The organism is Methylocella sp. CPCC 101449, from assembly GCF_031921685.1.
Lineage (GTDB): Bacteria > Pseudomonadota > Alphaproteobacteria > Rhizobiales > Beijerinckiaceae > Terripilifer.
In genome coordinates, this window is record NZ_JAPDHU010000002.1 from 229,934 (window position 1) to 342,899 (window position 112,966).

Here is a 112,966-nt window from a genome sequence, read left to right on the forward strand (position 1 = left end):
CCTTGCGCGACGGCAGATCAGCCGCCTGCGCCCCAGCCATGGCGAGCAAAGCCGCCGAAGAACCAAGCAGAAGACTCTTGGTGAACCTCATTATTATGCTCCGTCAGAAAAACTCTGAACTCTTATCGACGTGGGAAAAGCCTGGATCTCGCCAATGGGCGGGCATAATTCCCACGAACTTGCCGTAAATATGTCCTTGCGATCCAGCTCGACCGGAAAATACCGCAATCTAGCCTGACCAGTGTTCACGAACACTTGAGCTTGCCTGTTTGCTGAGCGGGTGTGGCACCGCAGCAACGAATAGATCGGCATACGCTCATTTGTTGGGCAATAAGCTGCCTTAAAATATTGATTCACTAGGAATAAATGCCCTCGCGACCCAATCGTACATATGGTTTGTACGATGGCGGAAAGAGGCGGCCGAAGGATGGCGAAAACGCGGCTAGGACCGCGTGGAATGGCCAGGAAAAATGCTCAAGAAAAAAGCCCCGACGCTGCTCGACGTCGGGGCGAAAGGTCCGCCCAAAATCCCCGTTATCCCGGATCTGTTGCTCAGAGGGAGCGGATTGAAACGGAGGCCGATTTCAATCTCACCGGATGCCCGGGTGCCACGAGGTGCGGCTGGTCCGGTCGGGGGATTGCGAACCCCGGCCGGAAGGCTTGCCGGATCAGAAGGTGCGCTCGACGCGCACGCGGCCGGTCCAGTTGCTCGGATTGACATTGGCGAGAACGCCCAGGCCCGCCGGAACCGAGAGCGGCAGGCTCTGGTTCAGTTTGGCGTAGGAGAGTTCGACACCGATGTCGAAGTTGCGCACCGGCGACCAGATCAAGTCACCCGCGACGTTCCACAGATGGGCTTTCGACAGACCGCCCTGCGCCCAAGCCGTGTTCTGGCTGACGCTGCCCGGCGTGATCTGCACATAAGTGCCGATCAGGTTCGAACGCAGCGTCGGCGTCCAGTAGTGGGTGAAGATCGCGGTGGCGCTGAAGGCCTTGGTCTGCTCCGCGCCGCCGGCCGTGCAGGCCGCGTTCAGGCAGTACAGGGTCAGGTTGCGATCGACGCGCAGGAAGCCGCCGAGGAAGTTGGTCTGCACAGCGAAGTTGCCGTTCAGGCCCAGGCCATAGAGATAGTCGAGCGCGCCGACACCATAGTTGGCCCAGAACTGGAAGTGGTCGCCCGGCGCGATCATCGGCAGGTTGATGCGGCCGCCGCCACCGACAGCCCAACCAGTGCGATTGATCTGCGGACCAGCATTGCCAACCACGGCAAGCGCCGGATTGGCGAAGGTGCCGGTGTTTTGCATCACCATCCCGGACACCATCAACGAACCCCACGCCTGGTCGACGCGCAGGTTGCCGACGAGCGACGGCAGACGCTGCGCGACCGGTCCAGCCGTTGCCGCCGTGGCGGTGAACGGATTGGCGCCGAGCGTGTTGACGGCCGAGGCCACGATCAGGTCGCCCTTGTTTTCGAGGGCCAGGGTGGCGGAGAAACCGCTGCCGAAGGTCGCCGTGTAAGCCAACTGGCGGACGCCGTTCGGGAAGCCCGCATTATACAGCGACTGATATTGATAGGGCGGCAAGAACGTGAAGTTCGACGCGGCCTGACCGACCGTGAAGCCGGCGAAACGGATATAGGCCGCTTCGATCGTCGCGGTATTGGCATTGCCCGCCGCGAAGACGCCGGCCGAATATCCCGGCGGGGTATTGGCGAGACCCGATGCCGCCATCAGACGCAGCGAGAAGACGGTCTGCACGGTGCCCCAGGCGGATTGGGTGCGGGCATCCATATTGACGACGCCGCGCGCCAGCCAGCCGTTCTGATCGACACCGTTGGAGCTGATGAACGTGCCGGTGCCGCCACCGGTCGAACGACCGGAAACCGCGTTCTTGGCCGGCGTGTACCACATGTCGACGCGGATACGGCCGCCGACCTTCAAGCAGGTGTCGGTGCCGGGAATCCAGTAAAAGCCCGCGCCATAGGCGTCGCAGACCCGTACATATTCAACAGGGGCGGACTTGCGCGACGGCAGATCCGCGGCCTGCGCGCTGGCCGCTGCGAGCACAGTCGCCGCGGAGCCGAGCAGGATATTCTTGCTAAACTTCATTCGTTCACCCTCCGAAAACTACCGGAACCGCGTGAAGCGCCAGACCTGTCCAAGTCTGCCTCCAGCTTGCGCCGGCGCCCGCTTCCTCGAATTGCGAGTATTTTCACACCCGTGATTCTACGGATATGGCGAACGTATCGGAATCGTGACAGGCCGCCACAGCCGAATGGTTTTCCGCCGGCTGGCGACCGCCTTTTCTCCGCAGATGTGGCGGAATTGTTACAAAAATGTCGCCTATGATGCTGTTTCTGATAGGTTTTTGATCGGCTTTCGATCTATTCGTAAGGAGGTATTTCGAAGCCGCTCATCCGCGCCGACCGGGACCCGGAGCAGTTCTCGAACCGCTGAATATCAGTCCCCCAGTCATTGCGGCTCGATCTTGGCGAGGCGCGCATAATCACGCCAGTCGTCCACTTCCTTGCGCCAGTATTGCTGGGCATCGTCCGGGCCGATGGTCCATGGATCGCTCGCGATCGAGGCCAGAAAGGCTTTGCCTTCCTCGCTGGCAATCACCTGTCCAAACGCCTCGCGCAGCTTTTCCACGATCGGCCGGGGCGTTCCCATCGGCACCATGGCGCCCCACCAGCTGACGAGGTTCATCTTGTAGCCAAGTTCGGTCATGGTCGGATATTCGGGCGCGGACTTCAGGCGCTCGCCCGTCGCCACGGCGAGAATGCGGATTTTGCCTTGCCTGGCCTGAATGGTCGCGAACACCGGATCGTAGATCGCATAGTCGACGACGCCACTGGCCACATCGTTGATGGTGTCGGCAGTGGTCTTGTACTGAACCTCGAGGGTGGAGAGGCCGGCAGCTTCCTTATACATGGCGCCGACGACGCGAGCCGGCGGATTGGTGGTGGAATAGCTGCCCCTGTCGCCTTTCTCCTTCATAGCTTTGGTCAGCTCGTCGATGGTTTTGTGCGGCGAGGACGCGCTGACGGCGATCATCATCGGCATGCGGTTGATGGTGGTGACCATTTGCAACTGCTTGATCACATCGACCGACGGTTTCTTGAAGATATGCATGTTGGTCGCAAGGGCGTCGCCGCTGGTGACATAGATCGTGTAACCGTCCGGCTTGGCGCGCGCGACATATTCGGTCGCGATATTGCCGATGGCGCCGGGCTTGTTTTCGACGATCACGGTCTTGCCGAGGATCGGCTGCATCTTATTGGCGAAGAAGCGGACGATGATGTCGGCACCGCTGCCGGCCGCGAAACCGCAGATGAAATGAATATTTTCCGCCGGGTAGGTCATGCCCTGCGCTTTTGCGCCGTGAGGTAAAATGAACGGCAATGCCATGAGAATGGCGGCGCTCAGACGGCGCAGATGCTTCTTGAGTACGGTCATGTCTCCCTCCAGACAGGCATACTGTCTGGCAAGCGTCACCCGGATCGTCTCGACGGCGTAGCGGCGATCTGGAATAGTCTTCATTCCTGATCGGAACCGGGGAGGGGCGGATCATGGATGAAAGCAATATCAGCTTGCGGCATCTGCGCGTTCTTGCTCTGTTGCTTGAAGTGCGCAGCCTGACGCGCGCCGCGCAAATTCTGGATACGACGCAGCCGACGATCAGCAAGGCGCTGACGAAGCTGCGCGCGCATTTTGGCGACCCCCTGTTCGTGCGCGTTGGCTTGGCGATGCATCCGACGCCGCGTGCGCTCGACCTCGCGCAGCCGTTGAAGGATCTGCTGACCACTTCGGATGTCATGCGATCGTCCAGCGTGGCCTTCGATCCCAGATCGTCGGCGCGCGAGTTTGCGATGATCGTCACCGAAGTCGGCCTGGCGCAATTGGTGCCGCCGATCATTGCCCATCTGGAAAAGCAGGGGCCAGGCCTGCGGCTCAAGGCTATGCCGCTTGACTCGCGGCCGATCGAAGCGCGCCTGCAAGCGGGAGAAGCGGATGTGGTGTTGGGCGTATTTCCCAGCGTCTCTGCCAATATGCGCCGTCAAAGACTTTACACCGACAGCTATATGAGCGTGGTGCGCAAAGCTCATCCGCGCGCGGGAAAATTGACGAAGTCCGAGGCTTTCCTGCGCGAGCGACATGTGGTCGTCACTTCATCTCCGACGGGGCACGGCGTGCATCAAGCGCTGGAGCGCATCTTCGCCACCAAGCTCGATCCGGATCGCGTGCATGTGCGTGTTCCCAGTTTCGTGACGAGCGCCATGGTGGCGAGCAAGACCGACGCGGTCGGCACACTGCCGGCGCGCTTGGCCCAATATTTGGCTGACGATCTCAAGCTCATGCCGTTTGCAACGCCGCTGCCGTTGCCGCGTATCGAAATTTGCCAGTTCTGGCACGAGCGCGTGCAGCAGGACGCCGGGCATCGCTGGTTTCGCGCGACGCTGCGCAGCTTGTTCGGCTCAAAAGACTAATGACCATGCATTCCAACATGGAATTCTTTCCATTCCTATTTAGGACTGGCTTGTGCGCTACGACTTGGCGGAGACTTGCGACAGCGCGGAGCGGACAGGGGAGGTCGCCGTGGCGGAAGCGAAAGCGGCGGGCAGCGCCGAAGATAACGTTCAAGACAACGTTGTCGGTGCGCTGCTGGTTGGCAGCATGCCGCTGGCCGATGCCGAAGCGGTGTTTCGATTTGTCAGCGAACATCTCGGTCGCCACCTCAAGCGCATGCCTGACGGCGAAACCGGCGCGCGGATCAATTGGACGCAATGGCAACAGAGCGTGTTCAGCGCCGTTCCGGCCCTGGCCTCGGAAATCTTCGATGCGGGATATATCAAGCGGCCAAAGTTTCGGCTGAAAACCGGTGCGACGGTCGGCGACGTGAAATTTCCGCCGCTCGGCTATGCCGCTGCGGCCGAGGCCTCCTATGGCGCGTTCAAGGCGCTCAAGAAAGCCGGCGAGATCCCGCCCGGCATGAAATTCCAAGTCTGTTTGCCGACGCCGATTGCGCCGACGACCATTTTCGTTTTTCCGGAAGATCAGCTCAAACTGGAGCCGCTGTATGAGGCGGCGATGCTGGCCGAGCTCGACGCGATCGTCGCCGCCATTCCTGCTGCCGATCTGGCGATCCAATGGGATACGGCGATCGAATTCGCCATTCTCGAAGGTGTGCTGCCCCATGCCTTCGAGAAGCCGGAGGCGGATATGGTGTCGCGGCTGGTGCGCCTCGGCAATCATGTGCCCAGCGGCGTCGAACTCGGTTTTCATCTCTGCTACGGCGACAGTGGCGGCCGCCATTTCAAGGAACCGGAAGACACATCGAAACTGGTGTCTGTCGCCAATGGCATCGTGCGCGGACTGACGCGTCCACTTGACTGGCTGCATCTGCCTGTGCCGAAGGAGCGGGCCGACGAAAAATATTACGAGGCGCTGGCCGGCCTGAAGCTGCAGCCAGGCACGGAACTCTATCTGGGTCTCGTACACACGACCGACGGCGTGGAAGGAACGCAGAAGCGCATCGCGGCCGCCCGGAAATATGCCGTGTCCTTCGGTGTGGCGACGGAATGCGGATGCGGACGGCGGAAACCGGAAACGTTGGCGGAGCTGATGCGGGTCCACCGGATGGTGAGCGAGCCCCAAAAAAGAGGATAGTCCGGCACTTTGTTGCCCCTCTCTAGAGTATTTTTAGAAAAAACAGACACTTAATTGCATTTTCGCCGCCACTTGGTGGGTGGCGCGCTTGCCACACCTCGTGAGCCCATATCGACGTTATCGGCACGCGTTCCTATCTTACGGACGGTGCAGGACAATCGCGGCTGCGGGCGTTCGTCGAGAGGAGGCTCCCATGTCGATATTTCGCGTGATTGCAATCGCTTCGGCTATGGCCGCGGTGGTGGCGCTGGCTCTGCCGGCCGAGGCCAAAACGAAGCGCAAGAGCCACCGGCATCAGGCCTATCACAGCCAGATCTACCGGCCGTCTGTGCCCCATTCAGTGCGGGTCGGGGGCGGTTATGGCCCCAATACCTACGCCCGGGCGCCGCGCAGCTATGGCGGCGACCCCGGCAATTATCGCAATGTGCCGAATGGCCGGCCGGATGCTTTTCAGGCGGTAAATGGCTGTTATGGCGGCCGGGAACAGGTGTTGCGGGGCGGCCGGCTGGTCTGGGTCCCGAACGTGACCTGTCCCTACGCCCCGGACTGGTTCTGATCGCCGGCAGCAAGACGTCAGGGCGCCTGTCGTCAGGCGCCTTGGCGTTTGATCCGACGCGCTTTACATTGGTTTGAATCGCTCCGCTTCCTAGGAAGCGTGTTGGAGCAAGGTTTTGACGAACGAAGGCCACCCGCTGCCGCGGCCCGATGATGCCGGGCGCGACACTGTTTATGCCGGACCCGCCGGGCTCACGCCCGCGGGGCGTCCGCAGGCCCCCGTTTACGCGGCGCTCGACCTCGGCACCAACAATTGCCGTCTGCTGATCGCCCGGCCGTCGCCCGACGGTTTCAAGATTCTCGATGCCTTCTCGCGCATCGTCCGTCTGGGCGAAGGGCTGAGCCATACCGGCCGCCTCGGCGAGCCGGCGATCGCCCGCACCTTGGCGGCGCTGGCCGTGTGCCGCGAGAAGATGGAGGCGCGCGGCGTTGCGCGTACGCGGCTCATCGCCACCGAAGCCTGCCGCGCGGCCGAGAACGGCCCGGCCTTTCTGTCGCAGGTGCATGAGCGCCTTGGCTTGCAGCTCGAAGTGGTCGATCGCGAGACGGAAGCTTTTCTTGCCGCCGCTGGCTGCGCTTCGCTGGCGGATCCCAGAGCCCGCGCCATCCTGCTCTTCGACATTGGTGGCGGCTCGACGGAAATCGTCTGGCTCGCCGACTGCTGCCCCGAGACAGGCCGCAAGAAACTGCATGATCGCGTGCGCTTGTGGACGTCGCTGCCGTTGGGCGTCGTCTCCCTGGCCGAGCAATTTGGCGGCCATGAAGTGACGCCGCAAACCTATCAGGCCATGGTCGATCATGTCGCCGCCGAACTGGCCGATTTCGCCGAGGAGGCGCGCTCGGAACTGTGCTGCGAACATTTTCATCTGCTCGGCACATCCGGCACGGTGACAACCGTGGCTGGCGTGCATCTTGGTCTTCAGCGCTATGACCGGCGTCGTGTCGATGGCTTGTGGATGCGCAATGCGGAAGTGAACGACGCCATCACTCATTTGCGCGACATGACCTATGACGAGCGGGCCGCCAATGGCTGCATTGGCGCCGAGCGCGCCGATCTGGTATTGGCCGGCTGCGCTATTTTTGATGCCATTCGGCAGGCCTTCCCGAGCTGCGGCGTTCGTATCGCCGATCGCGGCCTGCGCGAGGGCCTGTTGATGCAGATGATGAGTTTCGACGGCGTGTGGCGCGGCGGTCAGAACGGCAGCCAGAACGGAAAGAGTGAATGACCACGCCGAAAAAGGGATCGGGCGGCCCGAAAGTGCCTGGCCGCTCAGGCGGCAAGAGCGCCGGCCGCGACAGCTCACTGAAAGTGCATGTGAAGACGGCGCATAAGCGCTCGCACTCGTCGACGCTCTGGCTCGAGCGCCAGCTCAACGATCCCTATGTCGCGCGCGCCCGTGCCGAGGGCTGGCGCACCCGCGCTGCCTACAAGCTCATCGAGATCGACGAACGCTACAAGCTGCTGAAGCCGGGTCAGAAGATCGTCGATCTTGGCGCCGCGCCCGGCGGCTGGGCGCAATATGCGGCCAAGCAGGTCGGCGTGCTGGAAGGCAAGGGCGCGGCGCGCGGCCAAGTCATCGGCATCGATCTGTTGGAAATCGAGCCGCTGGCCGGCGTCGAATTCGCGGTCATGGATTTTCTCGAAGAAGAAGCGCCCGAGCGCCTGCGCGCCATGATGTCGGCCGATGGCAGCGATGGTCGTGTCGATGGCGTGTTGTCGGACATGGCGGCCAATGCCACGGGCCATCGCCAGACCGATCACTTGCGCATCGTTCACTTGGCAGAACTTGCCGTTGAGTTCGCGCGCGAAGTGTTGAAGCCCGGTGGCTTCTTTGTGGCGAAAGTGTTGCAGGGCGGCACGGAAGGCAGTTTGCTTTCCATCCTCAAGCGCGATTTCACCACCGTGCGCCACGTCAAGCCGAAAGCAAGCCGTGCTGATTCCGCTGAGCTTTATGTTCTGGCGACGGGCTTTCGCGGCGACAACTGATCCTTCAACAACAGCTCTTCTCGAAGATCGCATCGCGCACGCGACGATTCAGGGTTGCCTTTTCAACGTTGCTCTTTTATTTTGCATCGCATCGGCAACCGCGCACATGCGCCTAGAGGAGAGATTGAATGACAAATTTTCTGAATCTCCTCGCTGGGATGCAGTCGACCATGGTCGTCTCGACCAACTAGGTCCCGCTTCTCGCCGTAGGGCCTTCGGGCCTCTCTCTTAAATTCCCAATTTTACGCCGCGCATATTTGCGTTGGCATTGCCATGGAGACGGCGCTTTGCGCGCCGCGTTGCCGTCATGACTCGTCAAGCCCGTCAAGCGGGTCGGAACCCTATTGCTGCGGTTCTTGCCTTCACATTTCGCCATTGGGCGAACCATCGTTTGCTGGTCGCCGCGATCGCTTTCGGCGTCGGCGTTGCGACACTGGCTGAAATCGCCATTCCGATTTTCGCCGGTCAGATGATCGACGCCATCACGGCTGGGCCGGAACAAGCCAATCTGGCTTGGCGGGCGCTGGCGGTGATGCTCGTCCTCGCCGCCTTCGGCGTCGTCTGCCGCCAGTTGTTCTTCACCGGCATCACCTATCTCACGACCGCGATCATGAGCCGGGTGGCGCAGGATGCTTTTGCGCGGCTGCAGCGCTTCTCGACCGATTGGCACGCCAATAACTTCGCCGGTTCCACCGTGCGTAAGATCACGCGTGGCATGTGGGCGCTCGACCTGCTGTTCGACACGCTGCTGGTGGCGATCCTGCCGTCGATCTTCGTGTTGATCGGTACGACGATCATCCTGGCGCATCAATGGCCCGTGCTTGGCCTTGTCGTCTTGGTCGGCTCGATCGGCTTCGTGGCGATGACGGTGGTGCTGTCGGTCTATTACGCGGCGCCCGCCGCGCGCCTGGCCAATCGCTGGGATACGCGCATGGGCGGTGCATTGGCCGATGCCATTACCTGCAACGGTGTCGTCAAAGCCTTCGGTGCGGAAGCGCGCGAGGACAGAAGGCTTGGCGGCGTCTTGTGGAAATGGCGCAAGCGCACCACGCGTGCCTGGTTGCGTGGCACCTGGTCGGGCACGGCGCAGCAGATCTTTCTGCTGGGACTGCGCGCGGCCGTGCTGGGTGGTGTGTTGCTGCTGTGGCTGCGTGGCGAAGCCAGCGCCGGCGATGTCGCGTTGGTGCTGACGAGCTACACGATCGTGCATGGCTATCTGCGCGATATCGGCCAGCACATCCACAACCTGCAACGATCCGTCAACGACATGGAGGAACTCGTCGCCTTCTATGACGAAGCTCCCGGTGTCGAGGACAGGCCCGGCGCGCGCGACATCGTGATCTCAGACGGAGCCATCGCGTTCGATCACGTCACCTTCCACTACGGTGGTCATGTGACGCCGCTCTATCGCGATTTCTCCATGAAGATCAAAGCCGGTGAACGGGTTGGCCTCGTCGGCCATTCCGGCTCGGGCAAGACGACCTTCGTCAAGCTCATCCAACGGCTTTACGATCTCAATGGAGGACAGATCACGATCGACGGGCAGGATATCGCCGCGGTGACGCAGACGAGCCTGCGCGCCAACATCGCCATCGTGCAGCAGGAGCCGATCCTGTTTCACCGCTCGCTCGCCGAGAACATCGGCTATGGCAGCCCGCAGGCAAGCCAGGCCGAGATCGAACGCGCGGCGAAGCTCGCCAACGCTCACGACTTCATCATGGCCCTGCCGAAAGGCTATGCCACTTTGGTGGGTGAGCGCGGCATCAAGCTGTCGGGTGGTGAGCGTCAGCGTGTGGCGCTGGCACGTGCCTTCCTGGCCGATGCGCCGATCTTGATTCTGGACGAGGCAACGGCAAGCCTCGATTCCGAATCCGAGCATCTGATCCAGGAGGCGATGGAGCGGTTGATGGCCGGTCGCACGACCATCATCATCGCCCACCGTCTCTCCACCGTGAAGGCGATGGACCGCATCCTCGTCTTCGAGCGGGGACGGATCATCGAGGAGGGCGATCACGCCACCCTCCTGCGCCGGCCCGATGGCGTCTATCGCGGCCTGTTCGAACTCCAGGCCGCCGGCCTGGAGGAGGGTCGGGCGGCATAGGACCAAGATGGAAGCGGGTGGCAGGCTAAGCTTGTCACCCGCTTTCTTTTCGTCGGCTTGACGGAAGGCGAGGCCGGACGTCTGATGGCCGGGCGATCCCGTTCGCGACCAATTTATTAAACAGCCTGCCAGATACTCCGCATCCTGTTGGTGGAGGATTTCATGACCTGGTTCAGAGCGATCGGCTTGATGTCGGGCACATCGATGGATGGTGTCGACGTTGCCTTCATCGAAACCGACGGCAAGGGCGATGTGCGCCAAGGGCCGCGTGCGTCATTCTCTTATAGCGATGACGAACGACGCACCCTGCGTGCCGCGCTCGATGAAGCGGTGCGGCTCACCGATCGCACGGCGCGTCCCGGCGTGCTGGCGCAGGCCCATGCCATCGTCACCGATCGCCATCGTTCCGCCGTCGTCGATTTTCTCAAGGCCAATGGTCTCGACAAAGGCCATGTCGATGTCGTCGGCTTTCACGGCCAGACCGTGCTGCATCGCCCCGAGCGTCACCTCACCGTGCAGATCGGCGATGGTGCGGCGCTTGCCGCTTCGCTCGGCATTCCGGTGGTCTGGGACATGCGGGCGGCTGATGTGGCCGCCGGCGGCCAGGGGGCGCCTCTAGTGCCGGCCTATCACCGCGCGCTCGCCGGCGCGGCCCATCTCGAATTTCCCGTTGCCGTGTTGAATGTCGGCGGTGTCGCCAACATCACCTTCTTGCCTGGTGACGGCGATCCCATCGCCTTCGATACGGGGCCTGGCAATGCGCTCCTCGACGATCTGATGCTGGAACGCACGGGCCAAGCGATGGATCGCGATGGCAAGACGGCCAGCGCCGGCAAGATCAATACGCAAGCGCTGATGCAACTCCTCGACAATCCCTATTTCAAGGCGCCACCGCCGAAGTCGGTGGACCGCAATGATTTCTCGCGTGCCGCCGTTGCCGATCTATCGACGCCGGATGCGGCCGCGACACTGGTGGCTTTTACCGCGCAGACGGTGGCGGACTCTTTCGCCCTGCTGCCGCAGCGCCCGCGCCGTGTCATCGTCAGCGGAGGCGGCGCGCGCAATCCGGTGTTGCTCGACATGTTGCAGGAGCGTTGCGGCTGCGAAGTCGCGACGGCCGACGACATGGGCTGGAGCGCCGACGCGATGGAAGCGCAGGCCTTCGCTTATTTGGCGGTGCGTTCGCTCAACGGCCTTCCGCTGACCTTCCCCGGCACGACGGGGGTCGCTACGCCATTGACGGGCGGCGTGCTGTCGCGCCCAGCTTAAGAAAGCATCGCTGCATAAAAAGAAACCCGGTTCGATGCGAACCGGGTTTTATTTTTTAAGCGCTCGGGGCCGGGCCTTTCAGCGCCCGCGTCGGTGTCGGGCGCTTGGTCGGATTGTCGAGGCGCTTGTCGAGATAGGTGCCGACTTCGGCGATCAGCGGGTCGACGCAATTTTCGAAGAAGTGGTTGGCTCCCGGAATGACCGCATGCTCGATGAGAATGCCCTTTTGGGTCTTCAGCTTCTCGATCAGCGCCATCACCTCCTTCAGCGGCGCCACCCGGTCCTGATCGCCATGGACGAACAGGCCTGACGATGGGCAGGGCGCGAGGAAGGAATAGTCGAAACGATTAGCCGGCGGCGCGATCGAAATGAAGCCTTCGATCTCCGGACGGCGCATCAGGAGCTGCATGCCGATCCATGAGCCGAAGGAGACGCCGGCGATCCAGCAGGCGCGGGCTTCCGGATTGATCGACTGCGCCCAGTCGAGGGCGGCCGCCGCATCCGACAGCTCACCCTGGCCATGGTCGAAATTGCCCTGGCTACGACCGACACCGCGGAAGTTGAACCGCAGCACCGAGAAGCCGCGCTCGGCGAACGTATAATAGAGGTTGTAGACGATCTGATTGTTCATCGTCCCGCCGAACTGCGGGTGCGGATGCAGAATCACCGCGATAGGGGCGCCGCGTTGCTTGGACGGGTGGAACCGTCCCTCAAGCCGTCCAGCCGGACCGGTGAAAATGACTTCAGGCATCGTCGCTCCAACTCTGCGCCGGTCGCGGGGGCCGCTCCCGCCTGTCCGGCTGAAAATCCTGCGAAACCGGGCCGTTTCCTTGACTTGGACGCCGCAACGCATCAAAATAGTGTTAGAAAAGTTCTAAACTACAACCTGATCCGTGCGATACACGTATTAGGCGAGGCGTCGGTGGTGCAAGTCAGGTTGAACCTCCGGTTTAACCTGGGCGCTTCTAGCATGCCCGGTGGTTCGGAATGCAAGTATTAATACGAGATATAGGGTGGCTGACGGCGTAAAGAAGCCGACGACCGCCTATTTAGGGCCCGAACCGCATGTCCTTGTTGCGTAGCTATATGGACTACAACGCCACCGCGCCGCTGAGCGCGCCGGCGCGGCAGGCCATGCTCGCGGCGCTCGATCTGCCGGGCAATGCTTCCTCCGTGCACAGTGAGGGCCGGGCCGCCCGTGCGCTCATCGAAAGGGCGCGGGGTGAGGTCGCGGCTTTGGTCGGCGTTCCGTCGGCTCAGGTGACCTTCACCGCCGGCGGCACGGAAGCCGCCAATACGGTGCTGACGCCCCATGTGTCGCTGCGTGGCGATTCGCGCCCCTTCGACTGGCTGCTGGTTGCGGCCGGCGAACACCCCTGTGTCTTGCAGGGCCATCGTTTCCCGGCGGATCGCGTGCGCCTCGTGCCGCTGACCGCCGACGGCGTGCTTGATCTCACCGCTTTGGAGCGCGAGCTCGACAGTCTCGGTGAAGCCCGCGCCATGCTGGCGCTGCAAGCGGCCAATAATGAAACGGGCGTCCTGCAACCGGTGCGCGAAGCCACGCAACTGATGCAAGCCCATAACGGCATTTTGGTCTGCGATGCCGTCCAGGCGGCCGGTCGCATCGATATTTCGGCCGATGCCTTGGGTGCGGACATTATATTTGCCTCGGCACACAAGCTTGGCGGCCCAAAGGGCGTCGGAATGCTTGCCTTTGCCGCCGCTTCCACCCATATCAGCCCTGCAATGGTGCGAGGCGGCGGTCAGGAGCGCGGTCTTCGTGCCGGCACGGAAAATATCGCAGCGATTGCCGGCTTCGGTGCTGCTGTTGTATCAGCCCTGGCGGATCGCGATGCGCAGATGGCGAGCTTTCGCCAATGGCGCGATCGGCTCGAATCCGGGCTGACCGCGATGTTTCCGGACCTGGTGGTATTCGGCGCTGCCGCGCCGCGCCTTGGGAACACCAGCGCATTCGCTTTGGCGGATGCGCCGGCCGAAACTCTCCTGATCGCCTTGGATCTGGAAGGTTTCGCGGTGTCGTCGGGCTCGGCCTGTTCGTCGGGCAAGGTGCAGCCCTCGCACGTGCTTGCGGCGATGGGTGTCACGGGGGATCTGGCCAAGGGCGCGCTGCGCGTGAGCCTGGGGCCGGGCAATACGATCGACGATGTCGACCGCTTCGTTGCGGCGTTCGGCAAAGTCGCCAACGGAATACGCGCCCGCCGCAAGCGGGCGGCATAAGTGCACCGGGCGACCGGTGATGACGTGTCCTACCAGCGGTCCTTGAAACCGCCCACGGTGGAGAAGTGAAATGGCAGCCGTCCTCGAGACTCTCGAAACGGTGAAGTCTGTCGATGTTGATGCCTATAAGTATGGCTTCGTCACCGACATCGAATCCGACAAGGCCCCCAAAGGCCTGAACGAAGATATCGTCCGCTTCATTTCAGCGAAGAAGAACGAGCCCGCTTGGCTGACCGAGTGGCGGCTCGATGCCTATCGCCGTTGGCTCACCATGACCGAGCCGAAATGGGCGCGCGTCGATTATCCCAAGATCGACTATCAAGACCTCTATTATTATTCGGCGCCGAAGACCCATGCCGGCCCGAAGTCATTGGATGAGGTCGATCCCGAGCTGCTCAAGACTTATGAGAAGCTCGGCATCCCGCTGCGCGAGCGCGAAATTCTGGCGGGCGTGCAGGGCGCCAAGGTGGCCGTCGACGCGGTGTTCGACAGCGTTTCCGTCGCCACCACGTTCCGCGAGGAACTGTCCAAGGCCGGCGTCATCTTCTGCCCGATCTCGGAAGCGGTGCACAGCCATCCGGAACTGGTGCAGAAATATCTCGGCTCCGTCGTTCCGGTGACCGACAATTACTTCGCCACGCTCAACAGCGCCGTCTTCTCTGATGGCTCCTTCGTCTACATTCCGCCGGGCGTCCGCTGCCCGATGGAGCTGTCGACCTATTTCCGCATCAACGAACAGAACACCGGCCAGTTCGAACGCACCTTGATCATCGCCGACAAGGGCTCTTACGTCAGCTATCTGGAAGGCTGCACGGCGCCCAAGCGCGACGAGAACCAGCTCCATGCCGCCGTGGTCGAATTGATCGCGCTCGACGATGCCGAGATCAAATATTCGACGGTGCAGAACTGGTATCCGGGCGACAGCCAGGGCCGGGGTGGCATCTACAACTTCGTCACCAAGCGCGGCGACTGCCGGGGCGATCGCTCGAAGATTTCCTGGACGCAGGTTGAGACCGGTTCGGCGATCACCTGGAAATATCCGTCCTGCATCCTGCGCGGTGACCATTCGCGTGGCGAGTTCTATTCGATCGCCATTTCCAACGGTCGCCAGCAGGTCGATAGCGGTACCAAGATGCTGCATCTCGGCCGCAACACGACGAGCCGTATCATCTCCAAGGGCATTTCCGCCGGCCGTTCCAGCAACACCTATCGTGGCCAGGTCTTCGCTCATCGCAAGGCCGACGGCGCCCGCAACTTCACCAATTGCGACTCGCTTCTGATCGGCAATGCCTGCGGCGCCCACACCGTGCCTTATATCGAGTCGCGCAACTCCGGCGCCGTCTTCGAACATGAAGCCACCACCTCGAAGATTTCCGAGGATCAATTGTTCTACTGCATGCAGCGCGGGCTCAGCGCCGAAGAGGCGACGGCCCTGATCGTCAACGGTTTCGTCCGCGACGTGCTGCAGCAATTGCCGATGGAATTCGCCGTCGAAGCGCAAAAACTCATCGCCGTCAGTCTTGAAGGCAGCGTGGGCTGATCGCCCCGGCCTTTAACGGCACGATCGAATGGAATTGGATGATGCTTGAGATCAGAAACCTCCACGCCGAAATCGACGGCAAGAAGATATTGAACGGCCTGACGCTGACCGTAAAGGACGGCGAAGTGGCGGCGATCATGGGGCCGAACGGTTCCGGCAAATCGACCTTGTCTTACGTCGTTGCTGGCCGCAGCGACTATACGGTGACCGCTGGCGAAGTGTTCCTCAACGGCGAGAACATCCTCGAACTGCCGCCGCATGAGCGCGCGGCGCGCGGCCTGTTCTTGGCGTTCCAGTATCCGGTCGAAATTCCCGGAGTCACCACGCACGTGTTCCTGCGCACGGCTTTGAATGCGCAGCGCAAGGCACGCGGTGAAGCCGAGTTGAAGACGGCAGAATTCATGAAGCTGATGCGCGCCGCCGCCGACAAACTGTCGGTGACCCAGGAAATGCTGCGCCGTCCGCTCAACGTCGGCTTTTCGGGCGGCGAGAAGAAGCGCCTCGAAATCCTGCAGATGACTTTGCTCGCGCCGAAGTTCGGTATTCTCGACGAAACCGACTCCGGTCTCGACATCGATGCTCTGCGCGTCGTCTCTGACGGCGTCAACGATTTGCGCGCGCCCGATCGTGGCTTCCTCGTCATCACCCACTATCAGCGCCTGCTCGATCACATCAAGCCGGACACGGTGCATGTCATGGCGCAAGGTCGCATCATCAAGACGGGTGGGCCGGAACTGGCGCTCGAATTGGAGAAGAACGGCTACCGCGACTTCGTCGCCGACGCGGCGTGAGGTTGTCATGGCTGTGCAACTGCAGACAGTAAGGACGCCGGCCGAGGAAGCCATTCTCGCACGCCTCGCCGAAGGCGGCCGTCGCCATACGCAGACCCGTGAGAAAGCGGTCGCGCGGCTGCGTGCCAATGGTCTGCCGAACCGCCGGGTCGAAGCCTGGCACTATACCGATCTGCGCACCTTGATGCGTGACGCGCCGCCGCCGTTCGAAGCCTTCACCGACGATCTCGTCGCTCAGGCGATGGGCCAGTCCGCGGCTTTGTCGCTGAAGGATGCGGCGCATGTTCTGTTCGTCAATGGCCGCTTCGTGCGCCACGCCGGTGCATTGGAAGTGGTTGATGCCGACACGGGCGATCAGGCCGCCGCCGGCGATGCCTATGGCGACGACGGTGCGGTAGCTCTGCATCGCGCCTTTGCCGGCCGCACCACGACGCTGCGCGTGCCGCCGTCCCATCGCAGCATCGTTCATCTCGATTTCCGCGAGATCGGTACGGACGCTTTCTCGACCTTTCCGCATCTGGTGATCGAAGTGGTCGAGGGCGCCGATGTGCTGATCCTAGAAACCCATCGTGGTCCCAACGAGATCGGCTATCAGACCCATGCGTTGATCGAATTCCACGTCGCATCGTCGGCGAAGGTCGAGCACGTGCGCGTCAATGAAGCGGGCAACAAGGCGCTGAGCCTGTCGACGCTGGGTGTCGACCTCGCCGCCCGCGCGGCTTTCCAGTCGTTCTCGCTGTCGTTGGGCGCCAATGTAGCACGCCATCAGATTTTCCTGCGCAGTCTTGGCGAACATGCCAAGATCGGTCTTGCCGGCGCCAGCCTGTTGCGCGGACGCCAGCATGCCGACACGACGCTGGTGGTCGATCACACCGCGCCGCGCTGCCAGAGCCGCGAATTCTATCGCTACATCGTCGACGACATGGCGACCGGCGTCTTCCAGGGCAAGATCGTCGTTGCGCCCAATGCGCAGAAGACCGACGGCGGCATGAAATCGCAAACCATCCTGCTGTCCGATACGGCGGCGATGAACAACAAGCCGGAACTGGAAATCTTCGCCGACGACGTGATCTGCGGCCATGGCGCCACCTGCGGCTCCTTGAACGAGAACCAGCTCTTCTATGCCCACGCCCGCGGCATTCCGCCGGCCGAGGCCGAGGCGTTGCTGCTCGAAGCTTTCGCGGGCGAGGCCGTTGACCGCGTCGGCGACGAACAGATTCGTGAACAGCTCATGGATAAGGTGCGCGACTGGCTCGCGCAGCGCGTGAAATCATGAATACGCGGGTTCAGCCTTACGACGTCATGAAAGTGCGGCAGGATTTTCCCATCCTGAACGAAAAGCCCTATGGCAAGCCGCTTGTCTATCTCGACAATGGCGCCTCGGCCCAGAAGCCGCGTCAAGTGCTCGACCGTATGACGCATGCCTATGAGCATGAATATGCCAATGTGCATCGCGGCCTGCATTACCTCGCCAATGCGGCGACGGAGGCTTATGAGACGGCGCGCGAACGTGTTCGTGCCTTCCTCAATGCCGGCTCGACCGAGGAAATCATCTTCGCGCGCGGTGCTACGGAGGCGCTGAACCTCGTCGCCAGCTCTTTCGGCCAGGCCCATATCGGCCCGGGCGATGAGATCGTCCTGTCGATCATGGAGCACCACTCCAACATCGTGCCCTGGCATTTCCATCGCGAGCGCAATGGCGCCGTGCTGAAATGGGTAGGGATCGATGACGACGGCAATTTCCCGCTCGACGAATTCGAGAAGGCGCTGACGCCGCGCACCAAGATCGTGGCGCTCACCCATATGTCGAACGTGCTCGGCACCATCGTGCCGATCAAAAAGGTGGTCGAGATCGCCCATGCGCGCGGCATTCCCGTGCTCGTCGATGGTTCGCAGGGCGCCGTTCACCTGAATGTCGATGTGCGCGACCTCGATGTCGATTTCTACATCGTCACCGGCCACAAGCTGTATGGCCCGACCGGCATCGGCGCGCTCTATGGCAAGCGCAAATGGCTCGAAACCCTGCCGCCGTTCGAAGGCGGCGGCGAGATGATCGAGACGGTGACCATGGACACGGTCACCTATAACGAGCCGCCGCATCGCTTCGAGCCCGGCACGCCGCCGATTGTCCAGGCGATTGGGCTCGGCGCCGCGCTCGATTACATGGATACGCTCGGCCGCGATGCCATCCGCGCCCATGAGGATGCTTTGCGCGACTATGCGCTGGAGCGCCTGTCGCGCATCAATTCGCTGCGCATTTTCGGCAAGGCCCGGGACCGGGGCGCCATCATTTCCTTCGAGATGAAGGGCGCCCATGCCCATGACGTCGCCACGGTGATCGACCGGGCAGGGGTCGCGGTGCGCGCCGGCACCCATTGCGCCATGCCGCTTCTGAGCCGCTATGGCGTGACCTCCACTTGCCGTGCCTCATTTGGCCTGTACAACACCATGGACGAAGTCGACGCTTTGGCTGAAGCGCTGTTGAAGGCGCAGTCCCTGTTTTCGTAGCGGGGCTTGTTTTGTAACAAGTCTCGTTTTGTAGAAGGTAGTCCGATGACCAATACCTTGCCCGCCCAGAAGCAGGACGGCGAAGAGCAGCCGAACCGGCCGGATCTGACGCTCGATCCCGGCATTCCGCCCGAGGAGCTGGAACGGCTCACCGAGGATATCGTCGCGGCCCTGAAAACCGTGTTCGACCCGGAAATCCCAGTCGACATCTATGAACTCGGCCTCATCTACAAGGTCGCCGTCGGCGAGAACCGCGCGGTCGACATCGAAATGACCCTGACGGCCCCCGGCTGCCCGGTGGCGGGCGAGATGCCGAAATGGGTCGAGGACGCGGTTTCGGCGGTGAACGGCGTGTCTGGCGTCAACGTCAGCATGGTTTTCGAGCCGGCTTGGGACCAGAGCCGCATGTCGGACGAGGCGAAAGTCGCTCTCGATATGTGGTGATAGGGCAGTTTGGAACGATGAAAGGTCAAAATCATAGGCCCTGACATCGTCCCAATGGCTCCCTATATTGTTGAGGGAGATTCTTTCCCCGGGCCTTGAACCCGGTCGGAGGATAAGATGGCGAATGTGACTGCGGCCGCCAGGCCGAGACCCAAGGTGATGACATTGACGGACGCCGCCGCCGAGCGCGTTCGCGAGATCATGACCCAGGCTGAAACGCCGGTGGCCGCTTTGCGCGTCGGCGTCAAGAACGGCGGCTGCGCCGGCATGTCCTACACGATGGACTGGACCAACGAGATCGGCCGCTTCGACGAAGTGGTCGAAGCCAAGGGCGTCAAGGTCATCGTCGATCCCAAGGCGGTGCTGTTCCTGCTCGGCACCGAAATGGATTTCAAGGTCGACAAGCTGTCGTCCGGCTTCGTCTTCAACAATCCCAACCAGACCTCCGCCTGCGGCTGCGGCGAGAGCGTCGCCTTGACCCCCGCCAAGCTCGAAGATTGAGGCAAATCACGTTTCGATAGAAACGTGATTTGTTGAGGCTCAGGCCCAACCGAGAAAACGCTGCAATGCCTGATCGGACGGAACTCGAAGACCTGTTCCGTCCCTTTGGCCCGGTCGCCATCAAGCGCATGTTCGGCGGCCACGGCATCTATGCGGATGGCCTGATGTTCGCGTTGGAAGCCGACGGCGAGGTCTATCTCAAGGTCGATGCCGAAAGCCTGCCGCGTTTCGAGGCGGAGAAGCTGCGGCCCTTTGCTTACGAAACCAAGCACGGCCAGAAGCACTCGATGTCCTATCATCTGTTGCCGGCGGCGGCTTATGACGATGATGACGTCTTGAAGCTTTGGGCCAGGCTCGCTCTCGATGCCGCCCATCGGGCCGCGAGCGCCAAGGCAGGCAAGAAGGCACCCACCAAAAAAGCCCCCGCCAAGAAGGCGGTTTCCAAGAAAGCACCCGCCAAGAAAGCCTCGCCGAAGAAGCGCTAGCGGCGCTTGCGCTTGAAAGCGGCGCACAGATCGTGCGCCAGCGGCGACAGCGCGACATTGCGGCGGGACAAGATGCCGATCGTCCGGGATATGCGTGGACGACTGAGCGGCAGGATGGCGACGGCAGGATCGTTGAGCGCATCGACGGCGCTGCGCGGCATGATCGTCAGACCGAGCCCTTCGCGCACCAGCCGGAAGGCGGTGAGGGTGTGTTGCACCTCATAGGCCCAGTTCGGCGTCTCGCTGCGGTTGCCGAGCGCCTGGTCGACGATGAAGCGATTGGCCGTCTGCGGATTGACGCGAATGAGCTTCTCCTTGACGAGATCGCCCCAGGTGATCTGCCGGCGCTTGGCGAAAGCATGATCGGCCGGACAGACCGCCACATAGTCCTCACTGAACAGGGTTTCGGTCACCAGATCGTGGTTGCCGGCGGCGACGATGGTCAGGCCGAATTCGACGCTGCCGCTGGCGACCAGAGCGCCGATCTCGCTGGCTGAGGTATCGACGACGCTGACGGTGACGTCGGTATGCTTGGCGTCAAAAATCCTCAGCGCCTGCGGCAGCAGATCCATGGCGATCGTCGGCAGGCAGGCCAGGGTCAGTTTCTGCCGCTTGGCGACGGCCTGCGTCCGGACGCGCTCGAGTTCGGCGTCCATGCCCGCGAGCATGCTCTTGATCTTGGGCAGAAGCGCCGTGCCGTCGTCCGTCAGCACGACATCGCGATGCGAGCGCCGGAACAACTGCACGCCCAGGCTGCCCTCAAGCTTCTTCACCCGGTGGCTGATCGCCGTCTGCGAGAGATTGAGATGTTCGGCCGCGCGCGTGAAGGAGGCGAGTTCCGCCACGCCGACAAAGGCTTCCAGGCCAAGAAGATCGATTTTCATGGGCGGTTCCAGGAGCATTCCTGGGATGCTCTCAAGCATGAAAATAATTCATTCACTGCTTAAAATAAACCATTTGATTCATGTTGTTGCGACACCGATTGTGCCTCCGATTTCAATCCAGCCAGACTATTGCGGGAGGCCTGATGCGCGGCATCACCATGGACCAGTCGCTGTCCATCATTTTGAACACCTTCAAGAAAGCCGAAGAGATGGAAGCCTATGCGCTGGCGGCCATCGTGCTCGACGCCGGCGGACGGGTGAAGGCTTTCCTGAAACAGGATGGTGCGTCGCTGATGCGTTTCGAGATCGCGCGCGGCAAGGCTTTCGGCGCTCTGGCACTCAATCGCTCGTCGCGCATGGTGTTGCAGAAGTCGCGCGAAAAGCCGCCCTTCATGGACACGTTGCGCGATCTCGCTGACGGGCCGATCTTTCTGGAAGCGGGCGGTCAGTTGATCCGCGACGAGTTCGGCGAAGTCATCGGCGCCATCGGTGTCACCGGCGATGTCAATGAAGTCGACGATATCTGCGCTATTGCCGGCATCCGCGCCGCAGGCCTGAAGTCGGACGAAGATTTCTCGGAAGCCGAGGCCAAGCGCCTCAACATCAAGTCTGGCCCAAAACTCGTCGATCCACGGCAGCGGTGAGGAGAATGGCCTTGGACCGTTTGGTCGTCAGCACGTTTCCGAATGCCAAGGCGCTCCCGCTCTGGGCTGGCGTGGAGCAGGGGATATTCGCGGCCAGAGGGCTCGATCTTATCGTACATGAAACCGGCAGCTCGCGCGAACAACGTGAGCTTCTGGCGAAGGGTGAGATCGACGTGGTGCAGGCGGCGATCGACAATGCGCTCGCGATGATCAGGGCTGGCCACGACGTCATCATTCTGATGGGTGGCGAAGGCGGCATGAACGATTTCATCGTCCGCAAGGACATTCGTTCCCCACGTGATCTGAAGGGACGCATCCTGGCCGTCGACTCGCCCGACACGGCTTATGCTCTATTGTTGCGCAAGGTGCTGACCGCCCATGGCCTGCAGAAGGACAAGGACTATCAGCTGCGCGCCGTTGGCAATGGCGCCAAACGCCTGCGTGCCCTGGCCGCCGATCCGCGGCTTGCCGGCGCTATCCTCAATCCACCGTTCTCGGCGGAAGCCATCCTGGCCGGCTTCCATAGTCTCGGCCGTCTGGATGAACTCGTCGGCCCTTATCAGGCGGGCGGTGCCTTTGCGCTGCGTTCTTTCGCGCAAAAGTCGGGGCCGCTCATCGAACGCTATATTCAGGGCTATGTCGCGGCACTCGATTGGTTGCGCGTGCCGGACCATGCACTGACGGCGCAGCGTTTGCTGCGCGAGCGGCTCGCCATCGCCGATGATGTCGCCGAAGCCACTTATCGGCAGGTGATCGATCCAATCTTCGGTTTCTCCCCGCAAGCACGGCTCAATTGGGCTGGCTTTCGCGCCATGCTGGATGTGCGGGCCGCGACGGAAGGGCGCGACACTCGGCTCGAAAAGACCGACGCCTATGTCGACGAAACTTACTACCAGCGCGCCTTGGCGCAGATGACCAACGAGACGAGCGTGCAATAGCGCGCCAGGGGAGAACGCATATGTTTGGGAACCGAAGATTATTCGGCGCTATTGCCATTCTGTTTGCGGCCATCGCCGTACAGCCGGCTTTCGCGCAATCGGCGGCGGAGAAATTCTTCACCGGCCGCCAGCTCGATTTCATCGTCGGCTCGCGCGCCGGCGGTGGCTATGCCATTTACGCCAGCCTGCTCAGCCGCTACTTCGGCAAATATCTGCCCGGCAAACCTAATGTGGTGGCGCGCAACATGGATGGCGCCGGCAGTTTGATTGCCGCCAATTATCTTTACACGAAGGCGCCGAAGGACGGCTCCACCTTCGGTGCCTTGTTCATGGGCGCGGTCATGGACCCGCTGATCGGCGAAGAAGCGCAGGCGCGTTTCGATCCACGCAAATTCAGCTTCATCGGCAGCGCCAATAAGGAGACGAGCATTTGCGTCGCCTGGCATACGGCCGACGTGAAGACGTTCGAGGATATGTTTAGCAAGGAACTGATCATCGGCACGTCAGGCATCACCTCGTCGATCCGCCAATATCCGACCGTGCTCAACAATGTGCTGGGCACCAAGTTTAAGCTCATCACCGGCTATCCTGGTTCGCAGGATGCGGCGCTGGCGATGGAGCGGGGCGAGACACAGGGGCTTTGCGGCATCCAGTGGTCGAGCTTCATCACCAACTATCCGAGTTGGTTGGAAAAGGATCAGGTTCGCATCCTGGCGCAATTGTCGTCGCCCGATGGCGATCCGGAGTTGAATCGTCGCGGCGTGCCTAACATGTGGACGTTCGTGAAGAACGATGCCGACCGGCGCGTGCTTTCGGTCATCTTCAGCCAGTTGGAATTCGGTCGCCCCTATGTGCTGCCGCCGGGCGTGCCGGCCGATCTCATCGCTGCTTACCGTGTGGCATTTGATGCAACCGTGCAGGACCAGGAGTTCCTGGCCGAGGCCAAGAAGCTTCAGCTCGATATTGATGCGGTCTCAGGCGAGCGCGTGCAGAAACTGGTCGAGGACATTTACGCGACGCCGAAGGCGGATATCGAGAAAGCAAAAGCGGCGCTGCGCTGAAAGGTGCTATCTCGGTTCAGTCGAAAAGGGGCCTGTCGGGCCCCTTTTTTGTGCCCCCCAAGCGTCCTGAACCATTGACTCCATAATAGTGTAAAAACTGTAATTTGATGCATTGACACTTAAATGTAGCTAAGGCTACAGATCGGAGGACGAGCAAAAGGAGAAATGTGTGAGGGGCGTGGCGCTGGATCGTGTTCGTGCGAAGGGTTTTTCGCGTTTTCATCGCAGTTTCAGGCCGCAGAAGGCCCTGCTGATTTCCACTTTGATGAGCCCGGTGATGGTGCCCGAGAGCGCGGCGCAGGAGATGCTGCTGCCCGAAATCGTCATCGAAGCCGGACGGCTTTCCTCTCGCGAAGCCTCGGAAGGCAACGGGCAGGGCCGGCAAACGGTCATCGATCGGGCCTTCGTGCCAGTGACCGTGGTCAGCCAGGATGAAGTCGAGCGCAGCGCCGGGCGCACCCTCGGCGATCAACTGCAATATCAACCGGGCATCACCACATCAGGCTTCGCGCCGGGCAGCGCGTCGCGGCCGATCATTCGCGGCTTGGACACCTATCGCGTTCGCATTCAGGAAAATGGCGTCGGTGTGCAGGATGCTTCCGACCTCGGCGAGGACCATGCGGTCCCCATCGACCCGATGGCGGCCCAGCAGATCGAGGTCATTCGCGGTCCAGCCTCATTGCGCTTTGGCTCCGGCGCGATCGGCGGTGTCGTCAGCGCCGTCAATAATCGCATTCCCTCGCCCTCGACGCCGGAAGGCGTTTCCGGCCAGACCCGTTTGGGCGTCACCTCGGTCGATCGCGGCATCGAGGCTGGTCAAAGCGTCACCATGCGGCAGGGGCAATATGCCGTCCATTACGACGGCTTCGCGCGCCGCACGCAGGACTACCAGACGCCCTTAGGCACGCAATACAACAGCTTCACCAACACCCACGGCTTCTCGCTTGGGGGCTCCTATTTCTTCGACAATGGCTTTGTCGGTGCCAATGTCAGCCGCACCAAAAGTCTCTATGGCATTCCGGGATTGTCATCCTTGGTCGATCGCTCGCGCATCGACATGGAACAGACGAAATTCTCGCTGCGTGGCGAAGTGCGGCCGCAAGACTCGATCGTCGAGGCCATCCGTTTCTGGGCTGGTGGCTCGCTCTACAGCCATGACGAAAATGGCCTGCGACCGTTCGGCGGCTTCGGCACCAATCTGACGTTCCGCAATCGCGAGATCGAGACACGGACTGAAGTGTTGTTCCAGCCCTTGCAGACGGCGCTTGGCGAACTGTCGATCGCCACCGGCGTGCAAGCCGGCATGCAGGAGGTCTCCGCCACCGGCGATGCGGCGCTGCTCGCGCCGTCGACGACGAAATCGCTCGCCGCCTATGCGTTTGGCACGTTGACGGTGACATCGTCGACGCGCCTGCAACTGGCCGGCCGCATGGAGCATGTCTCCATTCGCGGCACGGCCGCGACTTTCCCTGGTGATTATCTCGGCGCCTCTGGCGCCCCCAGCGAATATGGCATCGCCAAACAGTTCACGCCGATGAGTGTGAGCTTTGGCATTCTGCAGGATCTGCCCTGGGATTTCGTCGCCTCCGCCACCGCGACTTACGCGCAGCGCGCGCCGCGCATCAACGAGCTCGCCTCCAAGGGCGCGCATGATGCGCCCGGCACGTTCGACATCGGCAATCCGAATTTGACCAAGGAGATCGGGCAGACGATCGAGGTCGGGTTGCGCCGCGCGGTCGGTCCTCTTCGCTTCGACGCGTCGTTCTATCAGACCTCCTTCAAGGGCTTCATCTACAAGCGGCTCACCGGCAACAGCTGTGTCGATACATTCTCGACCTGCGTGCCGGGCATCATTCCAGGCGACCTGAAGCAGATCGCCTACGGCCAGCAGGATGCGACTTTCCGTGGCTTTGAAGTGAAGGCGCAATATGATGTCGGCGAACTTGGCTCGGGCCTGTGGGGCGTCGAAGGTCAGTATGATGTTTTACGCGCGCGTTTCGCCAACGGCGCCGCGGTGCCGCGCATTCCGCCGCAGCGCCTTGGCGGCGGCATCTTCTGGCGCTCGGAGACCTGGTTCGCGCGGACGAATTTCATTCGCGCTTTCGCGCAAAACGCCATCGCCGCCAATGAAACGCCGACGCCCGGCTACAATCTCCTCAATGCCGAATTGACCTATCGCTACAAGCCGCAATCGACATGGCTGCGCGAGATAACTTTGGGGTTGGTCGGCAGCAATCTTCTGAATGTGCAGATGCGCAATCACGTCTCGTTCCGCAAGGACGAAGTGTTGATGCCGGGACGCAGCGTCCGCGCGTTCCTGACCGCAAGCTTCTAGACCCTGGACAGGCGGCCGATGAATGCGGTCGCCTGATCAGTCGTTGGCGCCGACTTCCGTGAACAGGAAGCCTGTCGGTGTCTTCGTGAAGACGAAGATCTGCTCGCCGCAGAAGATGAAATAATTGTCGTTGTTGAGCTGGTCGCGATCGTAGACGGCTTTGCCGCGTTGCAGGCAGGCGCGGTTCTTGGATGTGAAGGTCGCCGGATAGGCCTTGGCACGGAAATGCGCCATATCCCGGCTATCCTCGAACGGCAGGCGGGTCATGCCGCCGACGGCGGCGGAGTCATTGGCTTTCAAGGCCGCGCGAAACTTCGCGATGAAGCCATTGAACTCCTGCTGCAAGGCAGGGGAGGCGACAGCTTTCTTGGGCGCCTGGGCGAAGGCCGGTGCAAGCTGTGTCAGAGCCGCCGCAAACACGATCGTCGATAAGAGTTTCATGGCTCAACCCCTTTCAGCCCAGCGCCAGTCGGAGGGCTTGGGCGCGTATCATTGATGGGAGCGGGGCAGGCGATCTGTGCGCGATGGCACATAATAAAAAGGGGCCCAGCGGGCCCCTTCGTTGACTGCGTATCTTGCTGCTTACTCTTCGGCGGTCGCCGGAGCCGCGGCCTGCGCTTGCGGCCGGGCCGGGCGCCGCACGGGGCGTAGCAGGAACGAGGGAACGTGATCGCCGAGGCCGACGAAGGACGGACCGAGATCATCGTCACGGCGCGGGCGCCGCTCGGAGCGTTCGTGGTTGCGCTTTTCAGCGTGCTGGGCCGAGCGTTCAACCGGACGTTCATCGCGACGCTCCTCGCGTGCTGGCTGTTCGCGACGCGGTCCGCGCTCGCCCCGGCCATTGCGGCGTCCGTCTTCGCGCTGCCGGCGCGGCGCTGCCTCGGCGGCAGCTTCGTTCGTCTGAACGGTCTCGACCTGTTCGCCGTTCTCAGTGCGGGCTTCGCGGCGCGGCCGCTCGCTGCGTTCGCCACGACGGCGGTCACGGCCTTCGCCGCGACCTTCGCCACGGCCACGGCCGCGTTCACGGCCGCGACGTGGACGTTCGTCATCGAGGGGGGCTTCGCCAAGCTCGTCGAGCTTCGGACCGATCCAGTTCAGGTCCATTTTGATGAGCTTGCGGATGTCGTCGATATATTTGTCGTCGGAATTGGTGACGATCGAGATCGCCGTGCCCGACTTGCCGGCGCGGCCGGTGCGGCCGATGCGGTGGACGTAATCGTCGGGATGCATCGGCACGTCGAAGTTGAACACATGGCTCACGTCGGGAATGTCGAGACCGCGCGCTGCCACGTCGGAGCAGACGAGCAGGCTGACGTCGCCGCGCTTGAAGGCATCGAGCGAGGCCATGCGTGCCGGCTGATCCATGTCGCCATGCAGGGCGCCGGCCGAGAAGCCGTGCTTGGTGAGGGATTTGTGCAGGATCGCCACGTCGCGCTTGCGGTTGGCGAAGATGATGGCGTTCTTGAAGTTCTCGGCGCCGCGCAGCAACTGCCGCAGCGTTTCGCGCTTGGCGCCGCCGCCATGAGAAGCGACCAGCCCTTGGGTGATCGTCGCGGCGGTGGTGCCGACCCGTGCCACTTCGATGCGCACGGGGTTTTGCAGGAATTGTTCGGTGAGCCGGGTGATTTCCGGCGGCATGGTGGCGGAGAAGAACAACGTCTGCCGCGTGAAGGGCACCAGCTTGCAGATCTTCTCGATGTCGGGAATGAAGCCCATGTCGAGCATGCGATCGGCTTCGTCGATGACGAGGATTTCGATGCCGGTCAGCAGCAGCTTGCCGCGTTCATGGAAATCGAGGAGCCGGCCTGGCGTAGCGATCAGCACGTCGGCGCCGCGCATGATTTTGGCTTCCTGATCGCCGAAGGAAACGCCGCCGATGAGCAGGGCGACGTTCAATTTGTGGTTGGCGCCGTATTTGACGAAGCTTTCCTCGACTTGAGCCGCCAATTCGCGGGTCGGTTCGAGGATGAGGGTGCGCGGCATGCGCGCCCGGGCGCGGCCCGATTCCAACCGGCTCAGCATCGGGAGCGTGAAGGCGGCGGTCTTGCCGGTGCCGGTCTGGGCGATACCCAGAATGTCACGGCCAGCGAGGGCTTGCGGGATGGCTTTGGCCTGGATCGGCGTGGGCTCTGTGTAACCGGCGGCTTCGACCGCCGCGAGGACCTTTTCGGTAAGTCCGGTATCTTTGAATGTCATTGGTAATAAGGGCCTATTGGTGCTTGTCGGCCGAAACTGTCAAGGTCACGTGCGATGTCCATCAGACGGGCTGTGTCCATATGAGGATCGGGCGCAGTATGGCGCGATTCGATCCCGGAGGCCGGCATAGAGCGCGTTCTGATAGGATTTATTTCGCCGCACTCGTTGCGGCGGAACCGGCGGAGGGCACGCGCGGGCTTCTCTACGCTCGCCCCTCACATAGGGAATTTTACTGGGATGTCAATGTGCAATTTAGGCAAGCGCTTGACTTGCCAGTTATTGCGGCATTCCCGCCGACGGATCGGTGACCACATTCTTGAAACGCGGCTGTTCTTCCGGCCGGGCGATCGATCCCGTAGGGGTCATGTCGATTCGCATCGCCCGTGGCGAGGCCCAAGGTCCTTCGCTCGCGCCGTCGCGCGTCGCGATCCGTGGTGAGGGCGTTGCGGGAACCGCGAGGGAGCCGCCGGAGCCGGCTTCAGCAAAATGCTGGGTCGCCTGATCCAGATAAAGGGTCATGCCCGTGGCAACGACGGCGACGGCGGCAGCCGAGGCCATCAGCGTGCGGCGGAACGATGTGAGACGCGCTTCCTCTGCCATGGCGAATCCGGGCTCATGAGAACAGAGCCTTTGTGGCCGGTTAAGGTAAACGTCGCGTTCACGCTGCCGATCGGCGCGCCCGTTCACACCTCAAGCCACATCCTCAAGCTATGTATGAAGTTACGGAGTTGACTTCATACGTGTCGCAAGTATGAACAATTCAACAATAGCGAATACCTGGAGGAATTTACGTGTCGGGGCTGCGTATTGTTTGTTTGGTGGCGGGGGCCACCGTTTCTACCGTTACCGCGCAGGCTCAACAGCCGGCCGAGATTCCTCTTCCCACCATCGAAGTCATTGCTGAGAACGCGGGCGGACGCGCCGGCGCAGGCGTCGCCGGCGGCGGCGCTTTCGAACAGCCGACGGCCTCGAGCGAGCGCACTTTCACCGCCGAAACCTTGCAGGCACGTCCCATTTCTCGGCCCGGCGAAATCCTCGAAGCCGCCCCTGGTCTGATCGTCACCCAGCATTCGGGCGAGGGTAAAGCCAACCAATATTTCCTGCGCGGCTTCAATCTCGACCATGGCACCGACGTCGCCATCACGGTCGACGGCATGCCCGCCAATATGCGCACCCATGGCCACGGCCAGGGTTATGCCGACACGAACTTCATCATTCCTGAACTGGTCGGGCTGATGCAGGTGCGCAAGGGGCCCTTCTTCGCCCAGGAGGGTGACTTCTCCTCCGCCGGCGCCGTGCATCTCACCTATATCGACAAGGTCGACAAAACGCTGATCCAGAAAACGATCGGCAGCTTTGGCTATTTCCGCGCCTTGGGCATCACTTCGACCAAGGTCGGGCAGGGCAATCTGCTCGTTGCCGCCGATGCCAATATCTACAACGGCCCCTGGGTGGTGCCCGACCGGCTCCGCAAGTTCAACGGCGTCATCCGCTACAGCCAGGGCGACGAGAGCAACGGCTTTTCCGTCACCGGCATGGCCTATTCCAACCGCTGGAACTCCACCGATCAGATCCCCGAGCGAGCGGTGGCGCAGGGCCTGATCGGCCGCTTTGGCACGCTTGATCCGACCGACGGCGGCAATGCCAGCCGGCTGTCGCTGTCGGGACGTTGGAGCCGTTCGGACGCTTATAGCGACACCCGCATCAACGCCTATGTCATTCGCTCAAATCTGAATCTCTACAATAACTTCACCTACTTTCTCGATGACCCTGTAAACGGGGATCAATTCCGTCAATTCGATCGCCGTACGGTGACCGGCTTCAATGCCAGCCACACGTTCAAATCGACCATCGCTGGCCTGCCGATGGAGAATGAACTCGGCATCCAGGGCCGGCTCGATCAGATCAACGTCGGGCTCGAAAACACCATCCAGCGCGTCACCACCAATGTGGTTCGGCATGACGCTGTGCGTGAAGGCAGCATCGCCTTCTACGGTGAGAACCGGGTTCGCTGGACCGATTGGCTGCGCACCTCCATCGGTCTGCGCGGCGATCTTTATGACGCCCGCGTCCGCTCCGACACGCTGGTCAATTCCGGCCATGTGCGTGACGGCATCGTCAGCCCGAAGTTCGGTCTCGTGCTGGGGCCTTGGGCGAAGACCGAGTTCTTCTTCAACGCCGGTCGCGGCTTCCACAGCAATGACGCGCGCGGGTCCACCATCACGGTCGATCCAGCCGACAAGGTGACGCCGGTGGCGCGCACGCCGCTTCTGGTGCGCGCCAATGGGGTGGAGATCGGCCTGCGCACCCGGCTGATCGAGGGGCTCGATTCTTCCGTCAGCCTGTTCGGTCTCGACTATGCCTCGGAAAACCTCTTCGTTGGCGATGCCGGCACCACGGAGGCGAGCCGGCCGAGCCGGCGCTACGGCGTCGAGTTCACCAACCGCTACAAGTACAGTTCCTGGCTGTCGTTCGACTTCGACTTCACCTGGTCCCATGCCCGGTTCCGCAACTACGATCCGGTCGGCCCCTATATCCCTGGCGCGCCGGGGATCATTGCTGCGGCGGGCGTCAACTTCGGTGAGGAGAAGGGCTGGTTCGGTGGTTTGCGTCTGCGCTATTTCGGCCCGCGTCCGCTGATCGAGGACAATTCCGTGGCGTCGCGTCCGACCACGCTGGTCAATGCCCGCGTCGGCTATCGCTTCGACAACGGTATTTCCGTGCAGCTCGACGCCTTCAATCTGTTCAACGCCAAGGCGAGTCAGATCGACTACTATTATACGTCGCGTCTGCCCGGCGAGCCTGCCGACGGCATCGGCGACCGGCATTTCCATCCGGTCGAACCGCTGGCGGTGCGCCTGACCATCGCGGGGCAGTTTTAGTTCGGGCTCCCTATCATTACGTCAGTTGAATTTGCCGCGGCCTTCGTGTCATCCCGGACACGCGCAGCGTGATCCGGGAACCAGGGGCGCGTGACGAAATTTGGTTGCGAACGCCGTTTCACCGCACCGGTTGCAGGTTCTTTACCGCTCGCCCCTGGTTCCCGGATCGCGCCGTTGGCGCGTCCGGGATGACACCTAGACTTTCTCCTGATTTCCAAAATTCGATTCCACGTCAGCCACTTCGACGGACAAGCGGAATCAAATTCTAAACCGCTTGAATCACTCTCTCAGCAAAATCGCGTTTCTCACGAAACGCGATTTGCTTTAAATGTCGAGCGCATCCGTCGAAGCGAACTCGGCCCGTTCCGTGATGAAGGTGAAGCGCGCTTCCGGCTTGTTGCCCATCAGGCGCTCGACCGACTGCGAAGTCTCGTCCTTTTCTTCCGGCTGCACCATCACCTTCAGCAGCATGCGCTTCTTCGGGTCCATGGTGGTTTCCTTGAGCTGCGCCGGCAGCATTTCGCCGAGACCTTTGAAGCGGCTGACCTCGATCTTGCCCTTGCCGGTGAAGAAGCTCTTGGTCAGCTCTTCGCGGTGCTTGTCGTTGCGGGCATAGGTGGTCTTGGCGCCTTGCGTCAGCTTGTAGAGCGGCGGCACCGCCAAGAAGAGGTGGCCGCTCTCGATCAGCTTCGGCATCTGCCGCCAGAAGAAAGTGATCAGCAGCGAGGCGATGTGGGCGCCGTCGACGTCGGCGTCGGTCATCACGATCACTTTGCCGTAGCGCAAATCGGTGTGCTTGTAGTGGGTACCGGTGCCGCAGCCCAGCGCCTGCACGAGATCGGCGAGCTGCTGGTTTTGCGACAGCTTGTCCTTCGTCGCCGAGGCGACGTTGAGGATCTTGCCGCGCAGGGGCAGGATTGCCTGGCTGGCGCGATCGCGCGCCTGTTTCGCCGAGCCACCGGCCGAGTCACCTTCGACGATGAACAGTTCGGTATTGTCGAGCGACGTGTTGGAACAATCGGCCAGTTTGCCCGGCAGGCGCAGTTTGCGCACGGCGGTTTTGCGGGCGACGTCCTTTTCGGCGCGTCGGCGCAAGCGATCCTCGGAACGCTCCACCGCCCAATCGAGCAGCTTGAGCGCTTGGGTCGGCGCGGCTGCCAGCCAATGGTCGAACGCATCGCGCACCACGCCTTCGACGAGGCGCGAAGCCTCGGTCGTCATCAGGCGGCTCTTGTTCTGGCCTTGGAATTCCGGTTCGCGGATGAAGACCGAGATCAAAGCGGCGGCCGTGTTCATCACGTCGTCGGCGGTGACGTTGGCAGCACGCTTAGACTGGCCGATACGCTCCGCATGGTCTTTCAATGCGCGCAGCAAAGCGGTGCGCAGGCCGGCTTCATGGGTGCCGCCGTCTGGTGTCGGGATGGTGTTACAATAGGAATGGACGAAGCCGTCTTCGGCCGCCATCCAGGCCACCGCCCATTCGACCGAACCGTGACCGCCGGGCTTTTCCACCTTGCCGGTGAAGACCTGGTCGGAGACGAGTTCCTTGCCCTCGATGTCGGAGGCGAGATAGTCGCGCAGGCCGCCGGGGAAGTGGAAGGTCGCCTCGGCTGGGACGGTCGAGTCGTCCTTCAGGAGCGACGGCGCACAGTGCCAGCGGATTTCCACGCCGCCAAACAGATAGGCCTTCGAACGGGTCATCCGGAACAGGCGGGCGGGACGGAAATGTGCCGCCTTTCCAAAGATCTGCGCGTCGGGCTTGAATCGAATTCTCGTGCCGCGCCGGTTGTTGGTCGGCCCGACATTGACCAGCTTCGTCACCGCATGGCCGCGTTCGAACGACTGGGTGTAGAGCTGCTTGTTCTTTGCCACCTCGACGTCGAGCCGCTCGGAGAGCGCATTGACCACCGAGACGCCGACGCCGTGCAGGCCGCCTGACGTCTGGTAGGCACCGCTGTCGAACTTACCGCCGGCATGCAGGGTGGTCATGATGACCTCCAGCGCCGACTTCTTCGGGAACTTCGGATGCGGATCGACCGGGATGCCGCGGCCGTTGTCGGTCACGCTGATCCAGTCGTCCTCTTCCACCGTGACATCGATCCAGGTGGCGTGGCCGGCGACGGCCTCGTCCATACAGTTGTCGATTACCTCGGCGAACAGATGGTGCAGGGCGGTCTCGTCGGTGCCGCCGATATACATGCCGGGCCGGCGACGGACCGGTTCGAGCCCTTCGAGAACCTCGATCGAGGAGGCGTTGTAGTCCGCTTCGCCGGGAGTGCCGTTATTGCGGGGTTTTTCGGGTGGGGGTGCCTTCGGCGTCTTCGCCACAGGTTTTTCTGCCTTAATCTTACGTGCCGCGTTTCCGAACAGATCGCCGCCTGCCATGTGCTGTACCTGAGCTTCGCAATGTCCGATTCGATTGCCGTCAATATAAGCCACCGCAAGCCATTGCGAGTGAACAAAACAAAAACAAATGGCCGCCCGGGGGCGGCCATCCGCTATCATCTTCTAAAATTTAGGGATCAGACGGCGATTTTGCCACCGCCGGTCTTCGTCACGGCCACCAGGGAGGGGCGCGGCGGCACGCCGTCCTTGAAATCGGGCCAGCGGGTGGCCGGCTGTTCGAAGGTGGCGGGCGGGGCCTTCGGATCGTCCTCGTCGGCTTCGCCGGGGTGCTGAACAGCCAAGAACAAGGTTTCGTCGTTCGGCGTGAAGAAGGGGCCGCACATTTCGGCACCGGCCGGCACGCGGAAGAAGTGTTTCGACGTGCCGCGCAGCGGACCTTCGGTTTCGATCGCCCACAGGCCGTCGGCGCGGCCGGTTTTGGCTGGCGAATTGCCGTCGGTGGCGATCCAGACGCGGCCCTGGTTATCGACGGCGAGATTGTCGGGCATGCCGAACCAGCCGTTCTTGGTGGTCGCCGGGTTGAAGCTCGCATTGGTCGTGGCGACGGTGTGATCGCCGGCCTTCACCAGAATGTCCCAGCGGAAGGCGGTGGCGGCATGGTCGCCGTCGGCGGGCGTCATTTCGACGATATGTCCGAAGCGGTTGTTGGCGCGCGGATTGGCGGCATCGATCTGGGCTTCGGTGCGCCGGGTGTTGTTGGTCAGCATCACATAGACCTTGCCGGTCTTGGGATTGGCTTCCACGTCTTCCGGCCGGTCCATCTTGGTAGCGCCCACCGCATCACCGGCGAGGCGCAGATTGATGAGCACGTCGGCCTGACTGGCGAAACCGTTTTCGGCTGTCAGCTTGCCCTGGCCCTGAACGAGCGGCAGCCATTCGCCGCTGCCGTCCGCATTGTATTTGGCGACGTAGAGCGTGCCGCGGTCGAGCAGATCCATATTGGCGGCGCGGTTCTGAGAGTCGACACGGCCTTCGGTAACGAATTTGTAGACATAGTCGAAGCGCTCGTCGTCGCCGGTATAGACGACATAACGGCCATCGCGCGCCGTGATGCCGGCGGCGGCTTCATGCTTGACGCGGCCCAGCGCCGTGCGCTTCTTCGGCGTTGAGGTCGGATCGAACGGATCGATTTCGACGATCCAGCCGAAACGGTTGATCTCGTTGCGCTCCTTGGCGATGTCGAAACGGTCGTAATATTTGCCCCAGGCATATTGATTGGCCGGCGCGCCATAGCGCTTCAGAACTTTCTCATCCGGATGGCCGTCGGCGGCGCCCCAGAAATAGCCGTTGAAGTTTTCCTCGCAGGTCAGCCACGTGCCCCACGGCGTTACGCCGCCCGAGCAATTGTTGACCATGCCATGCACGGTCTTGCCATCCGGATCGGCGGAGGTTTTCAGGCGCGCGTCACCAGCGGCCGGACCGGAGAGAGCGATCGGCGTTTCGGCGGTAATGCGGCGCGCATATTTCGAGCCGGGCACGATCTGCCACTTGCCGTTTTCACGCTTGATCTCCAGCACCGAACCGCCGTGGGCGGCCATTTCGATGTCGACGAGATCCTTCGTCATATTGGCGAAATTGGCTTGCTTGAGTTCCTGGCGGCCGCCGATGCCGGGGAACATCAGCTCTTCATTGGTATATTCGTGGTTCACCACGAGCAGGCCGTGGGACGAGGGATCGGCGGCGCCGGGCATCGGCAGAAAGCCGACGTAATCGTTGTTGTAGCCGAACTGCAGTTTCTGGCCGGCGGCGGTCTGCTTGGTCGGGTCGAAGGCCGGCGCGCCGGGTAGCACCGGATCGCCCCAGCGGATCAGGATGTCGGCATCATAGCCTTCGGCGACATGATGCTTTTCGTCAGAGCCGGCTTCGATCTCGACGAAGTTGAACGAGCTCTTGGCGGCGGAGGCGGGCGCCTGGGCGAAAGCCGGGATCGGCAGGGTGGCGCTGACGGCGCCGACAGCCAGCGCGCCGCGCATCAGATCACGACGGTTGAGACGCGCCGCGATCATGTCGCCGATGGTCGGATTTTCAGACGAATTGGACCCGATGTCCTCGCTCTCCCGCAGGCGGGCGGTCGACGAGAGGAGAGATTTGAGATGGGACATTCAGCACTCCATGGCAGAGAATACTTTGACACTTTGGAGCGCTTCTAGTTTTCGCTTGTGACAGCGGGATGAATAAATCGGGACTGGACAGGCTCGTGCAACGCCATTCTTAAGCTCCCGGTTGGATTGAGGTTTCGTCGACGAAGACACCCGCTTTCGATCGTTCAGCCGGCGTTAAGGGGTGCGCGCGAGAATGATCTTCATGAAAAAGCGCGTCTCTTCCATTGTCATGCAGAGAGCGGAAATGGCCGCCGGCTACGCGCTTGTCTGTGGACCGGATTTCGAGCTGCCGGAATGGCGCTCCGAGCGGCCGCTGTGGCAGCGTGGCCTGGTGATCGCCGCGGGCGTCATCATAACCGGCGTCGTCGCGGCCTCTTTCTTCGTCGCCTGATCTGAAAACATCGAACGCATCTCAAACGAAAGGGCCGGTTCTTGCGAACCGGCCCCAACCTTATCCGTCGATCTGATCGCAGCGATCAGTACGAATAGTACATGTCGAACTCGACCGGATGCGGCGTCATTTCGAAGCGCATCACGTCCTGCATCTTCAGCTCGATGTAGCTGTCGATGAAGTCGTCGTTGAAGACGTTGCCGGTCTTGAGGAAGCTGCGATCCTTGTTGAGGTTCTCGAGCGCTTCGCGCAGCGAGCCGCACACGGTCGGGATCTTCTTCAATTCCTTCGGCGGCAGATCGTAGAGATCCTTGTCCATGGCCGCGCCCGGATCGATCTTGTTGGCGATACCGTCGAGGCCCGCCATCAGCATCGCCGCGAAGGCGAGATAGGGGTTGGCCATCGGATCGGGGAAGCGCACTTCGACGCGCTTGGCCTTCGGGTTGGTCGTCCACGGAATACGGCACGAAGCCGAGCGGTTACGCGCCGAATAGGCGAGCAACACCGGCGCTTCATAGCCCGGGACCAGACGCTTGTAGGAGTTGGTCGACGGGTTGGTGAAGGCGTTCAGCGCCTTGGCGTGCTTGATGATGCCGCCGATATAGTAGAGGCATTCCTGCGACAGGCCAGCGTACTTATCGCCCGCGAACACCGGCTTGCCGGCCTTCCAGATCGACTGATGCACGTGCATGCCCGAGCCGTTGTCGCCGAAGATCGGCTTCGGCATGAACGTCGCCGTCTTGCCGTAGCTCTGCGCCACCTGATGGATGCAGTACTTATAGATCTGCATGTGGTCGGCCATGGTGATCAACGTGTCGAACTTCATACCGAGTTCGTGCTGAGCCGAAGCCACCTCATGATGATGCTTCTCAACCTTGACGCCCATCTGGGCCATGGCGGAGAGCATTTCGCCGCGCATGTCCTGCGCCGAGTCTTGCGGCGGGACCGGGAAGTAGCCGCCCTTGGTGCGGATGCGGTGGCCGAGGTTGCCGCCTTCATAGTCGGTGTCGCCGTTGGAGGGCAGTTCCGACGAGTCGAGCTTGAAGCCCGTGTTGTAGGGCTCCGACGCAAAGCGCACGTCGTCGAACACGAAGAATTCGGCTTCCGGGCCGAAGAAGCAGGTGTCACCCACGCCCTGCGACTTCATGTGGGCCATCGCCTTCTTGGCAATGCCGCGCGGGTCGCGGTTGTAGGGCTCGCCAGTCGACGGTTCGAGAACGTCGCAGGTGATGACCATGGTCGGGGCAGCGAAGAAGGGGTCCATCGTCGCGGAGGTCGGATCCGGCATGAGGGTCATGTCGGATTCATTGATCGCCTTCCAGCCGGCGATCGACGAGCCGTCGAACATCGTGCCTTCCGAGAACATTTCCTCATCGACGAGACTCGGATCGAAAGTGACGTGCTGCCACTTGCCACGCGGGTCGGTAAAACGAAGATCGACGAATTTTACGTCGTTGTCTTTGATCGCCTTGAGGACGTCCTTGGCGGTCTTCATGTCAGGGCCTTTCTACGCTTGCTAGGGTCGTTCTGGTAGGGTGCTGGAGGGATCTAGGAAGATGTCAAATCGCATCCGTGCCGGTTTCACCGGTTCGGATGCGGACAGCCCCCTCGATATTGGATACAAAAATCTTGCCATCGCCGATCCGGCCGGTCTGGGCGGCCTTGCGGATGGCTTCGACGGCACGGTCGAGCATTTCGTCGGCGAGGACGATCTCGATTTTCACTTTCGGCAGGAAGTCGACGACATATTCGGCACCCCGATAGAGCTCCGTGTGGCCCTTTTGACGACCGAAACCCTTGGCTTCGGTGACGGTAATGCCCTGCAAGCCGGCTTCCTGGAGGGCTTCCTTCACCTCATCCAGTTTGAAGGGCTTGATAATCGCCTCGATCTTTTTCATGCGCTCCCGCTGCTCCCGGTGATGGTCCGTGGGTCGGCCCAATGACCGCATTCCGACGGGCTATTAGCACCTGCTGTGCCAAGATTCTATCCAGCCACCCCCGGCAAATAACGGGTTTATGGCTGGATTTATTCGGCTTCCACGGCTTCGCGCAAGCCCTGCTTAAAGCTTGCGCAGATATTGCCTAATTATTGATCAGATACGTGCCGCCAAATTGATCAGTCGTAGGCCGTCAAGCTTTGCCTTTGACGACCGGCTGGCCGCGCGAGGCCCATTCGGTCCACGATCCGTCATAGAGTTTTGGCTGCGGCTTGCCGGCAACGGCCAGCGCCAGATTGGCGATGGCGGCCGAAACGCCTGAGCCGCAACTGGTGATCAGGGCCTGATCCGGGTCGATTCCCGCATCTTTGAAGGCTTTCAGCAGCTCGTCCTTCGATTTTAGCGCGCCATTGGCGACGAGTTCGGTGGTCGGCAGATTGCGTGCGCCGGGCATATGGCCGGAGGGCAGGTTGGGGCGGGGCTCGGCGGCCTCGCCGGTGAACCGCCCGGCGGCGCGCACGTCGAGCACCTGCGCCGATTTGTCCTGGAGTGCTGCCGCCACATCGGCCATCGAGGCGACGCCGTCCTTGTTGAACTGGGCACTGAACTGGCCGGCCGTCCGCTGGCCCGCGCCCTGTTCGAGCGGCCGCCCTTCCGTCTTCCAGCGCGGCAGGCCGCCATCGAGCACGTGCACCTTGCGGGCGCCGAACAGGCGGAACATCCACCAGACGCGCGGCGCCGAAAACAGGCCACCGCCATCGTAGACGACGATATCGTCATCCGTATTCACGCCAAGGCCGGCGGCGGCTTCGGCGAAGCCGGTCGGATCGGGCAGCATGTGCGGCAGGTCGCTCGAATGATCGGAAACCGCATCGATGTCGAAAAACACTGCGCCAGGGATATGACCGTCGAGAAATTCGGCTTTTCCGTCGCGGTTGGCGGCCGGCAGATACCAGGAGGCATCGACGACGCTCAGGCCCGCCGTCCCCAGCCGATCCGCCAGCCAGGCGGTCGAAACGATGGGGGCTCCGGCCTGCGATGCTGAATCATTCATGAACGTTCCTCGTCGGATTTTAACGAAACATTTGCCATGTGTACCCTCGCACATCGGCCATCGGCCGGCCAGCTAGAGTGACCTCATCGGACTTGAGGAGGTCGTTATGGGACGCACGCACAGCCAGAGCAACATCGGTGGTTTGGTGGCCTTCGGCCTGTGGGCCGGCGCTTTCATCTGGTTCATCGCCGTCGTCGGCTGATCGCCCAGCTTGCCCACCCTGAGAAGTTTGCCTATCTCGATGAGGCAAGCGTTTTGAGGGAGGCAAAGCGGTGAACGCACCCGTTCCGAAAGATCCAGCCTTCCACGCCCGCGTCCAAACAAGTTTCGATAAACAGGGGCTGATGCGCACCCTGGGTGCCTCGATCCTCCACATTGCCCCCGGCGCCGTCGACATCGCGCTCTCTCCAAATCCCGCCATCTCGCAGCAGCATGGTTTTGTGCATGCCGGCGCTGTGTCCTCGATCGCCGATTCCGCTGCCGGCTATGCGGCGTTGAGCCTCATGCCGCCTGGCGTCGGCGTGCTCACCACCGAGTTCAAGATCAACCTCGTTGCACCGGCCGCCGGCGAACGCATCATCGCGCGCGGGCGCGTCATCAAGGCCGGGCGGACGCTGACCTTGGCGCAAGCCGAGGTCTTCGCCGAAATGCAGGGGAAAGAACGGCTGGTAGCTCTACTGACCGCGACATTGATGGCGATCGAGGGGCGAGACGGCGTGGCCGATTAGCATCCGGTCGGACCACAGGCATTGCGCGCGGCGCGCGAATGTCCAATACCTCCCTCCATGACCATTCTCGTTACAGGTGGAACCGGCACTCTCGGTCGGCGCGTCGTCGACGCGCTGGAACAGACGGGCGCCGAGGTTCGTTCTCTCAGCCGCGGCAAGCGTGCGCCGCTTCAAGATCATATCGGCGTCGAGGCCGATCTTCTGTCGAAAGACGATCTCACAGCGGCTTTGGCTGGCGTGACGACCGTCATCCATTGCGCGCACGATTCCTCGACGCCCGACAACAGCATCGCAGGCACCACCAATCTGCTCGAAGCCTGCAAGGCGGCCGGTGTCGGTCATTTCGTTTATATCGGTATCGCCGGTATCGAAACCTCCGCCGATTTTCCCTATTACGCCGTCAAGCTTGAAGAAGAGCGGCGCATCGCAGCGAGCGGCATTCCTTATTCGATCTTGCGCGCGGCGCAGTTTCACAATCTCGTCCACGCCGTGCTGACGCGGCTGAACACCGCGCCGATGCTGATGTATGTGCCGCGTGGCGTCGTGCTACGCCCGGTCGATATCCGCACGGTGGCCGATCGCCTGGCGGATCTCGCACTCGGGCCGCCGCGCGGCCGCTGCCGCGATCTGGTCGGTCCGGAGGAGCGCCCGCTCGAAAGCCTGGCAAAGCAATGGCTGCGGGCGCGCGGCCAATGGAAGATCGTCTTTGCCTTTCCCTCGAAGGCGCCGGGCTTCAAGGCCTTCGCCACGTTGACGCGCGGTGACGCTGACAAGGCCGGGCCTGATTTCGCGCTGTGGCTGGCGGAAAATGTCCAGCGGCCGAAGCGGCGGCGCTAGAGAAAGTCAGCGGCGAGCAATATCGGCGCTGAGAGCGATGCCTACACCAGGCACTTGTCGACGCTGCTGGTGCGCTCCATCCAATCGGGCACCGGCAGTTTCTTTTCGCGCAGGAAAGCCGGGTTGAACAGTTTTGACGCATAGCGCACGCCGGAATCGGCGAGCAAGGTCACGATCGTATGGCCGGGACCCATCTCCTTGGCCATGCGAATGGCGCCGGCGACATTGATGCCCGACGAACCACCGAGCAGCAGGCCCTCATGTTCGGCGAGTTCAAACACGATCGGCAGCGCTTCTTCATCCGGCACCTGGAAAGCCATGTCGATCGGCGCATCGACCAGATTGGCGGTGATGCGGCCCTGGCCGATGCCTTCGGTGATCGACGATCCCTCAGACTTCAGCGTGCCGGTGGTGTAGTAGGAATAGAGCGCCGCGCCCATCGGATCGGTGATAGCGATCTTGATGTCCTTGTTGCGCGCTTTCAGCGCCATGCCGACGCCGGCGAGCGAGCCGCCCGTGCCGACCGCGCAGGTGAAGCCGTCAACCTTGCCATCGGTCTGCGCATAGATCTCAGGCCCCGTCGTGTCGATATGGCCTTGCCGGTTGGCGACATTGTCGAACTGATTGGCCCAGATCGCGCCCTGCGGATGTTCCTTGGCCAGCTTCTCGGCAATGCGGCCCGAGACTTTCACGTAATTGTTGGGATTAGAGTAGGGCACGGCTGGCACTTCGATCAGCTCGGCGCCCTGCAGCCGCAGCATGTCCTTCTTTTCCTGCGACTGGGTCTCGGGGATCACGATCACGGTGCGGAAGCCCATCGCATTGGCGACCAGCGCGATGCCGATGCCGGTATTGCCGGCGGTGCCCTCGACGATGATGCCGCCCGGTTTCAACTGGCCCTTGGCCACCGCATCCTTGATGATCGCAAGGCCGGCACGGTCCTTCACCGACCCACCCGGATTGACGAATTCCGCTTTGCCCAGAATGGTGCAGCCGGTTAGCTCGGAAGCGCGTTTCAGCTTGATCAGCGGCGTATTTCCGATCGCGCCGATCACATCCGGAACAAAACTCATCGAAACGGCTCCTTATCCGCGCCGGAGCTTCCGGCGGGTGGGAACCCGCCGTGCTCACGCGTGCGCTGATCTTGTCTAGGCTGTGCCGAGCCGCGGCGCAATCCGTGCGGTTACGACTTGCGGTAGACCATCTGGCGAACGTCGATGGTCCCGGCGCGGAAGCCCGCTTCGCAGTAGGACAGATAAAATTCCCACATGCGGCGGAAGCGCTCGTCGAAGCCCAATGTCGTCAGGGACGGCCACTTTTCCAGGAAAGTGTCGCGCCACTGCGACAGTGTGCGGGCATAGTCGATGCCGAACATCCGATCTGTTGCCAGCTTCAGGCCGTAGCGGTCGCCGAGCTCGCGCATGATCGTCGCCGTCGGCAGCATGCCGCCGGGGAAGATATAACGGCGGATGAAATCCAGTTCGCGCCTGTAATTTGGAAACAGCGCTTCCTGGATGGTGATGACTTGCAGGCCGGCGACGCCGTCCGGTTTCAACCGGTCGCGCAACTGGCTGAAATAGGTCGTCCAATATTCCTCGCCGACCGCTTCGAACATTTCGATCGAGGCGATCCGGTCGTAAACACCTTTCTCGTCGCGATAGTCGAGATATTTGATCTCGACTTTGTCGGACAGGCCGGCATCGGCCATGCGCTTGGTGGCGAAGTCGAACTGCTCCTGCGAAATCGTCAGGCCGGTGACCTTGCAGCCGATCTCGCGCGCCACATATTCGGCAAAGCCGCCCCAGCCGCAGCCGATCTCCAGCACGTGATGTTCCGGCTGGATGTTCATCTGCCGCGCCAGCTCGCGATATTTGCGCGTCTGCGCCGAGGCGAGGTCGTTGTCGCCGTCCGCATAGATCGCCGACGAATAGGTCATCGTGCGGTCGAGCCATTGCGAATAGAATTTATTGCCGAGGTCGTAGTGCGCATGGATGTTGCGCTTCGAGCCCCATTTGGTGTTGCGATTCATCCAGTGGCGGACCATCTGTACGAAGCGGATGATCGGCTTGTCGGCGAGAAGCTTTTGGATGACCGGCTGATTGTAGCAGAACAGCTCAAGGAATTTTTCGAGATCCTCGGCCGACCACATGCCCGACAGATAGGCATCGGCCACGCCGACCTCGCCGCCGCGGGCCACCTTCTCGGCGAACGCGACGTCATGCACGATCATGCGCGCATAGGGACCGTCTTCAACGCCGCCGAAACGGAAGGTCTTGCCGTCGGGCATCTCGATGTCGAGCGTGCCATAGACCAGATGGGAACAGAGGTTGATCGCCTGACGGACGGCGAAGGGATAGCTTTTGCCAAAGTTGGCGGCGTTGGCCGGAGTAACCGCGATCACATCCCGGCGGGCCGGTACAGAGTTCGTTTCGCTCATGCCCTCGTTGACGCGCCAAGGCGCGTTCCTCTGGCGTTTGTCAGCCCTTGGACACGGCGGCAGCGCCAAATCTGCCGTTGCGTCCTGCTGCGCCTTCAGAGTCAACGTCCGGTATGGCCGTCCAGATCACTGCCGAAGGTCGCGGCAACCGATTTGAACGGAAAAACGCAAAGCGTGCAAGATGGTTGCCCGGATGGCAAAGTTGCGGCGTGCGCGCGCCTTCAGACCGGTTCTCGGAAACGCTGCACCGCACCCTTGGGGATGTCGAGGATGCCGCCCGTCTCGGTCCAGTCGGGCATGCACAAATCGACGATCTTGGGCGCGATCTCTTCCGGCGCGGGCAGACTCATCGGGTCTTCGCCGGGCATGAGCTGCGCGCGCATTTTCGTGCGCACATAGCCGGGATTGACCAGCATCACTTTGACCTTGGAGGTGTTTTGCGTTTCCGCCGCGAATGTTCTCGCGACGGCGTCCAGCGCCGCCTTCGACGTCGCATAGAGACCGCGATAGGGCGAGAGGTCGGCTTTGTTGCCGGCGCCCGACGAAATGAACACGGCGCGGCCGGCATCCGACTGACGTAGCAAGGCGTCGAAGGAACGGATCAGGCGGTAGTTCGCCGTCACGTTCACCGCCATGACATCGTTCCACTGCGGTGGGTCGAGGTGGGAGAGGGGCGTCGTCGGCCCCAACAGGCCGGCGTTGCCGACCAGGATGTCGAGCTTGCCCCAGCGCTCGAAAACCGCCAGGCCGAGCCTGTCGATCGCATCGAAATCCTTCAGGTCGCAGGGCACCAGAGTGGCGCTGCTGCCGACAGCACGGATCGCATCGTCCAGCTCTTCGAGCGCGCCCTGGGTGCGGGCGAGCGCAATGATATGGGCGCCGCGCTTGGCGAGTTCGAGGGCGACGGCGCGACCGATTCCGCGCGACGCGCCGGTGACGAGGGCAACACGATTTTCAAGCGCCGACATGCGCCAGGACTCCAAACATGAATGGCAGGCTCAGTCGACTTCAGCGAGCAGCGACAATTGCGTGCGCTGCTTCTCGGCACCGAGATCGGTGAGCGAGGTCGGATAGTCGCCGGTGAAGCAGTGATCGGTGAATTGCGGCCGGGCATTGTCGCGGCCCGGGAAACCGGTGGCGCGATAGATGCCGTCGACGGACAGGAAGGCCAGCGAATCCGCGCCAATATATTTGCAGATGCCGTCGAGATCGATCGAACCATCGCGATGGCGCATCCGTGCGGCGAGCAGCTTGTCCTGCTGCGGCGTGTCGATGCCGTAGTAATCGGGATGGGTGATCGGCGGCGAGGAAATCCGCATATGCACTTCGCGCGCGCCGGCATCGCGCATCATCTGCACGATCTTCACGGACGTCGTGCCGCGCACGATGGAATCGTCGATGAGGACGATGCTCTTGCCCTTCACCACGCCGCGATTGGCGCTGTGCTTGAGGCGGACGCCAAGCTCGCGTACCGATTGCGTCGGCTGAATGAAGGTGCGTCCGACATAATGGTTGCGGATGATGCCGAGTTCGAAAGGCAGACCCGATTGCCGGGCATAGCCGATTGCCGCCGGCACGCCGGAATCAGGCACCGGCACGACCACATCGGCATTGATGGGCGCTTCGATGGCGAGCTGGGCGCCCATGCTCTTGCGCACGTCATAGACAGAGCGCCCATGAACGATGGAGTCCGGCCGCGAGAAATAGATATATTCGAAGATGCAGGGGCGGGCGGGCTGCGTCGGGAACGGCTTGTGGCTCTCCAACGTGATCTTGCCGTCTTCCTGTTCGGAAATGACGACGATCTCGCCATTCTCGATGTCGCGGATGAATTTGGCGCCGATGATGTCGAGCGCACAGGTCTCGGACGCCAGGATATAGCGGCCATCGAGCTCGCCCAGCACGAGGGGGCGGATGCCGAGCGGATCGCGCGCGCCGATCAGCTTCTTGTTGGTGAGCGCGACGAGCGAATAGGCGCCTTCGATCTGGCGGATCGCTTCGATGAAGCGTTCGAGAATGCGGGGATGCCGGCTCTTGGCGACCAGATGCAGGATGACCTCGGTGTCGGAGGTCGACTGATAGATGGCGCCCGAGCGGATCAGTTCGCGCCGCAAGGTCAGAGCATTGGTCAGATTGCCGTTATGGCCGACGGCGAAACCGCCGGAATCGAGTTCGGCGAACAGCGGCTGCACGTTGCGCAGAATGGTTTCGCCGGTGGTGGAATAGCGGACATGGCCGACGGCGGAATGGCCGGGCAGGCGGTCGATGGTCGACTGTTTGGAGAAATGCTCGCCAACCAGACCGAGGCGACGCTCGGAGGAGAAGCGCTTGCCGTCGAAGGTAACGATACCGGCGGCTTCCTGGCCGCGATGCTGCAGGGCGTGCAGGCCGAGCGCCGTGATGGCGGCAGCGTCCGGATGGCCGAAAATGCCAAAGACGCCGCATTCCTCGCGGAGCTGATCGCCGTCCAAATCGAAGTCGTGCTGGTCCCCGGCGTAATGATCCCCGGAAGGACTATCTTCGTCAGCGGCGTCAACGCCCAAGCTCTCGCTCAGCCCGGATTGCGCGGCGTGCGTCATGGCAAATTCCCCGATTCGGCTCGGTTGGAACGGTCCGGCCGCGGCAGAATGCGACTCGCGGGCGTCGTCACGAAGCCTACATAATCACATCGAGCCGTTTTGTCAGGGGCGCTGGCCAGAAACTTGCGGGTTTCCCTGGGTAATCAGCGATTGGATGCGATTCCGGTCGGACTGCGATGGAGCTGCATCGGTGCGCTGGCCGGGGGCGGCCGGGGCCGGATTGGCGGCGGGCGGCTGATCGCTCTCCGGGGCCGGCTGTTCGTCGCTGCCCGGGCGCTTCAGGCTCTTGAGGATGGCGCTTTCGGGGTCGGCGGGTAGCAGCGCCATGAGCTGGTCGCCCGTGGCTTGCAGCAGCGCCTTGGTGCGGGCCGTGCGGGCCCATTCCGGCTGGGTCTTTTCCGGCACCAGCCAGTTGAAGAACAGGAAGGCGACGACGCACAGCAGCAGGCCGCGCGCGGCGCCGTAGAGGAAGCCCAGCGAACGGTCGAGGGCGCCGATTTTGGAATCGAGGATCATGTCGGAAATCTTCACCGTGAAGATCGACACGATCACCAGCGAGGCAAAGAAGATCGCCGCGGCGGACACGCCGATCGCGATGTTTTCCTTGCTGATATAGGGCTTTAGATAGGGCAGGCCGAGCGGGTAGAAATAATAGGCGGCGACGGCGGCGGCGGCCCAGGAGGCGATGGCCAGAACCTCGCGCGTGAACCCGCGCAACATGGCCAGAAATGCAGACAGAAGGACGACCGCAATAACGCCAAGATCAAGATAAGAGGGCATCGAAAATCGTCTCGCTATTGGCGTCCGCCACGCCAAGGAACCAATGATGCGCAGGCCAGGACACCACTCCCTCAATGAGGAATGGTTTCCGCCGCGCGCCTCGCTTATAGCGAAGAAGCTTAAGGGCGTCACCTCTTGTTAATAACAGTTAGGCAGTGCCCACAGCTCGTGGTCGTTGGGGCGCCGGAGCGCGCCGACCGGCGCCAGAAGCAGCGATATCAGCGACCAAGGCGGTGATATGGCCGCAGGCGCGCAGGCTGAGCGGGCCGGCCTCGCCGCTCTGATCCGGGCCGACGGCGGCCTTGAAGCCAAGCTTCGCCGCCTCCTTGATTCGCTGCCCGGCATGGGTGACCGGCCGCACCGCTCCGGACAGGCCCAATTCGCCGAAATAGACCGTTTCCGCCGGTAGCGGCGCGCCGGTCAGCGAGGAGACAAGGGCCGCAGCGGCGGCAAGGTCCGCTGCCGGCTCGTTTACCCGCAGACCACCGGCGACATTGAGATAGACGTCATATTGGCCAAGCCGCAGGCCGCCATGGGCCTCCAGCACCGCCAGGACCATGGACAGACGCGCCGGATCCCAGCCGACGACGGCACGCCGCGGCGTGCCGAGTGAGGTCGGCGCCACCAGCGCCTGAACCTCGACCAGCACCGGCCGCGTGCCTTCCATGCCGGCGAACACTGCCGCACCCGGCGCCGATGCGTCGCGGCCCGAGAGAAACAGAGCGGACGGATTGGCCACTTCGCTCAAGCCGGAGCCGGTCATTTCGAAAACGCCGATTTCGTCGGTCGGTCCGAAGCGGTTCTTCACCGCGCGCAGAATGCGGAACTGATGGCCGCCGTCGCCTTCGAAGGAAACCACCGCATCGACCATATGTTCGACGACGCGCGGCCCGGCGATCTGCCCGTCCTTGGTGACATGGCCGACCAGAATGACGCAGGCGCCCGTGGTCTTGGCGAAGCGAATAAGCGCCTGCGCCGCACCGCGAACTTGCGTGACGGTGCCGGGCGCGGCTTCAACCGTGCTGGTCCACATGGTCTGGATGGAATCGATGATGACCAGGGCCGGTTGTTTGCCCTGTTTCAAGGTCGCGAGAATGTCCTCGACGCTGGTCTCGGCCGCGAGTTCGACGGGAGCCGACGCCAGCCCAAGACGGGCGGCGCGCAGACGCACCTGCGCCACGGCCTCTTCGCCGGAAATATAGACGACGCGATGTTTCTTCATCGCCAGTGTGGCGCAGGCCTGGATCAGCAGGGTCGATTTGCCGATGCCCGGCTCACCGCCGATCAGGATCACCGAGCCCGGCACCAGACCGCCGCCCGCCACCCGGTCGAATTCGGTAATGCCGGAGATGATGCGCGGCGCTTCCTTGCTCTGGCCGTCGAGGCCTTCGAGCGCGAAGACGCGGCCCTTGCCGGCGGCGGCACGGGCGCCGATGCCGGAGGAGGGTGCCTCCTCGACGATCGTGTTCCATTCCTCGCAGGCTTCGCAGCGGCCCTGCCAGCGTTGGCTGATCGCGCCGCAGTTCTGGCAGACAAAGGTGCTGTGGGGTTTGGCCATGGAACGGGGAAACTCTTACGAAGCCGCGCGGGCGCTGTCTTTGCCGATATAGATACGCAGGTCGCGCAATTGCCGCTCGAGCGCATTCTCGGCCCTTTCCAACTGGGCCAAGGCCGCCTGGATGGAGGCGGTCGCATCCTCGAATGAACCGGCCGGCGCAAGCCGCTGGGTGAAACGCTGTTCGGCGGCGGGGCGGGTCTCGGGATGGGTCATCGAATGTCCTCAACGGCTCTCTGAACTGATGAGAACAATACAGGAACAAAATCGATTCGGCTACTGCGTGCTTTGGAAAACTGATCTTGGCGCTACGTGAGAAGATGGCGGAGATATTGGCCATGCGAGCAGGCGAAGTGCTGATCCTGACCGGCCCGCCGGGCGCGGGCAAGACGACGACGGCGCAGGCCCTGGCGGCCGAACCGGGCGCACCAAAAGTGCATCTGCATGCTGACGATTTCTGGCACTTCATCAAGCACGGCGCGGTTGCGCCCTATCTGCCGGAAGCCCATCCGCAGAATGAAGTGGTTATCGCCGCCTTGGCCCTGGCGGCACAGGCCTATGCGGAGGGTAGCTATTTCGTCGTGGTCGATGGCATCATCGGTCCCTGGTTCCTGAAACCGTTCCAGGCGCTGAACGTGCCGCTTCATTACGTCGTTCTGCAGCCGGCCCTCGAAGAAGCCATCGCCCGTTGCGGCGCGCGGGGCGGGGACACGCTGAGCGATCCGCAGACGATCACGGCGCTGTATGGCCAACTCGCCGCGTTGGGCGATTTTGAGCGGCATGCACTGAACACCCGGGGACTCAACCGGCAGGACACATTCAGCGCGGTGATCAAAGCCGTCGGCGAGGGGGCGTTTCGCCTGTCGGTGAAATAGTCGAGATCGCATCGGATCGAACGCGTAGAGATCGTTCAGCGTCGAGATACTCGTCATCCACCGAACCTTGTGCGATGATTGACCGGCAACGCGTGCCGTCCATCAGCAAGGCCAGAGCAGATTTCGAACCCGACCGACATCCAGCAGGCCAAGTCCCGCGAAACGGAACCGCTGATGGCACGGACGCCCAAGGGCGATGCGCTCGATGCCCTCATTCTCGCGATCTTTCGCGTCAATGGCCGCCTGATCCGCGGCGGCGAGGCGCTGTCGCGCGACCTGAAGCTTTCAGCCGTGCGGTGGCAGATCCTCGGGGGGCTCGATGCCCAGCCACGCACGGTGGCGCAGATTGCCAGGCATCTCGAACTGACTCGCCAAGGCGTGTTGTTGGCCGTGCAGGGTATGGTGCGTGACGGCCTGGTCGAGCTGATCCACAATCCCGATCATCGTCGGGCGAAGCTGGTTCGACCGACCGACGATGGCAGAAGCCTGTTCGTGGAAGTCTCTCGCCGGCAGCGCAGGTGGGCGAGCGAACTGGCGGAACCGTTTGAGATCGCGGATATGCAGGCGGCCGCCACGCTGTTGCTGAAGCTCGCCGCAGCCTTCGCGCCCGAACAGGACGCCGACTAGAGCGGTTGCCGCACGACAGCCGTCCGATTGGGCCGTCAAATCATCATCATGTCCTGGACGTTCGCGCGCCGAGAACTCGCAGGCCCTGCGATGTCGCGGGGTGCAAAGTTGACAAGTTTATTTCCATTTGACAAGAAAATTCATATATGACAGCTTTCTGTCAATAAGGGGCGGCTTAACCCGCCGCGCGGAGGGCAGGATGCGCAAGGTTCGATCGATCGTGATCGGAGACGGCAAAAGGCCGGGCAGCGGTCGGCCATGACGACAGCTGCGTTCCGCCCATTGGTGCCGGTTTCACAGGTCGACGAAGGGCAGATGATCGCCGTCGATGGTGGACAAGGATTTTCGGTGCTGATCGCGCGCGTCGGCGGCGAATGGTTCGCCATGTCGGATCTGTGTTCCCACCTGCGAGCGCCGCTTCACACCGGGAGCCTGGTCGGCCACCGGCTGGCTTGCCCGCTGCACGGCGGCGCTTTCGACATTCGCGATGGCGCTCCGCTGTGCGAACCGGCGCGGCGGCCGATCGAGACATATCCGGTCCGTGTCCGGGGCGGCGTCCTCGAAGTCGCGGTGCCGCAGGCTGCGACGCCGGAACCGGGCTTCGAATGGTGAACGGCGGCGCGGACCGTCATCCGATCAGGAGGTGAGAGCAATGAACGTTCCAGTCAAACAGCCGACGGTTCTGTATCCGGATGCGCCCGTGGGCTCGCTCGCTGCGAAGCGTCCCGCGGTGGACAATAGCGGCGTGACGATTACCGGCGATCGCTATTACCGCAAGGATATATTCGAGCAGGAGTGGGAACGGATTTGGACGAGGACCTGGCACCTGGCGGGCCCGCTCTGCGACCTCAAGAAGCCTGGAGACTTCTTCACCTACGAATTCATGCACGAGAGCTTCTTGATCACCATGCAGGCCGATCGGTCGGTCAAGGCTTTCTACAATGTCTGTCCGCATCGCGGGAATAGGCTGGTCTACACCGAACATGGTTCGATGGATGTCTTCAGTTGCCTCTACCACGCTTGGACCTTTGCCAATGACGGACGCCGGCTGACGATCAAGGATCCGGAAAGCTTCGCGGGGGTCGATACCTCGCGCGCCGCCTGCCTGAATGCGGTTCGCTGCGAAGTCCATGCGGGGCTCGTGTGGATCAACATGGATGACAGCGCACGACCGGTGAAGGAAGCGCTGGGCCTGCCTGAAGGGCTGCTCGAATCCTACCGCCTCGAAGAGATGGTGACCGTGAGCCGACAGGTGCAGGAGGTCACCGGAAACTGGAAGCTTGCGCTCGAGAATGTCATCGAAGGCTATCATTTCGACGTCGTCCACGAGCCGTTTCGCATGCCCGAGTTCGTCAACCCGCTCGGGATACAATATGACCTGCACGCCAATGGGGCGAGCAGCTGGTTTGCGCCCTTCGGGCAGCCGACAGCCAAGGGGGATCCGCATGCGCTGAATGAATCGCTGAAGGGTTTCCTGCGCAATGCGGGCATCGATCCGGATCGTTTTGAGGGCACGGCACAGGACGTGCGTCCGGCCGTCCAGAAGCGGAAGCGCGATCATGCCGTGCGTGCCGGTTTCGATGTGTCGGGTTTCATCGAAGAGCAGTTCACCGACGCCTGGGGCGTAAGCGCTTTTCCGGCGACATTGCTTGCGATGAACTTCGAAGTGGTGTTGTTGCAGCGGCTGCAGCCGCATCCCAAGGATCCCGAGCGATATTTCATGACGCCGATCGTTCTCTATCGGCCGGGCTCCGTGTCCGGCACCGGCCTGCCGCCTTATCTGAGCGTGCCGGGAATGGACCTCGATCCGAAGAGCATACCGGCGACCCGCCGCTACATGATCGAGGATGGCTTCAAGCTGGGTCCGCTGATCGAGCAGGATGTCGACATCATCGAGAAGACGATGCTGGGCGTGAAATCGCGCGGCTTCAAAGGGCCGCTATGGGGCGAGCAGGAACAGCGTCTCCGTCATTTCCATGCCGAGTATGATCGCTACATGAGTGGCGAAAAATAACATCATATCGCAGGTAGGAACCGGGCGGGGGGATCGGACATGGATGCAAGACCCGCGGATACAAGAGCTGCGATCGATGTCGGATTGCTGCTGGAAAATCAGCGGTTCGGCGGATGGCATGCGAAGATCATGTTCCTCTGCTTCCTGATGCTGTTCGTCGAGGGGATGGACTATAATGCGCTGGCCGTGGCGGCCCCGGCGCTGATCCGCGACTGGTCGGTGTCGCAGAGCGACATTGGTCTTGCTTTCGCGATCAGCAATCTCGCCGTCCTGCTGGGAGCTTTGTCGTTCAGCGCGATCGGCGACCGCTACGGGCGCCGCATCGGCATCATCCTCGGCGTGCTGATCTACAGCATACCGACCCTGCGCACCGCTTTCGCCGGCTCGCTGTGGGAATTATACGCGCTGCGGTTCGCAGCCGGGCTCGGCATGGGCGGCGTGATGCCGAATGCGATCGCGCTGCTCACCGAAGTCGCTCCCAAGGGGCTGAAGTCGCGCATGGTGATGATCCCGTTCATCGGCATCGGTCTTGGCGCTGCGGCGATCGGCGGTATCGCTGCGGCGTTTATCCCCCGTTTCGGTTGGCCCGCGGTATTCCTCATACCCGGCGTGTCGGGACTCATCGTCTGCGCGGTGCTGGTCGTCTGGCTGACGGAATCGATCCGGTTTCTCGTCATCACCAAGCCGGGCTCGCCACACCTTGCAAAGGCGCTCAAGGCCATGGGCGCCGATGCGACGGAGGGACGGCTGATATCGGTCAGGCCCCACGGCAAGGCGAGCCGGGCCCGCCAAGTGCTCGGCGCGCTGCTGCATCGTGACAATATCGTGGTGAACATGTTGCTGTGGATATGCTGCCTGCTGGAATCGCTGACATTCATCATTCTCGTGAGCTGGCTGCCGGTCATTCTCGAAACGGCTGGATTGTCGCCGGCCGAGGCATCGCTGACCTTTGCCTATGTCGGTCTCGGCAATCTCGTTTCGCAGTTGCTGATCGCGATGTTTCTCGATCGCTATCATTTTCTGGCGATGCTGGCGGCCGCGCTAGTCACGGTGGCGGGCTTCGTTGCCTTCGGCGCGCACGGGCTGGACAAGACCGGCCTGATGATCGTGACGGTGATCCTGGTTTCCGCATCAGGCGCAACCCACAGCGCGCTCGTCGGCCTGGTCGGAAACCTCTATCCGACGGCTTTCCGCGCCACCGCAGTCGGCATTGCCACGGGCTTCGGGCGCGCGGCGTTCATCGTGGGGCCGGTGCTGGCGGGCTATCTGCTGGCCCAGTCGCTCCCGTTGCGTGAGCTGACCCTTGTCATCATGACGCCCTATGTCCCAACAGTCCTGATCTGTCTGCTGCTCGCCCGCGCCTATGCGGGCAAGGTAGCTGAGGCCCGGCGGATCGATGCGGAGGGCTAGCGGCGGCCGTTGCTTAAAGAAAATTGTTCGGCCAGATCAGGCTGCGCCACATATGCGATGACGGGCTGTCGTCGAAGCCGAGACCTTCCTCCGGCTGGCGGAAATGACGGCCGATGATGTCGGTGAAGTCGTCGAGATCGACCTTGGCATTCGGATCGAACGAATAAAGATCGTTCATCGTCACCAGCCGTGCCGACATATACCACTTGTGATTGCGCGCCTGTTCCGCCGCGCGCTTCACATAGGCCGGCGGCTCGTAGTCCTCGCCGAAGGTGCGCGTGTAGAGTTCTGGATATTCGTAGCCGACGCTGGGATCAGGGAAGAAGCGCAGCGCCTGATGATAGCGGATCGCCCAGGACATTTCTTCGTCCACATAGGGTTCGATCATCTGCGCGCCGTGATAACCGTGATCGGTGCGGATGTAGCAGGTGACGGCGATGTCATGCAGCAGGCAGGCGAGGACCAGCTTTTCCGGCAGGCCGTTCTTGCGCGCCAGATTGGCGCTTTGCAGCAGATGGTTGTTGTGCGGGTTGTTCAGCATGACCCGCTTCTTCAGATAGTCCATCAGCGTCGGCTTTTCCGGCATCCGTGGCAGGCGCGGCTCGTCATGCATGAGGTGGAGGCCCTGCGAGCGCGGCAAGCCGCCTTTCGAAAAGGCATCGATATTGCCGAACCAGGGAATGGCGACATGGCGATCGAGCACGCCCATCATGGCATGTTCGAGCAGTTCGTCCTTGGCGTCATGGCTCATGCCTGGCGTGACTTGGGCAGCAGCAATCTTGCCGGCTTCGGTGACGAGATCATCCTGCGAGGTGATGGGCGCTGCGTCTTGCATGTCTCTCTCCCGGTGGTTGTTCTGTACTTACGACAAGGCGCGACACCTGCGGAAGATGCCGCGCCTGCGGGGAAACGGAATGCGTCGTTGCGCGGCGGCCAGGCCGAACGAGCTTAGAGGAAGTTGTTGGGCCAGATCAGGCTGCGCCACATATGTGACGACGGGCTGTTGTCGAAGCCCAGACCGTCCTCCGGCTGGCGGAACGTGCGGCCAATGATGTCGGTGAAGTCGTCCACGTCGACCTTGACGTTGGGGTCGAACGAATAGAGGTCGTTCATCGTCACCAGGCGCGCCGACATATACCACTTGTGATTGCGCGCTTCCTCGTAAGCCTGTTTCACATAGTTCGGCGGCACGTAGTCTTCGCCGAACACGCGCGTGTAGAGTTCCGGATATTCATAGCCGACGCTGGGATCGGGGAAGAAGCGCAGCGCCTGGTGATAGCGGATCGACCAGGAGGTCTCCTCGTCGACATAAGGCTCGATCATCTGCGCGCCGTAATAGCCGTGGTCGGTACGGATATGAGCGACGACGGCGATGTCGTGCAGCAGGCAGGCGAGAACGAGCTTGTCCGGCAGGCCGTTCTTCTTGGCCAGATTGGCGCTTTGCAGGAGATGGTTGCCGCCGCGCTTGCTCAAGAGTAGGCGCTTTTTCAGATAGTCCATCAAGGTCGGCTTTTCCGGCATCTGCGGCAGCCGCGGTTCGTAATGCATCAGGAACTTGCCGCCGGCCGGCGGCGGGCCGCCCTTGGCGAACTCTTCCACATTGCCGAACCAGGGAATGGCGACATTGCGGTCGAGCACGCCCATCATGGCGTTTTCAAGCAACTCATCCTTGTCGTCGTGGCTCATGCCCGGCTTCGCTTTGGCAGTGGCGATTTTGCCCGCCTCGGCGACAACTTCGTCCTGCGACTCAAGCTTTGCGGTGTTCTGCATGGTTCCACCCGTTCAGATTTTATTGTCCAGTTTTAGCGCAATTCCAGACTGCCGGCCAGCCGCTTCCTCCCCGGTTCCGTTGCCTATTCGACAACGGCGAAGCGGGGATGCGGGGTGAGCACGATGGCCACCCATTGCTCCCATTGCGAGGCGGCTTCGAAATGCCACTCCGGGAAATTGTCGAGCAGATCCTGCTCGTAAAGCGCGGCGGCTTCATGTCGGCACAGCATGAATTTCGGTGCCGCGACAATATCTTCCCGGTCGATCACGCAAAACACCCGCATGTCCGGATGTTTCTGCAGCCATTCGTAAACTGCGACCGTGAGCAGCGGAAAGCCGGGGTGCAGCATGTCGTCGAGGCAGATCACGCCTTTGGGATGCATGATCGCATAGGCCAGGTCGAGATCGTGGGTCAGCGCCTTCGGCGTGTGATCGCCGTCGATGTGAAAGAAGCGCACCAGTCCGCCGAGTGGGCCGGCGATATCGGCGCTGGTGAGGTCGGCACTGTTGGCCGTCAGCACGGTCATGTCCGCTGTGCGGACGCCGAGCCGCTGCATGTGGCTCAGGAGCTTGTCGCGCACCTTTGGGCTCGGCCATTCGAACGTGTCGATGCCGACGCCCCGTTCGCCCGGTTCCAGCGCCAGCGCCATGGCGATGAAGAAACGCCCCTCGAACGTGCCGATCTCCGCCATATGGCCGGCGATGCCGAGCTGGCTCTGCCGTTTCATCACATGGGCGGCGATAATGGCCGCGAACTGCGACGACATGCCGAACACGCTGTCGTAGTCGTGGTTCACATAATGGTCGACGGCAGCAATTCCTGATCCGTATTTCATGGTCCCTCTCGTTTTGCGATCTGGACCCTATCGCGTTTTGCGGTTTGACGGAATCGTCAAAGGTCACAACCGGGATCAGGTCCCATCGCTGCGCAAGGTGAGCACCTCGACGCCGTTTCCCGTCACCGCGACGGTATGCTCGAACTGTGCGGACAGCTTCCGGTCCTTCGTGACAACCGTCCATCCGTCCTGTTCGGTGGCGACCAGGCTGGAGCCCTGGTTCACCATCGGCTCGATGGTGAACACCATGCCCTCCCTCAACTTCAGGCCAGTTCTGGGCCGACCGAAATTGAGCACTTGAGGTTCCTCGTGCATTTCCCGGCCGATCCCATGCCCACAATAGTCCCGCACGATGGCGTAGCCATTCTTCTTGGCATGCCGTTCGATCGCGAAACCGATATCTCCCAGATGTGCGCCGGGTCGCACCTGTTTGATCCCTTGCCACATCGCCTCTTGCGCGACCCGCACCAACCGCCGCGCCGCCGGTGGGGCATTGCCCACCAGATAGGTCTTGCTCGAGTCGGCGATGAAGCCGTTTTTTTCCAGCGTAATGTCGAGATTGATGATGTCGCCGTCTCGGATGATCTCGTTGGGATCAGGCACGCCGTGGCAGACGACATGGTTGATCGAGCAGTTCAGGACATATTTGAAACCGTATTGCCCCTTGCTCGCCGGCCGTGCAGCGAGATCGACCGTGATGAAACGATCGACCAGATCGTTGACTTGCATGGTCGACATACCGGCAAGATTTTGTCGATCCAGCATCTCGAAAACGGACGCCAGCAATTTGCCGGATGTTCGCATGAGCGTCAGCTCGTCGGCGGTCTTGACCATGTCAGTCGGCCACCGCAGTCGCCATGCCGACTTGCGCGGCCTGAACTTGTGCAGCCTCAAACTGCATCTTCACGATGTCGTTGAAGGACAGGGTCGGACGCGCCTCGGCAAGCATGCCTATCTTCATCCAGAACTCGGCCTGGGCATTGATGGACCGGCACATGACCGTGCTGGCCCGCCGAACTTCCTCGTGAAGCTCGTCGTCAATTTTTACAATGCCCATCGAAACCTCATCTCAGTGCGGCAATACACGAATCATATATGGTTCGTATATTCGCATTCCAATGAAGCTGCGGCAAAATGCGTTCCCGTGATCAGGCGTCCTCGGCAATCCAGCGCGAGAGGACGCCGTACCAGGGATGGGCGGCATCCTGGAGCGCCAGATGGGTGCCGAAATGGTCGAGCCCGGCCAGTTTCATCTCCTCGAACGGCCGGCCAGCCTGGCTCAGGGCCACCGCCATCCTGTCGTTCGAGTCTTTGACGCGTTGTGAATCGTTTTCGCCCCAGGCGAGCAGCATTTTCATGCGCAGGCTCGCCGCATAGGTCACGGGACTGGCGCCGACATCATCGCCGGGGCTGGCGAGCACCGTGCTGTAGACGGCAGCCTCCAGGCTCTCCGGCGTGGGATTCTCGTGCACGAGATCGAGGATGCCGCTGACGGGCAGGAGGCCGCGCAATTCCTTGCCGATGCGGCCACGCCACAGATCACGGCGAAAGCCGACCATGGCCGCGAGGTGTCCGCCGGCCGAATGTCCGCCGATATAGATTTGTCGCGCATCGCCGCCGAGTTCGCCGATCCGCTGCTTCACCGCCGCCACCGCATCGAGACAATCCTCGAGAAAGGTGGGAAAGCGATGGGTCGGCGCCAGGCGATAGGTGGGGCAGACGAGAATGGCGCCGGCTGCCGCGACGGCAGGAGCCATGAAGCCCCCCCATTCCTTCCAGCCGACGACCCAGCCGCCACCGTGCAGGAAGATCAGGACGGGCAGGGCTTTCTTCGCACCCGTCGGCGCGAAGACATCGAAGCGCTGCCATCGCTCCGGCCCCCAGGCGACATCGCGATGGGCGACGATGCCCGGCATCGGGGCGGACGAAAGACGTAACGCTGTGTCCGAATAAGCTTCGGCCAATTTGACGGGGGGAGCCGGCTGACGCTCGAGCGTGAAGCCATGCAGCTTGATCGTATCCAAAACAGGCCTCAATTGTGGATCAAGCCGGCCATGCGCGGCAGCCACAATGCGATTTCGGGAAAGAGCGTCACCAGCACCACGACGCCGAGCGTCGCGACGATGAACGGCGGCACCTCGCGGAAAATTTCCGCCAACGGCGTGCCGGTCAGTCCACTCATGACGAAGAGCAAAAGCCCGTGCGGCGGCAGGGTGAGGCCGACCATCATGTTGAGCACCACGACGATGCCGAAATGCACGAGATCGATGCCCATGCTCTGGGCGATCGGCACCAGCAGCGGCACGATCACCAAGAGAATGGTCACTTCGTCGAGCACGACGCAGAGCATGAACAAGAGGACATCGACGCACAGCAGGAAAACCGTCGGCGAGAAGTTCCACTTCATCAAGGTTGACTGGATGAGCTGCGGCACACCCTCGTTGGCGACGGCATAGTTGAACACGAAGGCACCGGCCATGATGAGCGCGATCATCGACGTGGCGCGGATCGTGTCGGAGATTACCGTAAACAACTGGCGCAGGCGCAGGGTGCGATAGACGACGAAGGCGAGGATCAGCGCATAGCTGGCGGCGATGGCGGCGGCTTCCGTCGGCGTGGTGACTCCTGAATAGATCAGGCCGAGCAGGATGCCGGGCAGAGCCAAGGGTGCTGCAGCATCGGCAAAGATGCGCGGCATCGCCGACCAGCTCACGCGCTCCTCTCGCGGAAAATTGCGGATCCGCGCGATGATGGCGATGACGATCATCAACGATCCGGCCAGCAGGATGGCCGGGATGAGGCCGCCCAGAAACATCGCGCCGACCGAGGCATTGGCGATGAGGGCATAGAAGATCATCGGAATGGAGGTCGGCATCAGCGGGCCGAGCGTTGCCGAGACGACCGAGGTCGCCGCCGCGAAACCTCTGGGATAGCGGCCGTTCTTGGACATCATGCGCGCGATGACGAGGCCGGGTCCCGACGCGTCGGCGACGGCGCTACCGCTCATCCCCGAGAAGATCAGGTTGGAAATGACGTTGACCTGGCCAAGACCGCCGGGCAGGTGGCCGACCATCGCGGCGCCGAAGCGCAGCAGGCGCTCGATCACGCCGCTGGCGTTCATCACATTGGCGACGAACAGGAACAGCGGCACGGCGATTAGGAGATAGCTGTTATAGAGCCCGTTCATCGTCTGATCGACGACCAGGCCGACGTCCTGATGGGTGACGATCAGATAGGCGAAGCCCGAGACGAGCATCGAGAGGCCGAGCGGTGCGCCGAGCGCGGCCGCGACGGTGAAAACGCCGATGAGAATCCAAAGACCGTGCGACATGGGATGCGATCAGATGCGGCTGCGCCAATACGGCGTGCACAAGATGAAGAGGCTGGTGACCGAGCGGATCGCGACGGCGATCAGGAAGATGCCGAAACAGGCGTAGACATAGTCGAGCCGCAGATCGAGGACGGGCGTGCGTTCGCGCCATAGGAACAGGATGTAATCGATCGAGCCGGGCAGTGACCAAATGACGAGGCCGCCGACCAGCAGATGCCTGATGATGGCGACGACACGCTTGCCGCGATCGCCGAACCATCGATAGAGCAAATCGAAATTGATCTGTTCCTGTTCGCGGACCAGGAAAGCGCTCACCCAGAAGATGATCCAGATGAACAGGATCACCGAGACTTCATCGGCCCACACCGCTTCCTCATGGCCGATATAGCGGGTGATGATCTTGTAATTGAAGATCAGGAAGACGAGCGCGAACATGATGTTCGCGATCCAACTGGCGAGCATGCGCAGCCACGAGAGAACAGCGGCTGCGGTCGGCGGCAGCGGGAAGGCTGCCGGAGCGTCGGACGGGGTCACAGCGCGTTCAGGCGGATTGCACGCGCTTCAGGCCCTGGAGGTCCCAGGCCTTGGTCGCGTCGGCACCCGTATAGGCGCGGTCGGCAGCCTCTCGGAACAGTTTGAGATCGGGCGTCTCGACCGTCAGGCCACGGCCCTTGATCGTTTCGACGATGGTCTTCTCGTCGTCGAGACGGGCGGTGTCGCCCCAGGTCGCGGCGGCCTTCGCCGCCGTTTCGACAGCCTTCTTCTGATCGGGATTGAGCTTGTCCCAGACGGGCTTCGCCATCGCCAGGAACACCGGCTGAACCACATGGGAGGTCAGCACCACCTGTTCGGAGACTTCGAAGAGCTTGGCGGCGCTGAAGATCGACAGCGGGTTTTCCTGGCCATCGATCGTGCCCGTCTTCAAGGCGAGATAGACTTCGGGCATGCCGAGCGGGATGGGCGCCACGCCCAGGGTGCGCCCAAGCAGCAGCCATTCCGGCCCCGCCGGCATGCGCAGTTTGGTGCCGGCGAGATCGGCCGGTCCCTTGACGTTGCGCTTCTGCCGCAGGCTGACCTGCCGCGTGCCCAGATAATGGGTGGCGAGAATTTCGATGCCCATGCGGCTCGACACGGCTTTGCGATAGTCCTCGCCGATCGGCCCGTCGAAGGCGCGACGCAGATGCGCGTGATCGTTGAACAGATAGCCGCGATTGAAATAGCCGAGTTCGGGGATCTGCTGCGCCACCTCGAACGTGGTCATGCTGCACATTTCAAGGTTGCCGCGCTGGAGCGCCGGAACTTCCGTGCCCTGCCGGAAAAGGGTCGAGGCGGGATGGACGCTGAACTGAATGCCGACATTGGCGGCTTCGAGATCGGCCTTCATCCGTTCCAACGCCCGATTGAGGAAGTCGCTCGGCGGCGCGGCGGTCGAAACGCGGATGGTCGTCGCGGACTGTGCCACCGCGGCTGTGATGAAGGGAGCGGCGCATGCGGCCGAGGCCAGCCCGGCGGCGAAAGTTCTGCGTGTCTGCATCATTGACCACTCCCGAAAACGTCTTGTCATGAAATCGACAGGATTATATAAAATATGAAAACCTTCATATGTAAAGGCTGATTCTGTGAGCACATTGCCTGAATCGCAGACGGACAATGCCTACAAGCAGCTTCGCCTTGGCATTTTGCGGGGCGACCTGCAGCCGGGCGATCGGCTCCGGGCCGCTGATCTGCAGGAGCGGTTTGGGCTGGGCCTGACCCCGATCCGCGAAGCGCTGACGCGCTTGTCGGGCGAGGGATTGGTCGAGGCCGAATCCCATCGCGGCTCGCGCGTCTCCCGCGTGTCGCTGGAAGAACTGGCCGACCTGCTTGAAGTGCGCATGGACGTGGAGGCCTCGTGCCTGCGCCGTTCGATCGCGCGCGGCGACGCAGCCTGGGAAGCCGAGATCATTGCCGCGATGCATCTCCTTTCAAAAGCGCCGCTGCCGACAGGACTTCACGATCGCGATGTCGTCGTCGAATGGGAGACCTGCCATCGCCGCTTTCATTTCGCTCTTGTCGCCGCCTGTGGCTCGCAATGGCTGCTGCGCTTCTGGAATATTTTGACCGATCAATCCGAGCGCTACCGTTCGATCCGGCTTTTCCGCCACGCCAAAAGCGAGGCCGCCGTGCGTGATATCAACGGCGAGCATCGCGCGATCATGGAAGCCGTGTTGGCGCGCGATCCCAACCGTGCGATCGAACTGATGCGCGAACATCTCGAAGCGACATCGACCGCTGTCAAAAACCTGATGATGACGATGGAGAGCGACACGTGAGCCGGCATGTGGAAACTGGATTGCCGACGCCGCCCCAGCCCTTCTCATGGGCGATGCAGCACGGCGGACTTCTGTTCACCACCCACGGCCCGGTCGATTCCGCTGGCAAGATCCTGCAAGAAGGCATCGAAGCGCAGACGCGCTTGACCTTGGACAATCTCGGTCGCGCGCTCGCGGCTGGCGGTTGCACCTTCGCCGATGTCTTGCAGGTTACCATCTACCTGCTCGATGTCGCCGACATGGCGAAGGTCGATGAGGTTTATCGCAGCTATTTCAAGCCGCCCTATCCGGTGCGGGCCAGCCTCATCGTCGCGGGCCTCGTTGCGCCCGGCATGCGCATCGAATTGAACGCCGTGGCGGCCAAGTCTGCGGCCTGATCACCGTGCCAGTGGATCGGGCCGCAGCTGGAAATGCGCCGCCAGGGGGCGTGAGCCTTTGCCGCCTTCGATCAGCCAGGGTGTGCGGTCGCCGTTCGCCGCCCAAAGGCCACGGCCTTTCCAGCCGGCTTTCGGATCGTCGATGCGGCCATCGAATCCCTTCGCATAGAAGCCGAGCGGGTAGGGCACGCGCAGCGTGATCCAGGTCTCGTCTTTCAAGGCGAGAATGCCGTCGTTGAGATTGCCTGTCGACATCGGCACGTCTTCGCCGAGGCCGAAGGTGTTGTGCTGATCGACCCAGGAATAATAGCTTGACTCGGCGCTATTGCGGCCGATGCCTTCGAAGCCGGGGCCTGGATATTGATAGAGGGTCCAGCCTTCCGGGCAATGATTGCCGGTCGCATTTGGTCCGTTCAGCGGCGCCTTGCACTTGCTGCGGTCGAAGGCGCCGAGATGGCCGCTGGCGAGCGACACCCAGACGACGCCTTTCTTGTCGATGTCGCCGCCGCGCGCTCCAAAGCCTGGCGCCGGCACATTGTAGATTTCAGCCAGCGTCGTGTTCGGATCGGAACCCGGATTGAGACGCACGATGGCGCCGGGATAGGCGCGATAGGTGCCCCACACCGAACCGTCGGTGACATTGGGCATCACCGCATAGAAGCCGGCAACGATGCGCTTGTCCTTGGTCGGATCGACCGGCTGGTTCGGCTCGACATACTCGTCGCGCTTGCCGTTGCCGTTGGTGTCGAGGATGAGCGGCGTCCAGCCTTGCGACTTCACCTGATCGCCGGTCTCATCCAACATCTTGGTGTTGATCCAGCCCACCACCGGACCGCCGCCCGACGTCCACAACGTGTTGTTGGCGTCATAGCCGAATTGCAGATGGTGCGTGCCAAAGCAGGTGGCGATGGCTTTGTACTCTTGCGTCTTCGGGTCGAACATGGTGACGCGGCGATTGCTGCGTTCGAGCGGGAAGATTTTCGCCGACGGATGGTCCGAACCTTTCTTGCAGAAATCCGGATTGTCCGGGCCTTGTCCGGTCGCCGACAGCCACAGCCGGCCTTTTTCATCGAACATGCTGTTGTGATTGTTGGCCTTGGTGTTCCAGATCTTTTCCATGCCCCAATAATGCGAGGCTTGCAGCGGTTCCTTCATCGCCGCGTGTCCTGGCCCGAGTGCCTCAGGCGTGCCGGGCGCCGTCGGCAGATGGAAGGAGGTTGCTGTATTGCGCACCGGATCCAGGATCGGCATGTCGTCGGAGCTATATTCCGGCGAGCCGTAGAGCGGGCCATAGGCATTGACGGTCGGGTTGCGGCGGTCGCTGGCGATCAGATCGTGCAGATATTGTTTCTCGTTCATCCAGTCGCGCAACGTCACGACGATATTGCGCTCGACGCCTTGCGGCCGTGGCGGCTGCGTCGCCGGCAATTCGCCCTTCGCGACCCGGTCGGTCCAGTCGCCGAAATATTTCAAGGGTGCGCCGCCCAATTCGCCGGCGATAATGTTGACCATCAGCTCACCGGCCTGGCCCGATTGAATGCGGCGCAGCCAACCATCTGCGCCCGTGCCGAATTCCGTCGGGATCGTGCGCGTCGACAATTGGCCGATCTGGTGGCAACCGATACAGCCGTTGTTTTTGATGCCATTGAGCCATTGGCCCAGCGAGACGCTGGCAGGAATCTCTTCCGACTTGCCGTTGAATGCGTCGGCCGGCGGCAGGCGCATCATCGTATACCAGTAGATCGCCGGATAATATTGCGCTGCCGCTTGCGGTGTCGGGGCGATCACCGCAGTATGATTTATGGTCTGGCCCGGTGCCGATCTGACCTTGTTTGAATCGACGAGGCCATAGCCGCGTACCCAAACATCGTAACTGGCTTGCGGCAGATCGGGCACGAGATAACGGCCCTGATCGTCGGTGACGACGATGCGGATGAAACGGATCGGCAGATCGCGCGTCTCGGCGATCACCCAGACGCCCGCTTCAGGACCTTTGGGTCCTGTTACCGTACCGCCAATGTCGGTGGGGCCGATGTCTACCTGGGCTAAGGCAAAGGATGAGCCGATTGCGATTGCGGCGACTGCCAGCATCAGCGAACGCAAAGCGTGCATGCGAATCCTCCCGCGTGTGATGTCATCACGGGCCGGTTTTGCTGCCGGTCTTTTGGGTAAGTCTGGCGGTCGGCGCTGCCGACCGTCAAGGGGGCGTCGGGCGCCCCTGGCTCACATAAACGCGATGGTAGCGCCGGCCGAGCGAGGTCAGGATTTCATAGCCGATGGTCTTTGATCTCGAAGCAAGATCGTCGACGGTGATGACATCGTTCAAGAGTTCCACCTCGACGCCGGGCGCGAGCGCGGCATCTGTCACATCGGTGACGTCGATGACGATGATGTCCATCGAGACGCGGCCGGCGAAGGGGCAACGTGTGCCAAGCACGATGGCTTCGCCGCCCGGTTGGGTTTCCGTCGCCATCGCATTGCGCGGGATGCCGTCCGCATAGCCGACGCCGATCACGGCAAGGCGCGAACGGCGTTTCGCCGTCCATTGCGCATTATAGCCGACGGTCTCGCCCGCCTCGACCTCGCGCAATTGCAGGATTGGCGCCGTCAGGCGAACCACCGGCCGCATCGGATTGGGCTGATCGGGGAAGGGATTGCCGCCGTAAAGCGCATAGCCCGGCCGAACCAGATCGAAGAAGGGCTGCTGCGGCAGAAAGATCCCCGACGAATTGGCCATGCTGCGGGGAATGCCGGGTAGCCGCGCGGTCGCTCGTTCGAAACGCTCGATCTGCCGCTCGTTCAACGGATCGTCGCGATATTCCGATGAGACGAAATGGGTCATCAGCAGAGAAGGCGATACCTCGCGGATAGTCTCCGCCAGGGTTTCGGTTTGGATCACGCCAAGGCCGAAGCGGTTCATGCCGGTATCGATCTGCACGGCGCAGCTCGGACGCGTGCCATGGCGCGGGCGATAGTTCGTCCACGCGCGCACTTGCTCCGGCGAGACGAGGACGGGGCGGATATGGCCATGGGTCAGCGCCGCCAGCGTATCGGCATGATCGATGAGACCGTTGAGGAGATAGATCGCCGGGGCAGGGCCAGCGGCTTCGCGCACGCGCAAGGCTTCGCTGAGATGGGCGACGAAGAAGGTGTTGCAGCCGGCGGCAGCCAGAGCTTGCGCGGCCGGCGCGATGCCCGTGCCATAGGCATCGGCCTTGATGACGGCGGCGCAGGCGGCCGGCGCGGCACGCGCCGCGAGCAGGCGCCAGTTGGCGACCAGAGCGTCGAGATCGACATGCAAGGTGGCCAGCGCCTGCGGCGTGGGAATCGATTGGGTCAATGGAGGCAAGCGGGTCATCGCCGCAGCCATATCACATCTGGGTCGGAAGAGAATCGTCGCGGGCCAGATTGCCGAAGCGCGTCAGTTCTGCCTCGAAGGAGAGTTCGACAGTGCCCGTGGGACCGTGACGCTGCTTGCCGATGATCACTTCGGCCTTGCCGTGCGCCCGTTCCATCTCGGCCATCCAATTGATGTGCTCTTCCGTGCCGGCGCGCGGCTCGCGGTTCTTGAGATAATATTCCTCGCGATAGACGAAGATGACCACGTCGGCGTCCTGTTCGATGGAGCCGGATTCACGCAAGTCCGAAAGTTGCGGCCGCTTGTCGTCACGGTTTTCGACCTGACGCGAGAGCTGCGACAGCGCTATGATCGGAACGGCCAGTTCCTTGGCCAGGGCTTTCAGGCCGGTGGTGATTTCGGTGAGTTCCTGCACGCGGTTGCTGCTGCTCGACTTCGAGCCCGACAACAATTGCAGGTAGTCGACGATCAGAAGATCGAGACCCTTCTGGCGCTTCAAGCGGCGCGCGCGTGCAGTGAGCTGGGCGATGGAGATGCCACCGGTCTGGTCGATATAGAAAGGCACCGACTGCATTTCGCGCGCCGCTTCCGAAATGCGATGGAATTCATGATCTTGAATGTCGCCACGGCGGATCTTGTAGGACGCCACGCCCGATTGCTCGGCGATGATACGGGTGGCGAGCTGTTCCGACGACATTTCGAGAGAGAAGAAGCCGACGATGCCACCGTTGCGGGGCACATGCGAGCCGTCGGGCTTCACATCATATTCGTAGGCCTTCGCCACGTTGAAGGCGATGTTGGTGGCCAGCGACGTCTTGCCCATGGCCGGACGACCGGCGAGGACGATCAAGTCGGACGATTGCAGACCGCCCATCTTGTGATCGAGATCGACGAGGCCGGTCGAAATGCCCGATAGTTTGCCGTCGCGTTCATAGGCCTTGGCGGCAACGTCGATGGCTTGCGTGAGCGCATCGGAAAATTTCTGGAAGCCGCCGTCATAGCGGCCCTGTTCGGCGATCTCGTAGAGACGGCGCTCGGCTTCTTCGATCTGCGTACGTGGCGATGCATCGACAGGCGAGTCATAGGCGACGTTGACGATATCCTCGCCGATGTTGATCAGATTGCGACGGATCGCCAGATCGTAGATCGTGCGGCCATAGTCTTCGGCATTGATGATGGTCGTCGCTTCGGCCGCCAGACGAGCGAGATATTGCGGCACGGTGAGGCCGCCGAGATCGTGATCGCCGAGAAAGGTTTTCAGCGTGACGGGCGAGGCGAGCTTGCCGGCGCGAATGAGCTGCGCCGAGACCTCGAACACGCGACGATGCAGCTCTTCGGAAAAATGTTCGGCGCGTAGAAAATCCGATACCCGATCGAAGGCATCGTTGTTGACCAGAATGGCACCCAGAAGGGCCTGTTCGGCCTCCACATTGTGCGGAGCGGTGCGGAAGTTCCCTGTATCTGCTTGGTCCGTCGACGCATCGAAGCGGACCGCCAATTGACCGACGGCAGCCATTCATTCCTGCAATTTGAAAGAGACGCCACGCACCGGCGCGACGATCTAAAGCGCCGTTCTGCCGATAGCATTAGGAGTGACACAAATACGGCAGGGGCGCGAGAGCAAGCATAAATGATTCCCTGCCGTCTGGCTTCAGTGCCCGATTCTCACAGGACAAAAATATAAGCAGACCGTGTCCTTGACTCTCGATCAGGTGCCCCTTCAACGCAAAACGCCCGCGCCGAAGCGCGGGCGTTGTCTTTGAAATGAGTCAAGAATTAAGCGTCGTCGCCGCCAGCTTCGGCAAGCGCGGCGCCGACTTCGAGGCCCAGCGATTCCATGCTGGTCTCTTCGCGGGTGACGAGTTCCTCGCCACGGGCCTGACGCTCGGCTTCTTCCGGCGAACGGGCGACGTTGAGGGTGATCGAAGCTTCGACTTCCGGATGCAGGTGAACCGGCACGGCGTGCAGGCCGATCGCCTTGATCGGCGTCGTCAGCACGACCTGATTGCGATTGAGGCTGATGCCATCGGCGGTGACCACTTCGGCCACGTCGCGCGTCGCGACCGAGCCGTAGAGCTGACCGGTTTCACCCGCCTGGCGGATGATGACGAAGGTCTTGCCGTCGAGCTTTTCCTTGATCTTCTCGGCTTCGCTCTTCTGTTCGAGGTTACGGGCCTCGAGCTGAGCGCGCTGCGATTCAAAGCGCTTCTTGTTGGCTTCCGTCGCGCGCAGAGCCTTGCCGCGCGGCAGCAGGAAGTTACGGGCATAGCCGTCCTTGACGCGAACCTGCTCGCCCATCTGGCCGAGCTTTGCGATACGTTCCAGCAGAATGACTTCCATAATCGATACTCCTTCGTGATGTCAGGCGCCGGGGGCCGGCGATATGGTGCTTCGGTTTCTGATGCTCATGAGCATGTCAACAAGCCCGACCACCGCGAGAAGCGGGAGCGGCAGCGGGAAGAGGATGAAAAGCGAAACGTAGAGCAGGGTGAGCATGGTCGAGCGCACCCGCGACGGCCGCGAGGCATAGTGCAAGGACGCCAGTCCCTGCAGCACCAGCGCCATGCCGAGCGCGGCCAGGATGACGTAACCGGTCACGCGCAGAAAGCCTTCCGGCAGGATCAGCACGGCACCGGCCACCAGGGCGAGCAGCATGGTGCGCGGCATCACCAGATTTTCCGGCAGGTCGAACCAGGGGCGACCCAGCCGTTCCGAGACGCGGGCAATGCGCCCGGCGAGCCAGAGATTGAGTGCGGTCGTCACCACGGTCCAGCCGGCGAAGATCGGCGTCATGGCCAGAACGAAAATGCGAGCCAGTCCGTCGGCATCGAGCCCGGCGGGAATGGTGGTCGTGCCGCCGCGGCTGAACAGCGCTTCGATCAGCGGCCGCATGCGCCGCGTCGCTTCCTCGAAGAAGGCGTCGTAGGAGCCGAAGCGATACCAGGCCATCACAATGCCGGCGATCGACATGGCGGCGGCGAGCGCAGTGATCCAGGCCAGGAGCTGGCCGAGCGGATACCAGACGAGCCCATCGGGGCCGGCGCCGGTTTCGCCCGTGGCGGCGGGACGAGCGAGCCAGGCCAGGCGCGTCAGCCACCAGGCGGGCAGGGCGGAGGTGAGAGCGAACGTAGCGGCGAAGATTTCGTCCAGCGCCAGCATCAGCGCGGCGCTGCCAGCAATGGCGGCGCCAAAAGCGACGGCGGGACTGAAGGACAGGCCGGCGATCATGATCGGCAGAGCCGCGAAGATCGCCAGGATCATGGCCAAAGCCGTGCCTTTTACCGGAATGTAAAAGAGCAGAGCGGCCGCGAAGCCGGCGCCGATGGCTATGGCAATACGAGAAATCATGAACTGCGCTGTCCCGCATCCTTTGAGCGGTTAGGGTGCGATCAGCAATTTGCCGTCGCGCCCAACTGGCGGCCGCAGGTTGTGACCGGCGGCCGCTGGGTTTCTTACTTGATCACGTAGGGCAGGAGGCCGAGGAAGCGGGCGCGCTTGATGGCCTGGGCCAGTTCACGCTGCTTCTTGGCCGACACGGCCGTGATGCGCGACGGGACGATCTTGCCGCGCTCGGAAATGTAGCGCGACAGCAGACGGGTGTCCTTGTAGTCGATCTTCGGCGCGTTCGGGCCCGAGAACGGGCAGGTCTTGCGACGACGGAAGAACGGACGGCGGGGTGCGGTGGCCATTAGAACGAGGCTCCTTCGCTAGAGGCGTCGTCACGCGGACGGCGGGGCGGACGGTCGGGACGCGGACCACGGCGATCGCCGCGATCGTCACGATCGCTGTCCTCGCGCTTGCGCATCATCGCGGACGGACCATCCTCAAGCTCTTCGACGCGGATGGTCATGAAGCGAAGGATGTCTTCGTTGATGCTCATCTGGCGTTCCATCTCGGCGATGGCGGCGGCCGGCGCGTCGAGGTTCAATAGCGTGAAGTGCGCCTTGCGGTTCTTCTTGATGCGGTAGGTCAGGGACTTGACGCCCCAGTATTCGACCTTGCCGACGGTGCCGCCAGCGGTGGTGATGATCGACTTGAATTGCTCGGTGAACCCTTCGACCTGCTGGGCCGTCACGTCCTGCCGGGCAAGGAAAATGTGCTCGTACAGAGCCATCTGATTGCCTTTCTCTTGTCTACTCGCAATTTCCGGCGCGGAGCCCTTCGAGCCCGGAGAAAGGCCCGACGGAACGCAATCGAAGGCGGAGACACGGGAAGACGGAGGGAAACCTCCTGCTGCGGATGCAGCCTTCCGTTCAGCCCCCGGCCGGAAGCTTTGCGAGCCGGCTTTCTACACGGATTTGCCGCCGATGCAAGCCAGACACGGGGTAAAACAGCGCGATTAGCCTGAATTTTCCGGCGTCTGCGCATCGGGCGCCAGGGTGCGCAGCGTGTCCATCAGCGCCTCGAAACGGGCGGCCCCGAGCCGAAGGCGCTGGGCGGCATCGATTTCGCGCTTCACCTCATTGGCGACGTGGGCAGCGGCGATGCCCTTGGGCGTGAGGGTGATAATGCGGCCCCGATTGTCGGCCGGGTCGGGGCGGCGGGTGACGATCTCCTCGGCTGCCAGTTCATCGACGATCTGCTGAACCGCCTGTTTTGTCAGGCCCAAACGGTGAACCAAGGCGCTTTGACGAACGCCCGCGTCGCCAATCTGGGCGATCAGCGAAGCGCGCCCTTCCGTATACCAGGCCAGACCGCGCGCGTTCATGCGGCTGTCGAATTCGGCTTTCCACAGGCGCGCCGCCCGCCAGAGGCGCCAGCCGAGATGATCGATCAGTTCAGGGAGTTTTTCGTCAACCATCTTGACTAATTCCGCATCGAGCTCTAATTGGTCAAGGAGCTTGATTATTTGTCCTGTCTATCCCGAAGCGATCGGGCGGGCAAATCCCAACCTTCAGGAGCCGTGTCATGGGTCTCATCTCAGTCGAAGCCGCCCCGCGTTTTGAAATGCACGGCGCCGAATTCACCGGCTTGGCTGCGCCCAGTCGCGGCGCCCGCGAGACCAGCGTCTGGCGCGTGCGCATCGCAGCCGGCACGCCGGCGGTCACCCATCGGCTGACGCGTGAAGAGGTTCTGGTGGCCTTGTCGGGCAGGGCGCAGGTGACGCTCGCGGGCGAACGATTCGATTTTTCAGCCGGCGCCGCGGTGATCGTGCCGCCCGATACGGATTTCGCTTTGGCGAATGAGAGCGCGGAGCCTTTCGAGGCGGTGGCCATTCTGCCCGTCGGCGGCATGGCGCAAGTGGGTAATACCGCGCCTTTCACACCGCCTTGGGCAGTGTAGCAAGTTTGAGACTTCTGACATTCCAGACTGGAATGAAAAGAATATTTTACATTTATAGGCCTCGCGGCCACCTTTCCGGAAAGACACGGCGGCGGGGTCGAGAACACCCCGCTCAACATTGTCCCGATCCCCATGAGGAGGTCGGCAAGAGGAGGGGAAACGATGAGAGGCGGAAGGGCGCTGCTTGTTGCGGCATTCACCACGATGGTCGCGATCACCACGGCGGCGGCGGACTGGCCCTCGCGCCCGGTCAAGATCGTCGTGCCGTTCGGCGCCGGCGGTCAGTCGGACATTGTCGCGCGCATCATCGCGCAATCGTTCAGCGATACGTTCAAGCAGCAATTCTTCGTCGAGAACCAGGGCGGTGGTGGCGGTATCATCGCGTCGCGGTCGGTGGTGCGCGCCGAGCCCGATGGGCACACGCTGATGATCACCGGCATGGCGACCAATGTCTTGGCGCCGGCCTTGCAGAAGGATATCGGCTTCGATCCGGTCGGCGATTTTACTCACATCGCCTATATCGGCGGCTCGCCCAGCGCCTTCGTGGTTCATCCTTCCACGGGCGTGAAGACCTTCGAGGACTTCATGACCTGGGGCAAAAACCAACCGGAAGGCGTTCAATATGTTTCGCCGGGCGTCGGCTCGGGCAGTGGTTCGGTGGCCGAATTCTTTGCCGCCAAGGCCGGCATGAAGCTCGCCCATGTGCCGCATCGCGGCGGCAACACCGCCGTTGCCGATCTCATCGCCGGTCATATCAAGATGGGCAGTCTGACCTGGTCGACCGTGCGCGAGCATATCAATTCAGGATCGCTCATCCCCATCGCGGTCTCCTCGGGTGAGCGGATTTCCGACTTCCCGAATATCCCGACCTTCAAGGAGAAGGGTTATCCCGATGTCGTTACCACGGTCTGGCTTTCGTTGTCTGGTCCGCGCGGCCTTCCTGACGACATCACCAAGAAGCTGAATGCGGAACTCAACCGCATTATTCAGACCCGTCCCTTGGAGGAACATCTCAAGCGCGATGCATTCGACATCCAGCTCATGTCCCCCGCGCAGGTGACGCAGCTCATGAAGTCTGAATACGAGAAATGGGTTCCCGCCATCCGGCAGGCCCTTAAGATCAACTAGAGCCTGAGGGACAGGGCCGGCTGGCTTAGCCGGCCCAGATGCCGATCTCGCCCGACGGATAGATGCGCCAGGATTTCAGGCCGGACTTGGCAATCACCGTGCGGCCTTCTTTGGCCTTCATGACCAGGAACTTGAACATCTGCGGATTGCGCCAGGCGAAGGGCGTCGAAGGATCGACCACAGCCTGGTATTCGCCGGATTCGTCGTCGTCCATCAGGATGGTGCCGACCTTATCGGGCCGCAGGTTGGCACCGATCGAGCGTTCCATCTTCCAGTCGCATTCGAAGTCCTGGCAGACCTCGGGGCGCTTGGCATAGATCTTACAGCCAACCCCGAGCACGCAATTGCTGCACAGAATGCCGGCATCCTTCTCGAAGTGATCAATCACCAAGATCTTGCAGCACAGGTTGCAGGCGCCGCAGCCTTTTCCCGGTATGTCGCCCATCGTTCAGTCCTGATTGTCCTCGCGCCCATAGGCGCGCGCTCATGCGCGAATCTCTCGCACAAGATGGCATTGTGCCGTGCTGATGCAAGGCCATGCAATGCCATCCATGGCGATTCAAGGCATATATCGGGCCAAAACGATAGATAGCGGCCTCAGCGTTAAGCTGGCTTATGATCGCCTTGCTCGAACAGCCGATCGTAATGGGCTTGGTTCAAGGTGGTGATCTCCCACCAGGAGCCATCCTGGTCGAGCAGCCGGAAGGCGCGGAAAGGCCCGTCATCCTTGACCGGCGTGATCTCGCGGATGCCGAAGTCATCGCGATGGACTTGCGCCGCCTCATGGGCATCGTCCACCTCGGCGGCCGTGCGTACCGACAGTTTGAAGTGGTTCTGCTGACCCTGGATCTTGGCATCGCCTTCCACGCAGACGCAGACGACGGACCAAGGGCCGCCCTTCCACAGATATTGCGCTTCCGGCAGCGGGCGCACCACGTCGACGCCCAGGAACTCGCCGAGGAAACGGCGCGTCTTGGCCATGTCGGAACATTCGATCGTGCCGTGCGAGAAGGATTGGGTGGCGACAAGCGGTTGTGTGGCGGTCATCTCTGTCTCCTCAGGCCTGTTCATCGTGGACTTGGTCGCCGCGCTCGCGGATCGTGGTGTAGAGCAGGTCGGGGGTCCGGTACTCGACCTCCCACCAATTGCTGTCGGCATCGACGAAGTAGAAGGCATAGGAGCCATGGCGGAAGCGCGGCTTCTGCACCCGGCCCAGACCATATTCGGCCTTCGCCGCATCGACCCGCTTATGCGCCTCGTCCACCGCCGCTTGGCTGTCGACGAACACGCCCCAGTGATTGAGCATTTCCTGCGGGACGTCGATCGTCTCCGCCTGGCGTGCCTCCAGCACCCAATAGGGTTTGCCGTGCAGCGCTTCGCCCGGCTTGTGGCCGCGCTCGCGGGCCAGGAAGACGCCAGGCTCGGGGCTCACGCATTCAAGGCCGAGGACGTTCTCGCACATGCTCCGTGCGCGCGTGAGATCCTTGGTGACGAAGGTGCCGCAGACGATGGATGTCGGCTGGATGATCGGTTCAACTGAAATATCGGCGACTTGCTGTACGGCTGTCATGGTTCCCTCCTCGAAATGATCTATGCGCGAAACGATCTATGCGGTTGAACGAAGGCTACAGGTCGAGCACCAGCGTTTGCCCGGGCAGGGCGCGGGAAACGCAGATCTGCATCTCGGTTTCGCGTTCCTCGTCGGTCAGCACGTCGTCGCGATGATCGACGCCGCCGCTGACGACGGCTGTGCGGCACGTGCCACACACGCCTTCCCGACAGAGGGTCTTGATGCGGAAGCCTTCGGCTTTCAGCACATCGAGGATCGACTTGTCGGCGGGCACCGTGAACTGTTTGCCGCTGCGCTGCAGGACGATGTCGAAGGGCGCGTCGGTGTTGCGCGGCGCCGTCTCGTCTTCGGCCCCCCGGAACAATTCATAATGCACGCTGCCTTTGGGCCAATGGCTCGTGGTTTCGCGCACCGCGCGGATGAGACCTGCCGGGCCGCAGACATAGGTATGTCCACCGGACGGTCGCTCGTGCAGCAATTGCGCGACGTTAAGCCCGCGCGCCGGATCGCCGCCATCGAGATGCAGCGTGAAGCGATCGGGAAATTCGGCCTCGAACAGATCGACGAAGGCGGCCATGTCGCGGCTGCGGGCACAGTAATGAATATGGAAGGGCGTCTGCATCGCCGAAAGCCGCCGCGCCATGGCGAGGATCGGCGTTACGCCGATGCCGCCGGCGATCAGCAGATGATGCTCGCCCGCTTCGTTGAGCGCGAAATTGTTGAGCGGCTCCGATGATTCGAGAACGTCGCCTTCTTTTAGATGGGCGTGAATCCATTCCGAACCGCCGCGGCTGTTTTCCTCGCGCTGCACGGCGATGATGTAGCGATGGGTTTCCCGCGGATCGTTGAGCAGCGAATAGGAGCGGGCCTCGCCGTCGCCGATCGCAGGCAGATCGATGTCGAGATGGGCGCCGGCCGTGAAGGCAGGCAGGGTTGAACCCGTTGGATCGACCAGTTCGATGGCCTTAATCCGCGCTGTCGCATCCGCGATGCTGGCGACTTTCAAGTGCATGGTTGCGTCCCTCCGCCGGCGGCTTGTCCTCCCCACGCCGACGGTCTGAGACTAGCGAGGGTATTTTTAAAAGTAAACTAGGTAGGGCAAAATTATTCGTGCAGGCATGGCCCGAATTGCAGGGCCAAATCACAGGGCCAAATCATAGGGCCAAATCACAGGGCCAAATCACAGGGCCAAATCACAGGGCATTGACGCCGCCCCGGCGGTCCGCCTTGACTTGACCCGTCCTGCGATGCCACTCGCAGCGAACTTTTGAGGGGCAAAGCATGAGCATAGCATTTACCTTTCCCGGTCAGGGATCGCAGGCCGTCGGTATGGGCAAGGCGCTCGCCGATGCCTTCCCCCAGGCCGCCGCTGTTTTCGCCGAGGTCGACGAAGCTCTGTCGCAGAAATTGTCGACCCTGATGTTCGAGGGGCCGGAGGCGGATCTGACTTTGACCGCCAACGCCCAGCCGGCGCTGATGGCGGTCAGCCTGGCCGTCGTGCGGGTGCTGGAGGCCGAGGCCGGCCTCGACCTGGCGCGTGACGCGCAATTCGTCGCCGGCCATTCGCTCGGCGAATATTCGGCGCTGGCCGCCGCCGGCAGCTTCTCCCTGGCCGATACGGCGCGTCTGCTGCGTCAGCGCGGCGAGGCCATGCAAAAGGCTGTGCCGGTCGGGCAGGGCGCCATGGCGGCTCTCCTCGGCCTCGATTACGAGACCGGCGTGGCCGTGGCAGCCGAGGCGGCCGGGCCGAGCGACGTCTGCCAGATCGCCAATGACAACGGCGGCGGTCAGGTCGTCGCCTCGGGCCATAAGGCGGCTGTCGAGCGCGCCGTCGAAATCGCCAAGGCCAAGGGCGCGCGCCGCGCCTTGATGCTGCCGGTCTCCGCGCCCTTCCATTGCGCCTTGATGCAGCCGGCGGCCGATGCCATGCGCGAGGCGCTCGCCCGCGTCACCATCCGCTCGCCGAAAGTGCCGCTCGTCGCCAATGTCCTGGCCGCGCCGATCAGCGAGCCCGACGAGATCCGCAAGCGGCTCGTCGAACAGGTGACGGGCACGGTCCGGTGGCGTGAATCGGTGGCCTATATGGCCAGCGAAGGCGTGACCACTTTCTATGAACCGGGCGCTGGCAAGGTTTTGTCCGGCCTCGTCAAGCGTATCGCCGAAGGCGCGTCGGGCATTGCCATCGGCCAGCCCGTCGATATCGAGACCTTCAAGTCGCGTCCCTGATCATTATTTTATCGAGGAGTTTTCCATGTTCGACCTGTCCGGCATGAACGCGTTGGTGACCGGTGCCACCGGCGGTCTCGGCGGCGCCATCGCCAAGACGCTTCACGCCCAGGGCGCGGTGGTGGGCCTGTCGGGCACGCGCACCGAGGCGCTTGAAGCCTTGGCCAAGGAGCTTGGCGAGCGCGCCCACGTGCTGCCCTGCAATCTCGGCGACAAGGATCAGGTCGAAGCGCTGGTGCCGGCGGCTGAAAAGGCGATGGGGCAGGTCGATATTCTGGTCAACAATGCCGGTATCACCCGCGACGGTCTGTTCATGCGCATGAAGGACGAGGACTGGGACACGGTTCTCGCCGTCAATCTGACGTCCGCGTTCCGGCTGTCGCGCGCCGCTCTGCGGGGCATGATGAAGCGCCGCTTCGGCCGCATCATTTCCATCACCTCGATCGTCGGCGTCACCGGCAATCCCGGCCAGGGCAATTACGCCGCCTCCAAGGCCGGCATGATCGGCATGACCAAATCACTCGCCGCCGAAGTCGCGAGCCGCACCGTGACGGTCAATTGCGTCGCCCCGGGCTTCATTCGCAGCCCCATGACCGATGTGCTGAACGACAAGCAGAAAGAGACGATCATGGCCAACATTCCGGCCGGCCGACTCGGCGAAGGTGAGGATATTGGGGCCGCCGTGGCTTATTTGGCGAGCCGCGAAGCCTCCTACGTGACCGGCCAGACCCTCCATGTAAATGGTGGTATGGCTATGATTTAATTGAAAATAACGGGATATTGCCGAGCTATTCGGCAAAATTTCGGCGCCTCTCGCCTTGGAAAACGAAGTATGCTACGAGCGCCCAATTCCGCCGGTCTTGGTCGCTGGTGCATTGTCCGCTCAAGACAGGCGCCGTGACTTTTGTTAGAAGGATCGTCCCGCGCGGACAGATTGAAGGCCGGTAAGGGTAATGGCGGATCGGATTGGCTGACAGCGCGTTTTGGTTTCGCGGGTCGGATGATGGGCAGATCGCCTGACTGTTTCTGAAATTAACGGGGAAGTTTGAAAATGAGCGATGTCGCCGAGCGCGTGAAGAAGATTGTGGTGGAGCATCTGGGCGTCGATGCCGACAAGGTGGTCGACAATGCCAATTTCATCGATGACCTCGGCGCTGACTCACTCGACACTGTCGAACTCGTGATGGCCTTCGAGGAAGAGTTCGGCGTTGAGATTCCGGACGATGCCGCTGAGACGATCGTCACGGTCGGCGACGCCATCAAGTTCCTGGATAAGGCCCAGTCGGCCTAAGTCTCGCTTCGCTCGAGCGATCGGGCACGTGACTGCCGTCTCGGCGATTCACATGAAAGGGCCGGGCTTTCCGGCCCTTTTGTATTGTTTTGGCTCTGTTCACGTTTGGGCATGATATCCCGGCCAAACGTGTTGAATATTTTGGGAGATATGGCTTGAGGCGCGTCGTCGTAACCGGCATCGGAATGGTTTCGCCGTTGGCAAACGGTGCGGAAGAAACTTGGCAGCGCATTCTGGCGTCCAAGAGCGGTGCGGCTCGGATTGAAAAATTCGAGGTCGCCGATCTGCCGTGTCAGATCGCTTGCGAAGTGCCGCGCGGCGATGGCTCCGATGGCAGCTTCAATCCCGACCAGTGGATGGAGCCGAAGGAGCAGCGCAAGGTCGACGATTACATCCTGTACGGCATTGCCGCCGCGACCCAGGCTTTGGCCGACGCCAATTGGGCGCCGCAGACCTATGAGGACCAGATCGCCACCGGCGTGTTGATCGGTTCAGGCATCGGCGGCCTCAGCGGTATTTACGAGACGTCGCTGGTGCTCAAGGAGCGCGGCCCGCGCCGCGTCTCGCCGTTCTTCATTCCCGGCCGCCTCATCAATCTCGTTTCGGGCTATGTTTCGATCCAGCACGGCCTCAAGGGGCCGAACCATTCGGTCGTCACCGCCTGTTCGACCGGCGCCCATGCTATTGGCGATGCCGGCCGCCTGATCGCGCTCGGCGATGCCGACGTGATGGTGGCGGGTGGCGCCGAGTCGGCCGTCTGCCGCATCGGCATGGCCGGTTTTGCCGCCTGCCGCGCGTTATCCACCGGTTTTAACGACCAGCCCGAGAAGGGCTCGCGTCCCTACGACAAGGACCGCGACGGCTTCGTGATGGGCGAGGGCGCCGGTTGCGTCGTGCTCGAGGAATACGAGCATGCCAAGGCGCGTGGCGCCAAAATCTACGCCGAACTCATCGGCTACGGCCTTTCGGGCGACGCCTATCACATCACCGCCCCGGCGGAGGATGGCGATGGCGCCTTCCGCTGCATGTCGATGGCGATCAAGCGGGCCGGCATTTCCGCTTCGGACCTCGATTACATCAACGCCCACGGCACCTCGACGCCTCTCGGCGACGAGATCGAGCTCGGTGCGGTTCAGCGGCTCGTCGGCAATGCGGCCAGCAAGGTGTCGATGTCGTCGACGAAATCGGCGATCGGCCATCTTTTGGGCGCCGCCGGCGCGGTCGAGGCCATTTTCAGCGTGCTGGCGATCCGCGACAATGTCGCACCGCCGACACTGAACCTGGATAATCCGTCGGTCGACACGCCGATCGATCTGGTGCCGCACAAGCCGCGGCAGCGGGAGATCAACATCGCGTTGTCGAACTCGTTTGGCTTTGGTGGCACCAATGCCTCGGTGATTTTCCGCCGGATGCATTAAGCTAAACGGCCGGTTGTGGCCGTTAAGGCCATGACGAAAAACGAGCATCTGACCTGTGGATACCTTATTTCGCCACAATCGGTTCTAAGGTAGGCTCGCCCTGGCGATCATGCGGACATCCTTCCGCGGTTGCAGGTCGTAAGCGTGGATCGGAGTGAAGATGTCGGAAGGGCAACCGACCGAAGGCGGTGCCGACGGGCAACCGGAGCGAGAACGCGCCCGATTCTTCGGGCGCCGCCGTGGCTTGCAGACGCCGACCGAGGCGCTGCAGCCCGAGGCCGCGCCGCCGCCACCGCCGGTAGGCAAGCCGCAGAGCCAGCGTCGCCCGATCCTGTCGCGCATGAGCGGCTTTCTGTCGTTCCTGTTGCTGGCGTCGCTGATCGGCATTGGCGGCATGGCGACGATCAGCAAACGCTTGGACACGCCGGGACCGCTCGAGGTCGACCGCGCCGTTTACATTCCGCCGCGCAGCGAAGTGCGCGAGATCATCGATCAGCTTGAAAAGGCCAATGTCATCGACGAGCCGACGTTGATGCAGGCCGCGCTCCTGGTCGAGCGCAAATGGCGTGACGTCAAAGCCGGCGAATATCTTTTCCCGCAGCGCGTCAGCCTGCAGCAGGTCATCGACATTCTGGTGTCGGGCAAGCAGATCCTGCATTCGATCACCATTCCCGAAGGTCTGACCAGCGAGCAGATCGTTCAGCGCTTGCGCGAAAATGACATTCTCGCCGGCGACATCCGCGAAATTCCGCGCGAAGGCACGCTCATGCCCGACACCTATCGGGTGACGCGCGGCATGGCGCGCAGTGCTTTGGTCGCCAAGATGCAGGCCGATCAAAACCGCTTGCTCGATCAGATTTGGGAGCGTCGCGTCAGCGGTCTGTCGCTGCGCTCGAAATACGAACTGGTGACGCTGGCTTCCATCGTCGAGAAGGAGACTGGCCGCGCCGATGAGCGCACCCGCGTCGCCTCCGTCTTCCACAACCGCCTGCAGCGTCGCATGAAGCTGCAATCCGATCCGACGATCGTCTACGGCATCGTCGGCGGCAAGGGCAGTCTCGGCCGCCCCATTCAGCGTAGCGAGATCACCCGGCCGACGCCGTACAACACCTATGTCATCGACGGTCTGCCGCCGGGACCCATCGCGAATCCGGGCCGCGCGGCCATGGAAGCCGTGGCCAATCCGTCCAAGACCCGCGATCTGTTCTTCGTCGCCAATGGCACGGGTGGCCATACGTTCTCGGAAACGCTCGATCAGCATAATCGCAGCGTGGCGCGTTGGCGCGAGATTGAACGCGAGATGAAGGCGAAGGCTGTACCGGGCGTGACGCCGCCAGCCGATGTCGATCGCGTCGATCCAGACGACACGCCTGTGGCGCCGGATCCCGCGCAACCCGCGCCGGCACGGCGCAGCGATGCGCCTGTCGATCCGATTTTCGGTGGCCTCTCCATTGCCGCGACGGCCATGCCGAAATCGTCGATGGAATCGGGCCCGGTGGTCTCGCTGCTGCCGCAGACCGAGGCGCAGCCTGCGCCGGCGCGGAATCAGCGCCAGCAGGCGGTGCGTGAGCAACCGGCGGCCCCGCCGGCACCACAACCGGCGCCTCAGCCGGCACAACAGGCCGCCGTGCCGAACGGCGCTTCAGCCTTCTCTGGTTTCGCCATGGGGCAGGGCGTCGATCAGCTCGTGATCCGTGGCGTCAACGACCGTCCGCCGGCACCGCTGCTTGACGGTCCGGTCGATGAACCCGCTGGTGTCAGTGCCGCCGATATGAGCGTCGTTCCTCTGTCGGCCGCTCGCCGTGCCGATCAGGAAGCGCGGATGGCGCGCTATGGCCATCCTGACGATGCGCCGACCCTCGTGGACAATCCGGAACAGGTGCAGGACGCGCCGCCGCCGCGGGCCGCACCGCTACGCGCCCGTGCCATCGATGCATCGGAAGGCACCAAGCTCGATCCGCTGCGCAACACCTCGTGGGATCTGAACTCCACCAAGACCGTTCCGTCCATGAAGACGATGCCCTGATCGGGGCCATTGAGACGGACCACCGTGATCTGTATGGTCGCGCCGTCGCCGGTGCTTTGATCCGGCATTCGTGATCACGAACGGACTTCGATGACGCTCAAGAGCATGACCGGGTTTTCCAGAGCCGCTGGCGCCAGCGGCGCCTGGCGCTTCGTTTGGGAGATCAAAGCGGTCAACGCCAAAGGGCTCGACGTGCGCGTGCGTGTGCCGCAAGCCTTCGACGCTATCGAACAGCAGGCGCGCGCCGCCGTGGCCGATAAGCTCGCGCGGGGCACGTGCTACGCCACTTTGTCGGCGCAGCGCGACGCGGCACAACCGGAAATCCGCATCAATCGCGCCGCGCTCGGCGCCTTGCAGACGGCGCTTGCCGAATTGCCGGCCACCTCGAATCTGCGTCCCGCCTCCCTGGATGGATTGCTGGGATTGCGCGGTATCGTCGATGTCGTCGAAGCTGGCGATGACGAAGAGACGATGAAGCGTGTTCAGGCCGAAGCCCTGGCTTCCTTGCAAACGGCTTTGACTGCTCTGGTCGACATGCGGGCACGCGAAGGTGCTGCCTTGCAGGAGGTTTTGACGCGCCGTGTCGATACCATTGCTGATCTGGTACAGGCGGCTGAGACGTGCCCCGGCCGCACGCCGCAGGCTGTGCGTGAGCGCCTGTCGCGATCGATCGCCGAACTGTCCGAGGCCGCGCCCGCGCTTGATCCGGCGCGCCTGCATCAGGAAGCCATCCTGTTGGCGGCGAAGGCCGACGTGCGCGAAGAGCTCGATCGTCTCAATGCCCATGTCGCGGCGGCGCGCACGCTGTTGCGTTCCGATCAGCCCGTTGGCCGCAAGCTTGATTTCCTGGCTCAGGAATTCGCGCGCGAAGCCAATACGCTCTGCGCCAAATCAAACGACAGTACGCTCACGACCATCGGTATGGACCTTCGCGTCGAGATCGAGCAGATGCGCGAGCAGGTCCAGAACATCGAATGAGAGAAGCCGAGTGAAAGAAGTCATGCGCGCGCAAGCCAAAGACAAGTCTGCATCGACGGGCGCCACCAAGCAGCGCGGCTTGATGCTGATCCTGTCGTCGCCGTCGGGCGCCGGCAAGACCACGCTGACGCGTCTTTTGCTGCAGGATGCGGCGCTCGATCTCAAACTGTCGATTTCGGTCACCACCCGCACGCGCCGCACCAGCGAACTCGAAGGCGTGCATTATTATTTCGTCAGCAAGGCTGAATTTGAAAAGATGCTGGCGGACAAGGAATTGCTTGAATGGGCGCAGGTCCACGGCAATTTCTACGGCACGCCCAGAGGCCCGGTGGAAGAGCGTCTGGCGTCTGGCGGCGACATGCTCTTCGATATCGATTGGCAGGGCACCAAGCAGGTGCAAAAGAGCGCGCCGCGCGATGTCGTCACCATCTTCATCCTACCGCCGTCGATGAAGGAATTGCGCGCGCGTCTCGAACGCCGCGCCGAAGATCCCGCCGATGTCATCGCCAACCGTCTCGACAACGCCCGTCACGAGATCGAGCGCTGGCCGATGTACGATTATGTCATCGTCAATCGCGACATCCAGGAAGCGCTGGCCGACGTGAAGGCCATTTTGCAGGCTGAACGTCTGCGCCGGGCGCGTCAGCACGAGAATATCGAAGGCTTCGTCGGAAAGCTGCTGAGCGAGGGCTGAGACGCGCGTTTACGAACGCGACGGTTTGCGCCATTCGGTGCGGAACACATAATCCCACCATGGCGCGGCGACACCGAAACAGCGCGAATGATCGGTGAAGTGATGCAGCATGTGCAGCCGCTTCAACCACAGGAACGTCGGGTTCTGCGAGCGGCTGTGGTGCAGCAGATAATGCATCGTGTCATAGACGACATAGCCGGCGATGAAGCCCGCCAGCGCCGTCACCCGCATGATTTCAGGAAAGATCGTCCAGGTGACGAGCACGGCGATGGCCATGATCGGGCCGCTCATCAACAAGGGCATGACGAGCCGCAGCGGATCGTTGGGATGATCGTGATGCACGCCATGCAGCAAAAAGTGCAGCCGCTCGCCGATCTTGCCGGGGAAGACCGTGTGGAACAGGAAGCGGTGGCCGAGATATTCGGTGAGCGTCCAGATCGCATAGCCGAGCACGAAACAGCCGGCGATGATCCAGGCCGGCGTGCCATGCCAGGCGGCCCAGACGATGAGAGCCAGGACGATCGGGCCATAGACGACCAGCGGCAGGCGTGGATCGACCCGCGACAGCTTGTCGAGCAGGTCGTTCTTGAACAGCCTTGGGGAGGCGGTCAGTTGGCTGGTGGGGCTCTCGATCATGGCTTGACTATATCAGATTGAGGCGGGGCGATCACGCGGCGGATGGCCGCCGCCGCTGCGCCTCATAGGCGCGCGCCAGGGCCGCAAAACCGTCAATATCGACCTCTTCCGCCCGGGCGGTGGGCACGAGGCCGGCCGCGTCGAGGAGGGCTTCGGCATCGCCCAGAGGTTTCAGCGATTGCCGCAACATCTTGCGCCGTTGGCCGAAAGCGGCGCGCGTCACGTCCGCCAGCGCATTGCTGGTACATTCAGCCGGGTTTGGCCGTGGAACCAGATCGACGATGGAGGAGGTGACCTTGGGCGGCGGCGTGAAGGCGGAAGGCGGAACGTCGAACAGGATTTTGGCCTGCGTCCGCCAGCCGCAGAGCACGCCAAGCCGCCCGTAGTCGGCACGCTGCTGCGGCGTCGCGACGATCCGCTCGGCGACTTCGCGCTGGAACATCAGCACCAGCCGTGTCCAGAACGGCGGCCATTGCTTGCCTTCGATCCAGCCGGTGAGCAGCGGCGTGGCGATGTTGTAGGGCAGGTTGGCGACAACGCGCACGTCGCGGCCTTCGCTGTACTGCGTCGCCAACGCACCGTAGTTCACGGCCAGCGCGTCGTCGGCGATCACCTCAAGGCGGCCAGGATAACGTGCCGCGATTTCCGCCAAGGCCGCGAGACACCGCTCATCTCGTTCGATGGCGACGACCTTGGCGGCGCCATGGGCGAGCAGCGCACGCGTCAAACCGCCCGGGCCAGGACCGACTTCGATAACGGTGGTGTTGTCGAGCGCACCGGCGGCACGGGCGATGCGCGAAGTCAGGTTGAGATCGAACAGGAAGTTCTGGCCGAGCGATTTGCGCGCGATGAGATCGTGGGTGCGCACCACGTCGCGTAATGGCGGCAGGTCGTCGATCATGCTCACGCGACGGCACCTGCGGGCGTTCGTGCCATGCGCGCGGCCAGATCGAGTGCGGCGATCAGGCTCGCAGCGCTCGCCTTGCCGGTGCCGGCGATGTCATAGGCCGTGCCATGATCGGGTGACGTGCGGATGAAGGGCAGGCCGAGAGTGACGTTGACGGCGCTGTCGAATGCCAATGTCTTGATCGGGATCAGGGCCTGATCGTGATACATGCAGATCGCCGCGTCATAGCGCGCGCGCGCTTCCGCGTGGAATAACGTATCGGCGGGATGCGGTCCGCTCACCACGATGCCTTCGGCGTTCAATGTCGCGATGGCCGGCTTGATGATGTCGATATCCTCGCGCCCCATGCTGCCGTTTTCGCCGGCATGTGGATTAAGGCCGGAGATGGCGAGGCGCGGTCGCGCCAAGCCGAAATGCTGTTTGAGATCGTGCGCGGTGATCCGGGCGGTTTTGACGATCAGCTCGCTCGTCAAGGTTTCGAGCACGCGCGCCAAAGCGATATGGATGGTGACGGGCACGACCGCGAGCTCAGGCGACCACAGCATCATCACCGGCAGCGCCGGCTGGCCGAACAGACGCTCCGCCAGCTCGCCGAGAAATTCCGTATGGCCTGGATGTTTGAAACCGGCCTTGTAGAGATTGTCTTTCGAAATCGGATTGGTGACGACCGCGCTGGCGGCGCCCGCATAGACATAGGCCACCGCCCGCTCGATGGCTTCGATGGTGAGCGGCGCATCCGTCGCCGACGGCCGGCCCGGCTCGCCGCTGACGGCAGCGGAAAGAGGCACGACCGGCAGAGCGTCGGCGAAGACCGCCGCGGCGTTCTGCGGCTCGACCGTTGTGATGGGTAGATCGAGTCCGATGCTGCGGCCGAGACGTTTCAGGTGAGCGGGATCAGCCAGAACGAAGAACGGCGCGATGTCGCCGTCGTGTGCTTGGCCATCGTGTGCCTGCGCCCATGCCTTGAGCGCGATCTCGGGGCCGATGCCGGAGGGATCGCCCATCGCCATCGCCATCGCCGGACGCGAGGCTGACTGTCGCGGCGAGGGCGATGAGCGGTTCACGGTCGTTACCGTTGCACGATGATGGCGCGATCGCGCAGCGGCTTGTAGAGACGGTCCGCCACGCCTTCGAGGCGCTTCGACAACAGGGTCTGGCGAATGTTCTCGGCCGCGCCGGAATCGCTGCCCGCTTGCGACTTGCCGCAAACGGCGATCATTTCGATGCCTTCCGCGCCACGTTGCGGCGGCGTGAGCTGGCCGACTGGAGTCTTGTCCAGAATTTCCATCAGTTCCGGCGACAGGCCGGCAGCGCCGCGGGTCATCTGCTCGCGCACGACCACTTCGTTCATGCTGCGGGCAAGCTGGATGCCGGACTGGCAATCGTTGAAGCGGCCGCGCAGTTGCTGCGCCATCTGGCTACGGCTTTGAATATAATCGCCCGAGGCATTCCGGGGAACGACGAAGATCACCTGCCGCAGCCGATAATCGCCCGCTGCCTTGGCGCCTTGCTTGGCCAGTTCGGCCCGGACTTCGCTTTCCGGCACGCTGACATTCTTGTTCAAGGCCCCAACGAGCGAGCGCCAAGCCATCATCGCGCCGAAATATTCCTGGATCGCCTGCTTGTCGACGCGCGCGCCCTGAATGCTGGCGAGCAGCGCCTGCGGTCGCAACTTCATTTCCGTCGCCACGCGCGCCAGCTCGTTGATCGCGTCTTGCTCGCTCGGTTTCAGGCTGTACTTGCCTGTCTCGGCCAGCTTCAGGCGGCTTTCGTAAATGCTTTCCAGCGCCGCCGCATTGGTCGCGGGCTTGCGCATGACGCGCAGAATGCGCATGCGCTGTTCGACATCCTGGTTGGTGATGGGGCTGTCGTTGACGGTCGCGACGAGGGCCTGCGCATGGGCGGCAGGGGCGAGACCAGGCAACGGAAGAGCAGTTGTTCCGGCGGCGAGCAGCATGGCGGCGAAGCTCAGGTGAAGTGCATTCCGGCCCGGAATAAGTGCTGACAGCATGAAGACTCCAATCTGTGATCCGGCGCAGCGCGCCGCGATCTCTTGCTTTAGCGCAGCGCGGCGCTGCTCAGTCCGTCTTGAACGCGAACGTTGCCCAGAGACGACCGCAGGCTCGTGTCGCCGATGGTGCGCAGTTCCAGCCGCAGCATCACGGTCTGGTTGCGGGTCGGCGTCAGATAGCCATTGTCCTGGTAGATTGAGGTATAATTGAGCATCAGCGTGGTGCAATCGTCCGTATAGCCGATGCCCGCTCCCAGGCCGGCCACGGAGAAGACCGGCGCACGGCCGACATAACCGGTGCCGGCCGGCGTGTTGTTGTAGTAGTGCCGCGACAGGTCGAAGATCACGCTGCCGGTGGCGAAGACATTGTCGGTTAGCTTGTATTTGGCGTTGGCGGCCAAGCCTTCGCGCGGCACGTTGTAGCCGATCAGCGGCTGGGCGCTGTAGCGCGCATATTGCAGGCTGGCTTCCAGCGGGCCGTAGTTGAAATTGGCCATCAGATCGAGGCGGCGCAGCGAGAAGTTACGCTCGTCGAAACGCGCCTTGGCGACGAAGTTGAACATCGTCGTTGGCGCGAAGGTGGCGCTGGCGACATAGTCGGAGGCGCGGCGGTCGAGGCCCGAGCTCAGGCCGATGTTGGCGGCGTCCGGCGTGGCGTAGGAATTGACGCCGGCGATCTGCCGCGACTGGCCGAACATGAAGTTGATGTAGCCGCCCTTGTGGAAGCTCGCCGTGTACTGGAAGCCGTAGTTGGCGCGCGTGCCGGTCTCGAAGCGGTCGTAGCCGGAATATTTCGACCAGTCGAACAGGTTCGAGGTGTCGAACACCAGGCTTTGCGAATCTTCGTTGATGCGCAGGCTGCTCGTGCCCGTGTTCGGGCGCACGATGATCTGCGCGATCGGCTCGAACACCTGATCGACGAGGCTGCCGCTGTAGAGCAGGGGATAGCGGTATTCGAGGCCGACGCCGGGCGTCACGCTGGCGGCGCTCTGCTGCTGCGCGCCACCCAGGAAAGCCGTCTGGCTGGCGTTGGTGATGTAGGAGACGCAGGGCGGAGAGGCGCAGCTCGGGTTGGACCAGCCGGTGGTGCTCGTCAGATTGGTGTTGGCCCAGGCCGTGTTGACATGGGCGAAGACGAACGGCTGCCACACCTGGCCGAGCGGATCGATGAACTTGCGCTTCCACGACACGTTCAAAGTGGCGCGCGTATAATCGCCGCCGATGCCGTTCAAGAGACAGGCGCCGGGAACATAAGTGCGCGCGCCCGTGAGCGTCTCGCAGACATTGTAGAGGCCGAAAGCGCGGTCGAGGCGCTGGCCGCCGATCGCTTCGAACGAGGCGAGTTCGCGCGAGATGCGGGTGAAGTTGAAGTCGATCTCGAGCTGGCCGCCAATGCCGGCCGTCTTCTTCGGATCGATGTCGATGGTCTTGTTATAGTCGAGAACCGGCGCGACGAGCGGCTGCTGCGACTGTAGGTCGGAACGGCCGAGCGCCTGGAAGTAGTAGCCACGCAGATCGAAATAGCCGCGATCGCCCTTGCCGTTGAGGTAGATCGTCGAAACCGTTTCCTGGAAGTAGTTCGCCGCCAGCGTCGACTGCGGCATGGCATAGTGCTGCAGGAACCAGCGATCGCTCAGCAGCGTCGCGTCCCAGCCAAACTTCCACTTGTCGTTGATGTAGAACTCGCCACGCGATTCCAGCGAGCCGCGGAAGTCGCGCTTGCCGGGTCCGTAGGGCGCCGGCAGAAAGGCGCTCGGATCGTTCTGGAAAATGCCGACGCCACGGATCTGATAGGAGCCGTTGACAAATTGCTGCCGCCACACCGCCTCGCCCAGCACGCCCTGCTTGGTCAGGAACGTCGGCGTCACGGTGAGGTCATAGGTCGGTGAGATCGCCCAATAGAGCGGAATGCCGACGCCGACGCCCGTGTAGGAACGATAGACATAGGTCGGCGCCAGAATGCCGCTCTTGCGCTCGACCGTCGGGTCGGGCGTCGAGAAGAACGGCAGCCAGGCGATCGGGTGGCCATAGAGCTCGAACGTCGCGTCTTCGTAGTAGATCGTCTGTTCGGAATTGTTGTGAATGATCTTCTTGGCACGAATCTGCCAGAACGGCGGCTTGCTGTTGTCTTCTTTGCACGGTTCGCAGGCCGTGTAGGTGCCCGACTCAAAACGCGTCTGTTCGCCGTCGATCCGTTCGGCCCGGGCGGCGCTGAAATGGGTGTTGTCGGCGGTATCGGCGCGCAGGCTGTCGATGAAGCCGTTCTTGAAGTCGTCGGTGAGTTCGAATCGGTCGGCGTAGGAGATCGTGCCGTCCCGCTCGGTCAGCTTGGCGCGGCCCTCGGCGAACACCCGATTCGTCTTACGGTTGTAGGTGACCCGGTCGGCCTGGAGAACGCGGCCCTGGTAATAGAGCTGCACGTTGCCGCGCGCGCCAATGATGTCCTTGTCGCGATCGTAGGTCAGTTCGTTGGCATCGACGAGCAGGCGGTCCTTTTTGCCGTCGGCGTTCGGCGACTGGGCGCGCTGCGTCAGACGATCGTTCAACGTCTGCGCCAGGCTCGGCTGGGCAGCGGGAATCGTCAGAAACGAGAAGGCGGTCGCCAAGCCAAACGCAATCGCCACCAATCCAGGAAACGGACGGCGGGGGCGGGCCTGCTCGGGGCCGTTACGCCGCCCCATTAACCATCCTCCTGGTACAAAAGTACAAGTATACCCAACATGCTCCCGACTACCGCTGGCAGCCAGGCCGCCACGGGTGCGCTTAGCACGCCCGCGCCGCCCAAATCCGTTGCTAGTTTCGTCGCCACATAAAGCACGAAGCCTGAGGCGACGCCACCTGAAACCATTCGGGAAACACCACCAAACCTGAAAAATCTTAAGGAAAAGGAAGCCGCTATGAAAACCATTGCAACCAGCAAAAGAGGACGCGCCAGGAGCGACTGGAATCGCAATCTGTAGCCGCTGGCGTCGAGGCCTGCGGCCTCGGTTCGCGCGCTCACGTCGGCCAGATCCCAGAACGGCACGGCGGAGGGGGCGACGAAGGATTGGGTGACCTGTTCGGCGGTCAGATTCGTGGCCAGAAGGTAGGTGCCGACCGTCTGCGGTTCTTCGCCGGGCGCGGTGATCCGGGCCTCGGTCATGGTCCAGAAGCCGGGGAGCAGGGTGGCGTGGGCCGCCTCGACTCGCTCCATGAAGCTGCCGTCCGGCTCGTAGACGAAGGCGGACACGCCGCCCAGCGTCCGCCCGCCATCGCTCGACCGTTCGGCGCGGATGATTGACTGGCCGTCGATGCTGCGCTGGCGAATCCACAGGCTGGTGTCGGCATCCTGGGCGGTTTTGCCGAAAATCCGGGTTTCGATACGGTCTGCGCGCTGTTTCAGGTCGGCGGCCAGCGGGTTGTAAAGCACAACCGATAGGGCCCCGATGGCGAAGACGATCAGGGCTGGCGGCGTCAGGAATTGCCAGACGGAGACGCCGGCCGAGCGGATGATCACCAGTTCCAGCCGCCGCGACAGGGCGACGAAGGCGATCATCGTGCCGCCAAGCACGGCGAAGGGCAGGATCTGCTCGGCGATCGAGGGCACCCGCAACAGGGTCAGAAAGGCCAGAAAAGCCGACGAAACCCCGGGTGCATCGCTGCCGCGACGCATCATCTCGACGAAGTCGGCAATATAGATGATGACGAAAAGCGCCAAGAAAACCAAGGTGATGGTCTTGATGAACCGGCGCGACAGATAGCGTCCGAGTGTCGAAAACAGGATCATCGGGCATAGCCCCGGATGGCCGGCTGGCGCACCAGTTTGGCACTACCCCGCCATGCACCTGTTTGTTTGATCATCAGCCAAGTTGCGCCGAGGAAGGCGCCGATCGGTATCCCGTAAACGAGGACGATGGCCCAGCCGGAGCGCTGGAACACGGCGGAGGCGCCGAATCCGGCCAGACGGATCAGCAGAACCGCCACCACCGCGGCGGCGATGGCCACACCGCGTCCTTGTCGCGTCGTGCGGGCCTGGCCGAGCGCCAGGAAGGCGATCATGGCGAAGGTCAGCACATAGAGCGGCCCGGCGAAGCGGTCGTGCAGCTCGGCCCGGTAGCGGCCGTAGAAAGTCTGGGTGTAGACGTCCGCTTTGCCGACGTCGAAAGTGAGGAGGTCCCAGGTCGAGCGTTCGCGCGGCTTCAGGATGATGCCATCTTCCTTGGCGCTGAACTGAGCAAGATCAAGGGCATAGCTTTCGAAGGAGACGAGGGCCGGCTCGCTGTCCTTGCGCGTTTGGCGCTGCACGAAGGCTTTGTTGAGGGTCAGGAAATTGCGGCCGTCGACCTCCACCGTGCCGCCGCTCTCGGCGATATAGGTGTTGACGATTTCCGGGTCGCTGCGGTCCTGGATGAAAATACCGAGCAGCGTGCCGCCGGGGCCGCGTTCCCGATAATGAAAGACGATGCCGTTGGTGAGGGGAACGAATTGGCCCTCGCGCACCAGGAAGGTGACGAAATCGGCGCGGACCTTGCTCAAAATGTCGCGAATATCGCGAAAACTGGCCGGCATCGCCCAAATCGACATGCTGCCGACCAGAACCAGCACGGCCAGCGAGACGATGGCGAAGGGCCGCAGCAGCTTCCATTGCGACAGGCCCGATGCGCTCATGACGATCAGTTCGCTGTCGGCATTGAGCTTGTTGAGCGTGTAGAGAACGGCCCCGAACAGGGCCAGCGGTGCGATAATCGCCACCAGGGAGGGGATGGTCAGGCCGGTGATGAGAAAGAACACCGCCAGCGTCTGGCCCTTGGAGGCAACGAGGTCGATCTCTCGCAGAGCCTGGGAAATCCACACGACGAGCGTCAGCAGGCCCAGGCAGGCCACGAAGGCAAGTGCGCAATTGCGCAGGATATACCGTTCGACGATGTTCATGCCGCCCCTAGAGCAAACCGCGTTTCGTGAGAAACGTGCTTGTGCCCCCGACCTTTTATCTCACGGGATTTTCGCGAAAAACCGGCATCCACTTTTTCGCTTCCCGCTTCAAAGACTGCAGGCCTAGATCGTTCGGTTCGGAACATCAACTAGGCCACCACTTCTGCCCACTATAACTGGTGTAAGGCGGCAGTGAGGCACTGTTTTTAGGTCGAAAAGAATCGCAGCAGCGCCTGCGCTGTCTCTTTCGGCAATTGTTCGGCAAGATAATGGCCGCCGGGCAGGGTATAGCCCTCTACGTGCCGGGCGCGCTGCCGCCACAAGGCCAGAGTGTCGAAACAGCTCTCCATGACGCCATCCTTGCCCCAAAGCACCAGGAAAGGCGCTTCCACCATCTTGCCGCCGTCCGCATTGTCGTGGGCGATGTCGGTCGTGGCGGCGGCGCGATAGTCCTCGCAGTTGGCGTGAATTGTCTGTGGATTACGGAAACAGCGCATATATTCGGCCAGCGCCGCGGGATCGAACGGGGTGGATGCTGACTGGACGCTGCGACCGCGCAGGAAATAGGCGTCCGGATCCGCGCCAATCAGCTTCTCCGGAAATGGCGCCGGCTGAATCAGGAAAAACCAGTGCCAATAGGCACGGGCGAAGGCGTCGTTGGTGCCAGCATACATTTCCCGGGTCGGCGCGATGTCGAGGACGGCGATTTTCTGGACCCGTGCCGCATGGTCGAGGGCAAGCCGATGCGCCACCCGGCCGCCCCGGTCGTGGCCTGCGACCATGAACTGATCGAAGCCGTGCGCGCTCATCACTTCGGCCATGTCCTGGGCCATGGCTCGCTTGGTGTAAGGACCGTGATCCGCAGCGCTTTCCGGCTTGGAACTGTCGCCATAGCCGCGCAGATCGGCGACGACCACGGTGAATCGCTCGGCCAGGATCGGCGCCACCTTGTGCCACATGACGTGGGTTTGTGGAGAACCGTGCAGCAGCAGCAGGGGCGGGCCGGAACCGCCAATGCGCCCGTGGATGGTGGCCCCCGCCGTCTTGATATCGAACAGGCGGAATCCTGGGAAGAAACCGTCTGCATTTTCGCCTGCGTTCGACACGTTCGCCCTCGTTTCAAAATCGGCGTGGCCTGATGGCCACACCTCCAACCAAAGTGAAATCTGTTCTAACGCGTGGCGCAAAAGCTGTCGCTATCTCGCCGACGGCATTTTTCTTCGCGCCGCTGCTGGGCTAGAGCAGCGCACGAGGCCGGTTGCGTCGCGCCGTCTGCAAGCCCATGTTGCAAAACTTATATTGCTTGCAACCGGAATTGCGCCCAAAAGCGACACATCAGTGAAATGCGCCCGGCGCGACGAAACGCGAGGATTTCATGCCGCGGAATGTGACCATCGAATTTGCGCCCCTGTCGCCTGCCACCAAGAAGGCCGCCAAGGGCCGTGGCGGCGCCCAGACTCTGGTCGTCTTCGCCGGCGAGGACCTGAAACTTTCGGCGACCACCGAGAAACTGCTGGGCGCGGCAGGCGAAGTGCTGAAGCGTGCCGCCAAGACGGCGGGTTTCACCGGACGCAAGTCGTCGTCGCTGGAAATTCTGGCGCCCGAGGGGCTCGACGCCGAACGGCTGTTGGTGATCGGCACTGCGCAAGCCAAATCGGACAGTGCGAAATCGGACAATGCCAAAGCCGATAGCGATGAGGCGTCGAAGCTCGATTTCGTCACCCTCGGCGGTTTCACCATGGGCAAGCTCGGCAAGGGCGCGGTGAACATTCAGCTCGATCCGCCGAATGGCGCCGATGGCGGCGCGGCGGCGGACTTCGTGCTCGGCCTGCGTCTGCGCGCCTATAAGTTCGATACCTATAAGACCAAGAAGACCGAGAACGGCGCCAAGGACGACAGCCTGAACATCGGCGTCGGTGTCGCCAATGTCGCCGAAGCCAAACGCGAGGCTGTCGCGCGCGATGCCATTGCCGATGGGACCTATGTGGCGCGCAATCTCGTCAACGAGCCGGCCAACATTCTCTATCCGGAAGAATTCGCCCGTCGCGCGCAGCAGCTCAAGAAGCTCGGCGTGCAGGTCGATGTGCTCGACGTGAAGCAGATGAAGAAGCTCGGCATGGGCGCGCTGCTCGGCGTCGGCCAGGGCTCGGTGCGCGAAAGCCGCATGGTCGTGATGCGCTGGAATGGCGCGCGCAACGCCAAGAGCAAACCCGTTGCCTTCATCGGCAAGGGCGTGACCTTCGACACCGGCGGCATTTCGATCAAACCGGCCGGCGGCATGGAAGACATGAAGGGCGATATGGCGGGCGCGGCTTGCGTCGTCGGTCTGATGCATGCGCTCGCCGCCCGCAAGGCGAAAGTCAATGCCATCGGCGCCATCGGCCTCGTCGAGAACATGCCCGACGGCAATGCTCAGCGTCCGGGCGACATCGTCACCTCCATGTCGGGGCAGACGATCGAAGTCATCAATACCGACGCGGAAGGCCGCCTCGTGCTGGCCGACGTGCTCTGGTACATTCAGGACAAGTACAAGCCGCAGTTCATGGTCAATCTGGCGACCTTGACCGGCGCCATCCTGGTGGCGCTCGGCAATGAATATGCCGGCCTGTTCAGCAACAACGATCAGTTGAGCACGCGGCTCGCCGCATCCGGCACCGAGACTGGCGAGCGCGTCTGGCGCATGCCGCTGGGCCCGGCTTATGACAAGCTGATCGATTCGAAATTCGCCGATATGAAGAATGTTGGCGGCCGGTTTGCCGGTTCCATCACTGCCGCGCAATTTTTGCAGCGCTTTGTCAACAAAGTGCCATGGGCGCATCTTGATATTGCCGGCACCGGCATGTCTTCGCCGGCCAATGACATCAACCAGAGCTGGGGTTCGGGCTGGGGCGTGCGCCTGCTCAACAATCTCGTCGCCAGTCACTACGAGGCATGACACCATGTCCGGGACGTTGAAAGTGCAGTTCGCGGGTTTAGCGATGTTGGCGGCAAGTCTCGCCGCCGTATCGCCTGTTGCCGCCGCCGCGCTGACCTGTGCTGAGTTTCAAGACACTTTCGCCCATGCGGTGCCGGAATTGTCGCCGCAATTCGGTCGCTCCGTGGTGGTCTCGCGCGGTGTGCGCGGCGACACGCGCGAACTGACCACCAATTCGGCCGTGGAAGGTCGCTTGACCTGCGACGGCACGCGTTTCGTACGCTTCGAGGTGCAGTTGCAGATGCCCTCGACACCCGCCGGCCGCGATGCCTTCTTCCGCGTGCAGCTCGCCGCCGCCATGGCCGGGCTGAAATGGTCGCGCAATCGCGCCACCCAGAACATCATCGGCATGAGCGGCGAGGCGGCGGATTATCTGCGTGCTTCCGAAGAGCGCGGCGACGTCTCGGTCTCCGGCAAGGTCGAACGCCACGCGGGAGCGGCGGGCGATCTCGCGGCGATGTGGACGAAAACCGATCGTACCTTCATCGTCCTCGCTTACGACTAGCCAGGGTCATGACGGAGGTTTGGTTCTACCATCTCACCCGTCAGCCGCTGGAGCGGGTCTTGCCGGCGCTGCTGGAAAAGACCTTGCAGCGAGGCTGGCGGGCCGTGGTGCAGTCGGGCAGCGAGGAGCGGATCGCCTTCCTCGACGATCTTCTGTGGACCTATGCGGATTCGAGTTTCCTGGCGCATGGTACGGCGCGCGATGGCGACGCCGAGATGATGCCGGTGTTTCTCACCGTCGATGCCGCAAATCCCAATGGCGCACAGGCGCGTTTCATGGTCGATGGCGCCGATGTAGCTGCTATTGGCGCCGACAGCACCTATGAGCGTGTTCTGATCCTTTTCGACGGCAACGACGACGATCAATTGGCCGCAGCGCGCGCCAATTGGAAGCGGCTGAAGGACGCCGGTCTCGCGGTCTCTTACTGGCAGCAGGCCGAAACAGGCGGTTGGGACAAGAAAGCCTGACGCATTAAGCGGAGCGAAACAGCGTGGGAGGCCAGAGGGACGATGCGGCGGTAGCGGCCGGTTTTATCGATGCGCGGGCCCGCGGCGAATTCATCGCCATCTGTCTCGTCGGCTTTTTCTTCTCTTTCACCAACAACTACTCGTCGCTGCTGGCGATCGTCTTCGAACGCTCCGGCCATTCGCTGCAGGACGCGGGCCTGCTGCTGAGCCTGTTCGCCATTCCCGCCATGCTGGCGGCTTTGCTGTCGAGCATGATCTGCGCGCGCATCGGTATCCTGCCGACCGTGCGGCTGGCGATCTTCCTCACCATGATCGGCATGGGAAGCATCGCTTTCACGCGCGAAAGCTTTTGGCTGTCGTTGCTGGCACGCCTGATACAGGGGGCGGGAGTGGGCCTGTTTTTGCCGGCGGCGATGGTCTATTCGCAGAGCCGGATCAATCGCAAACGCTTCGTCTATTTCATCACCGTCTTTTCCGCCGTCATCCCGCTAGCCGCTATTGCGCCGCCCATCGGTGCCTGGACGCTGGAGCACTATGGCTTCGCTACGCTTTTCGCGGAAGCCGCACTGCCCTCGGCTTTTGCCATCGCCATCACCTATCTGTTGCGCGCAGCGGCGCGGCCGAGCGACAGCGGCGGTCTCAATCTTGGTGCTGGTCTGCAGAAGCGGCTGCTGTTGCCCTATGCGACGATCCTGATCGGCGGCATGCTCTATGGCTATTCGACCAGCTATCTCGCCGCAGACCTGCATCAGCGCGCCATTGCTCTGGCCGCTTTCTATGTGCCCTCATCCATCGCTTTGGTGGCGATGCGTTTCGTGGCCATGCGCGTGCTGGCGTCGATGGCACTGCCGGTTCTCGTGATCGCGAGCCTCGGCACTTATGCTGCGGGTTTTGCGCTGATCGCTCTGGCGAACGGGCCGCTGCTGATGATCGTCGGCGCGCTCGCTTATGGCATCGGCAACAGCATCATGCTACCGGTGGTCGCCGCATGGGTGGTCGAAGGGCTTGAGCCGCAGGATCGCTCCGGTCCGCAGTCCGTTAACATCTCCTCGTTCTACTTCGGTCTTTATGCGACGCCGTGGCCGATCGCCCATCTCATCGCCGGCGTCGGTTACATCGCGACCGAATGGATCATCGCGGCGATCGCTGTCGCGATGATGATGGCTGTCGCGGGCTTCGTCCTGCGCCCGGCGCGAACGAACGTTTGAGTGCCTACGGCATAAAACAGACTATAATCAAAATTTATTTGCGCCACTTGAAGTCCCTTCCGTTGGGCTGTCGGCAATTCATTGTCCTGCCGATAGTCGCAATATCATGGATATAATTACCCTTGTTTCATTGCCGGCGGCATCAAGCCTATCCATGGCCATACGCAACTGCCGTATTGACAATTCGAGTATAGTCGATAATTTTTAGGCGTGAGCTGCTTCACGCGGCTAAGGCATATCAGGATAGGGAGAAGGGCCTGTTGGAAGCGCGGCCGTTCCAGGCGCAGCGCTTATCGTGACCGATACGGTTGATCTCGATTGTTCCGCTTCCTCGTCAAGAGGCGCTGACACCGGCTGCTTTACAGCTCGTGTCATGCGCTTTCTGAACCGCGGCTCGCATGAGCCGGCGGACGGTGAAGTGCGGTCTCTCGATCAAATGATGATTGAACGCAGAAGAGTCGGAGAGAGGCATGTCCAGGAAAGTGATGGTCACCGTTGCGCCGACGGGAGGAATGGCGAAGAAGTCGCAGAATCCACACCTGCCGACCCAGCCGGAAGAAATTGCCGAAACCTTGAAGAATTGTACCAAGGCCGGCGCTTCCATCGCGGCGATTCATGCCCGGCGGGCGGACGATCAAGCCACGTGCGATCCGGCGATCTACAAAAAGATCAATGATCTCGTCAAAGAGCGTTGCGACATCATCATCAACAATTCAACAGGTGGCGGCATCGACGGGGATGTCGTGGTCCAACGTTCCGATGGTCTTTGGGAGTCGGATTTCGAACATCGCATGCTCGGCATCGAGGCTGAGGCCGAGATGGCGACCTTTGACGGCTTCACGGTCGCCGCCACATTCGATGGCCGCGAGATCATCGTTCCGACGACGCCATCCCAGTGCAACCGATTGGCGACGGCCCTTCAGGAGAAAGGGATCAAGCCGGAGTGGGAGGTCTTTAACCCAGCCCATATTCTGCAAGACCTGACGAGGCTCATCAAAGCCGGCTTCGACAAGCCGCCTTATTACGTCAACATCGTCCTTGGCGCCGAGCGTGGCTTCCAGGGCGGTATGCCTTATTCGACCGACGTTCTCTCATCGATGGTCAGCCTGCTGCCGCCACAATCCGTCTTCTGTGTCTCGGCCATCGGCAATGCGCAGCTTCCCGCGACGACGCAGGCGATTTTGCTGGGCGGCCATGTGCGCGTCGGCCTTGAAGACAATCTGATGTATGCGCGCGGCGTCCATGCCACCAACGAAATGCTTGTCGAACGGCAGGTTCGCATCATTCGGGAACTGGGTATGGAGCCCGCGAGCCCGGCCGAGGCGCGAGAGATGATCGGTTTGCCGGCCAGGCGGTGAAGGGAAAGCAGAAGCTCACGATAAGACTTGGAGGGGTCTCAATGTTTGCGCGTCGTTCCGTGCTTTCGTGTTTGTCGGTCTTGTTGTTGACCGGCCTGTCAACGCCATACCTGCAAGCGCAGGACTATCCCAATCGCGAGATACGTTTGATCGTCGGCTTTCCGCCGGGGACGGGTGCCGATGTCAACGTTCGCTACTTCGCCGAAAAGCTTCGTGTTCTCGCCGGCAAGACCATCGTCGTCGAAAACAAGCCGGGCGCGAACAGCAATGTGGCGACCGAATATGTCGCGCGTTCGAAGCCTGACGGCTATACGATCTATCCCTTCTCGGCGACAACGGTCGCCGCGTCGCAGCATCTCTACAAAAGTCCGCCCGTCGATGTCGGCAAGGCGTTGGAGGTCATCGCGACCATCAATACCTTGCCCTTCACGCTCGCGGTTGATGCCAAAAGCCCCTATAAAACCGTGGCCGAATTGACGCAGGCGATGAAGAAGAAGGGCGCCGGCGCGTCCTTTGCTACGTCGACCACGGTCGGCACGATCATGGGCGCCCTCTACAATCAGGCTGCCGGCCTTGAGGCGGTGGAGATTGCCTATCGCAATCCGGCTGATGCGCTCGGAGAGATGGAAAGCGGCCGGATTGACTACGGCTTGTTTGACTCGGTTTTTGCTCTCGCGCAGATGCGCCAGGGCAGCATGCGCATTCTTGCCGTCAGCTCGGGTGAACGCTCGCAGGTCGTCCCTGACATTCCGACCATGAAAGAATCTGGTGTGCCCATTGATCTCACCAGCTGGTGGGGGGTGATGGTGCCGGTCGGCATGCCACGGCCGATCGCGCAGAAGATCGGCGATTGGTTCACGCAGATCGTCAAGACCGAGGACGCACGGAAGTTTCTCGCCATCGGCGGCGGCGATCCGCTGTTCCGCACGCCTGAAGAAGCCAATGCCATGTTCCATGCCGCCATTCAGCAGTGGGGCGAATATGTGCGTATGGCGAAGATTCCGCTGAATTAATGAACTGGAGGCGCATCGTGAGGCGTTTGATCGATATTTCCGCGGGCCTGAAAGCGGGGATCGCATCCGATCCCCCCTCCATGCTGCCGAAAATCAACTACGTGCAGCATCGCGAGGGGGCGGCGGATTTCGTGCGCATGTTTCCCGGCTTGCGCGTCGAGCAACTGCCTGGCGCCGCCGGCGCTGCGGTCGAGACGTTAACGATCTCAACGCATAACGGCACGCATCTCGATGCACCATGGCATTTCCATCCAACGATGAACAATGGCGAGCGCGCCATCACCATCGACGAAGTGCCGCTCGAATGGTGTCTCTCCGATGGCGTGAAACTGGACTTCCGCGATAAGCCGGACGGCTATGTCTGCACGGCCGATGACGTCAGGCGCGAACTCGATCGCATTGGCTATGCGCTGAAGCCACTCGATATCGTCCTGGTCAACACCGCCGCCGGCGGAGCTTATGGCCGGGATGATTTCCTGGACAAGGGCTGCGGCATGGGGCGTGAGGCCACTTTGTTTCTCACGCGGCAGGGCGTTCGCGTCACCGGTACGGACGGCTGGAGCTGGGATGCGCCCTTCGGTGCCACGGCGAAACGCTTCACTGAGACCGGTGATCCATCGATCATCTGGGAAGGCCATAAGGCCAGCGTCGAAATCGGCTATTGCCACATGGAAAAGCTGAGCAATCTCGAAGCTTTGCCGTCCCATGGTTTCACGGTGTCGTGCTTTCCGGTGAAAATCCACAAGGCATCGGCCGGATGGACACGCGCTGTCGCGATTTTGAACGCGTGAGGTAGCTTATTTGGCCTTGCGTGCCTTCGCGCTTGAGGGCATGCCAAGCCCGCTCACGACGAGGGCGAACATGCGTGCCAACCGATCGAGGGCGCCCTCGATACTGCCCGTATCCTCCGCCATGAAACGGCGAATTTCAGCTTGATAGGTGGCGAAGACAATCTCCACTGCGAATTCGACATTGATGTCGGACGCGACTTCGCCACGATCGATGCAGATGCGAATGATCTTCTCGATCAGCTTGTGAATGCGCCTGTTATTTTCGTTGAAAGCATCGCTGTGCTTGCCGCTGGAAAAGAAATTGAGTTCTCGCAATGTCGCGCGCGAAAGCTTCGGAGACCGCCGATGATGCACATACATCGGGCGAAGCAGTTTGATCAGAGCGTCGACCATTTTGCTTTCGCTGAAATCCGTCCGTTCCATCTCGTTCAGGACGGTGTCGAACCACTCGTTGAAGATGAGGAACAGAAGGTCGCGCTTATCATCGGCATAGAAGAACAAGGTGGCAATGCCGATGCCGGCTTCGTGCGCGATCTGCGCAGTCGTCGTCTGGTCGTAGCCACGGGTCGCAAACAGAGAGTAGGCCACCTCTTTGATGCGCTTCAGCTTCTCCGCCTTGTTCTGTTCCCGTCGCCCACCGGCGACTTTGTCCCTTGGCATGATCGTCTGTGCTCTTCCGTCGGCGTTCAACGCGCTGAACGATCGAATATCACCAAAATGAATAGGCGAGGCAACATGAATTGGTTGCCGATCGCGAGAGGGAGTTAAATGTCGATGTCGAAGCGATATTCCTATGAGCGGCTGGTCCATTGGGGCGAATGCGATCCGGCCGGGATCATTTTCTTTCCCAATTACGCGCGCTGGATGGTCGAAGGCCTGAATGCTTTCCTGCTCGATCTCGGCTTCGATCCGCACGGTGGCATATCCGAAATGTCGATCGGCGGGCTCCCGGCCGTTCGCTCGACATTCGAATATAGCGCACCGGCCTACCTGCATGCCCGTGTCGTTCATGCCATCGAAGTGAAGTCTCTGGGCGCCAAGTCCCTGACCTTCGCGCATACGATCAGCCAAGGCGAAAAAATCCTGGCTAAAGCCGAGGACGTGCGGGTCTGGGTCGAGTTCGAGCCCGGCGGCAAGATTCAGAGCAGGGCGATCCCGGAAAGATTACGGGCATTGCTGGCACCGTATGTGGCGATGCCAGCGGTTGCCGATCATCCCTGAGCCGCTTCAAGCTCGCCTGAGAGCGACAGCCATTCCTCTTCCGCGTTCATCAAGGCGGCTTCGACTTCGCTGCGCTGGCGCGCCAGTTCGCCGGCCTTCGCCGGGTCGCGGCTGAAGGCATCGGGATCGGCGAGCATGGCATCAATGCGACGCCGCAGATCCTCGAATTTGTGCATCTTCTGCTCGGCCGCATCGATGCGCTTGCGCAGTTGCGAGACATCCTTGCGGCTGAGCGACGCGTCGCGTTTCTCCGGTGTCGGCGTCTCGCGCTTGCCTTCGCTTTTGGGGGGCTCCGCTTTGCCCAGGACATAGCGAACATAATCGTCCATGTCGCCGTCGAACGGTTTCACCGAACCCTCAGTGACAAGCCAGAGCCGGTCGGCGCAGGCTTCGAGCAGATAGCGATCATGCGAGACCAGAATGATCGCGCCTTCATATTCGTTGATCGCCTCGATCAGGGCGGCGCGGCTGTCGATGTCGAGATGGTTGGTCGGCTCGTCCATGATGATGAGGTGCGGGCCGCCGAAGGTGGCGAGCGCCATCAATAGGCGCGCCTTCTCGCCACCCGACAGTTCCGTGACGCGCGTATCGGCCTTGCCGCCGGAGAAACCAGCGCGGGCACAGCGGGCGCGGATCTGCGCCTGGGTGGCACCCGGCATCAGCCGCGCGATATGGGAGTAGGGCGTGCCATTGGGTTCGAGATCGTCGATCTGATGCTGGGCGAAGAAGCCGACGTCGAGCCGCGACGAACGCTTGACCTCGCCCTTCATCGCTTCAAGCCGACCGGCCACCAGTTTGGCGAAGGTCGATTTGCCGTTGCCGTTGGCGCCGAGCAGGCCGATGCGATCGTCGTTGGAGATCGACAGGCTCAGCCGCGACAGCACGACCCGTTCGTCGTAGCCGGCGTTGACATTGTCCATGGCGACGATCGGCGGTGACAGGGGCTTTTCAGGCGAGGGGAAGTTGAACGGCAGCACATCCTCGTCTACGATGGCTGTCATCGGCTCCATCTTTTCGAGCATCTTCAGGCGCGATTGCGCCTGGCGTGCCTTGGTCGCCTTGGCCCGGAAGCGGTCGACGAAGGATTGCAGATGCTTGCGCTTCTCGTCCTGCTTCTTGATGTGCTTGGCTTGAATGGCCTGTTGTTCGCGGCGTTGCTTTTCGAAGCTCGTATAATTGCCGCGCCAGACGGTGAGCTTGGCGCGTTCCAGATGCAGGATATGGTCGGCCACCGCATCGAGCAGGTCGCGATCATGGCTGATGACCAGGATGGTCGCCGGATAAGTCCGCAGATATTCGACCAGCCACAATGTACCTTCGAGATCGAGATAGTTGGTCGGCTCGTCGAGCAGCAGCAGATCGGGCCGCGAGAACAAAACCGCCGCCAGCGCCACGCGCATGCGCCAGCCGCCGGAAAATTCCGACAGCGGCCTCTGTTGCGCCTCGTGGTTGAAACCGAGACCGGCGAGAATTTCCGCCGCTCGCGCTGGGGCGGCATGGGCCTCGATATCGACGAGCCGGGTCTGGATGTCGGCGATGCGATGCGCATCGGTGGCGGTCTCAGCTTCCACCAGCAAAGCGGCGCGCTCCTTGTCCGCATCGAGCACGAAGGAAATCAGGCTCTGCGGGCCGCCGGGGGCTTCCTGCTCGACGCGGCCGAGCCGTGCGCGGCTCGGCAGGGACAGGGTGCCGCTCTCGGGCGCGATTTCGTCGGCGATCAGCCGGAACAGGGTGGTCTTGCCCGCGCCATTGCGGCCGACAAAGCCGATCCGCGCCCGTTCCGGCAGGAAGGCGCTGGCGTCGTCGAAGAGAACCCGCGGTCCGAGGCGGTAGGTGAGATCGTTGATCTGCAACATGGCGCTCATGTGCGCGGACTTGGCCGCGGATGCAACCCCTGTATTGACGGATTGGGCAGCGCTTATGGTAGCGTTCGCCATGGTTTTACCTGACGATCTTGCAAAATGCCTCGTGCTGAACACGGTTGCCGCCGCCCGAACCTTGTTGCGGCGATACGACGCTCAATTGAAACCCTTAGGGGTCACGGTGCAGCAATTCTCGCTCCTGGCGGCCATCCGTTTTCTTCCCGGTGAGCCGGTCGCGACTTTGGCGCAGCGCGTGTATTTGGACCGCACGAGCCTCACCCGAAACCTCGATCTTCTCGAGCGCAAAGGGCTCGTGCGACGGGTTTCGGGCGCGGTTGGCAACGCCCGGCTGTGTGAGCTGACGAAGGCGGGCAACACCTTGCTCGATCGCCTGTTGACCGAATGGCAGCGGTCCAACACGGAACTCAGACAACGCGTATCGGATCGAGACGCGAAGACCTATCTCCAGGTCGCCAAGCATCTGTCGCAAGAGTGAGGATATCTCCGGGTTTGCCTGACACCGCTCGTGTGCTATATACCGTGTATATACACGGTGATAAATCAATGCGGGAATTCCATTCAGTGCAGGAACCTATTGTCGTTACGGGGCTTGGCGCGGTGTCTCCTTTAGGGGCTGGCGTCGCCACGAACTGGAAGAGACTGCTCGCCGGGCAGAGCGGTATCAGGCAGAACACGCGCTTCGACACACAAGGGTGGAAGTGCACCATCGCGGGGCTCGTGCCGTCACGCGCGGAGGATCCCGAAGGTTTCGATCCGGAAGCGGCGATGGATGCGAAAGATCTGCGCCGCACCGATCTGTTCATCCATTATGCGATGGCCGCGGCACAGGAAGCTTTGGATCAAGCCGGCTGGCACCCGGAAAATTTTGAGGAGAGGGCGCGCACCGCCACGATCGTTGGCACCGGCGTTGGCGGCGTTCCCGCGATTACGGGTGCGGCCGAGACGGTGAAAACATTGGGCGTGCGCCGCCTGTCGCCCTTCGTCGTGCCGTCGTTCTTGCCCAATCTTGCCGCCGGGCAGGTGTCCATCCGTTTCGGTTTTCATGGGCCTGCCGGTGCGCCAGTCACGGCCTGCGCGGCCTCTGCGCAGGCGATCGGCGATGCGCTGCGCATGATCCGCACCGGCGAAGTCGATATCGCTCTCTGCGGCGGCACGGAAGGGTGTGTCGATCCCGTGGCCATCGGCGGCTTCACGGCGGCAAAGGCGCTGTCGTTCAATTTCAACGATGAACCGCAGCGCGCTTCGCGTCCTTTCGATATTGATCACGATGGCTTCGTGCTCTCGGAAGGGGCGGCGATGCTGGTCATCGAGCGGGTCAGCCACGCGCAGCGGCGCGGCGCCCGCCCGCTAGCGGTCCTCTCAGGCTACGGCACCACCACCGATGCTCATCATGTGACGGCCGGATGGCCCGATGGTCGCGAGGCCGCACGCGCCATGCAGATGGCGCTCGCCATGGCAGGCGTTGGTGCGGAAGCCATCGACTACGTCAATGCACATGCCACCTCGACGCCTGTGGGTGATGCGGCCGAGTTGGCCGCCCTGGAGAACATTTTCGCATCGAGCGGGAAGCGCACGCCTGTCGGATCGACGAAGTCGGCAACGGGCCACATGCTCGGCGCTGCGGGCGCGATCGAGGCGGTGTTTTCGGTTCTCGCGCTGCAGAACCAAATCCTGCCGCCAAGCCTCAATATCGAAACGCCGATGCCCGAAGCGAAGGCCTTCGATCTGCTGTCCGATGGCGCGCGGCCGGCTCGGGTCGACCACGTACTGTCCAACGCTTTCGGCTTCGGCGGCGTCAATGCGGCGCTCGTCTTCAGCCGGTACGGATAAAATCCGTCCGCCTGCCGACAGCGCTTAATCGAAATCCTTCGCCAATTCGGCGCGGCTCGTTTCGGTCAGCACGGCCATGTGATTGTAGTTCTCGTGGCCGAGGCCGACGATCACTTGCGTGCCGGGCTTCTTGAAGGCTTCGATCTGCGCCGGGCTGAAGGCAAAGTGGACGAACTGCACCGAGGAGGCCTTGCCCGCTTCGGTGGTGCGATCCTGGTCTTCCTCCGGCCTGCCGGCAATCTTCTCGCCGTTGATCATCATGAAGGCGGTGTCCTCGATGCCGCCGACGCGGCTGAGAATACGCTTGCGCCGTTCCGGCTCGTCGATCTCGATCATGAAGGTGGCAACGAGTTCCTGGCCCTGCGGGATCAAAGGATTGTAGGCCGCCAGTTCGTCCTTCAACTGCTCTTCGCCGCCGCGCTCGATGTGCAACATCTCTTGCACCTGCAGCCACATGGTTTCGAAACTTTCGAAATAGAAAGTGACATTGGGGCCGACGTCGACACGGCGATTGCGCTTCGTCTGGCCGATGCGGCGGCGGGTGTCCATCCGATCCTTGGCATATTCGGCCCAGGGCAGGATGTCGGCGGCGGTGAGTGCGCGTTTGGCGGCCATGGTTTTACTCGTTGATGAATTTAGAACGCGGGTTGTACCCGCCAGCTTGTAGTCGCTTGCTTGTAATCGCTTGGCGTCAGAAATCGAGTCCGTAGGCGCGGGCGAGCAACTGGATCGGATGTTTCACCAGTTGCGGTTTCGGCTTGTCCGTGCCCAGCGCATCGATGCCCTGGGTGATGTGGACGCCGGCCAGCGGGCATTCCGATGTCACGAAAGCCTTGCCGCCATCGCGCGCCGTGCGCGCCACGGGCCTGCCGACCTTCTTGGCCACGTCGAAATTGCCCTTCTTGAAGCCCCAGGCGCCGCCGTGGCCCGAGCAACGCTCGATCACCTGCACGTCGGCTTGCGGCAACAGCTTCAACATCTCGTTGGCCTTCTGGCCCATGTTCTGGGCGCGCGAATGGCAGGAGATGTGCAGCGACACGCCACCGGCGATCGGTTCCATGCCCGGCGCGATGCCGTTCTTCTTGGCGATGTCGACGACATATTCGCTGAGATCGAAAGTGGCCTTCGACAGTTTCTTCACCGCCTCGTTATCGGGCACGATCAGCGGCCATTCGAATTTCAGCATCAGCGCGCAGGAAGGCACCAGCGCGATCACGTCATAGCCTTTGTCGATCCACTCGCCGAGCGCCTTGGCGACGATCTCCGCCGATTTCGCCACTTCGGCGATATGCCCTTGTTCGAGCATCGGCATGCCACAGCAATGCGGATGCACCACTTCGGTCTCGACGCCGTTGCGGGCGAGAACGGCGCGCGCGGCGAGGCCGGGGGCGGGGTCATTGTAGTTGTTGAAGCAGGTGGCATAGAGCACGGCCTTGCGGCCGAAGCCTGGCGCTTCGCGGTTGATTTCCGGCGTCGTCGCGCGCGCCGTGCTGGTCAGCGGCGAACGGACATAGGTCGGCAGCTCAGCGCGGGCGTCGAGCCCGGTGACCTTCTCCAGAACGGCGCGCGAGAACTTGTTATTCGTCGCGGTGACGGCATTGGCGATCGGCGCGACGAGGCCGACGAGCTTGCCGTTGCGATCGGTTTCGGCGAGCTGCTTGTCGATGAACGGAGCTTCGCCCTTTTTCGCTTCGACGGCACGGTAGCGCAGCATCAGATGCGGGAAATCGAGATCGAACGAGTGCGGCGGCACATAGGGACACTTCGTCATGAAGCACAGGTCGCAGAGCGTGCAGGCATCGACGACCGATTTGAAATCGCTGCTGGCGACGGTGTCGAGCTCTTCCGAGGGGGCTGCGTCGACGAGATCGAACAGCCGCGGGAAGGAGTCGCACAGATTGAAACAACGGCGGCAGCCGTGACAGATGTCGAAGACGCGCCGCAGTTCGGCGTCGAGCTTCTCCTCGTCATAGAACTCAGGATTCTGCCAGTCGATTGGATGTCGGGTCGGCGCTTCGAGACTTCCCTCTCTCATGGCTTTCTCTGTTCCTTCAGGGCGTGAGACGAAAGCGGCCGGAGCGAGAACTCCGGCCGCAAATAGTACATGCGTGCTGAAATCTGACCCAGCTGTGGATCAATTCAACGTTGCGGCGTGCTTACTTGAGTTCGTCGAGGGCGCGCTGGAAACGGCCAGCGTGCGAACGCTCGGCCTTGGCCAGCGTTTCGAACCAATCGGCGATTTCCTCGTGGCCTTCTTCGCGGGCCGTGCGCGCCATGCCCGGATACATGTCGGTGTATTCGTGCGTTTCGCCAGCGACGGCGGCGGCGAGGTTCAGGTTGGTGGCGCCGATCGGCAGGCCGGTGGCCGGGTCGCCGCAAGCTTCCAGAAATTCGAGGTGGCCATGGGCGTGGCCGGTTTCGCCTTCCGCGGTGGAGCGGAACACGGCGGCGACATCATTGTAGCCTTCGACGTCGGCCTTTTGAGCGAAATACAGGTAGCGACGGTTGGCCTGGGATTCACCCGAGAATGCTTCCTTCAGGTTGTCTTCAGTTTTGCTGCCCTTAAGAGCCATTTTTTGCCTCTCACTCATGCGATTGCCGGTCTCTCCGGATGCGTTTTGGCGGCTGCTGACAGCCTCAAGCTCCAGATTGGAATTGTTTTTGGAATTATTCGAAGGTGACTGTCAACGTGACTGATCGCGCAGGGCTAAGGAGGTGAGGCAAAGCGCCGCATCCATCGTTGTGGTGAAGCCGAACCGCATCGGCGGTGCCGATGAAAATCATCGACGCGGCCAATCGTGTGACTCTATTTTTGCAGTTTGCGCATCGGCTCGGGCAAAGCGGCGCGGATCAGGCGCGCCAATTCGACGAGCGCCTTCAGGCGCGGGCTGTTGCGGCGATAGATCAGGCGAATGCGCCGCGTCGCATCATCGCCGGCGAGCGGGCGGATCGACATCTGCACGCCAGAGGCGCGGCCGCTCTCGATTGCCATCTGCGGCACGAGCGTCACGCCGAAACCCGCGCCAGTGAGATGCAGGAGCGTCTCAAGCGACGTGGCGCGAATATCCGCATGACCGGCGACGCTCGCCTCCTGCTGGCGGCAGAGATCGACCACCTGGTCGCGCAGGCAATGGCCATCGGCGAGCAGCAGCAGCGACTTCGGATCGATGTCGGAAGCCTTGATGGTTTTCAAAGCGAGCAGGGGATGATTGGCCGGCGTCGCCACCCAGAACGGCTCGTCGAACAGCTCCATCGACGTGAGTTCTGCCGGTTCCGGCGGTGTGGCGATGATCGCCGCGTCCAGCTTGCCCTGCGCCACCAGGGGCACGAGATTGCCCGTCAGGTCCTCGACGATGACGAGCGGCGCATTGGGCAGTTTCTCGGCCGCCGCCGGCAGCACATAGGGCATCAGATAGGGGCCGAGCGTCGGGATGACGCCGAGCCGCAGACGGCCCGACAGGGGGTCGCGATTGGCGCGCGCGATATCGACGATATCCTGCGAGGCGGAGACGGCGCGCCGGGCATGGGCGAGGATTTCCTCGCCGGCCTCGGTCGGCCGCACCGAACGACCGACCCGGTGAAACACCGCGATGCCGAGTTCCTCCTCGAGCTTGGCGATCTGACCGCTCAAGGTCGGCTGGCTGACATTGCAGGCGGCGGCCGCCTTGCCGAAATGGCCGTGCTCGGACAAAGCGATGATGTATTGCAGGTCGCGGAGATTCATGGATCGATCTTTAATTGATATTGCCGATGCATCTATGATATTTGATCGGGAATATCAATATTTAAAACAAGCCGAAATCGCCTGCAAAATCGCCTGCTTGGGCGTTCCTTGAACCTGTTAAATCCTCCGTCTATAAGCGCCGCTCCTTCCACTGATTTTCAGGAAAGCCCAGCCAGATGGCCCTCGAACGTACCTTTTCGATCCTCAAGCCCGATGCGACCCGCCGCAACCTGACCGGCGCCGTCAATGCGCTGATCGAAAAGGCGGGACTGCGCATCGTCGCTCAGAAGCGCATTCAGATGACCCGCGCGCAGGCCGAAACCTTCTACGCCGTTCACAAGGAACGCCCGTTCTTCGGCGAGCTGGTCGAGTTCATGACCTCGGGCCCGGTCGTCGTTCAGGTGCTGGAAGGCGACAACGCCATCGCCAAATATCGCGAAGTGATGGGCGCCACCAATCCGGCCAATGCCGCGCCGGGCACCATTCGCAAGGAATTCGCGGAGTCCGTCGGTGAGAACACCGCGCATGGTTCCGATGCGCCGGAAACCGCCGTCGTTGAGATCGCCCAGTTCTTCTCCGGCAACGAAATCGTCGGCTAACGATTTTATAGCGTTCCACAGATTACGGCAGCCAGGTCACCGTCGCGTGACCTGGCTGTTTTGCTTTCGGTCTTGTTGCAGCGCATCGTCAAACGCCGCTCCGGCAAGCAACATCTCGTGATTTGCCTCACCGATGACGAGGCCAGATAACCGTAAGGTGACGGTCCGCCTCGGCAATGCGAAGACGAACTGTCTCGCAGCCGAGAGGTGCAGCGATGTCATCTTCATCCATTTCCGCAACCCATGAGCCCGCATCCCCAGGCAAAGCCTGGTGGTCGCATCTGTATGTTCAGGTGCTGATCGCCATCGCGCTGGGCGTTGCGCTCGGCTATTTCCGGCCCGACATCGCCGGCACCGATGCGGTCAAGGCGCTGGGCGACGGCTTCGTCAAGCTGATCCGCATGATCATCGCGCCGATCATCTTTTGCACCGTCGTCGTCGGCATTGCCGGCATGGAGAGCATGAAGAAGGTGGGACGTGTCGGTCTCACCGCTATCATCTATTTCGAGATCATGACGACGGTCGCCCTCGTGGTCGGCCTGGTGGTCATCAACGTGTTGCATCCGGGCGTCGGCGCCAACATCGATCCAAAGACGATCGATCCGCATGCGATTGCAACGTTCACCGCCGCGGCCGAGCACAGCACGACCACCCAATTCCTTCTCGACATCATTCCGGAAAGTTTCTTCGGAGCGTTCGCCAAGGGCGAAATTCTGCCGGTGCTGTTTCTCGCCGTGCTGTTCGGCTTTGCTTTGTTTCGCCTCGGCGAGCCGGGCAAGCCCGTGCTGGATCTGATCGACCGCGCCGGCAAAGTGATGTTCGGCATCGTCGGCATCATCATGCGGGCGGCGCCCATCGGCGCGTTCGGCGCCATGGCTTATGTCGTGTCCAAATTCGGCATCGGCAGCCTGTGGTATCCGATCTATCTGCTGATCATCTTTTACGTGACCTCGATCCTCTTCGTGCTGATCATCCTGGGTCTCGTCGCGCGCTGGGCCGGTTTCAGCATCATCGCCTTCGTGCGTTACATCAAGGAAGAGCTGCTGCTGGTGCTTGGCACCTCGTCGTCGGAATCGGCGCTGCCGCGCCTGATGGCAAAGCTGGAAAATCTCGGCTGCGAAAAGTCCGTCGTCGGTCTCGTCGTGCCCACCGGCTATTCCTTCAACCTCGACGGCACCACCCTGTATCTGGCGCTCTCGGCGATCTTCGTCGCGCAGGCGACCAACACCTCGCTGTCGATCGGCGACCAGCTCGCCATCATGGCCGTGCTGATCCTGACCTCGAAGGGCGCGGCAGGTGTGACAGGGGCCGGCTTCACCACGCTCGTGGCCACGCTGTCGGTGATCCCGACGATCCCCGTAGTCGGCATCACCACCATTCAGGGCATCGACAAATTCATGTCGGAATGCCGGGCGCTGACCAATCTGGTCGGCAATGGCGTCGCCACCATCGTCGTGTCGAAATGGGAGGGTACGCTCGACGTCGAGCGGATGAACCGGGTGCTTTCCTTCGAGACCGACGGTGAAGCTGACAATCCGGAGGCATTGGTGCGATGAGGCTCCGCTAGCTAATCCGAGCGACGGCGTTTAAACCATGACCATGAACGCATCGGCCAAGATGGAACCAAAGATCGAACGCCGTCCCTCCGTCTGCCCGCACGATTGCCCGTCGGCCTGCGCGCTCGACGTGGAGGTGATCGACGGCCAGCGGATCGGTCGCATCCACGGTGCCAAGGACCAGAGCTATACGGCGGGTGTCATCTGCGCCAAGGTGGCGCGCTATGCCGAGCGTGTCCATCATCCTGAACGGCTGCTTCATCCGTTGAAGCGCATCGGTGCGAAAGGCGAGGGGCGCTTCCAGCGTATCACCTGGGACGAGGCGCTCGATGAAATCGGCCGCCGCTTCAATCAGGCGGAGCAGACGTTCGGACCTGAAAGCATCTGGCTCAACTATTACGCCGGCACCATGGGCAAGGTGATGAAGGACGGCATCAACCGTCTCGCCCATGCCAAGAAATATTCGCGCCACAATGGCACGATCTGCGTCAATCTTGCCTGGCCGGGGTTTCTCGCCGGCACTGGCTTTCTTGCCGGTCCCGATCCGCGCGAGATGGCGAAATCCGATTGCGTCGTCATCTGGGGCACCAATGCGGTTTCGACGCAGGTCAATGTCATGACCCATGCCCTGCGCGCCCGCAAGGAGCGCAAGGCGAAGATCGTCGTCATCGATATCTATCAAAACGACACGATGAAACAGGCCGACATGGCGCTCTGCCTGCGGCCGGGCAGCGATGGCGCGCTCGCCTGCGCGGTCATGCACATTCTGTTTCGCGATGGCCTGGCGGATCGCGCTTATCTCGACAAATACACCGATGCACCAGCGGAGCTTGAGGCGCATCTGGCGACGCGCGGGCCCGATTGGGCCTCCGCCATCACTGGTCTGTCGGTGGACGAGATCGAAGCCTTCGCCAAACTCGTCGGCACGACGAAGAAGACGTATTTCCGTCTCGGCTATGGCTTCTCGCGCCAGCGCAATGGCGCGTCCAACATGCATGCGGCCGCCAGCATCGCGGCCGTCGCCGGTTCCTGGCAATATGAGGGCGGCGGCGCCTTTCACAACAACGGCGGCATCTATCGGCTGAAACTGCCTCTGGTCACCGGCGCCGATGTGATGGACCCTTCTACCCGCTGGCTCGATCAGTCACGTGTCGGTGCCATTCTCTGCGGTGACGAGGATGCGCTGAAGGACGGCCCGCCGGTCAAAGCCATGCTGATCCAGAACACCAATCCGGTGTCGGTGGCGCCCGATCAAACCCGCGTCAAACAGGGCTTTGCCCGCGAGGATCTGTTCCTGGTGGTGCACGAGCAGTTCATGACCGAAACGGCTTTGATGGCTGACATCGTTCTGCCGGCCACCATGTTCCTCGAGCATGACGACATCTACACCGGCGGCGGCCATCAATATATCGAACTGGCGCAAAAGCTCGTCGATCCGCCGGGTGAATGCCGCACCAATCATGACGTGATCTGTGCCATCGCGGCGCGGGTCGGTGCTGAGCATCCAGGCTTTGCCATGACGCCGCGTGAACATATCGACGCGGGCCTGCGCTCATCAGGCTGGGGTTCGCTCGAAGAGTTGGAAAAGATCAACTGGCGCGACGTGCAGACGGATTTCGAGACGGCGCATTTCCTCAACGGCTTTGGCTGGCCCGACCGCAAATATCATTTCAAGGCCGATTGGTCGCGCGTGCCCTTTGGCGGCGAGCTGTCGGAAGAGTGGCGGCGGATGCCGGTCTTGCCTGACCATTGGGATGTCAACGAGAAGACAGACGCAGCGCATCCGTTCAAACTGGCGACCAGTCCGTCGCGCTCTTTCCTCAACTCGTCCTTCAACGAAACGCCGTCATCCCTGGCACGTGAGGGCCGGCCGACGGTGCTGATCCATCCTGAGGACGCAGCGGCGCTGACCATTGTCGAGGGTGACAAAGTCGTGCTCGGCAATGTGCGCGGCGAAGTGCGGCTGCATGCCAGGATTTTCCCTGGCCTGCAGCGTGGCGTGCTGATCTCGGAAGGCATCTGGCCGAACCACGCGTTCGAGGATGGCAAGGGCATCAACACGCTGACACGGGCCGAAACGCCGGCGCCCTTCGGCGGCGCCGCCTTCCACGACAATCACGTTTGGATCAGGCGCACCAATTAACGCGGCGGCATGCCGGGGAAAGCCGGCAGACCTTCCGCCAGGCGGTGGAACGCCTGCTTCTCTGCCGTGTAAATGGCCATTTGCGGCGCGAAGGCCGTTGGATCGTCAAGCGTGCCGACCTTCAAGATGACGAAGGGCAGGTCTTGGCGCCGCGTGACCATATGCGTGCCGCACTCTTCGCAGAATTCGCGGGTGACCGGCTTTTCCAGATCGCTGCGCGCGAAAGTCTTCGGCTGCCCCTGGACGTAGCGGAAGCCATCGGGCGGCAGGAGCATGAACATGTGCGGTGACCCGCCGCTGATGTGCTGGCAGGCGCGGCAATAGCATTCGGCCTGCAAGCGTGGCGTGCCCTCGGCGACATAGCGGACCTTGCCGCAGTAACAACCACCTTCGAGTTTCATCGGACATCAGCTCCTTGATCAGGATTGAACGATTTTTCCGCCGCTTTTCGGCCTGCGCTTGAACACGAGAACGATGAGCGGGATCAGGGTGAAAAGCAGGCCGGGAATGGCCAGAAAGGTTGGCCCGGCCCAAAGCGTCCAGAAGGACGAGATGACGGCTTGATCGGGATGAGCTGGATCATACCAGATGCGCACCGTATCGCCGTCCGCATAGGGCGGATTTGTCGAGCCGCTCGATGATGTCACGACGCGGGCGGCTGCGTTGGCGTCTGTCAGGAAACTAAACTGCGGGTAAAGGAAGACGCCGCCGTGATTGCCGCCAGGGCGGGAGACGGCGCCGATAAAGATCCCCTCGGTCGTTTTGGCACGCGCCAGAAATGCGAGAGTGGGTGCGAGATTTGCCGCCGCAGCCAAAAGAAAGAGAACGCCAATCGTCATCGGGATCGCAATGGGCCAGAACAGGGAGCGAGCGGGAGACGGCATGGCCCGCAGTGTAGCAGCGTGCAGAGAGCGAGCAATTGGAAAGGCTGCGCTAGCGCGGCAGAATGTCCTGCCGCCGCGCATAGGTGGTGAGTGCCTTGCGAATGTCTTCGCCATCCACAGAGCTGGTCAAAGCATCGAGCTGGTCATCCCAGGCATTCCACTCATGTTGGAATGACACGCGTCGGCGTTCTTCCGTCGAGATCGGATAGGGCTTGGGGAACATGGCGATGGCCTGATCGATGGTCGTGCCAAGGGCTTCCTGGCCGACATCGCGCAGGGCCTGGGCCGCGTGGAGAGCAAACGCCCCGCTGGAATTGCTGAAGAACTGATGCATGCCGCCGTTGAACAATTCCCCCATCAGCAGTGTCAGGACATAGACGGTGCGATAGGGCCCCGGCATCTGCTCGATCTCCGCTTGGATCGTCGCGGCATTGCCGAAGCCGGAGGGGCCCGGCAGCAATTGCTCTTGCAGATAGGAAAGACGGTTGTCGTCGGACAGATTTTCACGGGCTTGTTTGAGGGCTGCTGAGACGACAGGATCGCGCGCCGCATAACCCTCCACTTCGTCGCGAAACTTCTTTTTGCCGACGAATTGCTTGCCCAACTCCAGTAGTTTGGTTTCAGTGGCCGTCGGTGGTTTGAAGAGATCGGGCAGAATGCCTTCACCGACACGCAAAAAACTCTTCGAGAAGAAATCGGCGCGCTTTCTGTTTTCGATCGGATAATTCGGGCCGAAGACGGCGATCGCCTCGGCCATCACGCGTGCCCGATCCGACAGTTCCGCGGCATTGAGCGCCTTCAGCACGTCGGGCGCCAGGGTGGCGGCGGGATTGTCGAAATAGGCGCTGAGATTCTCCGTCGACGTTTCGTGCACGAATTCGCCGAGGCCGAGCAGAAGACGCAGATGTTGCAGGGGCAGGGGATCCCGATTGATCTTGGCGAGGTAGTCGTCGCGCTGTTCGATGGCGAGTTGCCACAGATCAGGCG

Annotated in this window: 110 protein-coding genes (2 of these 110 cut by a window edge); 52 read left to right on the forward strand and 58 right to left on the reverse strand. The window is 62.1% G+C overall.

The features are described from left to right. From OIM99_RS11690 to OIM99_RS11700, 3 genes are all read right to left on the reverse strand, one after another. Positions 1-91 carry the 5' end (the start) of a porin gene (locus tag OIM99_RS11690; RefSeq protein WP_311850585.1) on the reverse strand. It extends 1,349 nt beyond the left edge of the window, so 91 of the gene's 1,440 nt are visible here — the first part of the coding sequence; it begins with the start codon at positions 89-91; its stop codon lies off the left edge, out of view. Positions 92-668: 577 nt separating this feature from the next. Next, positions 669-2,108, reverse strand: a complete 1,440-nt coding sequence (locus OIM99_RS11695; RefSeq protein ID WP_311850586.1) for a porin — start codon at positions 2,106-2,108, stop codon at positions 669-671. A gap of 363 nt (positions 2,109-2,471) precedes the next feature. After that, entirely contained in the window at positions 2,472-3,458 is a 987-nt protein-coding gene (locus OIM99_RS11700) for a tripartite tricarboxylate transporter substrate binding protein (RefSeq protein WP_311850587.1), read from the reverse strand. 113 nt (positions 3,459-3,571) lie between these two features. On the opposite strand from OIM99_RS11700, the gene OIM99_RS11705 reads away from it, so the two are divergent. The 7 genes from OIM99_RS11705 to OIM99_RS11735 all read left to right on the forward strand — a co-directional run bounded on the left by OIM99_RS11705 (position 3,572) and on the right by OIM99_RS11735 (position 11,581). Further along, complete coding sequence (locus tag OIM99_RS11705) at positions 3,572-4,489, forward strand: LysR family transcriptional regulator (RefSeq protein ID WP_311850588.1); 918 nt, start codon at positions 3,572-3,574, stop codon at positions 4,487-4,489. A 109-nt stretch (positions 4,490-4,598) separates the two neighbouring features. After that, positions 4,599-5,669: a hypothetical protein gene (locus tag OIM99_RS11710; protein WP_311850589.1), complete on the forward strand. Its 1,071-nt coding sequence runs from the start codon at positions 4,599-4,601 to the stop codon at positions 5,667-5,669. 193 nt (positions 5,670-5,862) lie between these two features. Continuing rightward, entirely contained in the window at positions 5,863-6,225 is a 363-nt protein-coding gene (locus OIM99_RS11715) for a hypothetical protein (RefSeq protein WP_311850590.1), read from the forward strand. A 115-nt stretch (positions 6,226-6,340) separates the two neighbouring features. After that, complete coding sequence (locus OIM99_RS11720; protein ID WP_311850591.1) at positions 6,341-7,450, forward strand: Ppx/GppA phosphatase family protein; 1,110 nt, start codon at positions 6,341-6,343, stop codon at positions 7,448-7,450. Next, positions 7,447-8,211: an RlmE family RNA methyltransferase gene (locus OIM99_RS11725; protein ID WP_311850592.1), complete on the forward strand. Its 765-nt coding sequence runs from the start codon at positions 7,447-7,449 to the stop codon at positions 8,209-8,211. Before OIM99_RS11720 ends, OIM99_RS11725 begins: the two co-directional genes overlap by 4 nt. Positions 8,212-8,518: 307 nt before the next feature. Further along, positions 8,519-10,312 (forward strand): ABC transporter ATP-binding protein, encoded by a 1,794-nt coding sequence (locus OIM99_RS11730; RefSeq protein WP_311850593.1) that lies wholly within the window; start codon positions 8,519-8,521, stop codon positions 10,310-10,312. A gap of 162 nt (positions 10,313-10,474) precedes the next feature. Beyond that, positions 10,475-11,581, forward strand: a complete 1,107-nt coding sequence (locus OIM99_RS11735) for an anhydro-N-acetylmuramic acid kinase (RefSeq protein WP_311850594.1) — start codon at positions 10,475-10,477, stop codon at positions 11,579-11,581. A 55-nt stretch (positions 11,582-11,636) separates the two neighbouring features. On the opposite strand, the gene OIM99_RS11740 is transcribed toward OIM99_RS11735, so the two are convergent. Next, complete coding sequence (locus OIM99_RS11740; RefSeq protein WP_311850595.1) at positions 11,637-12,332, reverse strand: alpha/beta hydrolase; 696 nt, start codon at positions 12,330-12,332, stop codon at positions 11,637-11,639. Between the two features lie 314 nt (positions 12,333-12,646). Here OIM99_RS11740 and OIM99_RS11745 point away from each other — a divergent pair, with 314 nt between their 5' ends. From OIM99_RS11745 to OIM99_RS11780, 8 genes are all read left to right on the forward strand, one after another. Continuing rightward, on the forward strand, positions 12,647-13,819 hold the full coding sequence (locus OIM99_RS11745) for a cysteine desulfurase family protein (RefSeq protein ID WP_311850596.1): 1,173 nt from the start codon (positions 12,647-12,649) through the stop codon (positions 13,817-13,819). Between the two features lie 70 nt (positions 13,820-13,889). Next, a complete protein-coding gene (gene sufB, locus OIM99_RS11750) occupies positions 13,890-15,359 on the forward strand; it encodes a Fe-S cluster assembly protein SufB (RefSeq protein ID WP_311850597.1) in 1,470 nt (489 codons plus the stop codon). A 41-nt stretch (positions 15,360-15,400) separates the two neighbouring features. Continuing rightward, entirely contained in the window at positions 15,401-16,150 is a 750-nt protein-coding gene (gene sufC / locus OIM99_RS11755; protein ID WP_311850598.1) for a Fe-S cluster assembly ATPase SufC, read from the forward strand. Positions 16,151-16,157: 7 nt separating this feature from the next. Further along, positions 16,158-17,426: a Fe-S cluster assembly protein SufD gene (sufD, locus tag OIM99_RS11760; RefSeq protein ID WP_311850599.1), complete on the forward strand. Its 1,269-nt coding sequence runs from the start codon at positions 16,158-16,160 to the stop codon at positions 17,424-17,426. Further along, positions 17,423-18,658, forward strand: coding sequence for a cysteine desulfurase (locus OIM99_RS11765; RefSeq protein WP_311850600.1), 1,236 nt, complete (start codon positions 17,423-17,425; stop codon positions 18,656-18,658). Before sufD ends, OIM99_RS11765 begins: the two co-directional genes overlap by 4 nt. A 45-nt stretch (positions 18,659-18,703) precedes the next feature. Then, positions 18,704-19,102, forward strand: a complete 399-nt coding sequence (locus tag OIM99_RS11770) for an SUF system Fe-S cluster assembly protein (RefSeq protein ID WP_311850601.1) — start codon at positions 18,704-18,706, stop codon at positions 19,100-19,102. A 117-nt stretch (positions 19,103-19,219) separates the two neighbouring features. Beyond that, the gene (gene sufA / locus OIM99_RS11775) at positions 19,220-19,603 is read left to right on the forward strand and encodes a Fe-S cluster assembly scaffold SufA (RefSeq protein ID WP_311850602.1); all 384 of its coding nucleotides are present in this window, start codon (positions 19,220-19,222) and stop codon (positions 19,601-19,603) included. Positions 19,604-19,668: 65 nt separating this feature from the next. Next, positions 19,669-20,088, forward strand: a complete 420-nt coding sequence (locus OIM99_RS11780) for a TfoX/Sxy family protein (RefSeq protein ID WP_311850603.1) — start codon at positions 19,669-19,671, stop codon at positions 20,086-20,088. On the opposite strand, the gene OIM99_RS11785 is transcribed toward OIM99_RS11780, so the two are convergent. After that, positions 20,085-20,972, reverse strand: a complete 888-nt coding sequence (locus tag OIM99_RS11785) for a LysR substrate-binding domain-containing protein (RefSeq protein ID WP_311850604.1) — start codon at positions 20,970-20,972, stop codon at positions 20,085-20,087. The two genes, OIM99_RS11780 and OIM99_RS11785, sit on opposite strands and share 4 nt — an antisense overlap. Before the next feature lie 143 nt (positions 20,973-21,115). Here OIM99_RS11785 and OIM99_RS11790 point away from each other — a divergent pair, with 143 nt between their 5' ends. The 4 genes from OIM99_RS11790 (at position 21,116) to OIM99_RS11805 (ending at position 25,950) form a co-directional block, all read left to right on the forward strand. Then, entirely contained in the window at positions 21,116-21,616 is a 501-nt protein-coding gene (locus OIM99_RS11790; protein ID WP_311850605.1) for a heme-binding protein, read from the forward strand. 11 nt (positions 21,617-21,627) lie between these two features. Beyond that, complete coding sequence (locus OIM99_RS11795) at positions 21,628-22,554, forward strand: ABC transporter substrate-binding protein (RefSeq protein WP_311850606.1); 927 nt, start codon at positions 21,628-21,630, stop codon at positions 22,552-22,554. Between the two features lie 20 nt (positions 22,555-22,574). Next, the gene (locus OIM99_RS11800; protein WP_311850607.1) at positions 22,575-23,615 is read left to right on the forward strand and encodes a hypothetical protein; all 1,041 of its coding nucleotides are present in this window, start codon (positions 22,575-22,577) and stop codon (positions 23,613-23,615) included. 169 nt (positions 23,616-23,784) lie between these two features. After that, positions 23,785-25,950, forward strand: a complete 2,166-nt coding sequence (locus OIM99_RS11805; RefSeq protein WP_311850608.1) for a TonB-dependent receptor domain-containing protein — start codon at positions 23,785-23,787, stop codon at positions 25,948-25,950. Between the two features lie 36 nt (positions 25,951-25,986). Here the strand turns inward: OIM99_RS11805 and OIM99_RS11810 are convergent, their stop codons facing one another. The 3 genes from OIM99_RS11810 to OIM99_RS11820 all read right to left on the reverse strand — a co-directional run bounded on the left by OIM99_RS11810 (position 25,987) and on the right by OIM99_RS11820 (position 28,746). After that, positions 25,987-26,391 carry a hypothetical protein gene (locus OIM99_RS11810; protein ID WP_311850609.1) on the reverse strand — a complete coding sequence of 135 codons (405 nt, stop codon included), beginning with the start codon at positions 26,389-26,391 and terminating at the stop codon, positions 25,987-25,989. A 141-nt stretch (positions 26,392-26,532) separates the two neighbouring features. Continuing rightward, positions 26,533-28,146 (reverse strand): DEAD/DEAH box helicase, encoded by a 1,614-nt coding sequence (locus OIM99_RS11815; protein ID WP_311850610.1) that lies wholly within the window; start codon positions 28,144-28,146, stop codon positions 26,533-26,535. A gap of 276 nt (positions 28,147-28,422) precedes the next feature. Then, positions 28,423-28,746, reverse strand: coding sequence for a hypothetical protein (locus OIM99_RS11820; protein WP_311850611.1), 324 nt, complete (start codon positions 28,744-28,746; stop codon positions 28,423-28,425). 191 nt (positions 28,747-28,937) lie between these two features. On the opposite strand from OIM99_RS11820, the gene OIM99_RS11825 reads away from it, so the two are divergent. Then, complete coding sequence (locus OIM99_RS11825; RefSeq protein ID WP_311850612.1) at positions 28,938-31,028, forward strand: TonB-dependent receptor domain-containing protein; 2,091 nt, start codon at positions 28,938-28,940, stop codon at positions 31,026-31,028. Between the two features lie 324 nt (positions 31,029-31,352). On the opposite strand, the gene parE is transcribed toward OIM99_RS11825, so the two are convergent. Both parE and OIM99_RS11835 read right to left on the reverse strand, forming a co-directional pair. Further along, positions 31,353-33,413, reverse strand: a complete 2,061-nt coding sequence (gene parE, locus OIM99_RS11830; protein WP_311850613.1) for a DNA topoisomerase IV subunit B — start codon at positions 33,411-33,413, stop codon at positions 31,353-31,355. A 137-nt stretch (positions 33,414-33,550) separates the two neighbouring features. Then, the gene (locus OIM99_RS11835) at positions 33,551-35,536 is read right to left on the reverse strand and encodes a PhoX family phosphatase (protein WP_311850614.1); all 1,986 of its coding nucleotides are present in this window, start codon (positions 35,534-35,536) and stop codon (positions 33,551-33,553) included. Positions 35,537-35,738: 202 nt separating this feature from the next. On the opposite strand from OIM99_RS11835, the gene OIM99_RS11840 reads away from it, so the two are divergent. Beyond that, positions 35,739-35,927, forward strand: coding sequence for a hypothetical protein (locus tag OIM99_RS11840; RefSeq protein WP_311850615.1), 189 nt, complete (start codon positions 35,739-35,741; stop codon positions 35,925-35,927). A gap of 85 nt (positions 35,928-36,012) precedes the next feature. Here OIM99_RS11840 and glnA read toward each other — a convergent pair whose 3' ends face one another. The 3 genes from glnA to sseA form a co-directional block, all read right to left on the reverse strand. After that, positions 36,013-37,422, reverse strand: coding sequence for a type I glutamate--ammonia ligase (glnA, locus tag OIM99_RS11845; RefSeq protein WP_311850616.1), 1,410 nt, complete (start codon positions 37,420-37,422; stop codon positions 36,013-36,015). 64 nt (positions 37,423-37,486) lie between these two features. After that, positions 37,487-37,825 (reverse strand): P-II family nitrogen regulator, encoded by a 339-nt coding sequence (locus OIM99_RS11850; protein ID WP_090701143.1) that lies wholly within the window; start codon positions 37,823-37,825, stop codon positions 37,487-37,489. Between the two features lie 232 nt (positions 37,826-38,057). Continuing rightward, positions 38,058-38,918, reverse strand: a complete 861-nt coding sequence (gene sseA, locus OIM99_RS11855) for a 3-mercaptopyruvate sulfurtransferase (protein ID WP_311850617.1) — start codon at positions 38,916-38,918, stop codon at positions 38,058-38,060. Between the two features lie 272 nt (positions 38,919-39,190). Between sseA and OIM99_RS11860 the strand changes: the two genes are divergently transcribed. Continuing rightward, entirely contained in the window at positions 39,191-39,646 is a 456-nt protein-coding gene (locus OIM99_RS11860) for a PaaI family thioesterase (protein ID WP_311850618.1), read from the forward strand. Positions 39,647-39,703: 57 nt separating this feature from the next. After that, positions 39,704-40,483, forward strand: coding sequence for an NAD(P)H-binding protein (locus OIM99_RS11865; protein ID WP_311850619.1), 780 nt, complete (start codon positions 39,704-39,706; stop codon positions 40,481-40,483). A 41-nt stretch (positions 40,484-40,524) separates the two neighbouring features. Here the strand turns inward: OIM99_RS11865 and OIM99_RS11870 are convergent, their stop codons facing one another. The 7 genes from OIM99_RS11870 to OIM99_RS11900 all read right to left on the reverse strand — a co-directional run bounded on the left by OIM99_RS11870 (position 40,525) and on the right by OIM99_RS11900 (position 48,050). Then, positions 40,525-41,556 (reverse strand): cysteine synthase A, encoded by a 1,032-nt coding sequence (locus OIM99_RS11870; protein ID WP_311850620.1) that lies wholly within the window; start codon positions 41,554-41,556, stop codon positions 40,525-40,527. A 110-nt stretch (positions 41,557-41,666) separates the two neighbouring features. Next, on the reverse strand, positions 41,667-42,920 hold the full coding sequence (locus OIM99_RS11875; protein ID WP_311850621.1) for a cyclopropane-fatty-acyl-phospholipid synthase family protein: 1,254 nt from the start codon (positions 42,918-42,920) through the stop codon (positions 41,667-41,669). Positions 42,921-43,141: 221 nt separating this feature from the next. Further along, a complete protein-coding gene (locus tag OIM99_RS11880) occupies positions 43,142-43,888 on the reverse strand; it encodes an SDR family NAD(P)-dependent oxidoreductase (RefSeq protein WP_311850622.1) in 747 nt (248 codons plus the stop codon). Positions 43,889-43,918: 30 nt separating this feature from the next. Next, positions 43,919-45,499: an amidophosphoribosyltransferase gene (gene purF / locus OIM99_RS11885; protein WP_311850623.1), complete on the reverse strand. Its 1,581-nt coding sequence runs from the start codon at positions 45,497-45,499 to the stop codon at positions 43,919-43,921. 102 nt (positions 45,500-45,601) lie between these two features. Beyond that, the gene (locus OIM99_RS11890; RefSeq protein ID WP_311850624.1) at positions 45,602-46,279 is read right to left on the reverse strand and encodes a CvpA family protein; all 678 of its coding nucleotides are present in this window, start codon (positions 46,277-46,279) and stop codon (positions 45,602-45,604) included. Between the two features lie 148 nt (positions 46,280-46,427). Continuing rightward, positions 46,428-47,837: a DNA repair protein RadA gene (gene radA / locus OIM99_RS11895; RefSeq protein WP_311850625.1), complete on the reverse strand. Its 1,410-nt coding sequence runs from the start codon at positions 47,835-47,837 to the stop codon at positions 46,428-46,430. A 15-nt stretch (positions 47,838-47,852) separates the two neighbouring features. Continuing rightward, the gene (locus tag OIM99_RS11900) at positions 47,853-48,050 is read right to left on the reverse strand and encodes a hypothetical protein (protein ID WP_311850626.1); all 198 of its coding nucleotides are present in this window, start codon (positions 48,048-48,050) and stop codon (positions 47,853-47,855) included. 122 nt (positions 48,051-48,172) lie between these two features. Between OIM99_RS11900 and OIM99_RS11905 the strand changes: the two genes are divergently transcribed. The 5 genes from OIM99_RS11905 (at position 48,173) to OIM99_RS11925 (ending at position 52,760) form a co-directional block, all read left to right on the forward strand. Beyond that, entirely contained in the window at positions 48,173-48,709 is a 537-nt protein-coding gene (locus OIM99_RS11905) for an AAA family ATPase (protein ID WP_311850627.1), read from the forward strand. Between the two features lie 78 nt (positions 48,710-48,787). Continuing rightward, positions 48,788-49,336 carry a MarR family transcriptional regulator gene (locus tag OIM99_RS11910; RefSeq protein ID WP_311850628.1) on the forward strand — a complete coding sequence of 183 codons (549 nt, stop codon included), beginning with the start codon at positions 48,788-48,790 and terminating at the stop codon, positions 49,334-49,336. Positions 49,337-49,594: 258 nt separating this feature from the next. Further along, positions 49,595-49,948 carry a non-heme iron oxygenase ferredoxin subunit gene (locus OIM99_RS11915; protein WP_311850629.1) on the forward strand — a complete coding sequence of 118 codons (354 nt, stop codon included), beginning with the start codon at positions 49,595-49,597 and terminating at the stop codon, positions 49,946-49,948. A 40-nt stretch (positions 49,949-49,988) separates the two neighbouring features. Next, positions 49,989-51,350: an SRPBCC family protein gene (locus OIM99_RS11920; protein WP_311850630.1), complete on the forward strand. Its 1,362-nt coding sequence runs from the start codon at positions 49,989-49,991 to the stop codon at positions 51,348-51,350. Positions 51,351-51,389: 39 nt separating this feature from the next. Further along, positions 51,390-52,760 carry an MFS transporter gene (locus tag OIM99_RS11925; RefSeq protein WP_311850631.1) on the forward strand — a complete coding sequence of 457 codons (1,371 nt, stop codon included), beginning with the start codon at positions 51,390-51,392 and terminating at the stop codon, positions 52,758-52,760. Between the two features lie 13 nt (positions 52,761-52,773). Here the strand turns inward: OIM99_RS11925 and OIM99_RS11930 are convergent, their stop codons facing one another. The 9 genes from OIM99_RS11930 to dctP form a co-directional block, all read right to left on the reverse strand. Next, positions 52,774-53,595, reverse strand: a complete 822-nt coding sequence (locus tag OIM99_RS11930) for a hypothetical protein (RefSeq protein WP_311850633.1) — start codon at positions 53,593-53,595, stop codon at positions 52,774-52,776. A 113-nt stretch (positions 53,596-53,708) separates the two neighbouring features. Further along, positions 53,709-54,530 (reverse strand): hypothetical protein, encoded by an 822-nt coding sequence (locus OIM99_RS11935; protein ID WP_311850634.1) that lies wholly within the window; start codon positions 54,528-54,530, stop codon positions 53,709-53,711. An 83-nt stretch (positions 54,531-54,613) separates the two neighbouring features. Continuing rightward, positions 54,614-55,366, reverse strand: coding sequence for a class I SAM-dependent methyltransferase (locus OIM99_RS11940; RefSeq protein ID WP_311850635.1), 753 nt, complete (start codon positions 55,364-55,366; stop codon positions 54,614-54,616). A gap of 75 nt (positions 55,367-55,441) precedes the next feature. Further along, positions 55,442-56,200, reverse strand: coding sequence for a type I methionyl aminopeptidase (gene map / locus OIM99_RS11945; RefSeq protein WP_311850636.1), 759 nt, complete (start codon positions 56,198-56,200; stop codon positions 55,442-55,444). 1 nt (position 56,201) lies between these two features. Further along, positions 56,202-56,423 carry a ParD-like family protein gene (locus OIM99_RS11950; protein WP_311850637.1) on the reverse strand — a complete coding sequence of 74 codons (222 nt, stop codon included), beginning with the start codon at positions 56,421-56,423 and terminating at the stop codon, positions 56,202-56,204. 91 nt (positions 56,424-56,514) lie between these two features. Continuing rightward, a complete protein-coding gene (locus tag OIM99_RS11955) occupies positions 56,515-57,390 on the reverse strand; it encodes an alpha/beta hydrolase (protein WP_311850638.1) in 876 nt (291 codons plus the stop codon). Between the two features lie 8 nt (positions 57,391-57,398). Then, complete coding sequence (locus tag OIM99_RS11960; protein WP_311850639.1) at positions 57,399-58,697, reverse strand: TRAP transporter large permease; 1,299 nt, start codon at positions 58,695-58,697, stop codon at positions 57,399-57,401. Positions 58,698-58,706: 9 nt separating this feature from the next. Continuing rightward, on the reverse strand, positions 58,707-59,231 hold the full coding sequence (locus tag OIM99_RS11965; protein ID WP_311850640.1) for a TRAP transporter small permease subunit: 525 nt from the start codon (positions 59,229-59,231) through the stop codon (positions 58,707-58,709). Between the two features lie 7 nt (positions 59,232-59,238). Next, on the reverse strand, positions 59,239-60,231 hold the full coding sequence (gene dctP, locus OIM99_RS11970) for a TRAP transporter substrate-binding protein DctP (RefSeq protein ID WP_311850641.1): 993 nt from the start codon (positions 60,229-60,231) through the stop codon (positions 59,239-59,241). An 85-nt stretch (positions 60,232-60,316) separates the two neighbouring features. Here dctP and OIM99_RS11975 point away from each other — a divergent pair, with 85 nt between their 5' ends. Beyond that, a complete protein-coding gene (locus OIM99_RS11975; protein ID WP_311850642.1) occupies positions 60,317-61,009 on the forward strand; it encodes an FCD domain-containing protein in 693 nt (230 codons plus the stop codon). Continuing rightward, positions 61,006-61,386 (forward strand): RidA family protein, encoded by a 381-nt coding sequence (locus OIM99_RS11980; protein ID WP_311850643.1) that lies wholly within the window; start codon positions 61,006-61,008, stop codon positions 61,384-61,386. Before OIM99_RS11975 ends, OIM99_RS11980 begins: the two co-directional genes overlap by 4 nt. On the opposite strand, the gene OIM99_RS11985 is transcribed toward OIM99_RS11980, so the two are convergent. The 8 genes from OIM99_RS11985 to OIM99_RS12020 form a co-directional block, all read right to left on the reverse strand. After that, on the reverse strand, positions 61,387-63,498 hold the full coding sequence (locus tag OIM99_RS11985) for a carboxypeptidase-like regulatory domain-containing protein (protein WP_311850644.1): 2,112 nt from the start codon (positions 63,496-63,498) through the stop codon (positions 61,387-61,389). It lies immediately after the preceding gene. Positions 63,499-63,583: 85 nt separating this feature from the next. Further along, a complete protein-coding gene (gene alr, locus OIM99_RS11990; RefSeq protein WP_311850645.1) occupies positions 63,584-64,744 on the reverse strand; it encodes an alanine racemase in 1,161 nt (386 codons plus the stop codon). Between the two features lie 13 nt (positions 64,745-64,757). Next, positions 64,758-66,260, reverse strand: coding sequence for a replicative DNA helicase (locus tag OIM99_RS11995; RefSeq protein ID WP_311850646.1), 1,503 nt, complete (start codon positions 66,258-66,260; stop codon positions 64,758-64,760). A gap of 260 nt (positions 66,261-66,520) precedes the next feature. After that, positions 66,521-67,084, reverse strand: coding sequence for a 50S ribosomal protein L9 (rplI, locus tag OIM99_RS12000; protein ID WP_311850647.1), 564 nt, complete (start codon positions 67,082-67,084; stop codon positions 66,521-66,523). A gap of 21 nt (positions 67,085-67,105) precedes the next feature. Further along, positions 67,106-68,092 (reverse strand): hypothetical protein, encoded by a 987-nt coding sequence (locus OIM99_RS12005; RefSeq protein ID WP_311850648.1) that lies wholly within the window; start codon positions 68,090-68,092, stop codon positions 67,106-67,108. Between the two features lie 104 nt (positions 68,093-68,196). Then, positions 68,197-68,433 carry a 30S ribosomal protein S18 gene (gene rpsR / locus OIM99_RS12010; protein WP_090701054.1) on the reverse strand — a complete coding sequence of 79 codons (237 nt, stop codon included), beginning with the start codon at positions 68,431-68,433 and terminating at the stop codon, positions 68,197-68,199. Next, complete coding sequence (gene rpsF, locus OIM99_RS12015; RefSeq protein ID WP_311850649.1) at positions 68,433-68,858, reverse strand: 30S ribosomal protein S6; 426 nt, start codon at positions 68,856-68,858, stop codon at positions 68,433-68,435. The genes rpsR and rpsF overlap by 1 nt, the downstream gene beginning before the upstream one ends. A 225-nt stretch (positions 68,859-69,083) precedes the next feature. Next, entirely contained in the window at positions 69,084-69,545 is a 462-nt protein-coding gene (locus tag OIM99_RS12020) for a MarR family transcriptional regulator (protein ID WP_311850650.1), read from the reverse strand. Between the two features lie 107 nt (positions 69,546-69,652). On the opposite strand from OIM99_RS12020, the gene OIM99_RS12025 reads away from it, so the two are divergent. Both OIM99_RS12025 and OIM99_RS12030 read left to right on the forward strand, forming a co-directional pair. Further along, positions 69,653-70,027, forward strand: a complete 375-nt coding sequence (locus OIM99_RS12025) for a cupin domain-containing protein (RefSeq protein ID WP_311850651.1) — start codon at positions 69,653-69,655, stop codon at positions 70,025-70,027. A gap of 162 nt (positions 70,028-70,189) precedes the next feature. Then, positions 70,190-71,155 carry a tripartite tricarboxylate transporter substrate binding protein gene (locus OIM99_RS12030; RefSeq protein WP_311850652.1) on the forward strand — a complete coding sequence of 322 codons (966 nt, stop codon included), beginning with the start codon at positions 70,190-70,192 and terminating at the stop codon, positions 71,153-71,155. A gap of 25 nt (positions 71,156-71,180) precedes the next feature. On the opposite strand, the gene OIM99_RS12035 is transcribed toward OIM99_RS12030, so the two are convergent. The 4 genes from OIM99_RS12035 to OIM99_RS12050 form a co-directional block, all read right to left on the reverse strand. Next, positions 71,181-71,600, reverse strand: a complete 420-nt coding sequence (locus tag OIM99_RS12035) for a hypothetical protein (protein ID WP_311850654.1) — start codon at positions 71,598-71,600, stop codon at positions 71,181-71,183. 158 nt (positions 71,601-71,758) lie between these two features. After that, positions 71,759-72,202 carry a VOC family protein gene (locus OIM99_RS12040; RefSeq protein WP_311850655.1) on the reverse strand — a complete coding sequence of 148 codons (444 nt, stop codon included), beginning with the start codon at positions 72,200-72,202 and terminating at the stop codon, positions 71,759-71,761. 10 nt (positions 72,203-72,212) lie between these two features. Further along, entirely contained in the window at positions 72,213-72,725 is a 513-nt protein-coding gene (locus OIM99_RS12045; RefSeq protein ID WP_311850656.1) for a hypothetical protein, read from the reverse strand. A gap of 55 nt (positions 72,726-72,780) precedes the next feature. Continuing rightward, positions 72,781-73,737, reverse strand: coding sequence for a PDR/VanB family oxidoreductase (locus tag OIM99_RS12050; RefSeq protein WP_311850657.1), 957 nt, complete (start codon positions 73,735-73,737; stop codon positions 72,781-72,783). Positions 73,738-74,006: 269 nt separating this feature from the next. Between OIM99_RS12050 and fabD the strand changes: the two genes are divergently transcribed. From fabD to gmk, 7 genes are all read left to right on the forward strand, one after another. Beyond that, entirely contained in the window at positions 74,007-74,951 is a 945-nt protein-coding gene (fabD, locus tag OIM99_RS12055) for an ACP S-malonyltransferase (protein ID WP_311850658.1), read from the forward strand. A 25-nt stretch (positions 74,952-74,976) separates the two neighbouring features. After that, positions 74,977-75,714 carry a 3-oxoacyl-[acyl-carrier-protein] reductase gene (gene fabG / locus OIM99_RS12060; protein WP_311850659.1) on the forward strand — a complete coding sequence of 246 codons (738 nt, stop codon included), beginning with the start codon at positions 74,977-74,979 and terminating at the stop codon, positions 75,712-75,714. 288 nt (positions 75,715-76,002) lie between these two features. Then, a complete protein-coding gene (locus OIM99_RS12065) occupies positions 76,003-76,242 on the forward strand; it encodes an acyl carrier protein (protein ID WP_090701016.1) in 240 nt (79 codons plus the stop codon). A 155-nt stretch (positions 76,243-76,397) separates the two neighbouring features. Next, positions 76,398-77,660, forward strand: coding sequence for a beta-ketoacyl-ACP synthase II (gene fabF, locus OIM99_RS12070; RefSeq protein WP_311850660.1), 1,263 nt, complete (start codon positions 76,398-76,400; stop codon positions 77,658-77,660). Positions 77,661-77,820: 160 nt separating this feature from the next. Next, on the forward strand, positions 77,821-79,686 hold the full coding sequence (gene mltG / locus OIM99_RS12075; protein ID WP_311850661.1) for an endolytic transglycosylase MltG: 1,866 nt from the start codon (positions 77,821-77,823) through the stop codon (positions 79,684-79,686). Positions 79,687-79,776: 90 nt separating this feature from the next. Next, positions 79,777-80,664, forward strand: coding sequence for a YicC/YloC family endoribonuclease (locus OIM99_RS12080; protein ID WP_311850662.1), 888 nt, complete (start codon positions 79,777-79,779; stop codon positions 80,662-80,664). Positions 80,665-80,686: 22 nt separating this feature from the next. Continuing rightward, the gene (gene gmk, locus OIM99_RS12085; RefSeq protein WP_311852255.1) at positions 80,687-81,358 is read left to right on the forward strand and encodes a guanylate kinase; all 672 of its coding nucleotides are present in this window, start codon (positions 80,687-80,689) and stop codon (positions 81,356-81,358) included. A gap of 9 nt (positions 81,359-81,367) precedes the next feature. Here gmk and OIM99_RS12090 read toward each other — a convergent pair whose 3' ends face one another. The 8 genes from OIM99_RS12090 to OIM99_RS12125 all read right to left on the reverse strand — a co-directional run bounded on the left by OIM99_RS12090 (position 81,368) and on the right by OIM99_RS12125 (position 90,929). After that, positions 81,368-81,994 carry a sterol desaturase family protein gene (locus OIM99_RS12090; protein WP_311850663.1) on the reverse strand — a complete coding sequence of 209 codons (627 nt, stop codon included), beginning with the start codon at positions 81,992-81,994 and terminating at the stop codon, positions 81,368-81,370. Between the two features lie 31 nt (positions 81,995-82,025). Further along, on the reverse strand, positions 82,026-82,901 hold the full coding sequence (gene rsmA / locus OIM99_RS12095) for a 16S rRNA (adenine(1518)-N(6)/adenine(1519)-N(6))-dimethyltransferase RsmA (RefSeq protein WP_311850664.1): 876 nt from the start codon (positions 82,899-82,901) through the stop codon (positions 82,026-82,028). Continuing rightward, entirely contained in the window at positions 82,898-83,917 is a 1,020-nt protein-coding gene (gene pdxA / locus OIM99_RS12100) for a 4-hydroxythreonine-4-phosphate dehydrogenase PdxA (RefSeq protein WP_311852256.1), read from the reverse strand. Before pdxA ends, rsmA begins: the two co-directional genes overlap by 4 nt. Before the next feature lie 53 nt (positions 83,918-83,970). After that, positions 83,971-84,912, reverse strand: a complete 942-nt coding sequence (locus tag OIM99_RS12105; RefSeq protein ID WP_311850665.1) for a peptidylprolyl isomerase — start codon at positions 84,910-84,912, stop codon at positions 83,971-83,973. A gap of 47 nt (positions 84,913-84,959) precedes the next feature. Then, complete coding sequence (locus OIM99_RS12110) at positions 84,960-87,593, reverse strand: LPS-assembly protein LptD (RefSeq protein WP_311850666.1); 2,634 nt, start codon at positions 87,591-87,593, stop codon at positions 84,960-84,962. Beyond that, positions 87,593-88,678 carry an LPS export ABC transporter permease LptG gene (lptG, locus tag OIM99_RS12115; protein WP_311850667.1) on the reverse strand — a complete coding sequence of 362 codons (1,086 nt, stop codon included), beginning with the start codon at positions 88,676-88,678 and terminating at the stop codon, positions 87,593-87,595. The genes OIM99_RS12110 and lptG overlap by 1 nt, the downstream gene beginning before the upstream one ends. Next, entirely contained in the window at positions 88,675-89,823 is a 1,149-nt protein-coding gene (gene lptF, locus OIM99_RS12120) for an LPS export ABC transporter permease LptF (RefSeq protein ID WP_311850668.1), read from the reverse strand. The genes lptG and lptF overlap by 4 nt, the downstream gene beginning before the upstream one ends. Before the next feature lie 206 nt (positions 89,824-90,029). After that, positions 90,030-90,929 carry an alpha/beta hydrolase gene (locus OIM99_RS12125; RefSeq protein WP_311850669.1) on the reverse strand — a complete coding sequence of 300 codons (900 nt, stop codon included), beginning with the start codon at positions 90,927-90,929 and terminating at the stop codon, positions 90,030-90,032. Between the two features lie 269 nt (positions 90,930-91,198). Between OIM99_RS12125 and OIM99_RS12130 the strand changes: the two genes are divergently transcribed. From OIM99_RS12130 to OIM99_RS12160, 7 genes are all read left to right on the forward strand, one after another. Next, positions 91,199-92,758 (forward strand): leucyl aminopeptidase, encoded by a 1,560-nt coding sequence (locus tag OIM99_RS12130; RefSeq protein WP_311850670.1) that lies wholly within the window; start codon positions 91,199-91,201, stop codon positions 92,756-92,758. Between the two features lie 4 nt (positions 92,759-92,762). After that, positions 92,763-93,302, forward strand: coding sequence for a hypothetical protein (locus OIM99_RS12135; RefSeq protein ID WP_311850671.1), 540 nt, complete (start codon positions 92,763-92,765; stop codon positions 93,300-93,302). An 8-nt stretch (positions 93,303-93,310) separates the two neighbouring features. Further along, entirely contained in the window at positions 93,311-93,769 is a 459-nt protein-coding gene (locus OIM99_RS12140; protein ID WP_311850672.1) for a DNA polymerase III subunit chi, read from the forward strand. A 23-nt stretch (positions 93,770-93,792) separates the two neighbouring features. Further along, positions 93,793-94,977 carry an MFS transporter gene (locus tag OIM99_RS12145; RefSeq protein ID WP_311850673.1) on the forward strand — a complete coding sequence of 395 codons (1,185 nt, stop codon included), beginning with the start codon at positions 93,793-93,795 and terminating at the stop codon, positions 94,975-94,977. Positions 94,978-95,447: 470 nt separating this feature from the next. Then, positions 95,448-96,335 (forward strand): 3-keto-5-aminohexanoate cleavage protein, encoded by an 888-nt coding sequence (locus OIM99_RS12150; protein WP_311850674.1) that lies wholly within the window; start codon positions 95,448-95,450, stop codon positions 96,333-96,335. 41 nt (positions 96,336-96,376) lie between these two features. Then, positions 96,377-97,348, forward strand: a complete 972-nt coding sequence (locus tag OIM99_RS12155) for a tripartite tricarboxylate transporter substrate binding protein (protein WP_311850675.1) — start codon at positions 96,377-96,379, stop codon at positions 97,346-97,348. Between the two features lie 14 nt (positions 97,349-97,362). Then, positions 97,363-98,139, forward strand: coding sequence for a cyclase family protein (locus OIM99_RS12160; protein WP_311852257.1), 777 nt, complete (start codon positions 97,363-97,365; stop codon positions 98,137-98,139). Positions 98,140-98,145: 6 nt separating this feature from the next. On the opposite strand, the gene OIM99_RS12165 is transcribed toward OIM99_RS12160, so the two are convergent. Next, complete coding sequence (locus OIM99_RS12165; RefSeq protein ID WP_311850676.1) at positions 98,146-98,949, reverse strand: TetR/AcrR family transcriptional regulator; 804 nt, start codon at positions 98,947-98,949, stop codon at positions 98,146-98,148. Between OIM99_RS12165 and OIM99_RS12170 the strand changes: the two genes are divergently transcribed. Beyond that, positions 98,914-99,360: a thioesterase family protein gene (locus OIM99_RS12170; RefSeq protein WP_311850677.1), complete on the forward strand. Its 447-nt coding sequence runs from the start codon at positions 98,914-98,916 to the stop codon at positions 99,358-99,360. The two genes, OIM99_RS12165 and OIM99_RS12170, sit on opposite strands and share 36 nt — an antisense overlap. Here OIM99_RS12170 and OIM99_RS12175 read toward each other — a convergent pair. Continuing rightward, complete coding sequence (locus tag OIM99_RS12175) at positions 99,351-101,216, reverse strand: ABC-F family ATP-binding cassette domain-containing protein (protein ID WP_311852258.1); 1,866 nt, start codon at positions 101,214-101,216, stop codon at positions 99,351-99,353. The genes OIM99_RS12170 and OIM99_RS12175 overlap by 10 nt on opposite strands. A gap of 64 nt (positions 101,217-101,280) precedes the next feature. On the opposite strand from OIM99_RS12175, the gene OIM99_RS12180 reads away from it, so the two are divergent. Together OIM99_RS12180 and fabF (OIM99_RS12185) are read left to right on the forward strand one after the other, a co-directional pair. Then, positions 101,281-101,718, forward strand: coding sequence for a MarR family transcriptional regulator (locus OIM99_RS12180; protein ID WP_311850678.1), 438 nt, complete (start codon positions 101,281-101,283; stop codon positions 101,716-101,718). A gap of 86 nt (positions 101,719-101,804) precedes the next feature. Then, complete coding sequence (gene fabF / locus OIM99_RS12185; RefSeq protein ID WP_311850679.1) at positions 101,805-103,073, forward strand: beta-ketoacyl-ACP synthase II; 1,269 nt, start codon at positions 101,805-101,807, stop codon at positions 103,071-103,073. 24 nt (positions 103,074-103,097) lie between these two features. Here fabF (OIM99_RS12185) and OIM99_RS12190 read toward each other — a convergent pair whose 3' ends face one another. From OIM99_RS12190 to OIM99_RS12205, 4 genes are all read right to left on the reverse strand, one after another. Continuing rightward, on the reverse strand, positions 103,098-103,688 hold the full coding sequence (locus tag OIM99_RS12190; protein WP_311850680.1) for a DUF3501 family protein: 591 nt from the start codon (positions 103,686-103,688) through the stop codon (positions 103,098-103,100). A gap of 76 nt (positions 103,689-103,764) precedes the next feature. Further along, complete coding sequence (locus OIM99_RS12195) at positions 103,765-105,108, reverse strand: heterodisulfide reductase-related iron-sulfur binding cluster (protein ID WP_311850681.1); 1,344 nt, start codon at positions 105,106-105,108, stop codon at positions 103,765-103,767. A 121-nt stretch (positions 105,109-105,229) separates the two neighbouring features. Continuing rightward, the gene (locus tag OIM99_RS12200) at positions 105,230-105,646 is read right to left on the reverse strand and encodes a rubrerythrin family protein (RefSeq protein ID WP_311850682.1); all 417 of its coding nucleotides are present in this window, start codon (positions 105,644-105,646) and stop codon (positions 105,230-105,232) included. A 233-nt stretch (positions 105,647-105,879) separates the two neighbouring features. Beyond that, on the reverse strand, positions 105,880-106,797 hold the full coding sequence (locus tag OIM99_RS12205) for a LysR substrate-binding domain-containing protein (protein ID WP_311850683.1): 918 nt from the start codon (positions 106,795-106,797) through the stop codon (positions 105,880-105,882). Positions 106,798-106,973: 176 nt separating this feature from the next. Between OIM99_RS12205 and ndk the strand changes: the two genes are divergently transcribed. The 3 genes from ndk (at position 106,974) to OIM99_RS12220 (ending at position 111,095) form a co-directional block, all read left to right on the forward strand. Beyond that, positions 106,974-107,396 carry a nucleoside-diphosphate kinase gene (ndk, locus tag OIM99_RS12210; RefSeq protein WP_311850684.1) on the forward strand — a complete coding sequence of 141 codons (423 nt, stop codon included), beginning with the start codon at positions 106,974-106,976 and terminating at the stop codon, positions 107,394-107,396. A gap of 215 nt (positions 107,397-107,611) precedes the next feature. Beyond that, a complete protein-coding gene (locus tag OIM99_RS12215; protein WP_311850685.1) occupies positions 107,612-108,952 on the forward strand; it encodes a dicarboxylate/amino acid:cation symporter in 1,341 nt (446 codons plus the stop codon). A gap of 37 nt (positions 108,953-108,989) precedes the next feature. Then, entirely contained in the window at positions 108,990-111,095 is a 2,106-nt protein-coding gene (locus OIM99_RS12220) for a molybdopterin oxidoreductase family protein (RefSeq protein WP_311850686.1), read from the forward strand. Here OIM99_RS12220 and OIM99_RS12225 read toward each other — a convergent pair. From OIM99_RS12225 to OIM99_RS12235, 3 genes are all read right to left on the reverse strand, one after another. Continuing rightward, on the reverse strand, positions 111,092-111,496 hold the full coding sequence (locus tag OIM99_RS12225) for a GFA family protein (protein ID WP_311850687.1): 405 nt from the start codon (positions 111,494-111,496) through the stop codon (positions 111,092-111,094). The two genes, OIM99_RS12220 and OIM99_RS12225, sit on opposite strands and share 4 nt — an antisense overlap. 18 nt (positions 111,497-111,514) lie before the next feature. Further along, positions 111,515-111,934, reverse strand: coding sequence for a DUF3592 domain-containing protein (locus OIM99_RS12230; protein WP_311850688.1), 420 nt, complete (start codon positions 111,932-111,934; stop codon positions 111,515-111,517). A gap of 94 nt (positions 111,935-112,028) precedes the next feature. Further along, positions 112,029-112,966: the 3' portion of a DUF4375 domain-containing protein gene (locus OIM99_RS12235; RefSeq protein WP_311850689.1), read on the reverse strand. It continues 43 nt past the right edge of the window; 938 of the gene's 981 nt are visible here — the last part of the coding sequence; its start codon lies beyond the right edge, outside the window — the gene reads right to left on this strand; it ends in the stop codon at positions 112,029-112,031.

What these genes read in the sequence shown, in the direction of transcription:
- OIM99_RS11695 (WP_311850586.1), bottom strand. Translation starts at nt 2,108, where the DNA reads ATGAAGTTTAGCAAGAATATCCTGCTCGGCTCCGCGGCGACTGTGCTC.
- OIM99_RS11700 (WP_311850587.1), bottom strand. Translation starts at nt 3,458, where the DNA reads ATGACCGTACTCAAGAAGCATCTGCGCCGTCTGAGCGCCGCCATTCTC.
- OIM99_RS11705 (WP_311850588.1), top strand. Translation starts at nt 3,572, where the DNA reads ATGGATGAAAGCAATATCAGCTTGCGGCATCTGCGCGTTCTTGCTCTG.
- OIM99_RS11715 (WP_311850590.1), top strand. Translation starts at nt 5,863, where the DNA reads ATGTCGATATTTCGCGTGATTGCAATCGCTTCGGCTATGGCCGCGGTG.
- OIM99_RS11725 (WP_311850592.1), top strand. Translation starts at nt 7,447, where the DNA reads ATGACCACGCCGAAAAAGGGATCGGGCGGCCCGAAAGTGCCTGGCCGC.
- OIM99_RS11730 (WP_311850593.1), top strand. Translation starts at nt 8,519, where the DNA reads ATGACTCGTCAAGCCCGTCAAGCGGGTCGGAACCCTATTGCTGCGGTT.
- OIM99_RS11735 (WP_311850594.1), top strand. Translation starts at nt 10,475, where the DNA reads ATGACCTGGTTCAGAGCGATCGGCTTGATGTCGGGCACATCGATGGAT.
- OIM99_RS11740 (WP_311850595.1), bottom strand. Translation starts at nt 12,332, where the DNA reads ATGCCTGAAGTCATTTTCACCGGTCCGGCTGGACGGCTTGAGGGACGG.
- OIM99_RS11745 (WP_311850596.1), top strand. Translation starts at nt 12,647, where the DNA reads ATGTCCTTGTTGCGTAGCTATATGGACTACAACGCCACCGCGCCGCTG.
- sufB (WP_311850597.1), top strand. Translation starts at nt 13,890, where the DNA reads ATGGCAGCCGTCCTCGAGACTCTCGAAACGGTGAAGTCTGTCGATGTT.
- sufC (WP_311850598.1), top strand. Translation starts at nt 15,401, where the DNA reads ATGCTTGAGATCAGAAACCTCCACGCCGAAATCGACGGCAAGAAGATA.
- sufD (WP_311850599.1), top strand. Translation starts at nt 16,158, where the DNA reads ATGGCTGTGCAACTGCAGACAGTAAGGACGCCGGCCGAGGAAGCCATT.
- OIM99_RS11765 (WP_311850600.1), top strand. Translation starts at nt 17,423, where the DNA reads ATGAATACGCGGGTTCAGCCTTACGACGTCATGAAAGTGCGGCAGGAT.
- OIM99_RS11770 (WP_311850601.1), top strand. Translation starts at nt 18,704, where the DNA reads ATGACCAATACCTTGCCCGCCCAGAAGCAGGACGGCGAAGAGCAGCCG.
- sufA (WP_311850602.1), top strand. Translation starts at nt 19,220, where the DNA reads ATGGCGAATGTGACTGCGGCCGCCAGGCCGAGACCCAAGGTGATGACA.
- OIM99_RS11780 (WP_311850603.1), top strand. Translation starts at nt 19,669, where the DNA reads ATGCCTGATCGGACGGAACTCGAAGACCTGTTCCGTCCCTTTGGCCCG.
- OIM99_RS11785 (WP_311850604.1), bottom strand. Translation starts at nt 20,972, where the DNA reads ATGAAAATCGATCTTCTTGGCCTGGAAGCCTTTGTCGGCGTGGCGGAA.
- OIM99_RS11790 (WP_311850605.1), top strand. Translation starts at nt 21,116, where the DNA reads ATGCGCGGCATCACCATGGACCAGTCGCTGTCCATCATTTTGAACACC.
- OIM99_RS11800 (WP_311850607.1), top strand. Translation starts at nt 22,575, where the DNA reads ATGTTTGGGAACCGAAGATTATTCGGCGCTATTGCCATTCTGTTTGCG.
- OIM99_RS11810 (WP_311850609.1), bottom strand. Translation starts at nt 26,391, where the DNA reads ATGAAACTCTTATCGACGATCGTGTTTGCGGCGGCTCTGACACAGCTT.
- OIM99_RS11815 (WP_311850610.1), bottom strand. Translation starts at nt 28,146, where the DNA reads ATGACATTCAAAGATACCGGACTTACCGAAAAGGTCCTCGCGGCGGTC.
- OIM99_RS11820 (WP_311850611.1), bottom strand. Translation starts at nt 28,746, where the DNA reads ATGGCAGAGGAAGCGCGTCTCACATCGTTCCGCCGCACGCTGATGGCC.
- parE (WP_311850613.1), bottom strand. Translation starts at nt 33,413, where the DNA reads ATGGCAGGCGGCGATCTGTTCGGAAACGCGGCACGTAAGATTAAGGCA.
- OIM99_RS11835 (WP_311850614.1), bottom strand. Translation starts at nt 35,536, where the DNA reads ATGTCCCATCTCAAATCTCTCCTCTCGTCGACCGCCCGCCTGCGGGAG.
- OIM99_RS11840 (WP_311850615.1), top strand. Translation starts at nt 35,739, where the DNA reads ATGAAAAAGCGCGTCTCTTCCATTGTCATGCAGAGAGCGGAAATGGCC.
- glnA (WP_311850616.1), bottom strand. Translation starts at nt 37,422, where the DNA reads ATGAAGACCGCCAAGGACGTCCTCAAGGCGATCAAAGACAACGACGTA.
- OIM99_RS11850 (WP_090701143.1), bottom strand. Translation starts at nt 37,825, where the DNA reads ATGAAAAAGATCGAGGCGATTATCAAGCCCTTCAAACTGGATGAGGTG.
- sseA (WP_311850617.1), bottom strand. Translation starts at nt 38,918, where the DNA reads ATGAATGATTCAGCATCGCAGGCCGGAGCCCCCATCGTTTCGACCGCC.
- OIM99_RS11865 (WP_311850619.1), top strand. Translation starts at nt 39,704, where the DNA reads ATGACCATTCTCGTTACAGGTGGAACCGGCACTCTCGGTCGGCGCGTC.
- OIM99_RS11870 (WP_311850620.1), bottom strand. Translation starts at nt 41,556, where the DNA reads ATGAGTTTTGTTCCGGATGTGATCGGCGCGATCGGAAATACGCCGCTG.
- OIM99_RS11875 (WP_311850621.1), bottom strand. Translation starts at nt 42,920, where the DNA reads ATGAGCGAAACGAACTCTGTACCGGCCCGCCGGGATGTGATCGCGGTT.
- OIM99_RS11880 (WP_311850622.1), bottom strand. Translation starts at nt 43,888, where the DNA reads ATGTCGGCGCTTGAAAATCGTGTTGCCCTCGTCACCGGCGCGTCGCGC.
- purF (WP_311850623.1), bottom strand. Translation starts at nt 45,499, where the DNA reads ATGACGCACGCCGCGCAATCCGGGCTGAGCGAGAGCTTGGGCGTTGAC.
- OIM99_RS11890 (WP_311850624.1), bottom strand. Translation starts at nt 46,279, where the DNA reads ATGCCCTCTTATCTTGATCTTGGCGTTATTGCGGTCGTCCTTCTGTCT.
- radA (WP_311850625.1), bottom strand. Translation starts at nt 47,837, where the DNA reads ATGGCCAAACCCCACAGCACCTTTGTCTGCCAGAACTGCGGCGCGATC.
- OIM99_RS11900 (WP_311850626.1), bottom strand. Translation starts at nt 48,050, where the DNA reads ATGACCCATCCCGAGACCCGCCCCGCCGCCGAACAGCGTTTCACCCAG.
- OIM99_RS11905 (WP_311850627.1), top strand. Translation starts at nt 48,173, where the DNA reads ATGCGAGCAGGCGAAGTGCTGATCCTGACCGGCCCGCCGGGCGCGGGC.
- OIM99_RS11915 (WP_311850629.1), top strand. Translation starts at nt 49,595, where the DNA reads ATGACGACAGCTGCGTTCCGCCCATTGGTGCCGGTTTCACAGGTCGAC.
- OIM99_RS11920 (WP_311850630.1), top strand. Translation starts at nt 49,989, where the DNA reads ATGAACGTTCCAGTCAAACAGCCGACGGTTCTGTATCCGGATGCGCCC.
- OIM99_RS11925 (WP_311850631.1), top strand. Translation starts at nt 51,390, where the DNA reads ATGGATGCAAGACCCGCGGATACAAGAGCTGCGATCGATGTCGGATTG.
- OIM99_RS11930 (WP_311850633.1), bottom strand. Translation starts at nt 53,595, where the DNA reads ATGCAAGACGCAGCGCCCATCACCTCGCAGGATGATCTCGTCACCGAA.
- OIM99_RS11935 (WP_311850634.1), bottom strand. Translation starts at nt 54,530, where the DNA reads ATGCAGAACACCGCAAAGCTTGAGTCGCAGGACGAAGTTGTCGCCGAG.
- OIM99_RS11940 (WP_311850635.1), bottom strand. Translation starts at nt 55,366, where the DNA reads ATGAAATACGGATCAGGAATTGCTGCCGTCGACCATTATGTGAACCAC.
- map (WP_311850636.1), bottom strand. Translation starts at nt 56,200, where the DNA reads ATGGTCAAGACCGCCGACGAGCTGACGCTCATGCGAACATCCGGCAAA.
- OIM99_RS11950 (WP_311850637.1), bottom strand. Translation starts at nt 56,423, where the DNA reads ATGGGCATTGTAAAAATTGACGACGAGCTTCACGAGGAAGTTCGGCGG.
- OIM99_RS11960 (WP_311850639.1), bottom strand. Translation starts at nt 58,697, where the DNA reads ATGTCGCACGGTCTTTGGATTCTCATCGGCGTTTTCACCGTCGCGGCC.
- dctP (WP_311850641.1), bottom strand. Translation starts at nt 60,231, where the DNA reads ATGCAGACACGCAGAACTTTCGCCGCCGGGCTGGCCTCGGCCGCATGC.
- OIM99_RS11985 (WP_311850644.1), bottom strand. Translation starts at nt 63,498, where the DNA reads ATGCACGCTTTGCGTTCGCTGATGCTGGCAGTCGCCGCAATCGCAATC.
- alr (WP_311850645.1), bottom strand. Translation starts at nt 64,744, where the DNA reads ATGACCCGCTTGCCTCCATTGACCCAATCGATTCCCACGCCGCAGGCG.
- OIM99_RS11995 (WP_311850646.1), bottom strand. Translation starts at nt 66,260, where the DNA reads ATGGCTGCCGTCGGTCAATTGGCGGTCCGCTTCGATGCGTCGACGGAC.
- rplI (WP_311850647.1), bottom strand. Translation starts at nt 67,084, where the DNA reads ATGGAAGTCATTCTGCTGGAACGTATCGCAAAGCTCGGCCAGATGGGC.
- OIM99_RS12005 (WP_311850648.1), bottom strand. Translation starts at nt 68,092, where the DNA reads ATGATTTCTCGTATTGCCATAGCCATCGGCGCCGGCTTCGCGGCCGCT.
- rpsR (WP_090701054.1), bottom strand. Translation starts at nt 68,433, where the DNA reads ATGGCCACCGCACCCCGCCGTCCGTTCTTCCGTCGTCGCAAGACCTGC.
- rpsF (WP_311850649.1), bottom strand. Translation starts at nt 68,858, where the DNA reads ATGGCTCTGTACGAGCACATTTTCCTTGCCCGGCAGGACGTGACGGCC.
- OIM99_RS12020 (WP_311850650.1), bottom strand. Translation starts at nt 69,545, where the DNA reads ATGGTTGACGAAAAACTCCCTGAACTGATCGATCATCTCGGCTGGCGC.
- OIM99_RS12025 (WP_311850651.1), top strand. Translation starts at nt 69,653, where the DNA reads ATGGGTCTCATCTCAGTCGAAGCCGCCCCGCGTTTTGAAATGCACGGC.
- OIM99_RS12030 (WP_311850652.1), top strand. Translation starts at nt 70,190, where the DNA reads ATGAGAGGCGGAAGGGCGCTGCTTGTTGCGGCATTCACCACGATGGTC.
- OIM99_RS12035 (WP_311850654.1), bottom strand. Translation starts at nt 71,600, where the DNA reads ATGGGCGACATACCGGGAAAAGGCTGCGGCGCCTGCAACCTGTGCTGC.
- OIM99_RS12040 (WP_311850655.1), bottom strand. Translation starts at nt 72,202, where the DNA reads ATGACCGCCACACAACCGCTTGTCGCCACCCAATCCTTCTCGCACGGC.
- OIM99_RS12045 (WP_311850656.1), bottom strand. Translation starts at nt 72,725, where the DNA reads ATGACAGCCGTACAGCAAGTCGCCGATATTTCAGTTGAACCGATCATC.
- OIM99_RS12050 (WP_311850657.1), bottom strand. Translation starts at nt 73,737, where the DNA reads ATGCACTTGAAAGTCGCCAGCATCGCGGATGCGACAGCGCGGATTAAG.
- fabD (WP_311850658.1), top strand. Translation starts at nt 74,007, where the DNA reads ATGAGCATAGCATTTACCTTTCCCGGTCAGGGATCGCAGGCCGTCGGT.
- fabG (WP_311850659.1), top strand. Translation starts at nt 74,977, where the DNA reads ATGTTCGACCTGTCCGGCATGAACGCGTTGGTGACCGGTGCCACCGGC.
- OIM99_RS12065 (WP_090701016.1), top strand. Translation starts at nt 76,003, where the DNA reads ATGAGCGATGTCGCCGAGCGCGTGAAGAAGATTGTGGTGGAGCATCTG.
- mltG (WP_311850661.1), top strand. Translation starts at nt 77,821, where the DNA reads ATGTCGGAAGGGCAACCGACCGAAGGCGGTGCCGACGGGCAACCGGAG.
- OIM99_RS12080 (WP_311850662.1), top strand. Translation starts at nt 79,777, where the DNA reads ATGACGCTCAAGAGCATGACCGGGTTTTCCAGAGCCGCTGGCGCCAGC.
- gmk (WP_311852255.1), top strand. Translation starts at nt 80,687, where the DNA reads ATGCGCGCGCAAGCCAAAGACAAGTCTGCATCGACGGGCGCCACCAAG.
- OIM99_RS12090 (WP_311850663.1), bottom strand. Translation starts at nt 81,994, where the DNA reads ATGATCGAGAGCCCCACCAGCCAACTGACCGCCTCCCCAAGGCTGTTC.
- pdxA (WP_311852256.1), bottom strand. Translation starts at nt 83,917, where the DNA reads ATGGCGATGGCGATGGGCGATCCCTCCGGCATCGGCCCCGAGATCGCG.
- OIM99_RS12105 (WP_311850665.1), bottom strand. Translation starts at nt 84,912, where the DNA reads ATGCTGTCAGCACTTATTCCGGGCCGGAATGCACTTCACCTGAGCTTC.
- OIM99_RS12110 (WP_311850666.1), bottom strand. Translation starts at nt 87,593, where the DNA reads ATGGGGCGGCGTAACGGCCCCGAGCAGGCCCGCCCCCGCCGTCCGTTT.
- lptG (WP_311850667.1), bottom strand. Translation starts at nt 88,678, where the DNA reads ATGATCCTGTTTTCGACACTCGGACGCTATCTGTCGCGCCGGTTCATC.
- lptF (WP_311850668.1), bottom strand. Translation starts at nt 89,823, where the DNA reads ATGAACATCGTCGAACGGTATATCCTGCGCAATTGCGCACTTGCCTTC.
- OIM99_RS12130 (WP_311850670.1), top strand. Translation starts at nt 91,199, where the DNA reads ATGCCGCGGAATGTGACCATCGAATTTGCGCCCCTGTCGCCTGCCACC.
- OIM99_RS12135 (WP_311850671.1), top strand. Translation starts at nt 92,763, where the DNA reads ATGTCCGGGACGTTGAAAGTGCAGTTCGCGGGTTTAGCGATGTTGGCG.
- OIM99_RS12140 (WP_311850672.1), top strand. Translation starts at nt 93,311, where the DNA reads ATGACGGAGGTTTGGTTCTACCATCTCACCCGTCAGCCGCTGGAGCGG.
- OIM99_RS12150 (WP_311850674.1), top strand. Translation starts at nt 95,448, where the DNA reads ATGTCCAGGAAAGTGATGGTCACCGTTGCGCCGACGGGAGGAATGGCG.
- OIM99_RS12155 (WP_311850675.1), top strand. Translation starts at nt 96,377, where the DNA reads ATGTTTGCGCGTCGTTCCGTGCTTTCGTGTTTGTCGGTCTTGTTGTTG.
- OIM99_RS12170 (WP_311850677.1), top strand. Translation starts at nt 98,914, where the DNA reads ATGTCGAAGCGATATTCCTATGAGCGGCTGGTCCATTGGGGCGAATGC.
- OIM99_RS12165 (WP_311850676.1), bottom strand. Translation starts at nt 98,949, where the DNA reads ATGGACCAGCCGCTCATAGGAATATCGCTTCGACATCGACATTTAACT.
- OIM99_RS12175 (WP_311852258.1), bottom strand. Translation starts at nt 101,216, where the DNA reads ATGTTGCAGATCAACGATCTCACCTACCGCCTCGGACCGCGGGTTCTC.
- OIM99_RS12180 (WP_311850678.1), top strand. Translation starts at nt 101,281, where the DNA reads ATGGTAGCGTTCGCCATGGTTTTACCTGACGATCTTGCAAAATGCCTC.
- OIM99_RS12190 (WP_311850680.1), bottom strand. Translation starts at nt 103,688, where the DNA reads ATGGCCGCCAAACGCGCACTCACCGCCGCCGACATCCTGCCCTGGGCC.
- OIM99_RS12195 (WP_311850681.1), bottom strand. Translation starts at nt 105,108, where the DNA reads ATGAGAGAGGGAAGTCTCGAAGCGCCGACCCGACATCCAATCGACTGG.
- OIM99_RS12200 (WP_311850682.1), bottom strand. Translation starts at nt 105,646, where the DNA reads ATGGCTCTTAAGGGCAGCAAAACTGAAGACAACCTGAAGGAAGCATTC.
- OIM99_RS12205 (WP_311850683.1), bottom strand. Translation starts at nt 106,797, where the DNA reads ATGAATCTCCGCGACCTGCAATACATCATCGCTTTGTCCGAGCACGGC.
- ndk (WP_311850684.1), top strand. Translation starts at nt 106,974, where the DNA reads ATGGCCCTCGAACGTACCTTTTCGATCCTCAAGCCCGATGCGACCCGC.
- OIM99_RS12215 (WP_311850685.1), top strand. Translation starts at nt 107,612, where the DNA reads ATGTCATCTTCATCCATTTCCGCAACCCATGAGCCCGCATCCCCAGGC.
- OIM99_RS12220 (WP_311850686.1), top strand. Translation starts at nt 108,990, where the DNA reads ATGACCATGAACGCATCGGCCAAGATGGAACCAAAGATCGAACGCCGT.
- OIM99_RS12225 (WP_311850687.1), bottom strand. Translation starts at nt 111,496, where the DNA reads ATGAAACTCGAAGGTGGTTGTTACTGCGGCAAGGTCCGCTATGTCGCC.
- OIM99_RS12230 (WP_311850688.1), bottom strand. Translation starts at nt 111,934, where the DNA reads ATGACGATTGGCGTTCTCTTTCTTTTGGCTGCGGCGGCAAATCTCGCA.